Here is a 115,343-nt window from a genome sequence, read left to right on the forward strand (position 1 = left end):
GTAAGTTCCTGCAGGTATACCTGAAGCAACTACTACATCGGTACCAGAAAGTGTTATACCTAAATTAGTCGCAGACACAAAAGTCGTATTGACTTTAGAAGAAACTACAGCCACTCCGTTGAGCATATCATTCGACAAAACATTGGTAAATGTTCCGCCTGTGTATCCATTTATAGAAGCGGTATCATTAATAGCATCAATAACTGGAATAGGATCGGCGAAGCAAAGCGTATTATTATAAATTACGCCTGTACTAAAACCGATTGCACCCTGAGTAGAAAGCATTCGACCTTCAAGATTTCCATTAGCTCCCATGGTGTTGGCACCATTATGCGCAATAAGAGTACCTTTCATGAACGTAAATGTACCCATAGAAATAGCTCCTTCTGCTACCCAAAATACATTACAACGACGTACGCCATTAGTCAAAATAACCTTAGACTGTGCTGCTGTTGTAAAGGCTCCTTGAAATTTAAAGATAAATAAAGCATCCGGATTTCCTTGACCGTTTAAAGTAATGGTTCCTGCTAAAGATCCAGCTCCAGCAATGGAATAAACTCCTGCTGTTAAAGTTTCTCCGCTTCCAAAGGCAGGAGTATGAGAAGTATTTGTTGCAGGCGTGTTTGAAAGCTGAACATAAGCGGCTTGTAAATCTATTTTAGCTTGTGCAGTTGTAGCATCGACATGATGAAATGAACCAGCCACAGTAGAACTTGCGAAACCGCTAATATCTCCATCATTTGATCCTATATCACCTACTATTCCTGATGTCGCTGCGTTAGCTACTGCCCCAACACTAGTAAATAGAGCAAAATTGGCAGCAGTTCCTAAAATATTATTATTACAAGTATTATCACAAGCTATAGGAATAGTAATAGGACCGGCAGGTATGGTTGACTTACCAGGTCCAAAAGTAATGGCACCTTCAGTAGAAAGCATCCTTCCTTCTATATCTCCTGAGCCTCCAATTGTTATGGCACCAGGGTGAGCTATAAGTGTTCCTTTGGTAATTGATGATGAACCAATGGAAATAGCACCTTCAGCGATCCAAAATACATTACACGCACGGGCTCCATTAGCTAAAATGATTTTGGAACCTGCTGTTGAAGAAAATCCGCCTTCAAATTTAATAACAAACGCGGCATTCGTATTTCCTTGTCCATCTAAGGTAAGGGTTCCTGCCAACGATCCTGCGCCTGCTATTAAGTAAACTCCGGCAGTAATGGTTTCTCCGCTTCCAAATGCCGCAGCATGCGTGGTATTTGTTAGAGGAAGATCACTAAGATGAATATAAACCCGAAGTAAATCAATTTTAGCTTGTGTGGTTGTAGCATCGGCATTGTGAAATGTACCAAATGTGGATGCAGGTCCAAAACCACTGATAGCGCCTACATTCGTCCCTATATCACCATGATAAGTAGAATTACCTGTATTTGAAACTGCTCCAGTACCGGAATAAGCAGAAAAATTGGTAAGTGTTCCTAAGTTAAGTACTTGTCCAAAACCTATATTTGGAAATGATAACAAAGCGATAGTTATTATACTATAAAGTAATTTTTTTTTCATTTGATTTCATTTGGGTTTAAAAATTCATTTTTAAAGATTTGGATAAAATGCATAACCCATTCATTGGACGATTTTTTGTGATTTGTGTATAACATATGTTTTTTTAGTACCGCTATATAACCATCTATTTGTTTGAATATCATTTTTTTAAATTGCTAATATTGTGATTTCCCTATATAAATAAATTGTAGGCTAAATTGATTAAGTCTTAATTATTCCAGTTTCTCTTACCATATGTAAAATGCGACATCCTTGTTTCGGACACTTTATTTTCATCTTAATATTTTTCAATAGTCCTTTCAGTACTTTTACGAGACCTTAATTGTAATGATTCTCTAAATCCCTAAATGTTGTATAAACAGTTTTTTAAACATTAAACAACATGAAAGTTTATTTAAATAAGTTAATTGTGTACTATTAACACTTTTAAATCTTTTTTTAGAACAAGTTTGATATCGTGTAAAACTACTTACATAAAATTGCTATTTATAATTTTATCTGTGAATAACCTAAATACCTGTTGAAACGAGATTTCTTGTTAAAAAAAAATTAAAAAACACTGCTTTTTAGCTTTTTTTAACATGATTTTAATTTATTTTTATTCTATCCTTGTTTTTTTTAAAAAAAAATTAACATTTCAAATTTATATTTTTTATTATTTATTAACAAGTAAAAAAGACGATAAAATGCATATTTATCGGATTAAGTGCATTTTTGAATAATTTTTAGTAGGAAAAGTATTGTTTTTGTAAAGTAATTAACAATTTTTATCCTGATTTTTCTTAAGACTATATCTATAAAATATGTTTTTATTAAAAATTAGATTTAAAAAATATTTTGTAATTTGTAATCTTAAAGAAATTAATGCAATGCCATTGATAAATAAAATTTGAAAGTATGAAAAATTTAATATTAATACGGCATGCAAAATCAAGTTGGGAAGCGCCGCTACATGATAAAGATCGACCGTTGACCCATAAGGGAATGAAAGATGCTCATTTAGTATCTTCTCATGTAAGTGATTTTATTCCTAAATCATATGTGCTGTGGAGCAGCACAGCTGAAAGGGCTTTAGAAACAGCACTGATTTTTGCTCAAAATATAGCATATCCCATAGAATTTATTGATTTCAAAGACGAGCTTTATACTTTTGATGAAAATAAATTAGAGAAAGTTATTAAATCTTGTGATAATGGTATAGAAAGTGTTATTCTTTTCGGACATAACGAGGCTATTACAAATTTTGTTAATAAATTTGGAGATGCTTTTATTAATAATGTTCCTACAGCTGGATTTGTGTCTTTACAATTTGACACAGACAACTGGAATACCATTAAAAAAGGCAAAACAAAAAAAATAATATTTCCCAAAGAATTAAAATAAAAAAAGTGTTAGAACATAAATATATTGATAGAGAAAAAAGTTGGTTAGCATTCAATGCAAGAGTACTTCAAGAAGCTGCAGATGATTCGGTACCGTTATTAGACAGATTACGCTTTTTAGGTATTTTCTCTAACAATCTTGATGAATTTTTTAGGGTTCGATTTGCAGCCATCAGACGATTAAGCCTCTCAGGAATATCTGGAGAGAAATATCTTGGTGGTATTTCGGCACAACAATTAGTGAAAGATATTACCGAAATAGTAATTCAGCAACAATCTGAAAGTCTACGAATTTTAAACATTATTGAAACTAAGCTGGAAACGGAAAACATATTTATTATAAATGAAAGTCAAATTTCCCGCGAGCAGGAGAATTTTTTAAAAGACTTTTTTATTCAAAAATTAAGTCCCGAATTAGTAACCATTATATTAAATGATTTAGCCGAATTCCCGTTATTAAAAGATACTTTAGGATATTTGGCCGTGAAATTGGTTATGAATCATACCTCTGAAGTTCGATATGCCGTTATTGAAATTCCAAAAACAATTAATCGATTTGTTGTTTTGCCTTCTAATACTGAAAAACAGTATGTAATTCTTCTCGATGATGTGATAAGACATAATTTGAAAAGTATCTTTAATATTTTCGATTATCAAAGTGTTTCAGCGCATATGATTAAAATTACTAGAGATGCACAATTAGACATTGATAGTGATTTGAGTAAAAGTATGATAGAAAAAATTTCTACAAGTGTAAAAGATCGAAGAATAGGGGAGCCTGTTCGTTTTATTTATGACCAGTTGATTGAAAAAGACACACTCCAATTTTTCTTAGATAAGATGAAAATTGTTACTACTGACAGTATTATTCCAGGAGGTAGATATCACAACAGACGTGATTATATGAATTTTCCAAATCTTGGCAGATTTGATTTACTGTACCAAACTAATGAACCGCTGCCGATTCCTGGATTAAGTCTTGAAGGAAGTATATTAGAAAAAATTAGTACTAAAGATTATCTGTTAAATGCACCTTATCAATCTTTTTCTTATCTCACTAAATTTTTGAGGGAAGCGGCTCTTGATCCAAAAGTAACTTCAATTAAAATTACGTTATACCGATTGGCAAAAAATTCTCAAATTATAAGTTCTCTTATAAATGCGGCCAAAAATGGAAAAAAAGTAACTGTTCAAATCGAGTTACAAGCTCGTTTTGATGAAGCTTCTAATATTTCGTATGCAGAGCAAATGAAAACAGAAGGAATTGAACTTATTTTTGGAATAAAAGGACTGAAAGTTCACAGTAAAATATGCGTTATTGAAAGAACCGAAAATGATAAAATAAAACGATATGGTTTTATTTCAACGGGGAATTTTAATGAATCAACCGCAAAAGTGTATACTGATGTGACCCTTTTTACCAGCCACCAACAAATTCTAAAAGACATTACAAAAATTTTCGAATTTTTCGATATTAATTATAGAGTACATCGATACAAACATCTTATTGTTTCTCCGCATTACACCCGAACCCGATTCTACAAGTTGATAGATAGAGAAATTTTACATGCTTCTGCAGGTAGGAAGACGCATATAAAATTAAAAATGAATAGTTTATCCGATTTTAAAATGATTGATAAATTATATGAAGCCAGTAATGCTGGAGTAAAAATACAACTCGAAATTAGAGGTATTTGTTCATTGATACCTGGAATCCCTGGGATGAGCGAGAATATAGAAGCAATTAGTATTGTAGATAATTATCTGGAACATTCCAGAATTTATATTTTTGGTAATGCGGGACAAACGGAAGTTTACATTTCTTCAGCTGATTTTATGACTAGAAATTTGGATGGTCGAGTAGAAGTTACTTGTCCTATTTATGATCAGGAAATAAAAAATGAGCTCATAGACAATTTCGATTTAGGTTGGAAAGGAAATGTAAAAGCGAGATATCATTCTTATAAATTAGATAATAAATACAGAGTAAGAAATCATAATCCAGTTTTTAGAGCGCAATTAGAAACGTATAAATATTATCGAAATAAAATTGACGTTTTAGAAGAAATTGTTTAAAAAGTGGTTTCATATTTGCTGTTGTCTTCGAATAAAATAAGAAACTAAATTCAAATCATAAATTACGAATGATTAAATTAAAAAAATATGCTGCAATAGACATCGGTTCAAATGCGATGCGTTTATTGGTTGTAAATATTGTTGAGCAAGATGGGAAAGAACCCCAATTCAATAAAAGTTCCCTTGTACGTGTACCAATTCGTTTGGGACAAGATGCTTTTACTGTTGGTGAAATTTCTCAAGAGAATATGGAAAGGATGTGTGACGCCATGAAAGCATTCAATCTATTAATGAAAGTGCATAAAGTAGAACGTTATATGGCATTTGCAACTTCAGCGATGCGAGAAGCCTATAACGGTAAGGAAGTTGTAGCAATGATTAAGAAAAAAGCGGATATCAAAATAGAAATCATTGATGGAAAAAAGGAAGCTGCCATAATTGCTTCTACTGATTTGCATCATTTATTAAAAACAGATCAAACGTATCTTTTTGTTGATGTTGGTGGTGGAAGTACTGAATTCACCTTGTTTTCCAATGGTAAAATGATAAATTCCAGATCATTCAAAGCGGGAACAGTTCGGTTGTTAAATGAGATGGTTTGCGATGTGGTTTGGGATGAAATTGAAAAATGGATAAAGATAAATACTCAAGAATATGATGAAGTTACTTTGATAGGTTCTGGTGGAAATATCAATAAACTCTTCAAGATGTCAGGAAAAATGCAAGAAAAGCCTTTGTCTTACATTTATATGAATTCTCAATATGCTTTCTTGAATTCGCTTTCTTACGAACAAAGAATATCAGAATTAGGATTAAATCCAGATCGTGCCGATGTAATTCTCCCAGCGACAAGAATTTATCTAAATGCAATGAAATGGAGTGGAGCAAGAAATATTTATGTGCCTAAAATTGGACTTTCTGATGGTATTGTTAAAGCCATGTATTATGGTAAAATATAAGTTTTAAAATGAATAAAAACAGACTTGAAGCTTTTAGCGATGGTGTTTTGGCTATCATAATTACCATTATGATACTGGAAATAAAAGTTCCGGAAGGAGAAAATTTCAGCGATTTACTATCGCTTTTCCCTAAATTCATAAGCTACATATTGAGTTTTGTTTATGTGGGTATATACTGGAATAATCATCATCACATGTTACAAAGTGTTACTAAAGTAAATGGTAAAATTCTTTGGGCAAATCTTCATTTGTTATTTTGGTTGTCATTAATTCCAGTTTCTACAGGATGGATGGGGGAACATAATTTTGCCAAAGCTACTATTACATTGTATGGAGTAATTCTTTTTTTTGCAGCAATAGCTTTCTGGATACTTCAAAATGTGATAATATCTAGTGAAGGAGAAAATTCTATATTGGCAAAAGCGCTTGGGAAAAATCTTAAAGGAAGTATTTCTAACCTTTTATACCTAAGTGCAATAGTACTTTCCTTTTTTTATCAAATGTTAGCTGCTTCAATTTATATTATAGTAGCAATAATTTGGCTTGTGCCTGATAAAAGAATTGAAAAAGTTATCAATTCTGAAGAGTAATCTAATTCTAATTGCATAAAATTATACGTCTAAATCTAATCCAAATGTTGTTCGTAAGAGTTCAATATTTGGATTTATTTCAAGAAGCCTGTTGTATCGGTCTTGGTCATTAAAGTTTCTTTTACTTTCAACACTTTCATTTACAATAACGGTTATGGTAATATCATGATTGTGTAAATGACCTTTCAAATGCCCTAAAAGACCATTCAATTCTTTTTCAAAATCTAATTTTGAACCTTCATTTGGTAATTCAAGTGTGATGGCTGTTCCATTCAGTTTAGGATCGTTGATAAGTAATAACGATTCCATAATTTTATACCCTTTATCTCCTAAACGTTGTGCATATTTATTCCAATACAATAACATTTCGGTTTCGGTAAAAGATTCTGTTGGCAAATGAGCTACTTCTTTTACTATTCCTTTGTTACTTTCTTCTAATGCTTTTTTGGCACGAATACTAGACAATGAAAAAGCCGAAACTTTTGGTTCATTAGATTGTGGAATGTCAATTTTTACCGTAGGAGGTGGAACTGGAATTGTAGGAGCATTAGTTATAGCTTTCGGTTCTTTTTCTTGGACTGATGCTGCAATAGCAGTGTTTGCAAAACTTTCGACTTTAGCTTTTGAACTTTCTACAATTGAGTAATCGTTATTTCTAAAATAAGTAGGAGGAATTATAAATTGCTCAACTTTTTTTTTTCTCCATCAAAAGTGATAGAGGCAAGTTGCATCAGGCAAAGTTCAACAAGAAGTCGTTGATTTTGACTCAGTTTGTATTTTAAATCACAATCATTTGCAATTTCGATTCCTTTTAAAAGAAAATCTTGACTGCATTTTTGCGCTTGCACGCCATACATTTGTTGTGCTTGTTCCCCAACTTCTAATAAAGATAAAGTAGCAGGTGTTTTAGAAACTAATAAATCTCTAAAATGGGAAGCTAATCCAGATACAAAATGATGCGCATCAAATCCTTTGGCAAGGATTTCATTGAAAGCGATTAATAAATCTGGAATTTTATTTTCCAGAATCAAATCGGTTACATTGATGTATGTTTCGTAATCCAAAACATTCAAATTCTCCGTAACTGCCTGACGTGTTAAATCTTTTCCACAAAAAGAAACTACTCGGTCAAAAATAGATAAAGCATCACGCATCGCTCCATCAGCTTTTTGGGCTATGATATGCAAAGCATCATCTTCGAAATTAACTCCTTGACTGGTGGCCACTTCAGCAAGATGTTCTTTGGCATCTTTTACGGTAATCCTTTTGAAATCAAATATTTGACAACGAGAAAGTATCGTTGGAATAATTTTATGTTTTTCGGTTGTAGCCAATATAAAAATGGCATGTTTTGGCGGTTCTTCTAATGTTTTTAAGAAAGCATTGAAAGCTGCCGAAGACAACATGTGAACCTCATCAATAATATATACTTTGTATTGTCCCGTTTGTGGCGGAATACGGACTTGATCAATTAAATTCCTGATATCATCAACAGAATTATTGGAAGCAGCATCTAATTCGAAAACATTAAAAGCGAAATCCTCATTTGGATCATCGTATCCTGGCTGATTAATTTTTCGAGCTAGAATACGGGCGCAAGTTGTTTTACCAACTCCACGAGGTCCTGTAAATAAAAGGGCAGAAGCGAGATGATTGCTTTCTATGGCATTCAACAAAGTATTGGTAATGGCTTTTTGTCCTACAACATCTTTAAATGTTTGAGGACGATATTTACGTGCCGATACAACAAATTGTTCCATAGAATTTTTATTCGAAAGCAAATATAGGTTTTAATTTAATGATGGAAAAATTTGCAGCTTGAAAGATTTTATAATTTTTAAAATGGTCTTTAGTTCCAGAATTCCCTAGCCCAGATAGCAGTGGAAATCCTTATGAGCCGGGGTTCGGCGAATAAGATTGTAACGGACAGCTGGAAATAGCTCCTAATTAAATTGTAATTTCGAAAATATCAATATTTCAAAATCTGATTGAATCATTAGTTAAGAAGGGCTCTCGAAGAATTCGAAAGTTTTAAACCTGATAGTGGATATTCAGGTACTCCTTTTTGTTGGATCAATACTTTGAATTTCATTCCCATATCGATCAGTAATCTATAATTAATAAGTGATTCCTGCAGGACTGATGCCAAATCAGTTGGGTTATTATTCAAAGTTAAATTTTGATATTCTTTGATGCCCAGCGCCAATAAAAACTGTGCTTGGTCCACAATCCCACAACAATCCAAGCCGAATTGCGAACCCCAATGCGCTATTGCAGAAAAGTTGATGTGTGTTGTTATGTCTTGTTGCCCGATAAATTGATACGGATTGTCGTTTTTGTGGTGTTTGTAATAGCATAAGAGGGTACCGCAACTTCTACGATTGTTGTATAGCTCAGCCGATAAGGAACCATAATCGATGGTAATTACATACCCTTTTTGTAAAGATTGAGAAATTTCTTTGATCCATGATTGGGCTTCCAAATTAATTTCGGTACGAAATCCTTCTGGCAATTGTACATTTAATGCAGTTAAATAATCGGTGAGTTCTTTTTTGACAGGTTTTAAAATTTCAATAAAACCCTCTTTGTAATCCACAAACACTTCTTTAAGTTGCTCTTCCATAATTACCTGATGAACGGAGAAATTATCAATCAATTCATTGGATAAAATACAGCCATTAATTTCAGGAATATCTTGAATGGTGTTATACCAGTTTACTTTTTCATGCAAGTGTTTCTTTTGAATTTCCCGCATGCTGGCACTTTTTTCGATAATGCAGTAATTTAGATTCTCATATAATAAAGAGTTATTCTTTTTGAGATAATCTAAAATATCATGACACAATAAACCTGTACCTGCACCATATTCAACAATTTTAAAAGGCTTTTTTTCTAAGTTTTGCCACATTTCTTTTATTTGGCGCGCAATCATAGCTCCAAAAGCGGCAGTAAGATTGGCACTGGTGTAAAAGTCACCATCCGCCCCAATCTTGTTTTGAGTAGAATTATAATATCCCAATTCCGGATAATATAATGCCATCTCCATAAAATCCCGAAAAGATAATGGACCTTCTTTTTTAATTCGTTCTATTATTATTTCGGAAAGTAACATCGGATTTATAAATTAAATAGTGAAGTTTTTTCATAAATAAAGTACAGGTAGCCACTTATAAAACTAAAAAGCAGTCAAAATAAACCAAGTTTTTGTTTATTTGTTTCTTCCCTTAATGCTGATATCATTCAAAACTCTGGCAGCATCATTCTCGGAATTTGCTGCAAAACCAGCTACAAACACCCCTTTTTTACCTGAGCTGGATTTTATACCATAAACCGTTGCTTCATCATCAGGGTTGCTGTCTCCTTCGTATCGATAGATGTGTTCGATTTCATAGCGATGTGGATTTTTGATAATATCTTCCACATGAAGATTAAAATCAAACGTAAATCCCATTTCACTCAAATCGTCTAAGGCTTTAGAAACAGTGGCATAATGATATATATTTGACATAATACTAGATTTATGGTTAATGATTAAAGGTAACTATTTTATTATGAATTCATTGTCAAAGAGTTGTTAAAGTAAATAATCTAAAATCAAAAAACAGAAATTAAATGTTGTAAATTCGCACCGCAGACCGCCTTATCGTCGTTTTGAGCAATCAAAAGGGAGGAAAGTCCGGACACCATAGGGAAGCATAACGGGTAACGCCCGTCGGGTTGAGTAATCAATTCAGGACAAGTGCAACAGAAAGTATGTACAGGTAATGCTGTAGTGAAACCAGGTAAACTCTATGCGGTGAAATATCAAGTATATCAGCATTTAAGGGCTTCTCGTCCGTTGTTGAAGGGTAGATAGCTTGAGTCCCGTAGTAATTCGGGATCTAGATAAATGATAAGGCTCCGATTTTTTTCGGGGACAGAATCCGGCTTATAGGTCTGCATTTTTTTATTTTTTTGCTGTAAAGGCGCAAAGACATTATCTTTTTTTCTCATTTTTATACTTTATCACTTTAGGATTGTTTGTCAATCACTCATTTTCTTTGAGCCTTTGTTCATTTATGGCAAGTTGGACTAATTATCTTTGAAGTTCACTATTTAAATAGTGCTATATAATTGATTTATACTATGAAAATAAGAATAGGAATTTTAGGATTGGGTGGCGTAGGTGGGTATTTTGGAGGATTATTGGCTAAAGCTTACTTTGATTCGGATGCAATAGAAATCATATTTATTGCTCGTGGTGAAACCCAAAAAGCAATAGCCCAAAATGGACTGAAAATTATTTCTGATACTAATCAAGTAATTGTTTTTCCAAATTTAGTTTCTACTAATCCAGAAGAAATTGGTCAACTCGATTACCTTATTTGTGCGACTAAAACCTATGATATCGAATCCAGTTTTGCATCTATGAAAAGTTGTATTGTCCAAAACACAATAATTCTACCTTTATATAATGGTGTTGATGCAACGGAACGGATACAAACGCTGTTTCCAGAAAATATGGTTTTGCAGGGCTGTGCCTATATTGTTTCGATGATTGTATCACCAGGAGTTATTAGAAAATTAGGGCATTTTGAGAAGCTTTTTTTTGGTTCAAAAACAGCTTCAATTTCTAAATTGAATGCGTTACAAATCATATTAATAAATGCCGGAATAGAAAGTTATCTTTCAGAAAGTATCGAAGAAACGGTTTGGGAAAAGTTCATTTTCATTTCCCCATTGGCTTCGGCTACATCCTATTTGAATCAAAATATTGGTACTATTTTGAATAATCCAGTTAACAAAGCCATTTATATTTCACTGCTAAATGAGATTACTGCTGTCGCTTTCGCAAAAGGATTAGCGTTGCCAAAAGACATTATTGCCCAAACGATTGTCAAACTGGAAAAATCTCCTCAAGATGCCACTTCATCGATGCACAGGGATTTGTTAGCAAATCGGAAAACGGAAGTAGCTTCTTTGACGGAATATGTGGTAAACGAAGGTATAAAATATGGTGTGGCAACATCTACTTATCAAATGATTTTGGAAAAGTTATTAAAATAATACTAATTAGATTATTCTTCATCATCGTTTTGTTTAGATTCATTTTCAGCATCTTCCGTGTCGTTATCAGAGTTTATTTCGAAGAAACTAAAAATAGAACCGCCGTAACTTTTCTGGAACGAAAAATGAATCATGTGGTCCAGTTTGGTATATTTCGAATGTTCGATTACCATCATTCCTTCTTCATTAAGCAATTCTTTTTCGAAAACTAATAAGATGATTTTTTCGAAAGTTTTTTGGTCCAAAGCATAAGGTGGATCCGCAAAAATAATATCATAAGATGTTTTACATCTTTCCAAATAAGTGAAAACATCACTTTTTGTAGCTGCAATATTAAAATCATATTCGGCTGCGACTTGCTTGATGAATTTTACACAACCAAAATCACCATCAACAGATGTGATTGGAGTGCTTCCTCTTGAGGCAAATTCGTAACTGATATTTCCTGTTCCTGCAAATAAATCTAATATTTTAAGTCCTTCAAAACTGAAATGGTTGTTCAAAACATTGAACAATGCTTCTTTAGACATATCGGTAGTGGGACGAACGGGTAACCCTTTTGGTGGAAAAATCCGTCTTCCTTTGTATTTTCCTGAAATGATTCTCATGAGTTGAAAAGTATAAAATGATTTCTGTTTTCGGCCTCAGAAAAATAATTGTTCCATCGTAAATCTTCCACATCGATAAGGGAAACGTTGCGAATGTATTTGTAAGCGATTTTGAAATAATCACTTTCGGTATCAATATTTCCGATTAGTTCCAATGGGAAGTTTTCGGGATTTAAATTCAATTGTTCGGCAGTAAATAAGATGTAATACAAGAAATCTTCTGGCGTGTTGTAATCAAAAGAATTGAAAAGTAATAATTTTTGGTTCTGAACCACAATGATTTCAAAGTGACCAGAATTGATGTGAATGAACATCTTTTTCTCATCTTTATTTTTGGAAGCAACCAAAAGTTTCGAAACCAAAATACTATTGGCGTGTTTGTAATCGAAAGAACCAAACTGGTCAATAAAAAAATTATTGATATTCACATACGGAATATAAACTGAATTCATTTGATAGTTTGGAATTTCATCAAAAGCGAAAAAATCGGTTTTAAAAACCTTAGTGTTGTATTGCAAATAACTTCCTAAAAAGTTCTCATCAAAAAGAGCTATGGGAACAAAAGTGGAAAGGTTGTTATTGTGAATAACCAGAATTTCGTCATACGAATCCTTTAATTCCGGATAATCCCGAAAAGCATCACCAAATAAATCTTCAATTTTTGTGGCTTTATGAAACGTATCAAAATGTACTTCGTTAAATGAAGTTACGGTATTGTTTAGCGTGTCAAAACAACAAAAAGAAAGTCCAGTCAAGGAAACTTGAATGGACAGTTTTTTATATTTTTTTTCGGTGATGTTCGTATTTTGTATTGACATAATTTGATTTTCAATCCATTTATACCTTATATATAGTACAAGAATTAAATGCGGTCACAAACTTACAATTTTTTTTGATTCTAATGCCAATTTATGTAATTGCCTCGATTTTCATACTTATATTTGATGTTCATTTATAGCAATCAACTTCACATGAATTCCTCCTTGTTTTACAGCCTTTTACAGAGAAAATTTCCTTTTCAGCCCACTTATAAACAAGATATTTTTTTTCAAAAAATTGCTATTTTTTTAACCGAAGCTGATAATAAGACCATTTTTGTTTTAAAAGGATATGCAGGAACAGGAAAAACAACCGTGATTTCTACGATTGTAAACAGTTTATTGGATATCAATAAAAAATATGTTTTGCTGGCACCAACCGGTCGTGCCGCAAAAGTAATTGCCAATTATTCGAACAAACCTGCTTTTACGATTCATAAAAAAATCTACTTTCCCAAGAAATCTTCGGGTGGGGGCGTTTCGTTTACCTTGCAACAAAACAAACACAAAAACACGATTTTCATAGTCGATGAAGCTTCGATGATTTCGGATACTAATTCCGATTCTAAGTTATATGAAAACAGTTCGTTGCTTGATGATTTGATTTCCTATGTGTATTCAGGAACGAATTGCAAGATGATTTTATTGGGTGATACCGCTCAGTTGCCTCCTGTGAATTTGGATATCAGCCCCGCTTTGGACATTCGCACTTTAGGAATGAATTATGATAAGGAAGTAGAACATATCGAATTGGATGAAGTGATGCGTCAGGAAGAAAATTCCGGGATTTTGTATAATGCAACCGAACTTCGGGAATTATTGAAAGATTCATTTATAGATGAATTCAAATTTGATGTCAAGAAATTCAAAGATATTGTTCGTTTGACCGATGGCTACGATATTCAAGATGCCATCAATTCTGCCTACAGTAATTATAGTATAGAAGATACGGCTTTTATTGTTCGTTCGAATAAAAGGGCGAATCAATATAATGAGCAAATTAGAACCAAAATTCTCGACAAAGAAAGCGAACTATCAACCGGAGATTTCTTGATGGTGGTGAAAAATAATTATTTTTGGTTGAAAGATTCTGATGAAGCGGGTTTTATTGCCAATGGTGATATTATCGAAATATTAGAAATTTTCAATATCAAAGAATTATACGGTTTTAAGTTTGCCAAAGTAAAAATCCGAATGATTGATTACCCCAATCAGATTCCATTTGAAACGGTATTGTTAATGGACACCATAAAAAGCGAATCGCCATCTTTAACTTATGAAGAATCCAACCGATTGTATCAGGAAGTATTGAAAGATTATGAAGGCGAAACCAAATTTCAAAAATTCCAAAAAGTAAAAGCCAACGAATATTTCAATGGTTTGCAAGTGAAATTCTCGTATGCAATTACGTGTCATAAATCACAAGGTGGACAATGGAATACGGTTTTTATAGAACAACCGTATTTGCCCGATGGTATCAATAGAGATTATATTCGGTGGTTGTACACTGCAATGACCCGAGCAAAAAATAAATTATATTTGATAGGATTTAAAGATGAAAATTTTGTGGAGTAAATTATATCGTTTGGATTCCGGTAGATACGCGATGAATCGCGTCTAACACTATATAAGTATATTATGAGATACACCAATGAATCACATATATTATGGGAGACGCGATGAATCGCGTCTGTACATCGAAAATCCAAGTAATGATTAAGTTATGCCAGAAAAATTTCAAAATAAATATAGAATTCCATCGGCACGATTGCAAAATTGGGATTATGGTGCTAATGGAGCCTACTTCATTACGATTTGTACTAAAGAAATGAAACATTTTTTTGGAGAAGTTGGGAATGAAAAAATGAATTTGAATGCTGTTGGAGCATTAGCAGAAGAATATTGGTTGGAGATAATAAAACATTTTCCATATGTAGAATTAGGAAATTTTCATATTATGCCGAATCATATGCATGGGATATTGATTATTAATAAATCCGGTCAATTTGTTGAGAAGCGATTAATCGCATCTGTAAAGTTGCAGCAGGGAATAGGAGGATTTTCTGGAGAAAACAATCCAATGTTATCTGAAAATATATCTAAAATAATTCGATGGTATAAAGGAAGATGTACCTTTGAAATGCGAAAAATTAATAAAAATTTTGAATGGCATTCTCGTTTTCATGATCACATTATTAGAAATTCTGATTCATTTGAAAGAATACAAAATTATATAGAAGAAAATCCATCGAAATGGGAAGAGGATAATTTTTTTTAAAATTAAATAGCATTTAATAATTGCATTCCGTACAGACGCGATTTATCGCGTCTCTTTTAAATAGCGATTTGGAGAATCCCTTTTAAATAGCGATTTCTAAAATACCTTTGAACTGGATAAAATTATATTTTTATGAATACACTAAACGACTTACATAAAATTTCAGGTTCTTTTTCGAATACCGAAAAAATGCCAGTTTTGTTTCTAGGACACGGCAGCCCGATGAACGCGATTGAAGAAAATCAGTTTGTGACCGGTTTTAGAAACTTGGCTAAAACTTTACCGCAACCGAATGCCATTTTGTGTATTTCGGCGCATTGGTTTACCAAAGGAACAAAGGTAACTGCAATGGAAATGCCAAGAACGATTCATGACTTTGGAGGTTTTCCGCAAGCGTTGTTCGACGTGCAATATCCAGCAAAAGGAAGTCCGGAATTAGCGATAGAAACCAAACAATTGTTGACACCGGTAGAAGTAGAGCTGGACGAGCATTGGGGTTTGGATCACGGTGCTTGGAGTGTCATCAAACATTTATATCCCGAAGCGAATGTTCCCGTAATTCAGTTGAGTATTGATTATACAAAATCCGGGCAATACCATTTTGAGTTGGCTCAAAAACTAAGTGCGTTGCGTACCAAAGGAATCCTGATTGTAGGTAGTGGCAATATTGTTCATAATTTAAGGTTGGTTGATTATCACAATTTCGATAAAGACAATTACGGTTACGATTGGGCAATTGAAGCAAGGGAATCAGTAAACAATTATTTACTGGATGGAAATTTCCAACCATTGATAGATTTTGAAAAACAAAGCAAAGCGTTTCAATTAGCGATTCCTACACCGGAACATTATTTGCCTTTGATTTACACTTTGGGATTAAAAGGAAAATCCGAAGAACTGAGTTTGTTCAATGATAAGTTATTGGCGGGTTCTTTGAGTATGACTTCGGTGAAGATTATGTAGAAAATTGTATATAAATAATTCGGAGATTAATTTATTATTTCAGAATCATTAAGATTAGTATCATGTTTACTTAAAAAAATAGAAAATAATATTATGAAAAATGAATACAAAAAATTTCTTGATAATTTTTTTTCAACATTACTTGACTACAAACATACAACTAATAGATTAAACAAAATTCTGATTTTGGATTATCAAAAATACACAGAAGAAGGAGCATCATATAATTCTACTTCTTCTTTACTTTTGAGCGATTGGACAGGTGAAACGGATAATGGCTGGGCATTGCCTTTTCATTCTGGCATATCTAAAGAAACTTTAAAAGAAAACTATAAAAATGAAATTTTCAATATTTTATCAAGAGAATTTTGTCTGATTTATTCTCAATCTTATGAAGCTCTTGAAAAATATTTTAAAGACTGTGTTTTATATAAAGCAGAGTGTGACTTAGAATTTCAAGAAATAATTAAGAGAAAATTTAGTATTGAAGGAAAAATTAAAAGAGACGATATAAAAGGAGGAGAAAACCTTTATAAATTAGTAAAAAGAATAGGAAATACAACTCTTCATAATTTCTCGAAAAATAATAATATGAATATAAAATTTGGAGAATTAATAACCATTTTATCTGAAGTAAGACATTCAATAGTTCATTCAAAATCTGTAATTAATAAAACCAAAATAAAAAAAAACGAATTATCATTTTGAAATTTTCAAGTTTTTATTTAATCATTCTGAGATAAATAGTGAACAGATAAAAATTGAACTTGATATTAAAAAATTCGAATGTCTGAATGGTATATTAGTTGAGTTTGCTTTTCAAATTTATAAATCTATATCAATTGAAGAAAACTTAGTTTGGAGTCACGAAAATTAAGATAAATAATTTTAGAATTTTTAATTCATATTATTTTTTTGTTTAGTTAATGGATTCCTACTATCGCGATCGTTTCACTCTTGACCACAGAAAAAATCATGATTATTAATATTAAACACAAATCCTCAAAACCACTTATTGTGAAAACACAAGACGATAAAAAATTAGATAATCCCGTTTGGTTTTCGTTATCAGAAACGCATCAAAGTTTTGCGGTAGATTACGGCAGTATAAAATTTTATCATCCTGATTATTGTCCGTTTGGTGGTTTTGAAAAAGGCAATGCGACTGCAAAGTCTATCGATGAATATTCTCAGATAGTTGATAGTTTTTTTATTGTTGGAGAAAAACCAGAACTTTCAAATCTATTAAAGTTAAATAAAGAATTGGTTTGTCTTCAAATGATTGTTTATAATCCAATCGATGTTGCCATTAATGACCAAATCATAAAACTGACTGACGAACATATTGATGTTTTATATGAGTTGGTGAACATGGTGCAACCGGGATATTTTAAAAAGAAAACTGCTTTATTAGGAAATTATTACGGCATTTTCAAAAATAATGAACTTGTTGCCGTAACTGGTGAACGCATGCAAATGAATGATTTCATCGAAGTAAGCGCAGTAGTCACACATCCTAATCATACCGGAAAAGGATATGCGAAACAATTAGTTGCCCACGCTGTAAATGAAATTTTGAAGCAAAATAAAACTCCTTATTTACATGTGATTGAAAATAATATAGGAGCAATACAATTGTACGAGAAATTAGGTTTTGAAATTCGACGTAAGATTAGTTTTTGGAATATCATAAAGTAAATTTAGGTATAGAATTAAGAACAATTTTGTAAATCCTAAAAACATGTTAACTTAGCGCCCAGCTAACCTGATTGTTCCGTTTGCTTCAGTATATAAATTAGAAATAAAACTTTGCGACTTACTGTCTTCGTAGCAAAATGAAAAATATAAAAATGAAAATAATAGCAGTCATTCCCGCCCGTTACGCTTCCACACGCTTTCACGCTAAATTGATGCAGGATTTGGGAGGAAAAACGGTGATTTTAAGAACTTATAAAGCCGCAAAAAAATCAAATCTTTTTGACGATGTTTTTGTGGTTACGGATTCTGATTTAATTTATAACGAAATAGTTTCTAATGGAGGTAAAGCCATAATGAGCATCAAGGAACACGAATCAGGAAGCGACCGCATTGCCGAAGCTGTCGAAAATCTGGATGTGGATATTGTGGTCAATGTGCAAGGCGATGAACCCTTTATCGATACGGTTGCTTTGGAAAAACTGATTGAAGTTTACAAGAATGACTCCGAAAAGAAAGTAGATTTGGCTTCCCTGATGTGTGAAATAACAGAGGAACACGAAATAAACAATCCCAATAATGTGAAAGTGGTTGTGAATCAAAACGGTTTTGCGTTGTACTTTTCACGTTCGGTGATTCCGTATCCAAGAGAAATAAATGTGGGGGTTCGCTATATGAAACACATCGGGATTTACGCTTTTAGAAAGCAAGCTTTATTGGATTTTTACAGTTTACCTATGAAATCATTGGAAGCATCCGAAAAACTGGAGCAATTGCGTTATTTAGAATTTGGTAAAAGTATAAAAATGGTTGAAACTGCACATATTGGAATTGGAATTGATACCCCCGAAGATTTAGAAAAAGCTAAAAAAATGCTTGAATAAATTAAAAAAACCGCAGATTCACAGATTGTTGATTAAACCAATTAATCTGCGGTCGAGTTTCTATAAATAGAGTAGTTTTTATTCTAATTTTTCAATAACGATTAATTCATTATGGACTTCAATTCTAGGTATGGTTCTTATTTTGAATTGGTTTTCATAAAATTCAGAGACATATTTTTGATTTCTTATATTTTGGGTTTCATTCAAAATCATCGTATTGAAAAGAATGAAACCTCGACTTTTTAAAAGGAAGCAGATGCGGTTGATGAAAAATGTTTCAAATAAAAAATTGGGCATTGTGGTATCTTGGAAAATATCAATTATAATCAAATCGTATTTGCTTTTGGTTTTCAAAACAAATTCAAATGCATCTTCAATAACAATATCAAGTTGGGGTATTTTATCTAAGGCAAAATATTTATTTGCCACCTTAATTATATCGGAATCAATTTCAACTCCGGTTATTTTTCCTTTATATTTAATTTCATCAACCAACGTTTTTATAACACTTCCTCCGGCCACTCCCAAAACAAGAATATGTTCCATAGCCGCTATTTTTTTGTAGCCAATGTTTTTTAGGCCAATTCTTAAAATGCGTTGCAGACTTCCATACGAATAATTGGCATTTTCAGAATCTAAAACCAATTCCCCATTTTCCCAAGTCACTTCAATCGATTTACTCAATGAAGATTTTGATTGATAAATTTTTATTGGAATAAGGTAACTAAATATTTTTTTTATCATTTGGGACAATTTTACTCAAAAAATAGTTGAGTTGTAATACTATTTAACATAAGATATTTCCAGTTATAATTAAGCGAATTACTAATACTTCACAAAAGTAAAATAACCTAGTAAACTAATTCTTATAAATTACTTTTTCGACTTGGTACAAATGTATTGATTATTCCAGTATCGTTTTGCATTATGATAAAGTCAAATGTATATTAATGACCTAATGAAATAAATGAAAATCACATGGTTTTAAAGCAAAAAAAAATACCTAAAACAACACGTGCTTTAGGCATTTTCTAACTAAATTGAAAATATTTATTTGAACAGCTTAAACCACTGTATTTTTTAAAATTCCTATTCCTTCAATTTCCAGTTCCACAACATCTCCAGGTTCCAAAGGGCGGTGAACTGAAAAGTTATTTTCTATCAAACTTCCCCAACCAACGGTTCCCGAACCTAAAATATCTCCGGGCATCAGCGTTACATTATTTTCTGACGCTCGTTCCATCATTTGGGGAAAAGTCCAATGAACGGTTTTATAATTCCCTTCGCATATTGTTTCTCCATTGATTTTTGATGTCATTTTGATATCGAAACGATCGCTTGTGCTTTCCGGCATGGCCAAATGTTCCGGATGTGATTCTCTTGAAATACTGCAACGGTATTTTTCAAATTCATCTTTGGTAACGATACAAGGTCCAATGGCATTAGCAAAATCCTTTCCTTTGTGAGGGCCAAGCGGTACTGTCATTTCGTGTTTTTGAATGGCACGGGCAGTCCAATCATTAAAAACGGTATAGCCAAAAATATAATCATCGGCATTTCCGGCTTTAATGTCTTTTCCTTTCTTGCCAATTATGACAGCTATTTCCAGTTCGATATCTAATTTTTCTTCTCCTGCAGGACGTATAATATCGTCATTTGGCCCAAAGACACCTTGATGGTTTGTGAAATAAAAAATAGGTATTTCGTACCAGGCAGCTCCAACGGTATGACCAAATGATTTGGAAGCGTTCAACATGTGTTGTTCAAAACCAATATAATCCCTAAAACTGCGCGGATTAGGCAAAGGAGCTAAAAGTTTTACATCGTTTAAAGCATAATGTGGTTTTACAACACCAAGCTCATCGATAATCTTCAAATTAGCTTCGTGATTATCTATAAAAGTAAGCATGTCTAAAGGCAATCTTGAATCGGCTAGATTCATGTCTACAACAGCGTCTTCCTGCAACCAACCCGTACGGCTTTCACCTGCTTTATTTTCGAAAGTGATTAATTTCATATCTTATTTTATATTAAATAGGTTGGGCAAGTGCCATCAAGGTTTTTCCCATAACGGCACCAGCGTTGGCTTCTTCAGGTAAAGGTTTACCTTCATATTCTAATAATTCCCATTCTCCGAGTTTTTCAGAAGCTTCTACAACCATTTTACATCTTTCTAACCTTCGATTCATGAAGCGTGCAAAAATGGCTTGTGTACCGTCTTGTTTTGCAATTTCTTGAGCAAGTACGACAGCATCTTCAATAGCCAAAGCAGCTCCTGAACCTAAATGAGGAATGGTAGCATGAGCACCATCTCCAATGATTAAAACGTTTCCTTTATACCATGGATCTGGTAAATGCAGGGTTTCTAAAGGTCTGTAATTGATTAATTTTGGTTCCGTAATCTGATCTATTAAATCGTGTACCATTGGAACAGGATATTCTTCTAAATAGGATTTCAGTTTAGGAATCATTTGATCTTCCGCAATAAATGGATTGTCAGCTCCCTCTGCAGAAACAACAAACATATATATTTTGTCTTTGGTCATTGGAATGAGTCCAACTTTACTGTGTTTTCCAAAATACATATAGCCTGTTTCTAAATCTTTGGGTCTGTCAAAAGCATAACGCCAAACGGATAATCCTACATATTTTGGGAAGTAATCCCCGAAAATTAATTTTCGTACTTTTGAGTTGACTCCATCGGCACCAATCAGCAAATCATAACTTCCTGTGGTTCCATCAGAAAAAACAACATCGACGCCGTTTTCTTTATCTGTAATTTGATCCACAGTAAGTCCCATCCTAAATTGTACCCCTACCGTTTCACATCTTTCATGCAATACTTCATGAAGAATTCTTCTGGAAATACCATTATGCGAAGGAAAACGACCCATTGGAGGTGTGCCAATTTCGTTAAATTGGTGTCCTGTTGGGGTACACATTTTAACTTTATCATAAGGACAGCCTCTTTTGAGTGCTTCGTCAGCCACACCTAATGCATCCAAAGCTCTTAATGCGTTTGACATTTGGATTATACCAACACCATACACATCATACTGCGGCAGAATTTCAACAATTTCCACCGCTATTCCTATTTGTCTTAAAGCGATAGCTGTAGATTGTCCACCGATACCGCCACCAACAATAAGTACTTTCTCTATAGCTTTCATATTATAAGTTGTTTGAGATTAATGCTATGCTTTTAATTTTTTGGCTACCCAGTCATACATATTGAAAGTACGAGTAAAATCGTCTACACAGCAATGTTGAGAACCACTTTCTTCTTTAGGGATTACTTCTAAAACATGTTCACTAGTTAACGCTTTATCAACATTATAAGCGTGTTCAACAAAATTTTGACGGTCATCACCACCATGAAGAATATACGTTGGCATGGATATCTTTTCTGCGATTCCATTTTCAAGTGTATAGCCTTTTAATTTTTCAAGAACTTCTTCAAAACTTGCTGCGTCCATAATATGCATTACTATTTCTGCCAACGGATGTTTTGCAGTTCGACCAGCCCATACTTGGTAATACGACCACACAGCGCCAAATATCATGCATACTTTGAAACGAGGTTCAAATGCTGCACAGCGCGCTGCCATATATCCTCCCATTGATACTGCACCAATACCAATACTGGTGGTGTCTACATGATCTTTTAGGTTAGCAATAGACCAATCTAAAACAGCTGTTCCAGCTACTTCATAATCATAACGCGAATGAATATGATTTAATCTTAATGAAGCTCCTTGACCTGGTCCATCCATAGCCAGAAGAGCAATACCTCTTTCGTTAAGATGTTGTGATATACCAAAATATAATTCTTCTGCTAAACTATCCAAACCACCAAACATAATCATCATTGGAGGATTTTCAACCCCTTCTGGAGCAAACAAATAGCCTGGTAAAAAAGACCCTTCAAAAGGTACTTCTACTTGCAAAGGTTTGTTTTTAAAATATTTAATAGCTCTAATAAAAGCTTCTCTAGCTTTTAAATAAGTCGATAATTTTCTATCATCTCCAAGTTCCATAAAGAACTCAGCAGTACGTAAATAGTTGAATGCTCTTAGGTACGTACGACTTGCGGAAATGAACGATTTATTAATCTCGAAATTTTCTCCAAGATCATAAACGCTATTGCCCATTTTTAGCCAAGCAATATTGAATGACTCTCTGTTTAAGGGATCAATTTCGCTAGCAACTTCTAGTATTTCTGCAAATTCGCCTCCTCCATAATGCGCTTGGGTAAGCGCACGATTAACTTGATAAGAAGGCATGTATTGACCTGGAAAATAGTGCCACATAATTTGTGTTTTTAAATTTTAAAAATTGTTTTTTTTTGCTCTAATTAATTAGATATCCATTGGTTTTACGGTTCCGTCTTCAGACAGTCCTAATTTTTTTCCTTTGGCCATTTCAGCAAATGGATTAGCTGATCCCCAAGCATCATTTGGATTGTCTTTTAGATAATGAACATCTAAGTGATCTGGTGCAAATACCAATCTGGCGCAAGCATAATATTCGAATAAGACACCACTTCCCGGATCAATTATGTAGATGAAAAATCCTTCATCGGCTTTATGTCTTGTAGGGGCTCCCATAACACTTTTATAGCCTTTTTCAATAAAGTAATCTAAAGCCAGTAAAACTTCTTCTCTACTGTCAACATTCCAACAAATGTGATTTAGTACCGCTTGATTAGGTTCGATTGTTGGATCAGTAAAGATGGCAATATCGTGTGAAAGATTGGCTGTTGTCCATAAACCACCTATTGCAGGAATTTCGTCTGAAATTCTAATTTCATCAGGATTTTTTAGACCTAAGCCTTTCCAAAATGCTTTCTCTTCAGCATATTTTCCTTTAGATACCATGTAAGTTACGTGATCAAAACGACGTGGATTTGCTCCATTCATTCTATTACTTGAATATCTGTCAGCATAAACGCTTCCTCTTTCTCCTTCTTCTTTTAACCATACCACATCCCAGAAAATTTCGTGAATGTGTCCTTCAGGAGATTTAAAACGATACGCTTTACCATGACCTAAATCGCCATTGTCCCAACCAATACCAGCACCAATACTTTCTAAGTAAGCTACCGCTTCTTCTAAAGCTTCAGGACTGTCTGCTCTCCAACCAATATGTCCTAATCCTGAAGTTTCATTTTGTGTTAATTTCAATGTGTGGTGAAAATAATCACCCCAGGCTCTTAGGTATACTGAATTACCTTCTCTACCGGTAATATCCATGCCTACAATGTCTCCAAAAAAGTGTACTGATTTTTCTAAATCTGTAGTTAGCACTTCAACATGTGCCATTTGTGAAAAATAATGTGGATTTTTTGCCATTTGTATTTTTATTTATTGTTTTTTTTATATAAGGTATAATTTATATTGCAAATTTATATTGATTTATAAATAATAGTGAATCAAATTAATTCTATTACTATTCAAAATCAATTCTTTCTTTTTTGAGACACCTATATTTTGATGTTTTTGTATTCTTTTTATATGATTTTCTTGATTGGAGTGTAGTTTTAGTTTATAAAAAAATCATTTCTGGAATTTCACCTTCAACGATTAATTTCCCTTGGGTTGCATTTTTTATTTCTTCGATGCTTACACCCGGAGCTCTTTCCAATAATTTGAAACCTCCTGAAAGCATAACTTCTAAAACAGCCAACTCAGTTACAATTTTCTTTACGCAGCTGATTCCTGTAATGGGCAAAGAGCAATTTTTTAGCAGTTTTGATTTTCCATCTTTGCTTACATGTTGCATAGCGACAATGATGTTTTTGGCTGATGCGACTAAATCCATAGCGCCTCCCATACCTTTGACCATTTTTCCAGGGATTTTCCAGTTGGCAATATCTCCGTTTTCAGAGACTTCCATGGCACCTAGAATAGTCAGGTTCACATGTTCCCCACGAATCATGGCAAAACTTTCAGCCGAACTGAATAGGGAAGAACCAGCCTGCATAGTAACAGTTTGCTTGCCGGCATTAATCATATCGGCATCTACATTTTCAAGGGTTGGAAAAGGACCAATGCCTAATAAACCATTTTCAGATTGTAACATGACATTAATATCTGAAGGAATATAGTTCGCAACTAAAGTAGGAATTCCAATTCCTAAGTTTACATAATTGCCATCTTTTACTTCTTGAGCTATTCGTTGGGCAATCCTGTTTTTATCAAGTGGTCCTTGAGGTATTTTTTTATCTGGGAAGCTGTTTTTTGATTTCTCCGCAACTGTGGTTTCAGTAATGGTTCTTTGCTCTATTCTTTTTTCGTAATTTTTCCCCTTGAAAATACGTTGTACATAAATGCCTGGAACATGAATCGCATTTGGATCTAATTCGCCTGATTCTACCAATTCTTCTACTTCGGCAATACAAATCTTTCCGGCAGCAGCCATCATTGGACTGAAATTTCGGGTTGTTCCCTTGAAAATTAAATTACCCGAAGTATCGCCTTTCCAAGCTTTGATAATACTAAAATCGGCTTTCATCCAAGACTCCATCAAATATTTTTTGTCATCGAATGTTCTCACTTCTTTGCCTTCTGCCACCTCAGTACCAACGCCCGCCGGCGTAAAAAACGCAGGGATTCCAGCCCCTCCGGCACGAATGCGTTCCGCCAAAGTTCCCTGTGGAATCAATTCAACTTCTAATTCTCCGCTTAACAATTGTCTTTCAAATTCTTTATTCTCGCCAACATATGAGGAAATCATTTTTTTTACTTGACGATTTTGAAGCATTAAACCAATTCCAAAATCATCAACTCCGGCATTGTTTGAAATACAAGTCAGGTTGTTTATCTTTTTGTCTACAAGTTCGGTAATGCAGTTTTCGGGAATACCGCAAAGACCAAATCCTCCCAACATTATAGTTGCTCCGTTTGGAATATCGGCTACAGCCTGCTTGGCATTTTTTATTACTTTATTGATCATGATAGATTTTCGATTATGATTGCACTCGCTCCACCGCCACCGTTACAAATAGTAGCCAGGCCATAGCGTGCTTTTTTTATGGATAAGATATAGAGTAAGCTTACAACGATTCTACTTCCGGAGCTGCCCAGAGGATGCCCTAGTGCTACGGCACCTCCAAAGACATTTACTTTTTCATGGGGAATATGAAGTTCTTTCATCAAAGCCATCGGCACAACGGCAAAAGCTTCGTTGACTTCATAAAAATCGATGTCTTCGATTGTTAAATTGGCTTTTTGTAATACTTTTTGTGTTGCTATAACTGGGGTTGTAGTAAAAAAAGTAGGATCCTGTTCCGCTTCGGCATATGCTATAATTCTGGCTTTAGGAGTAATTTGGTGCAGGTTTACAAAATCTTCTCCAGCTAAAACTAACGCACTAGCACCATCATTCATTGGACTGGCGTTTGCAGCTGTTACGGTTCCATTGGGTGAGAAAGCAGGTTTCAACTGACGCATTTTTTCAAAATTGGCTTTTTTGTATGTTTCATCCTCAGTAATTACCAAAGCTTCTCCTTTTCTCTGTGGTACATTTACAGGAATAACTTCGCCGATAAAGCTGCCATTTGCCCATGCTTCAGTACTTCTGCGATAAGATTGTTCCGCAAAATCATCTTGCTCTTCGCGGCTTATCTTGTATTTCTCGGCAGTTAAATCTCCTGAAACTCCCATGGATGTTTTGTTATACACATCGGTTAATCCGTCTTTGGCCAATCCGTCAATACATGCTGAATTTCCATAACCAACCCCAAATCGGGCATTGGGTAAATAATGAGGAACTTGTGACATATTTTCCATTCCACCGGCAATTCCCACCGAAATATTTCCAACATAAATGTCATTGTAAATCATGCTGAGTGCCTTCATCCCAGAGGCACAGACTTTGTTGACTGTTGTGGCACAAACGGAATCCGGTAAGCCCGAGATTTTTGAAGCTTGTCGAGCCGGTGCCTGTCCGAGATTGGCTGATAATACATTTCCCATAACAATACTTTCTATGGCATCAACAGGGATGTTTGCTTTTTTTAAAGCATCCTGAATGGCGATGGCTCCTAATTCTGGTGCCGAAACAGTTGAAAATTGACCGCCATAGGCTCCCATAGGAGTACGTGATCCGGAAAGGATATAGATGTTTTTAGACATTATTTAAAAGAAGTTAAATTCTGTTTTTTTTATTATAAATTATTGAGTTTGTTTTTTATGCAAATGCGCCTCCGTCTACGGCCATGGCATGACCTGTAATAAAAGTAGATTGGTCTGAACACATCCACAAAGCCACATCGGCAACTTCCTGGGGTTGTCCCATTCTTTTCATGCGTTGCATATTGATTGCCGCTTGTAACGCTTCTGGATTTTGTGACAGTTTTCTTCGGCCTTCCATAATCATTGGAGTTTCGATGGCGGTGGGGCAAATGGCATTGATGCGAATATTTTTGGTAGCATATTCTATAGCCGCACTTTTTACGATACCAATCACACCATGTTTAGATGCCGAATAAGGAACATTTTCCGGTTGTCCCACTAATCCTGCCGCAGAGGAAACGCAAACAATATTTCCACCGCCTTGTTTCAGCATTTCAATCAACTGGTATTTTACACAATACCAAGTTCCGGTTAAGTTGATATTGATTTGTTGCAACCAGGCATCTTCAGGATATTCATGAGTGGGTAACGAAAGTGTTCCTGCTATTCCTGCCGAATTTACGGCGCAATCCAATCGTCCGAATGTGGCAACTGTTTGCTTTACCAAGGTTTCTACTTCTTCTCTTTTAGAAATGTCACACTTTACAAACAGTGCTTGTTCTCCTAAAGCTATAATTTCTTGAACTACAAGGGCTCCGGCTTGTTCGTTTACATCCGAAACGACCACTTTAGCGCCTTCTTTTGCAAAAGAAAGAGCAGTTGCTTTACCAATTCCGGAAGAAGCTCCGGTTACTAAACAAACTTTATTTTCAAATCTTTTCATAGTGTTTTTTGTTTTTAAAAATATTTCGTATTAAGTCATTGAATTATAGTTATTTAGATTTATTGATATCGTTGCTACTGCCTATGTTTGAGAGAACTTTTGTCAATATTTATTATTCGTGGATTACAGTTATTTTCAGAGGTATAAGAGTCCGTTAATCTGTTTTAAAAAAATTAAAAAAGTCTTTTTATTTTTATTCCAGAAATAGTAATTTTTTCAGTTTCATTTGCTGTTTCTATAATTAAATCTTTCTCGACTTTAATTGTTATTGTACAATCTGTTTTGTCAAATGGATTTAATTTTTCAATCTTTATTAGTTTGCCGTTAATCTTAATATTTTGATTTGATAGCACCGTATTAGCATCTTCTTTTTTATTATTCAATTCATAAACTAAACTTTTATCTTTCTTTAATAGAGAGAATAGTAAAGTAACCTCATAGTCGCCTCTGGGTAATTCAGCTGTTATTTTTTCAACATTACTGATTGAAGATTGATAAATTGGATCGTTTGTTGTGTTTTTTATATTTGAACTGCTATTTACATTTTGTACAGTATCTAAAACTTTTAGTAGTGACTGTTGGTTATAAGGTATCCAAATTTGATTTGTATCATCTATAAAATAATTTTCGGTTCCAAAGTTAATGGACAGAATATTAGATTTCGTTAAGTCAGGTTTTTGATATATAAGGTTTGTCGAGTCTTGTAATTTTCCGAACTCATCATACAATGATAAATTATTAGAACCTTCTTTTAAGTTGATCCAAGTTTCTATAAGCCCGGTGTTCTCTTGCAATTCGATTTTCTCTGAATCGTTCACTTTTAAAAACACTTTTTGATTAGAAATAATGATGATTTTCTTTTTTGGAGAATCACTGATATGTGTTGGTAAGTCTTTAAAGAATTGACTTAATTTTTCTTCCGGTTTTAGAATTGCTTTGTACCAATAATAGATGTTTTTAGGGGTACGGTCAAAGTTTACTAAACCTTTTTGATTTACATGCGGAATCGGATTACCTCTAAGCTCCGAACCAAAATCGGCAAAATTCCAAGCAGTCATACCAATAACATAGGATCTGTTTTTCAATTGTTGATAATATCCTGGATGGTACTTAAATTGATATTCCTCAGAAAAATCCATTTTTTTAGGATCAGAGTTGTGAAGTCTTTTATCTGCGTCAACTCCATATTCAGAAATAATCAAAGGTCTGTTTGGATATTTTTTATTTTCTTCATCTAAAAATATTCCTAAATCTTGAATTTGACCAGAATACCACCCTTGATAGAGATTCCACCCTAATACCATTGGTAGATTCGCAATTTTAGTTTCATTATAAATTTGATTTCCGTGAATTGCCATAACCGTTATATGATTTGGAGCTTCTTTACGAGTTAAATCTTCTAATGTTTGCGCTAAATCTATAGTGTTTTTTATAATTTTTTGTTTTATTTCATCTTCAGGATTATTAAAATACATACGTAGAAAAATTTCATTCATGTACCCTATGAAAATTAACGAAGGATGATTGTAATTTTGATCAATATGCTCTTTTTGCATTTGAATGCAGTTTTCTTTATATTCTGAATAATTAGCGTTAATAGGTACATTATTTACTACTGGTATTTCTGACCAAAGTATCAGTCCCAGACTATCAGCTGCTTTGTAAACTGCTTTATCTTGAGGGTAATGGGCTAAACGCAAAAAGTTGCTTCCCATATTCTTTATCATTACTAAATCTTGGATTTGTTTTTGAATGGGTACCGCATTTCCCAGACCTTCAAAATCTTGATGTCTGTTTACCCCAATCAGTTTTATCGGTTTTCCATTTAAATTAAAGCCAGAGGTAGTAGCTTCAAATTTTCTGAATCCAATTTTCTGATGGTAAATGTCTATAATTTTGCCATTAACGTCCAGTAGATTTAATTCCACATTGTACAAATTTGGAGTTTGTGGAGACCATAATAAAGGATTTTTTAGCTTTACGTTTAAGTTGAATTCAGCACCAATATTTTCCTCAATTGTTGCAATTAATTTATTCGTTGCATCTTTTATGTTTAATCTAACCTTGTGTTTCAACAATTGTTTATCCATGTTAGATATCGCTCCTTTTAGTTGAACTTCTCCCTGCCAATCATTGTCTAGCAAGGCATCGATTTTTATTGCATCTGCACCATTTGATTTTTTAAAATGTGTAGTTTCCTCTTCACATAAATATACACTTCTGTAAATACCTCCATAAAAAGTAAAATCGGCCTCTAGTGGAGGAATGGTTTCATTATTGGTGTTGTCAACTTCTACGGTAATTTTATTTGTTCCTTTCTTTACGTATAGACTGATGTCAATATCAAAAGCAGTATATCCGCCTTTATGTTGTCCTGCATAACTGTCATTAATCCATACCTTAGTTTGCTGATTTACTCCATTAAAATGAATGTAATGCACTTTTTTAATCTTAGTAATGTTTAGTTGTGTTGTATACGTCCCTTTTCCTCTCCAATAACCAGGTTCGTCATCAAAAGCATCAATGGTATTCCAGGTATGAGGGATTTTTACAGGTTGAAATTTTGGTTTTTTTTCAGAATAAAAATTCCATTTTTTTATTTCAACTTCCTGTGAAAACAGAAAAGTTATGCTAAATAAAGTTACTGTAAAACTTAAAAATTTATTCATCGTGTAATTTGTTTTATGGTTTTTTTGATTAAAAATTATGTTTACAAAAACAGTACTTATGCGTTAGTCAAGAACTTTTCATTCTCCTTTTTCATCTATCTGATAAGTAACACGCCATAGTGTCAATAAAGACTAATCCAATAATTAATTTATTATTGTTAATAGTTTTTATAAGTAAAAAAATAATGAGTTGTATAATCCCCCTTTCGGGGGATTTTGATTAACTAAAATTTATATGTTGCAGTCAAGAAATAAGCTCTAGGTTGAATGGCTAAAATACTGTGTACAGCATTAGGATTAGCAGCTACTTGCGCTTTAGTAATATTTTGAGGGCTAAGTGATGCGTCTATTCCTCCAGGAGAAGCAGAAGACATAATACCCAGTTTGTCTGTTAAATTATTAACATTTAAGGCGATGCTAAATTTAGCATTAAAATCATATCCCATACCTAAATCAAATTGACTGAATGCAGGAAGTTTATAAGCATTATTTTGATTAACTTCTCGATCTCCGAGGTATTTCCATTGAATAAAAGTATAAAATTTATCTATGGAATAAGTTGGAGTAATTGCGAACATTATGTTCGGATTATTTTCAGCTCTATTGCCTGTATTGTCTATAATTATATCATCTCCTTTTCCTTGATTACCGAGTACCCAAGTTTTCCAAGAAGTGTATTTTGCATCTTGTAATGTTAATGAGGATTTTACACTAAAATTTTTAGTTAAAACAAGATCAGATTCGAATTCTAATCCTAAGGTTCTAACTGAATTATATAAAACTGGAGTGTAGTATAATATTCCTGCATCATCATTTCCTAATGCTGTTGTTCCTATGTTGCTTAATTTACTATAAAAAGGGGTAACAGTAAGTTGAAAATTTTCATCTTTTAATTTGTAACCTAACTCAAATTGTGTTATTCTTTGGTTTATAGGAGAGTTATTTTTAGCTATAAAATCAGACGTGTAGTTGTTGTAGAAAGATAAATCCGGTGATTTTTCACCATCGGTGTATCTAACATATACGGCATTTTTATCATTGAATTTATAATTTAAACCAGCTGAGTATGCAAAAACATTCGTTTTCTTATTAAAATTAATAATATCAGTTCCTAATATGGAATAATGATTATCATAGATAGTTAATGGATTTCCATCAAATCCTCCGCTTTTTGTAGTCCTAGCGGCTCTATTATTACTTCCTTTAATACTAGCGGTTTCGTATCGAATTCCCCAATCAAAATTAAGTTTTTCAGTAAGATTTAAATTGTTTCCAAGGAATAATGAAAGTTGGTTAGAGTTATAATCATAAGTACCACCACCAAATGAACCACCTAATTTTAAGTATCCTGAATTTGGATCTGAAATTTGATAAGCAGTACCTGTACCGTCTTGTACAAAACTAACATCCAACGGAGCAGTTCTATTTCCTATTGCAGAGACTGAAAGTACCGGAGCGGTAATATTAGGATCCGAAATAATTCGGGAACTGGTATAAAAGAAGCCACCTGTAATTGATCCATTTTTAATTTTTTTAGTAACTGTAAATTGATCCATCAATTCATCTAGTGTGGTATAATTTTTTACAGAACCAGCATATCGTATTGCAGCTTTTTCGGGAACAGTTGTTGGTAAAGTAGAGTTAAGCACTGTGTATGAAGGTCCAGTTTGTCCAAAATTTTGTTTTACTTGAGCCAGTACTTGTCCTGTTGATCTGTCTTTGTAAGTAATAACACCAGGTCTGAAAATTTGTAATGTTCCCATTAAAAAATTTGTGGTAGGATCATCTAAATAACCGAAGTTAGTAGCAGTTTGACTATCTACATCTGCTAATTTTGAAGAGTATCTAATATTGTTATTTATTACCCAGCTATCTCCAATTTTTTGTTGCCAGTCAATACCTAAGTAAGCATCTTTTGAATGATTAAGATTAGTTGGGTCAAAAACGGTAGTTTTTGAATCAGATCTATTAGGGATAGTAACTTTAGTAGGAGTTAATGCATAAGAGTCTGTTTTTTTTACTCCATCAGCTAAAGTAATATCATTTCCAAATCCTTTTCCGATCAATGGGACATTTGAGCCATTGTGATCATCTAGATATTTAGCATAAAATTTAATAGACCCACCATTATAGGATTTCATTACATTAGCTTTAATTTGCCCACCTTTGTTTTGAGCATATCCTGCATAACGGGCTCCATCGGAATATCGGTAAAATCCACCGATGTTATAGGACCACTTCTTGTATTTTCCAAAAGTATTTCCTATGTTAATATCACTTCTGGTATATAGGTTTTTACCATCTCCCTCTAAACCAATTTTTTGTCTAAATTCATTGGCTTTAGCACCGCTTCCTGTCTTTGATAAAAAGTTGAAAACTCCTCCAGGTGCATTCGCGGATGTGATTGAAGAAGTTCCTCCTCTAACAGCCTCGACACGGTATATTGTAGCATCTGAACGAAAGAAATAGTCAGCAGATAGTGAAGCACTATTTACTGCCGCTACCGGTAATCCGTCTTCTTGTAGCGAAACGTAATAATATCCATTAGGATCGTTTGCTAATCCCCCTACAGAATTGGCAGATACCCCTCTTGAATAGATAACATTTTTTACTTCACCATAAGCAGAATTCACATATACTCCTGGTATTGTTTTTAACATGTCTGCGGCACTAACTGGCGCTAATCTATTCAATGTTTTTGCATTTATTGTTGAAATGGCGACTGATGCTCCCAGTTTAGTTCTTTTGTCAAATACACCTGTTACGACTACTTCATCCAAAGCGGACTGATCTTCTTTTAAAGTAATATTCAATTTAGTGCTTTGTGGCACTTTTACAGTTGTTTTTTGAGTGGTAAATCCTATATAAGAAATGTTGATTTTGTAGGTTCCATCATTGAGGCTTCCGATGGTAAAATCACCATTAATATCTGTAACAGTACTCTTATTATCTGCTTCTATAACGACAGTTGAACCAGGTAAACCTACTCCTTTGTCGTCGGTCACTTTTCCTTGAATTTTTCCCTGTTGAGCAAACGAAGTGACGCTACAAGTCATAATTGCGATAAAAAGGAAGTAATCCTTTATAAATTGCATTGTTTTCATAATTTTTAGCTTTTTTAAATTACATTAGTTTTTTTGGTTACATAAAATAATATATATCATAATATATTATATTACAAAGATGGGATACAAAAAAACAATTTAGTGAATCAAAAAAAGGGTACTGCTATTCTAAATCAGTGCAGTTGTTGGTATTCCAGAGGAGTTATTCCAGTTTGTTTTTTGAAAAAACGAGCAAAATTGCTCGGGTTTTGATCGCAGAGTTTTATTGCTATTTCAGATACATTAAGGTTTGAATATTTCAAAAGGGTTTTGGCTTCTAAAATCAGCATTTCTTTTAGTAAATCCTGTGCTGTTTTATCGGTACTATTTTTTACGCATTTATTAAGGTAATCGGGTGTTATGTTCATTATTTTAGCATAGTACAATATGTTTTGGTGTTCGTATATGTGCTTTTCCAAAGCGTTTTTGTAACGTTCTGTAATATCCAAAAATGAGTTTTTTTTTGTTTTTATTTCATGTATTGGAATCTCTTTTTTTATCTCTTCAAAAATGACCAACAAACTACAAGAAATAAGATGTTTGTAAGATGTTTTTTCTTCTTTGTATAGTTCTAATATTCTATTCAAAATAAGTTCTATGTAGTTCAATGTACTTTCAGACAACTCAATTACAGGATGGGATTGATATTGAAAGAAAGGATATTGTTTGCGAAGGTAGTTCTTTGGTAAATAGTCAAATATTTCTTCGTCAAAATGACAATAGAATCCTTCCGCATCATCACTCATCATTTCGTGTTGGGTAATTTGATATGCCGGTAAAAAAAAGATGGAAGAAGCACCAAATTCATATTTGTTCAGTCCTTTACTTCTTTTTGAAATTCCTTTTTTTAAGAATATAAAATCATGCACCGTTTTTCGATGGGGCAGTACTTGAAAACTAGATTTATTGCAAAGGTCTTCTATTCGATTAATATGACATTCTTGATGCGTCTGGCTCGACTTGAAAAGTTTCCAAATCGTATTGTCAGTATGTAATCGATCTATTTCGGATGCAATCAGCGTTGGGATGTATTCTTTAGTAGTCATGGTATTTTTTATTATTATAATAAAGTTACAAAAAAAAATAGTCAATTATCGCAACGGCTCCGGTCGTGCGAACCCAAAGCTTCGGCAATAGCCTTGCCCATGCCACTTGTCGCTCCAGTTACTAAAGCAATCTTTGCGGTTAAATCGAATAGATTTTTCATACTGTTTTTTGTTTTAAAAAGTACTGCATGCTAAAGCTAATGCCGCTTAATACTATCATCGTTACGACCATAGGAACTGCACTGCCATTTTGAAAATAGCTAAGAATTGCTGTGACCAATGCGCTCAATGCCATTTGTGTCACACCCATAATTGCATTGGCACTGCCTATGTTTTCAGTAAAAGGACGAATGGTTATTGCCATAGTATTGGGAGAGATCAACGATAAAAACAACATAAAAAAACACATTCCCACCAGAAGATGTTCTACCGTCAAGGAGTAAATGGCGGTATATAATAAATAACAACAAACTAACAATTGTATTCCTACTGCCCAGAATGCAATGTCATAACTGCTAAATCTTCGTAATAATATCCTGTTAAACTGACTACCTACAATCATGCAGGAAGCAGTACTGGCGAATATCCATCCAAATTGTTGCTTGCTAATTTCTAAAACACCAATAAATAATAAAGAAGAACTTGAAATCCAACTAAACAATACCGCTGATGCCAAGGCCGTAATGATAGCGTATCCCATATATCCTTTTGTCAGGATTACTTTTTTATAATTTCCTAGTATCGCTTTTGGTTTTAAAGAATAGTTAGCGTCTGCTTCTTTCACATGGGGGAGGAAAAAATGCAGTGCGGCTAATAAAATCAGCGCCATTACTGCCAAAAAGATAAAAATACCTCTCCAATCAGAAAAGAGCAGAATAAAACCGCCTAAAGTTGGCGCAATTATAGGTGCAATTCCCATAATTAGGGAAAGTGTTGAAAACATGGAGGCAATTTTTTCTACAGGAAATACATCTCGCACCATCGCTCTACTTCCTACTGAACATACACTGATACTGATGGCTTGAAAAAAACGAAAAGCACATAAAAGGATTATATTTCCAGCTACAGCACATCCTAAAGAAGTCAGGAAAAAAAATGCTAATGCAATTAACATCGGGTTTTTACGTCCAAAACGATCCAAAATCGGTCCATTAAAAAACTGCCCCACGCAAGCACCAGCAAAAAAAGTACTCATAGAAAGGGTAATCATTCCCACATTTGTGCCTAAATTTTCAGCCATTGCAGGAAATGCAGGCAAATATAAATCGGTTGAAAAAGGCATCAACCCATTCAAACAGCCTAATACAATAATCAGGGTTTTTATATTAATTTCTTTCGTTTTTGTCATTTGAATTTATTTCCGAAGCATCATTATTTGTTTCGTTTCACTACACAAAAAGTACTCGGATTTATGATTTAATAATTACACACAGCGGCATAGTAATGAATTTTAATGTTGCATATATTCAGGAAGCGGCATTCCGTTAATCTCGTATGGTTTTGCCTCAATGAGTACAAAAACAATTCTGCAAACTTCCGTTTCACTTGGATTTTTCCATTTGTGTAAAGTACCGCGTTGAATTATAATTTCTCCGGCACCAATTCTCTTCGAAACTTTATTTTCTAATTCAAGTTCAATTTCACCGCTAATTATAATTCCATAATCTATGCTGTCCGTTCGGTGAAGTGGGGAAGAAGCTCCCGGTAACATATCTACAATACGAATCACCGAACCTCCTTTTAGAGTTGTACCAGCATCTCTTTTGGCACCATCAGTTTCGTCATTGCAATCTGCAGGAACGGTAGCTGTTGTCCAGAAAGTAGCCATCGCAGCATCGCCAGTTGGGATAATAACGGTTTGAAATTCTTCGTCGGAAGTAAATACCGCAGTGCCTTCGTGAGTATGACCGGTTACAATTCTTCTGATTGGTAAACTTATTTTACTTTTCATTTTAATTTTTTTTGTCTTCGATTTGAGTTGGTGTTGACTTTAGCTTTTTCATAAACTCGCTAAAAGCAGGCCTAAACTCACTAAAAAGTTCATTTTCTCTATTTTTCAGCATCACTTCGCTAAACATTTTCAATCCAATGGCAAATTCAATGGCTTGGTTTTCAGTCTGAAAAAGATTTCTTTGTTTCATTCTTTCAACAATGGTGAAAATGTTGTCATGATTGTCGAATTCCAATTCTATTGGTAGATAGTTCGTATCGTCCACTTTTGATGTCGCCAACAGTTCCAGATTTAATTTGTATTTATTGGTTCTTTTTTCCATTTTTTTAGTTTTTTTTATTTTCTCCACGATATGAGGTATCGATTGTTAATTCTCCTTCAAACACTCGAGAAACGCAGGCGCATATTTGTTTGTTTTCTGACTTTTGTTCTTCACTAAAAAAAGTATCTCGATGGTCAATTTTACCTGTATATTTAATAATATCAACTACGCATAATCCACACTCTCCTTTTAGGCAATCCGACATAACTTCAATTCCATTGTCTTTCAAAGTATCTAACAGGGTAGTGTTTATGGAAACCGAAAGGGTTTTATTAAAACGAGGTAGATTTATTTTAAAAGACTGTGTAGGATAGCTACCCGTTGTTCCAAACGTTTCATACCTCAAATCAAAAGAAGAAAAGCCATTGTCGTGCCAAGCTTGTCGAATATCATCGAGCATTCTCATAGGTCCACAAAAATAGAGTTGTGTTCCTTTTGGAAGTTCTGCAATTGTTTTCTTAATATTTAAACGTTGGTTTTCATCTTTAATATAACAACTCAAATTATCTCCAAAGGATTCAGAGAGCATTTCCAGGAAAGGCATTTCTTTTCTAGAAGCACCAGCATATTCTAACCGAAAATTAGATTTTTTATGTTTTAGTTCCTGCGCCATGGCAATAATAGGAGTAATGCCAATTCCTCCAGCAATCAATATATAATTATCACGCCCAAATGTCATTTCGAAATGATTTTTTGGTTGTGATATTTGAATTTTTTGCCCTTCTTTTAATTTTCCGATATATTTTGAACCTCCACGACTTTCAGCTAGCAGTTTAACTGCAATAGTAAGTGGTTTCCCTTTTTCAGATCTTCCAATTAGGGAATAACTTCGTATGCTTGGACTATTATCAATAAAAATTTGAACGTCAATATGTGAACCCGGAGTATAGGCAGGAATTTCACTCAAGGAAAATTCAATGTGCTTTACATTTTCTGCAATCAAAGACACTTTTGTTATTATTGCTTCTTTCCAAATATTTGAATATCTCATTGTATTTTTATTACTGTTAATCTAAAGCCTCTTTTGCAACCATTTCATCTACAATTCGTCTAACCCACATTGCCCCGCCATCTATATTTAAATTATAAAATTCCCGACCTGGATTGTTTTGAATAGCAATTTGTTGTGCTTCTAAGATATCTTCGTCTTGGGAAAAAATATGAGAAACCCCTGCTCTTAATTCATGTGTTCTTCTTTGATTTAGGATGTCATAATTTCTACAAAACGACCAAAAATAATGACAAGTGGTATCGGTTTCTGGCGTAACAGTATTTAAAACAAAACATTTACACCTTGCGAGCGGTCTCCTTCAAAAGCACCTGTGTTTTTTAGGGCAACTCCCACGTCTATAGTAATGGTTGATGGTGCTTGGAAATTAATAATTTGCCATCTATCTACATTTCCTTCTTTGCCTAATTGTCCTTTCCAAAAAGGAGGAGGTTCAATGTCTAACATCCAACGGGTCACAGTTACTGAATTATCGGTGTGAGTTACTTCGAAGGGTGCTTCTGCTACTGCATCATTACCAATGCTTTCTCCATGTATAAAAGTTTCATGGGTCAAATCCATTAAATTATCTAAAATTAATCGATAATTGCATTTTCCATATATTACTTCTCCATCTCCTGCCCAATCAGCATCATTATTCCAGTGTAAATCAGGTACTTTTGATTCGTTAGCTTCAGCAGGATCTCCCATCCATACCCAGATGTAACGGTGTTTTTCTACAGCAGCATAACTTTTGACACAAGCAGAAGGATTAATTGTTTCTTGAGAAGGCATGTAGGTACATCTACCTTCCTTATTATAATTTAAACCATGATAACCACAAATTACTTGGTCGTTTATCAATTTTCCTTTAGAAAGAGGTAATAATCGATGCCAACAAGCATCTTGAAGAACTACTACTTTGTTGTCAGAAGTACGGTACATTACCAAGGGCTCATTCGCAATTTTTCTAGCAAATAATTCTTTTTTAACTTCTACATCCCTTGCGCAAGCATACCAAGCATTTTTAGGGAAGCTATAATTCATTGTAAATTTGGTCTCCTTCATGATTGTTTTTTTTAATTATTATACATCTCCTTACTATTTCCTGTTTTTTTTATATTTTTAAAGAGTTAAAACATCTAATTTCAATTTTACGGTTTTAGATAATCACAATTTTTATTTCGCTACTTGATAGCTGAAATTCTCAAAATCGGCAGCTGCTTTAGATTTTACATTATTTCCAGTGGCATACAAACCTATGTATGTTCCCGTAAAACCTCCTGCCGTCTCCGTACTCAAATATTTTGTATCAACTTTTCCAAGAGTGATTACGGCATTATTAGCTTGCGAAAAACCAAATTCATAAAACGCTTGTGTTCCAAAAACAGTCAGTTTTACAGGGCCTTTTTTTAAGTGCATTCGCTTTTCAATGGCTTTTATTTTACCAATATTATAAGCTAAAACTAACTCGCGTTCTTTTCCTATTTTTCTAATAAATAGTTTGTAATGGTGTAACCCATCTTTATACATCGTAATTCCGGCCTCCTCATTGTCAGTTGTTGGATTAAAATCAATTGTAGTAGTAGCATTAAAATTAAAGTGTTGTTGTCTCCTTCCTGCAAAGGTTACGCCCGGATTCTCACTCAATGATTTTTCACTACCATACAATCTTAAATAGCCTTTGTGTTTCGTAAGTGAGTAGTTTTGAGGTATTGGATTATTGATGTAATTCCATTCGAAACCTAACGTATCACTATTGAAATTTTCATTCTGATTGAAATTTTTAGCTGTCACTGCTCCGGGAAGTTTGTCGACTTTCATTTCCAATGCCATGCTGCCATTCCTATTTACTACAGGCCATTCGTTTGGATTCCAAACCACGGGAGCCAAAAAGGTTTCTCGTCCTAAAATTTGGTGGTCGTTTAATGGTCGGAATCCCAATGCTACCATAAACCAGGAGCCATCAGTGGTTTGGACTAAATCCGCATGGCCCATACCTTGGATCGGATTGTTTTCTTCATTCGAATTGGCGTGTGTCAGGATAGGATTTGCTGGATTGGACTCATATGATCCCCAAATATTTTTGCTTCTGGCAATGGTCACTTTATGTCCATATTCTGTTCCACCTTCGGCAATTATCAAATAATAGAAACCGTCTTTTTTGTACAAATGAGGCCCTTCCGGGAATTTTCCGCCGGTTCCTTTCCAAATCGTTACAGGCTCTGAAAGTAGTTTTCCAGTAGCTAAATCTATTTCGGACATCACAATCCGATTTTTTACGGGTCCCCAATTTTGCGCAGACGTAACATAGACTTTTCCATTATCGTCAAAAAATAAACTAGGGTCAATTCCCGGAGTTTCAATCCAAATAGGATTTGACCAAGGTCCGGCTGGATTTTTGGCCGTTACATAGAAATTTCCTTTATCAGTAATATTGGTGGTGATCATATAAAACAGACCATTATGATATCTAATAGTAGGAGCGAAAATACCCAAGGTTGTTTCAGCTTTCGCCAATGGCAATTGTTCTTCTCTGTCTAAGACATAGCCAATTTGTTCCCAGTTGACCAAATTGGTACTGTGAAAAATTGGTACTCCAGGAAAATATCCAAAGCTGCTGTTTACCATATAATAATCGTCTTGCACCTTACAGATGCTTGGGTCTGGATAAAATCCGGATAAAATAGGATTTTGATACGTTACTTGACCATAAACGACTACTTGAATTAACAATAAAAGTAGTGCTGGGATTAATTTTGTTTTAGTAGGACTCATTTTTTTAATGTATTGAATAGTGTAATTAGTAGCTCAGTCCAGCACCAAATAGGAATAGAGCATATCCTTTAGGTTTCAAATAACCAGGAACATCCGATTGGTTTTCTAAAACAGCTTTTGTTGAAATGGGTGTGGTAAAGGGCATTTTTCCGGAAGGATTAAACAATCCGCTTACTACGTCGAGTACCGCTTGTTGTGTCGTTCCAAATGTAGCCAGGACGGTTTTAAGTTTTCCATTGTCAATTTCATCAATCACCCACGGACTGGTATAATTGATAACGGTGATAGTGGGTTTACTTTGTGTAATTTCGTTTACATGGGCAATATCAATTTTATTTTTGGATAAACGCAATTCAATAGGACTGCCAGTGGCACCAAACAGACTCCCTGAATTTGGGATTAACCAAAGTAAAACCACATCAGCTGCTGCTGCTGAATCAACAAACTCCAAATTGGGATAGTGTGCGTTCGGTTTGTTTACAGCAATAGGGCTTTTGGATTTCCCATTGTCATAATAGGTTTCAAAATATATTTTTGTTTTTTTGGAAATAGGTAAAAGATGGGAATCATTTCGAAGCAAAACAATTGATTTTCTCTGGGCGATATCTGCTTTTTTCTGAAATTCGCCATTTCCAACTATTTTAATGGCTTCATCAGTATATACATAGGGGTTTTCAAACAAACCCAATTCAAATTTTTCTCTTAAAAGTCGGGTTATAGATTCGTTGATTCGGCTTTCAGAAACGAGTCCTTTTTTTACGGTTTCCAATAATAAAGTGGGGTCTGCACTGCCGGAAAATATATCAACACCACATTCAATGGCTTTTTGATAGCGTTCTAAAATGCTCAGGTTTTCAACGCCCCATGGCATCATGTCTATAGGCCCGGTATCTGAGTTGATAATACCTTTGAATCCCATTTTTTTACGTAACAAGTCATCAATAATTGCTTTGTTGTATGAAAAAGCTACTTCTTCATATTGTGTACCGATTGGTTTTGCATAATACGGCATTATCGAAGAAGTTCCTGCTTCGATTGCCGCTTTGAAAGGCTTGAGATGGTAATCAAACATTCCCCCCGGATAATGCTGGTCTTTTCCCCATTCAAAATGAGGATCTTGCCCGTCTACTTGTGGTCCTCCGCCAGGAAAATGCTTGGTAGTCATAGCAACTGAATTTTTGTTCAGTTGCTTTCCTTGAAATCCTAATACGATTTCACGAATCATATCAGCAGCTAAATCGGCATCTTCACCAAAAGTGCCTTCTATACGTTGCCAGCGGGGTTCAGTCGCTAAATCGGCCATGTACATGTATCCTTTTCGCAAACCTACAGCAGTCCATTCTTTGGCTGCGATTTGGGCAAATTCACGGGTCAGTTTCAAATCCCTCATTGCTGCAAGGCCTAACTCGCTCGGCCATTTGGAGAAAACAGTCGTGCCAACACTCAGGCCTATAGCAGCATCTACGGTGATATGATTGCGTGGATTTGAAGCTACAATACAAGGAATACCTAACCGTGAAGTTTCGGCTAACGCCTGTAAATTATTCGACCAATCCGCCATTATTTTTGCACTGGTATTCGCCCGTACAATAAAGTGCCGCAGCTGGTATGTCAAAACCCCTTTAGTCGTTCCTGCTGCCGTCATCGTTGGATTAGGTAATGGCTTACGACTAAACATGTTTATGTTTTGTACCAAATCTTCTTCATTGAAACCACTGGTAATTTCTGATTGAGGTGCATTTTGTTGAAAGGAATAATCACCCGCCAAACGAGTGGTACTGATGATCATAAAACCTATTTTTTCTTCAAGAGTCATTTTAGAAATAAGGTCTTTTATTCTAATCTCGTCAGGAAGTCTCCAATCTTCATATTTATCGAGTTGGCTGTTTTTGTTTAGATCTTTGAATTGAAAGCCGTCTATTTTTAATAAATGAACAGACCGATGTCCCAGTTCAGGCTGAACTGTATTTTTTACTATTTTAGTGGAATGGCAAGAAAATAATAGTATAAGAACAACGATAAACCAGCTATGATTTTTCATGTGTTATTTTTTACGGTTAACCATTAGGATGTCTTTTTCTAAAAGAAACTCCTTTGTCTTTTTGATATCCAATGAAGAGGCTCCTATTCGGATTGTATATTTTCCCGCTTCGGCTATCCAGGAAGAAAGGCTGGGGTCATAGGAAGCTAACTCGTCGGGACTAAGAGTGAAACTAATAGTTTGTGATTCGTTCGTCTGTAATAATTTAGTTTTTGCAAATCCTTTTAACTCTTCGGATGGTTTTTTTAGTTTTTGGGAAGGGGCACTCAAATACAATTGTACTACTTCTTTTCCTGCAGTTTTACCACTGTTTTTTATGGTAATAGTTGCCGTAATTTTACCTTTAAAATCAGTTGAACTGAGTTTAATAGCGCTATATTCAAATTGGGTGTAACTCAAACCAAAACCAAATTCATAAGCTGTTTTTACCTTTTTAGTGTTGAAATAACGGTAACCCACATAGATATCATCATCGTATGTTATCTCAGCGGGATACGTAGGCATTACAGGATCCAGTGTTTCATTTTCTTTAAGCGGAAGTTGTTTTCCAGGGAAACTTTGTGATGAAGGTACGTCAGTATAGGAAACAGGAAATGTAGCCGTTAATTTTCCTGATGGGTTTACTTTACCCGAAAGGATATCGGCTATGGCATTACCACCTTCCATACCCGGTTGCCAAGCCATCAAAATAGCATCAACCCAAGGACTCCAACTCGCCATTTCAATAACACCACCAGCGTTGATAACTACAATAACTTTCTTGTTTTTAGCATGGAAAGATTCAGAAAGTGTTTTAAGTGTTTGTTTTTCAGCATTAGTTAAATTGAAATCATTTTCTACTTTACGGTCTTTAGATTCACCGGATATTCTGCCAATTGTGATAATAGCAACATCAGAATTAGCGGCTGATGCTACAATTAGCTCGTTTTTAACTTCCATTTCTTTAATGGAAAAAGGATTAAAAACGTCCATAAATGAAGGAGCCGGCTTTTTTGCATTTTCTGATTTTACGTAATCTTCATAAGTAGATTTGTTGTTTTGTTGCAATTTGAATCCAGAATTCAGTAAGCCTTCGTCAAGAGAGATCGTATATTTTTTCACCACATCTCCACTACCTGTTCCGCCCGCAATAATGTCATAAGAAGCGTTGCCAAATAAGGCAATAGTACTGGATTTTGGTAATGGTAAAGCATTTTCATTTTTTAATAAAACCATTCCTTCGGATGCTACCATTCGAGAAATAGCTGCGTTTGCCGTTAAATCGGGTTTGTTTGAATAGTTGTATTTATTGAACGTAATGGTTTTTACAACAAGATTTAAAACGCGTTCTACACTCAAATCTAAATCAGCCATAGCAAGCGAGCCGTTTTTTACCGCATTGCTAATGGTTTGTGCCTGATCTGGTCTTCCCGGCATTTGTAAATCATTTCCAGCTCCTAAAGATATAGCCGCATTTTGCCCTGCAAACCAATCGCTCATCACCAGACCTTTAAAACCCCATTCTTTGCGTAAAATTTTGCTTATCAAATGGTTGCTTTCTGATGTGTAAGTACCATTGATAAGATTGTACGAAGTCATCAACGTCCAAGGATTTGATTTTTTGACTGCTATTTCAAAACCTTTTAGATAGATTTCTCTCAACGCCCGTTCGCTTACAATGGTATTTAATTTCATTCTATTGGTTTCGGTATTATTGGCTGCAAAATGTTTTACAGAAACTCCAACACCATATTTCTGAATACCATTGGTAACTGCTGCTGCAATTGTTCCCGAAAGAAAAGGATCTTCAGAATAGTATTCGAAATTTCGACCTCCCAAAGGATTTCTTTGTATGTTAAAAGCAGGAGTCAATACAATATCAATTCCATATTCTTTGGCTTCACGACCTAATATTTCACCCGCTTTTTGGGTCATATTGATATCCCAAGTGCTGGCTAATAAAGTACCTATCGGAATGGCTGTGGTGTATTTTGGTTTGTCATTAGATAAATCCAAAAAATGAATTCCAGCTGGCCCGTCTGATAAAGTAATACTTGGAATTCCCAACCTGTTTATGGCGTGTGTTCTTCCCGATGTACCCGGAACTTTAGGTGCTATTTTGTCGTCTTCGGGATCATTAGGAGGCAATAATCCTGCCGGAGCTCCCGGAATGTACATACCCATTCCTACCACTAATTTCACTTTTTCGTCAAGCGTCAAAGCTTTGATTACTTGTTTGATGTTGTTTTTATTTAGTTGCGGAAGTGTTTTTTCTTGTGCTGAAACCAATAAATTTAGTAAACAAACTGAAAGTAGTAGAATTGATTTTTTCATTTTAAACTATTTTATTTTAAGGCCTTATTAATTGCTTTTTCAGTTAAAGGCTCCATAATTTTATAACCCGCTAATGTTGGATGCACGCCGTCATTGGTAAACTCCTTTTTAAAACCTTTCTTTTCATCGACTAATGGCGAATAATAATCGAGGTAAGGAATATTGTTTTTTAAAGCATATTCTTTAAGATTATTATTCAGTTTTATTACTTTATCGATTGGCTGAATTTCAGGTTTCCAAGCAAAATTATAAACGGGTAAAACGGACGTTAATACTACTTTTATATTATTAGCTTTGGCTAAATCCACCATCGAAATGATGTTGTTTAAGGTGTTTTGTAAAATATAAGGACCAGTCATTTCTGCCACGTCATTAGTTCCACCATTGATGATTACTAGGTTTGGCTTTAGGTTAATTACATCTTTTTTAAAACGCACCAAGGTTTGACCCGTCGTTTGACCACTAATACCTCGGTCAATGTATTTTTTTTCTGCAAACCAAGTAGAATCTATTACTTTCCAATTTTCGAAAATAGAATTACCTAAAAAAATCACTCTTTTCTCGTTAGAATTTGGAGCAGGCAAATTTTTGTTTTCTAGTTCATATCGTTTTAGGAAAGCCCAATCGTAATGTAAATTGTCTTCCTTTTCTTTTAAAAACTGTTTGAAAGCTTTTTGCGTTTTGAAATGTGCCGAAATTGGAGTTGGTTGTTCTGGCCACAATAATCCTTGTAGTTCTAGCCAATCGCCAAAACGGTCTATCCAGCTCTCAACTGGTAAATCCAGTTTACGCATCCCAAAACCGTGACCACCTTTAGAATAAATATGCAATTCTGCCGATTTTCCTGCGGTTAACCAATCGCTATAGGTTTTCACGCTATTTGGGGCTAAACCCAATTGGTCATCCGAAGCGGCTGCGATAAACAGGGGAGGAGCATCAGCAGGGACAGTAGTGTTTTTTAAAGCGCCAGTATAAGCATAAATTGGGGCTGCAAAATCGGGACGATTGCTTCCTTTGGAATTGAAAACTGTACCGAGAGCAACTGTTCCTCCAGCAGAAAAACCTATAATTCCAATTCTATTTTTTTCGATATTAAATTCAACAGCATGATCTCTCACATATTGTATCGCAGTAAGTCCATCGGCTATTGCCAAAGGAACAACAGGTGCATTGACGGAATCTAATTTTTTTCTGTTTTCGAATAAGGGAAAAATCTCTTTTACGGGATCGTCAGTTTCACTTTTTACGAGCCTGTATTTTAAGACAAAGGCCGTAATTCCTTTAGAATTTAGCCATTTCGCCACGTCAATTCCTTCGCTGTTGATAGATAAAGTATGAAAACCACCTCCAGGACAAACGATTACTGCAGTTCCGTTTGCCAATGCTTTGTTTGGTTCATAAACCGTAAGTATGGGTTGTGACACATTGTAAACCATTTGGGTTTGAAAAGTCTCTGAAAACATTTCTTTTTCCTGCCAATTCCAGTTTTCTGAACCAGGAGCTTTTCCCTGATATAGCGAAATCGTTTTTTGGGCATTTGAAATAAATGCGATAAATAATACAATTAGAAAGGCTTTATTTTTCATTATGATCGGTGCTAGTTATTGGTTTTTATGCTCTTTAATTAATTTTTGATACTCAAAATAACTTTGCTTTGGAATGCGCTCCTGTGTTTCAAAATCAACGTAGATTAATCCGAAACGTTTGGTGTAACCAAATACCCATTCAAAGTTATCCCAACCGCTCCAGGCAAAATAACCAATCATTCTAACGCCGTCTTTTTTTGCCTTTGCAACTGCTTCAATGTGACGTTTGATGTAATCAGCTCTTAAAGGGTCTTTTACAATAGGACTTTCCTTGATGTCTTCTCCTTCAAAACCAGCTCCGTTTTCGGTAATCATTATTTCAGGATTGTTATACTCTTTTTTTATTTTAACAAGAAATTTATACAGTTCTTCAGGTCTTACAGGTCCATTGTGGGATTTAATTTTGTCGGTGTTTACATCCATCCACTTTGTTTCAAAAGGCTCTGCAGCATCGTATTTCACTAAGGCCGGGGCATAAAAATTAATCCCCAAGAAATCGGGCTTATTTGCTGCCAGTATTTTCATGTCGGCGGTCGTTGGTTGGAATGCAGGATCATGTTTTGTAAAAAGATTTACTACTTCTTTTGGATAAGTGCCTTTGAAATAACCATCAAGAAAAACGGTATTCAACAATTTCTCTTGTAAGGCAGAGGCTTGTCCGTCTTTTGGATTGTTAGGATCCAAAGGGGAACAAGGAGAAAAATTGAAAGTCATACCAATTTTTCCGCCCAAATTCATTTCGTGATACATTTTGATTACTTCTGCACTGGCCACCATTTCTCTGTGTGCTTTCATCATCCCTCGCGCAAAACGGGTAACAGCTGGTTCTTTGCTTTGTTCCATGTTTAGAAGATATTCTGCCACAAAGAATTCGATATAAGGCTCATTGAATGTAATGAAATATTTTACTTTTTTTCCATAACGCTCCAAAGCTATTTTAGCATAATTTTTATACCAATTAATCATTTCCGGATTTCCCCAACCTCCTTTTTGTACTAAAGCGAAGGGATAATCAAAATGATAAAGCGTAACTACCGGTTCTATTCCGGCTGCTTTTAAATCATCAATTAAAAGGTCATAGTGGGCTAACGCTTTTTCGTTCACGGCACCAATACCATTCGGAATAATGCGGCTCCAGTCTAATGAAAAACGGTAGGAGTTAACCCCTAATTCTTTCATCAATTGAATGTCTTTAAGATATTGTGTTCTATCGTACATATTGATCGATACATTGGCCGTTTCTTTTTTACCGGTAATAAATTGAGTTACACCTACTTTATTAGCAAGGAAATCCCATTTTGATTCCCCTTTGCCATCCGTTTGATATCCACCTTCCACTTGATATGCTGCAGATGCAACACCCCATAGAAAAGGAGTTGGATTTGTTTTTTTCTGCGCTTCTGTTTTTTCCTTGCATCCTAATAAGCATACAAATGCGATAATTAGAATTGAAATACGTTTTGTCATTTGTTTTAATTTTTGATTGCTTTTTTCTAAAGTTTAAAGTTGTTTTTTTTAGGAACCATATTGTAGAAACTATTTTTATTGCTATTGGAGCTTCAACTATTTGTTAAAAAATTTAATTTTAAAATGAGTTTAGTGATTGTTTTTAAGATTGCTAAAAGATTTAGTTTCTTGTAATTTAAAAACAAAAAACAAGCCCAACACAGCCATAACAGCAGATACCCATAGAAATGCAGATGGATCTATTTTATCCGAAAGTACTCCTGATACTGCAGGGATTATTACACCTCCTACAATTTCTCCTATGCCCATAACCAAGCCCATCGCTTTAGCGCGCAAGTGGATTGGCACTCCTTCTGAAGGGATTACTGCAGCAACCATAGCGATACATCCCATTGCTAAATAGCTGATAAACATGGCAGGAAGTTGGAGGGCAGATCCACTAAGGAAATGTACAGTAAAAGGGTATAATATCCCTAGACCCATAAAAATAAACATGATGGGTTTACGTCCAAATCGATCTGAAAGACCTGAAACAAGTATAGAACCTACCAACCCTGATAATCCTAATAGTCCCATAGTTTTACCCATTTCATCAGCTGACATTCCCTGTACTTCTATAAAATATTTTGAGATAAAAGGGAGTGTTGCAAACCACCAACCAAAAACACAACAAGTTAATGGGATTCCCCATTTTATATTGTTATACTGTACTAATTCAGAAAAATTAATTGTTGAAGTGGTTTTGCTTCCTGTACTTTCTGCAGTGGATTTTTTGATATAACGCCAAGCTAATAGCGCTAAAATTAAACCTGGGATTCCCGCAATATAAAATGCTTTTCTCCAACCCATACTTTCAGCAATAGCTACCAGTATAACAGGCGCTAGAATAGAACCAAAAAGTGCCGCTCCAACCCCTTGTAGAATACCTGCATTAAGTCCCAATCGATTTGGAGAAGATTCTCTTTCAACAAAATTTTGTGCAAGAGGAATTACTGCACCTTCAGAAAAGCCCATTACAAATCGAGCTATAAATAACGTTGCAAATGACAGGGCTACTCCTGATCCGAATGAGCAAAGTGAAAAAGTGATTACTGTGATTAGGAAAACTAATTTTTTTTGGTTTTTTGCTTCAGCCCATGCCACAGTAAAATAGCTTGAAAAGGCCCATGCTAATGAAAGAGACCCAGCTAGTAATCCTATTTGGGTGTCATTCAAAACTAAGTCTTTTGCTATATAAGGCATAAGAAAATTAAGTGCTAAACGGTCAAAAAATAGGCAACCGAAGACGAGTGCCATTAGGGCAACCATTCCATTTTCGTAGGTAAAAAATTTGTTTTTCATATAAGATAAAATAATCCCCCTTTCGGGGGATTTAGATTAATTAAAATTTAAAAGAAGCAGTCAGGAAAAAAGCTCTAGGCATACTTCCTTGAGTGGAATAAACCGCATTCGGATTAGCATCAATGTATGCTTTTGAAAATCCTTGGCGGTCTAAAGCTGCCGGGAAACCTCCTGGTCCGGACCAACCCATTACACCATAAGTATTCAAAAGATTATTAACATTGGCCTGAAGTCCGAATTTTTTGCTGAAATCATAACCGAAAGTTAAGTCTAATGTGGTGAATGCAGGCATTTTGAATGCGTTTTGCACATTGGCTTGTCTTGCTCCCATATAGCTTACATTTAAGGAACTATAGAATTTGTTTATATTGTAGCTTGGGCTGATGTTGAATATTAAACCAGCGTTATTATCGGTTTCATTTCCTGATAAATCCAGTAAAACATCATCACTCGGTCCATTAGCATTAGCAATCCATGTAGTGTATTTTGTTGCTTTAGAATCTTGTACGGTAGCTCCTGCTCTTACTCCAAACCGATCGGTTATGACAAAATTACTTTCTAATTCTACACCGAAAGTTTTAAAAGTATTGAATTGGTTAAGCGGGTTGTAATTGGTTCCATTGGTATTGGTAAATGTTTGCGCGGTAGCTACATTGCTCAATATACTGTAAAACGGTGTAACAAACACTTTTACTTTTGGAGTGCTTATTTTATATCCAGCTTCAATTTGTTCTACTTTTTGTGCATAAGCTTTGGTATTGTCAATAAGGAATTGAGAGGTTTGGCCTAAATAAAAATTAATATCCGGTGATTTTTTACCATTGGTATAACGTACATAAACCGCTTGATTATCACTCAATTTGTAGTTTAATCCACCTGAAAAGGAAACTGTTTTAACGGTATTGTCAATTTTTAAAGGTGCACCTTGCTTTCCTCCAAAATTATCATAGATGGTTAATGGATTATTATCAAGACCGGCTGATTCTGCATTAGCTACAGGTACTGAATTGAATCCGGCAACATTCAACGATTCATATCTGATTCCCCAGTCAAAATTCAGTTTGTCTGAAATTTTCCAATCATGACCAAAAAATACAGAAGCTTGTTTTTGTCTGAATGAAGCAACATAGGCACCACTGCTTCCTGGAATCTGTACTCCATTAGGATTGGTTACTTCATAGGTTTTGCCATCAAATCCAGCTAAACTAATGTCTACTAAATGTGGTTGGTCTTGCATAGTTCCTAATGCGATTCCAAAATCTTGTGGCCCTCCAATTCGGTCTACTTTTGAATTTCCGTAAAAACCACCTAAAATGAAATTCATGTTTTTTACTTTTTTGCTGATACTAAAATTATCCATAAACTCGTTACTTTTAGTTTCTGAATAAAAAAGTGGTAAAAAGAATAAAGAGTTTTTCTGAACATTAGATCCTGGGAAATTATTGTTAGCTCCTGGAGTAAAATTAAATCCGGCAAAATTTCCATTGATTATTCTTGGTGATTGGGTAACGGTACCTAAAACTTGTCCATTTACACGATCTGTAAATGTGTATGTTCCGAATTTCCCCAAAAGGTGTGGAATAGCATAAAACAGAAAACTATCAGTAGCAAAAGGGGTAACAACAGCAGGGGTGTTGTTCACTGTTTGATTTTTTTGCAAACGCGCATCATTTTTTAGTGTAAATCCATTTCCAAGATTATGACTCCAGTTCATACCAACAGATTTTTGTTGCGAGTGAATTTTATCAGTTGACTTGAATGTTCTGGTTGAATTATTATTAATTGGAATTTCCATGGTTAATTTTGGAAGATAATATGAGTCTGTAGATGAAAAACCAGCAGGAATTTTTGGGTCATTCCAACCTATTGTTGGAGTAAATTCTGCTACAGCGTTTCTGTCGTCCAATATTTTAGCATATACTTTAATGGTACCGTTTTTATATTTATTAACGATATTGGCTCTAATTTGTCCTCCATTATTCATTGGATAGCCTAGCGCTCTTGCTCCATCAGATTCTCTGTAAAAACCACTTACATTATAAGTCAAAGAGCCTGATTTACTTAATGCTCCACCTAAATTAAGGTCAGTTCTATAATAAGGATTTTTAAAATTACCTTCCAATCCAAATTTCGATCTTATTTCTCCGGCAAAAGTTTTTCCACCTTCTTTAGATACATAATTAAAGATTCCTCCAGGGGCATTTGCTCCTAAAATTGACGCTGTTCCACCTTTTACAGCTTCTACTTTTGCAGTTCCGGCATCAAGTCTCAGGTAATAATCTACTCCTAAATTAAGGTTGGTAACCGGTAAACCGTCTTCTTGCATGGATACATAATAATACCCATTGGCATTGTCAATAGAACCCGCTGAAATACCTCTGGAATATACAGTATTCTGTACTTCACCTCTTGCTTGGTTTACGTAAACACCAGGGATATTTTTCAATAAATCACCGGCACTTGTTGCTGCTGTTCTTTCAATTTGTTTTGCACTTATTGAAGAAATTGCAACAGATGATTGCATTCGGGTACGTTTGTCAAATACTCCTGTTACCACAACTTCATCCAAAGCGGCTTGATCATCTTGTAATGCAATGCTTAACTTACTTGTTTGTGGGATTTTTATCGAAAGTTTTTTGGTTATAAATCCTATGTATGAGATGACGACTTGATAGGTTCCATTTGCTACTTTTTCTATAGCAAAATCTCCATTAGCATCCGTTACCGTACTTTTATTATTTCCTTCGATAACGATTGAGGAACCTGCTAAACCTAAACCCTTGGAATCCGTAACAGTCCCTTGGATTTTTCCTTCTTGGGCAAACAAATTAGCGCTACAAGTAGTGATTACTATAATAAGGAAGATTCTCCTTATAATTTGCGTTGTTTTCATAATTTTCACCTTTTTAAAATTATATTAGTTTTTTTTAGTTATATAAAATATGTATATGATAATATTTTACATTACAAAGATGGGATACAAAAAACAGATCTGTTAATCAAAAAAAGGCTACTACTATTCAAAATCAACACATTTGTAAATATTCCATTGGAGTTTGACCAGTTTGTTTTTTGAAAAAACGAGCGAAGTTGCTCGGATTTTGATCGCAGAGTTTTATAGCGATTTCGGAGATGTGCAAATCGGAATATTTCAGGAGGGTTTTGGCTTCTAAAACCAACATTTCTTTCAGTAAATCTTGAGCAGTTTTATCGGTACATGTTTTGACACATTTATTCAGATAATTAGGTGTAATGTTCAGTATTTTAGCGTAATCTGAAATATTTTGGTATTTATAGATATGCTGTCCTAATGCATTTTTATAGCGTTCCGTGATTTCAAAAAAGGAGTTTTTAGTTTTTTTTATTTGAAGCGGAATTTCTTTTTTCAGAGTTTCGAAAATTACCAATAAATTATAAGAAACAAGGTTTTTATTAGCTGTGTTTTCTTCTTTATACAATTCAAGCAATCTATTCAAAATAAACTCTATGTTGTTTAATGTGTTTTCAGACATCTCAATCACTGGATTCGACTGAAATTGAAAAAAAGGAAATTGTTCGCTAAGGTAATTTTTAGGTAAATAATCGAATATTTTTTCATCGAAATGAAGATAAAAACCTTCGGCGTCATCGCTTATCATTTCGTGTTGGGTAATTTGATGGGCTGGTAAAAAAAAGATAGAAGAAGGACCAAACTCATATTTGTTTAATCCTTTACTTCTTTTTGAAATTCCTTTTTTTAGAAATATAAAATCATGTACTGTTTTACGATGTGGTAAAACCTGAAAACTGGATTTATTTGAGATATCTTCCAATCTGTTGATGTGGAATTCTTGATGCGCCTGAGTAGACATAAAGGGTCTCCAAGTTGTGGTATGAGAATGAAAATTATTCATTTCAGAAGCTATCAGCGTTGGGATATACTCTTTAGTAGTCATGGTATTTTTTTTATATTTAATAAAGTTACAAAAAAATATTATTCAATTATCGCAACTGCTCTTGTCCAACCGGCGCTGGCTCCTTTTATTTTTGCAGGAAAGCAGGCTACTTTGAAACCAAATGGAGGTAAAGCTTCTAAATTGGCTAATTTTTCTATTTGGCAATATTCTTTTTCAATTCCAACATAATGGGCTTGCCAGATAATCCCCGGACGTGGATTGTTTCTAAAATCTTCTGCCTGAATGTGTAATGGAATATCCCAACCCCAACCGTCAGTTCCCATTACTTTAATCCCTTGGTCAATCAACCAATGCGTCGCTTTTGCGGAAGCGCCCACATGAATGCGTACAAAATCAGCATCGTGAATGCGTTTGTCAGCATCACAGCGAATCAGTACAATATCAAAAGGTTTTAATGTATAGTTTATAGCGGCTAATTTTTCGATTAAATCTTCTGGCTCGAACATGTAACCGTCGGGTTTATCGGTAAAATCAAGAACAACTCCATCGTGGAAAAACCAATCCAAAGGCATTTCGTCAATCGTGCGAGAAGGCTTTCCTTCACAAGTTGGATAATAGTGGTAAGGAGCATCCACGTGAGTACCACAATGACTCGTTACCGAAAGAAATTCTCCTGCAGGACCATTGCCTTCGATGAAGACATCAGTTAATCCTTCAAAAAGTTTACCACCCATTTTTTTGGCTCCTTCTTTGTGGTCTTCATAGACAATTGTAGTTGGAAGCGGTTCTTTGATTTCTTCAGAAATCGTAACGGAAAGATCTATTATTTTCATGTTGTATTTTTTTTAAATTTATTTTTTAAATTGTATTCTTTCGAATAATTTTTCGACTTTAGACTGTTTTTTTTATTTTAAAAGTCTTCCACCATCAACAGTTATAATATTTCCTGTTGAGAACGTTAGTTGAGTTGCAACTGAAAATACAGCATTGCCCACATCTTCTCCCAAAGCAAATCTTCCTAAAGGCGTATGGTCTTTTTGAGTTTTTAAAAAACCGGGATTCATTGTAGCGGTATATTCTCCTTCGACAAATCCAGGCGATACGGAAACTACTCTTATTTTTGGTGCCAATGCTCTTGCTAAAGAACGCGTCATTGAATCCAAAGCAGCTTTTGAGGCACAATAAGCGACATTACTTCCTGTACCAAAAATTCCTGCGATAGAAGAAATATTTACGATTAGTCCAGTGGCTTCTGTTGATTTTTGTAACAAATCGTTGAACGCTCTTGCCATTGCAAAAGAACCTCTAAAGTTAGTTTGCATAATTCGGTCAATCCATTCGTCGGTTAATCCGTCAAGATCATGATGTGGAACCGGAATAGTAACACCTGCATTATTCACAAGAACATCTAGTTTACCATATTTTTCTTCAACAAATACTTTAAAGGCTTTTACTTTTTCTGAATCTGTTGTTGGAGCATGAAAAAAAGCATGATTTCCTTCCGGTAAGCTTGCAATGAATGCTTCGGCTCTTTGTGAATTAGAGTTGTAACTAATAACAACATCATATCCGTTTTCGGCAAATTTTCGGCAAATCGCCGAGCCTATTTCACCAGAACCACCTGTAACTAGAACCGTTTTACGCATATTATTTATTTAAAATGATTTGAAATTTATTTAGGATTTTATAAAATCCACCAAATCTGGGTGCGTATTTTTTGCGCAGTTTACTCTTGCGAAACTTCTTTAGCACCATATCTTCTGACGCGAATATCGGCTTGTTCTTTGTGTCCCCAGAAATTTTCTATTGCACATAAACGAGAACAATATTCACCAATCATAGCACTAGCTTCCGGAGTTCTTATTTCTTGATACGAACAAGTTTTCATGAATTTCCCAACCCATAATCCGCCAGTATATTTTGCTCCATGTTTTGTTGGTAACGTGTGATTGGTTCCAATTACTTTATCACCGTAAGCCACATTAGTATATTTTCCTAAAAACAAAGCGCCAAAATTAGTCATGTGTTTCAAGAAGTATCTTGGGTCTGCTGTCATTACCTGAACGTGTTCGCTGGCAATTCTGTCCGCTTCAGCTACCATTTCATCAATAGTGTCAACTAAGATAATTTGGCCATAATCTCTCCAAGAAATGCTGGCTACATCTGCAGTAGGTAACGTTTTTAGTTGTCTTTCTACTTCTGCCAAAGTTTCGTAAGCTAATTTCTCCGAATTGGTCAATAAAATGGATGGAGATGTTGGTCCATGTTCTGCTTGTCCCAATAAATCTACAGCGCAAATTTCGGCATCGCTGGTTTCATCAGCAATAACCAAAGTTTCCGTAGGACCTGCCAATAAATCGATTCCTATTTTTCCGAATAATTGTCTTTTGGCTTCCGCTACATAAGAGTTTCCGGGACCAACAATCATATCCACAGATTCGATTGTTTCTGTTCCTATTCCCATAGCGGCAATAGCCTGGATACCTCCCAATAAATAGATTTCATCGGCGCCAGCCATATACATGGCAGCAACAGTTGCGGCAGGAATCTGCCCATTTATAGGTGGTGTACAGGCAATAACGCGTTTTACTCCGGCTACTTTTGCAGTGAGCACACTCATGTGCGCCGAAGCTACCATTGGGTAACGACCGCCTGGAATGTAACAACCCACACTGTTTACAGGTACATTTCTATGTCCAAGAAAAACACCTGGAAGTGTTTCCACTTCAATATCATGCATAGAATTTTTTTGATGTTGCGCAAAATTTCTAACCTGTGTTTGTGCAAATCTGATGTCTTCTAAAACTTGTTCCGGAACACCGCTGATAATTTCTTCAATTGTTTCTTTTGAAAGCAGAAAACTTGCCGGCGACCATTTGTCAAATTTTTCAGATAAAGATCGAACAGCGGCGTCACCACCATTTTTAACTTCTTCTAATACGTTTTCAACTATTTCTCTAACTTTTTTGTCGTTAGATTCTACTTCAAATAATGCGATTCCTTCTTTAATTATTCGTTTCATGGGTGGATTATATTTTATTGATGGTTTGAAAATGTTCTGCAATAGGTGGATTTTGAAAATGGGGAGACAAAATAGCTCTCCATTGGGTAAATAAAGGAGATTCCCTAAAACCAATAGTGTGGTCTTCCAGTGTTTCCCATTGTATTAATACCACAAATTTGGTTGGGATTTCGATGCAATGTTGGAATTCTAATCCAAGGAAACCTTTGGATTTTGCCACCACTAATTTAGCTTCCTGAAAGGCATCAATAAAAGAAGTTTGTGATTGCTCTTTTATGTCAAATGTTGCTATTTCTAAAATCATATCTCTATTATGGGAGTTAAAAAAAATCTATTCGTTGATTTAAATACTTGATTTTTTATACAATCAATAATTAATCAAAGTAATTTATACAAAATTCTTAAAAAATACTGTAGGAAGAGAATCATTTAAACGCTAGAAATAATCAAAATCAATCATTTTTATTGATTTAACTTAATTTTAAAACGATAGAGTATTCAATTTTGACTAAAAGCAGTAAGAAATAGACTAATTACTATCTTTTTGGCTGTTATTGCTTCTAAAAATATTAGGGGAAAGACCGGTTTGTTTTTTAAACAATCGGGAAAAATAAGCAGGATCTTTAAAATTTAGTAAATAGGAGATTTCAGAGATGGAATAGGAGGAATATAACAGGTATTTTTTTGCTTCGGTAATGCAATATTCGTGCACGACCTGTAAGGCTGTTTTTTGTACCAAAGTCTGGCAAATACGATTCAAATGAACGGGGGTAATTCGCAATTCATTTGCATACTCTTTTATGAGTTTAGATTCGGGTAATGTTTTTTTAATCAGTTTTTGAAAAGCATGAAAATAACCTAATGTTCTATTATTGGATAGTTCTTTTTGGTCTTCAAAGGTGTTGTTTAAATGATGCAGTCCTATGAAGAATAATTGAAATAGTGATTGAAGACTGATTTGTTTATAGGAACTGTTTTCAGAAATCGTTTTGGTTATCTTATTTTTAAGATAAATAAAATCATTTAAATCTTGGTTGTCCAAATTAAAACTATACTGTTTTGCTTTGTTTAATTCCAATAAAATAAGCGGCGTATTTTTAAAAATAGTTTCAATGAACTGTTCCGAAATAGTAAACACTTCTCCAATTACATCTGACTGAAATTCAAAGCCATGGAAGGTATTTGTGGGAATTAAAAGAATGCATGGAGCCTTCAGATTTATTCTTTTGTTGTCTTGAATCAAAACGCCTTCACCGGAAGAAATAATAAAAATCTGGAACAGATCCGTGTGTAAGTGAACGTTAATTTCCCAATTATACAATTTGCTTCTGGTTGCTAATAATTCATGGTTCACAAAATCACCAAAATCACGTTGATTATTGTCACCATAGAGCCCTTTGTAATTGAGAAGATTTTTTTTCATGGTTATTTTGAGATTACAATAGTATTAATTTTTTTTGAATTAAAAATACAAAATGTTTCTTTTGTGCAAGATTATATAGAGATAGTCCAAAATTGTAATCATCACTTGGAATACATTTGTTTTATAGATTTTTATAACTAGTAATACTATTATATGAGTGATTTTATAGAAAGCTCTTTTGATATAGAAGTGCAACCATCGTTTTTGTATCCAGAATATAAATCCACAATTTTACGTGCGCCTAGTAAACCTTTGATTGTTTTGAAGAAATCGTTGGCAGAAAAGACAGGACCTCTTTTTGAGGATTTTAATTTGGGGATTTTAGACAATAATTTGACTAAAAACGCAATCAAAAACGGTGAACCAATAGGCGAACGTATTATAGTTCATGGAAAAGTAATGAATGAAAAAGGGCAACCGATACCTCATACGCTGATTGAAATTTGGCAAGCCAATGCTGCGGGTCGGTATGTGCATAAAGTAGATCAACATGATGCGCCCTTGGATCCCAATTTTTTAGGAACTGGACGTTGCATGACGGACTCCGAAGGAAATTATAGATTTTACACTATAAAACCTGGAGCGTACCCGTGGGGAAATCATCACAATGCTTGGCGTCCCAATCACATTCATTTTTCGTTATTTGGCAACGAAATTTCCAGCCGATTAATCACGCAAATGTATTTTCCTGGCGATCCGTTGTTGCAATATGATCCTATTTATCAGGCAGTAAAAGCGAAAGGTCGCGAACTGCTGATTTCTAAATTCGATTTAGAGATAACCGAACCCAACTTTGCGCTTGGGTATCGTTTTGATATCGTTTTAAGAGGAAATCAAGCAACACCATTTGAAAACAGATAAGAAATTCCATAGAAATAATGAATAGTAAAATGTTACAAACACCTTCACAAACCGTTGGACCTTATTTTGCTTATGGGCTTACTCCTAAGCAATACTGCTATGATTTCGAAAGTTTAGTAGGAAATCGCATCTCTGACAAAACCTTGGATTTGATAACGATAAAAGGGAAAATTTTCGATGGGGAAAATAAGCCTGTTCCTGATGCCATGATAGAACTTTGGCAGAATGACGGAGCAAATCAATTTTTTGGTAGATTTGGTACAGGAACGGATGCTGAAAATCATTTTATTTTTGAAACGATAAAACCGAAATCGGTTGATGGTCAAGCTCCTTATGCCACCCTTATCATCTTTATGCGCGGACAATTAATCCATTCGTATACAAGGGTTTACTTTTCGGATGAAGAAGTATTAAATGTACAAGATTTTGTTTTAAATACGATTGATTCAGAAAGAAGAAATACCATTATTGCCCAGAAAAAAGAAGGATTTTACGAGTTAGATATTCATATGCAAGGACAAAAGGAGACCGTTTTCTTTGCTATTTAACCATTAATTTTAAAATAGTATTTATGAGCTTATACACTCAATTATTTTATTCGAAAGAAGTAGATGCGATGTTTTCGGATTTGGAAGCTATCGGAAAAATGCTGCGTGTGGAAGTGGCTTTGGCGAAAGCCCAAGCGAATAAAGGGTTGTTTTCTAAAGCTATCGCCGAAACAATAGAAGCAAATTCTAGTGCCTCTGAAATTGATATTGAAAAACTTAAAATTGATATAGCGCTTGGGGGAAATGCTGCGATTCCTTTGGTCAAACAATTGACTCAAATTGTAAAAAATAAAGATATTGAAGCGGCCAAATTTATTCATTTGGGAGCAACGAGCCAAGATATTGTGGACACCGCAATGGTTTTGCAAATACAACAATTTATCGTTTGGTTGGATAATAAAATTAATCTTTTAGAAGAACAATTAATTGCATTAACCCTCAAGTATCGCCAAACCATTATGATAGGCCGCACGCTTTTGCAACAGGCAAAACCTACGACTTTTGGATTCAAAACTGCGGGTTGGTTAACAGCTATTACAAGAAGCAAACTACGGCTGCAAGAAATTCAAAAACGCATTTTAGTAGTACAATTGGGTGGTGCAGTAGGGAATGGAAACACAAATATTTCAACAGAAATTCAAGAAGAATTTGCCCGTTTATTGGGATTAGCGCCTTCTTTTACTTGGCATTCGCACCGAGACAATTTGGCTGAAATAGCAAGTATTTTGGGAATCTTAAGTGGAAGTTTAGGAAAAATAGCCAAGGATATTTCATTGTTAATGCAAACCGAAGTTGGAGAAGTTTTTGAAGGTGCAGCTGATGGAAAAGGAGGTTCAAGCACAATGCCCCACAAACGTAATCCAGTGACTTGTGCAGCGATATTGGCGAATACGAATCGGTTGCCACATTTGGTTGCCACGATACTTTCGGCAATGCCCCAAGAACACGAGCGTTCGGCTGGCTTATGGCATTCCGAATGGGAAGTATTGACTGAAATCATGCAATTAACGGCTGGTTCTGTTGAAAAAAGCATTGCCTTAATCGAAGGATTGGAAGTCGATGAAATTCGAATGTTAGCCAATCTTGAATTGACCAAAGGCTTAATTTATGCTGAAAATTTAGCTTTGGCATTAGCCCAAAAAACAGGCAAGTCCGCTGCGCATGAATGGATCGAAAATGCGTGTAAAAAAGCGATTCAGGAAAAGAAACATTTAAAAGAAATGGTTCTCGAAATGAATATCGAAATAGCCGATTTAGACTCGTTATTCGACCCAAAAAATTCGATTGGGTTAAGTCTGGAATTAATCGACCAAGTTGTAAAGAAATACCAATAAACAGAGATGAAAACAAATTATAAAATAACGGGAACGCCAAACAGCCCGGTTTTAGTTTTTTCTAATTCCTTGGGTACCGATATGGGAATGTGGGAGGAATTGGTTCCTTTCTTATTGCCTTATTTTCGAGTGTTGCAATACGATACTCGCGGACACGGTGGAAGTGAAGTTACTGAAAATCCTTATACGATTGATATATTGGGAAATGACGTTGTTGACTTATTAAATGAGTTGAAGATAGAAAAGGCATATTTCTGCGGCCTTTCGATGGGTGGATTAATTGGACAATGGCTCGGAATTCATCATCCTAATAGAATTATAAAATTGATTATAAGTAATACTGATTCTAAAATTGGAACAACGGAAACTTGGAACGAGAGAATCAATACCATCACCAAGGATGGAATGCAAGCTATAGTAGATGGGACTATGGAGCGCTGGTTTACCGATGATTTCAGAAAATATAATCCAAATAGAATTGCTGAAATTAAAGCTGTTTTTCTTAAAAATAATGCTCTTGGGTATGCCAATAGTTGCGCTGCGGTAAGAGATGGTGATTTCAGAAAACATTTGCATAAAATAACCACTGAAACGTTAATAATTACTGGAAATGAAGATGAAGTTACCAATGTTGCACAAGCCGAAGAATTGGTGAAAAACATCCCAAATGCAAGTCTGAAAGTACTTCCTGCACGTCATTTATCAAGCACGGAACTTCCAGAAGAATATGCTGAAATACTCATCGATTTTATTGTGGGGGAAAGCACTTTCGAAAAAGGAATGCACGTAAGACGAACTGTTTTGGGAGATGCACATGTTAATAAAGCGAATGAAAACTTAAATGAATTTAATGGGGAATTTCAAAAATTTATCTCCAATTATGCTTGGGGCGAAATTTGGACCCGACCGGGATTATCAAAACACAATCGAAGTCTGATAACTATTGCCATGCTAATTGCCTTAAACCGAAAAGCAGAATTGCAAATGCACATCAAAGCGGCTTTCAATAATGGGGTTTCTAAAAACGAAATCAAAGAAGTGATTATGCAATCCGCTTTGTATTGTGGCTTACCGGCTGCCAATGAAGCTATCCATACTGCAGAAGACGTATTTAGAGAAAATAAAAAATAGACCAAAAGACATTTAAAAAAATGAAAAATATCAAAACTCAGGTTGGCATCATCGGTGCTGGCCCGGCCGGACTTACGCTTGCAATTTGGCTTAAAAAAAATGGAATTGAAGCCGTAATCATTGAACGTCAAAGCCGTACCTATATAGAATCTCGTGTGAGAGCAGGATTGTTGGAACAAAATACAGTAGACATTTTTAAAGATTTAGGTGTAGCTGATCGTCTTGTGGAAGAAGGATTAGAGCATCATGGTGTTTATTTAAGTTTTAATGGAAAACGAGTAAGAGTCCCTTTTGACGAACTTACCGGTGGTCGAAAAATTACTATTTATGGTCAGCAAGAAGTAGTAAAAGATCTTACTGAGGCTTGGCTTTCTTCAGGCGGGAAAATATATTTTGAAGCACAAGCGGAAAAAATTGAAGATTTCGAAACCAATAACCCGAAAATTTACTTTGAACATGAAGGAGAACAAGGCAGAATTGATTGTGATTTTGCGATGGCTTGTGACGGATTTCATGGTTTGGGCAGAAAGACATTGCCTAAAGAAAGCTATAAAGAATTTACGCACACCTATCCTTTTAGTTGGTTGGGAATTCTTGCCCATGTTGCTCCATCATCCGAAGAACTGATTTATGCCTATCATGAAAATGGTTTTGCACTTTCTAGTCTTCGTTCGGAAGAAGTGAGCCGTTTGTACCTTCAAGTTGATAATGATGATACGCTGGAAAACTGGACTGACGAACGCATTTGGGAAGAATTGGCAATTCGTTTGGGAACTGAAGGATGGGAATTGAAATCAGGACCTATTTTTGAAAAAAGCATAACACCAATGCGCGGTTACATGATTGATAATTTGCAATATGGAAGATTGTTTTTGGCAGGTGATTCGGCTCATATAGTCCCGCCAACAGGAGGAAAAGGGCTTAATTTAGCTGTTGCTGATGTGAAGCATTTAGTGGATGGATTGGTTGATTTTTACAAAAATAATACAATGGAAGCGTTGGATGGTTATACTAAAACAGCTCTAAAACGAATTTGGCGTGCGCAGGATTTTTCGAATTTTATGACTGCTCTTTTCCATAAACAAGAAGAGCACGGTTCTTTTCAATACAGCATGCAACAAGCTAAATTTGATTATATAGCTATTTCTGAAGCATATGCTACGACCATTGCCGAGAATTATGTAGGATTGCCTTTTGAAGCTTTCGAATAAAAATTTTGACTTCAAAATCACATTCCATTTATAAAATTATTTTACAAAAAAAGAAATGAAACAAGTCCCTATTATAGATTTACACACGGCCGCCAAAATGGTGAAAGACGGTGATACACTGCTTCAAGGTGGTTTTGGAATGACAGGAAACCCTGTTCATTTGATGCATGCACTTGCCGAAATTGGTACAAAAAACTTAACTTTTATCGGTAATAATACTGGTGAAGCAGGTCTTGGAGGAGGGCGTTTGTTGCGAAATGGACAGCTTAAAAAGATGATTGGTTCTTTTTTTACGTCTAATCCAGATGCTGTAAAAGCAGCGCAAACGGGACAGGTCGAATACGAACTGTTGCCTCAAGGAACGCTTGCTGAAGCGATTCGGGCGGGTGGTGCAGGAATAGGAGGTTTTTATACGCCAACATCCGCAGGGACATTAATTGCCGAGGGTAGAGAAACCAAAATAATTGATGATGTAGAACAGGTTTTTATCAAAGGAATTCGGGGGAATGTAGCCTTTATTCGGGCTTGGAGAGCAGATACCGCCGGGAATTTGCAATACCGAATGACCGAAAACAACTTCAATAAAGCCATGGCAACTGCTGCTGATTTGGTCATTGCCGAAGTCGAAGAAATTGTTCCCGTAGGTGAAATTTTACCGGAATTTGTTCATACACAGGGGTGTTTTGTAGATTATTTGGTCGAAGCCAAAATCACTTTGGAAGACTTAGGAAGTTCAGCTTCTGTTTCGACTTCTAAAAAAGTAGATGAAAGCCGAATGAATATGGCGAAACGGGCTTTGACAGAATTAAAAAAAGGAGATGTGGTAAATTTAGGAATCGGAATTCCAACATTAGTTGCTGATTTGATAACTGATGAACACGGGATTATTCTGCATACCGAAAACGGAATGCTAGGCGTAGGCCCAGTTCCCACTGACGGTGGTGGTGCCATGGATTATCCTGTAAATGCGGGTAAAATACCCGTTACGGCACTTAAAGGAAGCAGCTATTTTGATAGTGCTGATTCCTTTGCGATGATTCGGGGTGGGCATGTGGATACTGCGATTATGGGTGGTTTAGAAGTGGACGAATTTGCAAATCTTGCCAATTGGGCTGTTCCTGGGAAACCTTTATTGGGTGTTGGCGGCGCAATGGATTTGGCCAAAGGAGCCAAACGATTAATCATCACCATGACACATTCGAATCCTGATGGTTCTTCTAAGATTGTCCCCAAATGTATATTGCCGTTAACTGCATCGGATGTTGTGGATTTAGTGATAACTGATTTGGCAGTTTTTTCTTTTGACGAAGGGAAACTAACCTTAATCGAAATTATGCCGGGAAGCTCTCTTGAAGAAGTACGCGCTAAAACGAGTGCAAAATTTATAGAAAAATTAAAGTAGAAAATCATGAATCAATCCTATATCATAGATGCAATCCGAACGCCGATAGGGAGTTTTGGAGGAAGTTTATCCACCGTAAGAGCGGATGATTTGGCGGCATTAACCATCCAAGAATTAGTAAAAAGAAACCCGAATATTCCTGTTGAAATGATTGACGAGGTGATTTTGGGAAACCATAATCAGGCTGGGGAAGACAATAGAAATGTGGCTCGAATGGCTACTTTATTGGCAGGTTTGCCTTTTACGGTTCCGGCTCAAACGGTCAATCGCCTTTGTGCTTCGGGGATGTCAGCGGTTATTGATGCCTCCCGCAGTATTCAGGTTGGTGATGCTGATATTATGATTGCAGGCGGAATGGAGCATATGACCCGTAGTCCTTGGGTTATTTCCAAGACTTCGAAGCCTTTTGGGAATGATGCCAAGATGTTTGATTCCAGTTTTGGATGGCGTTTTGTAAATCCTAAGATGGACGCCATGTACGGCACGGATGCGATGGGAATCACGGCGGAAAATTTAGTCGACATGTACAGCATAAGTAGAGAGGACCAGGATTTATTTGCCTATAATTCACAACAAAAAGCATTTGCTGCACAACAAAACGGACGATTTGATGAAGAAATAATTGCAGTAGAACTGACAGATAAAAAAGGAATTGTTACTGTGTTTTCTAAAGATGAGTTCATAAAAGGAAATACTTCTCTGGAAAAATTAGCGACTTTAAGAGCGGCTTTCAAGAAAGATTCAGGAAGTGTAACAGCGGGTAATGCAGCGGGTCTTAATGATGGTTCGGCGGCATTATTTTTAGCTTCTGAAAAAGCGATAAAACAATACAATCTGAAACCATTAGCCAGAATTGTTTCTTCGGCAATAGTAGGTGTAGAACCTAGAATAATGGGAATTGGACCTGTAAGCGCTACTCAAAAAGCACTTCAAAAAGCAGGATTAACATTGGATGATATTGATATTATAGAATTGAATGAGGCTTTTGCAGCCCAAGCCTTGGCCTGTACCAGAGCATTAGGATTAACGGATAATGACGCAAGAGTCAATCCAAATGGAGGAGCCATTGCACTTGGTCATCCGTTAGGAATGTCAGGAACTCGTTTGATTCAAACTGCCGCAATCGAACTTCAAAAACAAAATAAAAGATATGCATTGTGTACGATGTGCATTGGTGTGGGAATGGGGTATGCCGTGATTATCGAAAATGTGAATGTAAAATAGTTATTAAAAGAAATTTGCCTATTTAATTTTAAAGAATGCACTACTAAATAATACCAATTATGAGTAACGAAAAATTAAGAAGTGAAGCTTTGGCTTACCATGCCAAACCACAACCCGGAAAGATAAAAATTGTACCAACAAAACCATATGCTACCCAACGAGATTTGGGATTAGCGTATTCGCCAGGAGTGGCAGAACCTTGCTTAGAGATACATAAAAATAAGGATGATGTTTATAAATATACTGCAAAAGGAAATCTTGTTGCGGTAATTACCAATGGTACAGCCGTTTTGGGATTAGGGGATATTGGACCTGAAGCTTCAAAGCCGGTAATGGAAGGTAAGTGCTTGTTGTTTAAGATTTTTGCTGATATTGATAGTATTGATATCGAATTGGATACTAAAGATATCGACAAGTTTATCGAAACTGTAAAAATTATGGCTCCTACTTTTGGAGGAATCAATTTGGAAGACATCAAAGCACCGGAAGCTTTCGAAATCGAAAGACGATTAAAAGAAGAATTGGATATTCCGGTTATGCACGATGATCAACACGGAACGGCTATAATATCGGCAGCAGCCTTGTTGAATGCATTAGAAATAACCAAGAAAAAAATAGAAGAAGTCCGCATCGTAATCAGTGGTGCCGGCGCTGCCGCAGTTTCTTGTACCAAATTATACAAAGCTTTTGGCGCCAGTGCCAAGAATATCGTAATGCTTGATAGCAAAGGAGTCATTCGAAGTGACAGAGAAAATTTATCAGCCGAAAAGCTAGAATTTGCTACGGACAGAAAGATAGATACGCTGGAAGAAGCGATGGTGGATGCCGATGTTTTTATAGGACTTTCGATTGCTGATGTGGTAAATCCAGCGATGTTACTTGCTATGGCAAAAGATCCTATTGTTTTTGCAATGGCGAATCCAGATCCTGAAATTGCGTATGATTTGGCGGTAAGCACCCGAAAAGATATTATTATGGCAACCGGTCGTTCGGATCATCCGAATCAGGTGAATAATGTGTTGGGATTTCCATTTATTTTTAGAGGCGCACTGGATGTTAGGGCGACTAAAATCAATGAGTAAATGAAAATGGCGGCTGTGAAAGCTTTGGCCGATTTGACTAGAGAAGCAGTTCCGGAGCAAGTGAATATCGCTTATGGCGAAACCCGTCTTACTTTTGGAAGGGATTATATTATTCCAAAACCATTTGACCCCAGATTAATTTCGTCAATTCCTCCGGCTGTCGCCAAAGCGGCTATGGAAAGTGGTGTTGCCAAAATGCCTATTGAAGACTGGGACAAGTATAGAGAAGAATTGTTGCAGCGTTCCGGGAATGATAATAAAGTGGTGCGTATGCTGCACAGCCGAGCCAGAATGAATACCAAGAAAATAGTTTTTGCTGAAGCAGACCATTTGGATGTGTTGAAAGCAGCCCAAATTGTTTCTGACGAAGGAATTGCAGAGCCGATATTATTGGGGAATAGAGAAACGATACTAGAATTAAAAAAGGAAATCGAATTTGATGCCGATGTGTTAATAATTGATACAAATGCTGAAGAATCGTATGAAATGAGAAATCAATATGCCACTAAATTCTGGAATAACAGAAAGAGAAGTGGTGTGACGCTTTACGGTGCCCAAATAAAAATGAGGTCGCGCAATTATTTTGGTGCGATGATGGTACTTGAAGGAGACGCAGGCGGAATGATATCAGGCTATTCCAGAGCCTATCCTACGGTGGTTAAACCAATATTTGAAGTTATAGGAAAAGCTTCGAATGTGAAAAAAGTAGCTACCGTAAATATTTTGACGACCGAAAGAGGTCCTATGTTTTTAGCAGATACTGCAATAAATATTGATCCTACTGCCGAAGAATTGGCTGATATTGCCCAAATGACAGCTAATGTAGCCACCACTTTTGGTTTTGATCCAGTTATGGCGATGTTGTCGTATTCTAATTTTGGTTCTTCCATACATCCTCATGCCACTAAAGTAAGAGCAGCAGTTGAAATTTTACACGCTAAAAAACCGGATTTAGTTGTGGATGGAGATATACAATCTGATTTTGCTTTGAATACAGACTTGCTGCAAAGTAAATTTCCGTTTTCTAAATTGGCAGGTAAAAAAGTAAATACCTTAATTTTTCCAAATTTAGAATCGGCAAATATTACGTATAAATTAATGAAAGAACTGAATAAGTCGGATTCTATTGGTCCCATAATTATGGGACTTAGTAAATCAGTTCATATTCTTCAATTAGGAGCAAGCGTAAATGAAATCGTTAATATGACTGCTGTAGCGGTGATTGATGTACAGGAAAGAGAGAAAAGAAAGAAAGCAAAATTGAATGTTTAACAAGAAGATTTTTTTGAAGACAATTTAGTTTTGATTCTAAATATTAAATTAAACCTCAAGAATTTTCTTGAGGTTCCTTGTAAGTTTTTAATTAAAATTTTATATTTTTTTATTCATTGTGTTAAAAAAACACAATGAATAAATTGAATTTAATAATAAATGTATTAAATTCGATTTTTAAAATAATTTTACCTAGAATTTAAATAAAGTGCTTAAGAATTAACAGTAAAATTTATTTTCTCATTGAAATTACCTTTTCAATTTGAGTCTTATAAATTCTACGAAATCGAGATGATTCAAAAAACACGAAAATAAACTCGCATGAAAAAAATATCAAAAATTGATAGCCTCAGAATTGATGAGTTTTCTGCTACACCAAAGTACCAGCAGTTAGTCAATGCTGTGTTGAACGCTATAAAGCAAGGGATTCTTAAAAAAGGGGATTCGATGCCATCTATCAATGAGTTGAGTTTTCAATACGAAATATCTAGGGTTACGATAGAAAAAGGATATAATAAGTTACGTAAAATGGGTATTTTAGAAGCTTTTCATGGAAAAGGCTACTTTATTGCCAATACAGATGTTTCGCAAGATTTAAAAATATTCTTGATGTTCAATAAATTAAGTGCGCATAAGAAAATTATTTACGATGCTTTTGTGGATACTTTAGGAGAGAAAGCAGCTATTGATTTTTATATTTATAATAATGATTATGGGTTATTCAAGAAACTGTTAAACCAACAAAAAAATGAGTATACCCATTATGTTATTATTCCCCATTTTATTGAAAAATCAGAAGGATATCAAGTATTGATTGAGGAAATACCAAAAGAAAAATTAATCATAGTAGGTAAAAAAATTGAAGGAATTACGGGAAACTATGGCGCCGTTTATGAGAATTTTGAAGAAGATATTTACAACGCACTCAGTAAAGCCTTACTACCCTTGAGTAAATACCATACCTTAAAATTGATTTTTCCGGAAAATAGTTATTTTCCTAAAGAGATCGTAAAAGGCTTTGAAAACTTTTGTTACAGTTATGCTTTTAATTATAAAATTGTTCACGATTTAGATCTTGAAGAAGTAAACGAAGGAGAAGTGTACATCAATTTGATGGAAGAAGATTTAGTTAAAATTCTTGATAAAATTATAACGCTGAACTTAACTGTAGGGGAACAGGTGGGAGTAATTTCGTATAATGAAACGCCTTTGAAAAAATTCATCATGAATGGGCTCACAACAATCTCTACTGATTTTTCAATAATGGGAAAATCGGCGGCGCAATTAGTGTTAAATTCCTCCAAAGAACACATCGAAAATCCATTTGAACTGGTGCTTAGAGGCTCTTTATAATAGAATAATAATGGAATTACGTAAATTAAAATCGTTTCTGGTAGTTGCTAAAGAACTGCATTTTGGTAAAGCTGCTGAAAAATTGAATATTACTCAACCTGCCTTAACCCATCAAATTAAGCAATTGGAAAGTGAGTTGGGTTTTGAACTTTTTGACAAAGCAAAACGGGTTAATAATAGAAAAGTAGAACTTACTGAAGCAGGTACTTATTTAGTGAAAGAAGTAAGTCGCGTAATTGAACTTCTTGACCGAACAATAAAAAACGCCAAAATCAATAGTGAAAAAAGGAAACAATTAAAACTGGGGATCCCTAAAATTTGCCTCGTAAATGAGGTGATGGAGGTTTTAAAAAATCTTCAATTGAAATTTCCGGATACCACTTTTAAAATAATAGAATATTCTTCCGTGACATCCGTCCAAGAAGCATTGTTCAAGGAAAATATTGATATAGGGATTACTACTTTTCCTCTTGTTTTTAAAGGTTTGGATTATCAAATTTTTAAAAATGAATTCCTGAATGTTATTATGCCTAAAAAACACCCTTTGGCAAAATACCAAAAAATAAAAATAGAACAGCTTCGAAATGACAAATGGATAGAGTTAGCTAAAGATTTATGTCCTCCAAGTTTAGATGATGTAGAGGTGTATTGTCGAAATGCAGGTTTCTCCAGAGATGCAAATATTGTTCAGGAAGTTTCCAATATAGAATTGTTGGTGGGGTTAGTGCAAACAGGAATTGGAATAGCCGTTTTTCCTTCGCATTATCCAATACATTCAGGAGAAATTGTTTCTAAAGAGTTATTATTTTCAGAAAACAGCCGATTAAAAGTAACAAAAATACTTGCCTTCAAAGAAACACTTAGTCAAGAATACCAGCAAACAATAAAAAATGCTTGGTAAATAAATCAACTTTAGAATCAATTTTCAAGTAGTTTTTATCTGTAAAATAATAGCGTAATGTATTTAGTTTTTTTTAACTAATTCTTCGACTTTAGAAGATTTTTTTTATTTATAAATTTTTAAACTTTACACATTACGATAAGTAAATTTTATTAAATAAATTAATAAAATGTATTAAAAAAAGACTTGTGATAACGATTGAGTAGGACAGTTAAGTTTTTGATAATTCCTTAATTTACAATCAACAACATTATTAGTAGTCTCTTTAAAATGAAAGTACTTTTCAATATTAAAAAGTAAAATCTTAAAAGAAATCTGCAATTGATTGGTATCTCTAAAAAATAAAATAATTTCAATATATAAATTAAACATATGAAAAAACATTCTGGACTAATAGCAGTATTTTCTTTAGTATTGGCTTGTTGCACTAGTTATGCACAAGATAATAAAGAGGCCTTATTGAAGGGGTTTGCTGTACCTCCAAATTCTGCTAAGCCTCGTGTATGGTGGCATTGGATGCATGGTAATATCTCTAAAGAAGGTATTGCCAAAGATTTGTTGTGGATGAACCGAATAGGTATTGGAGGTTTCATGAATTTTGATGCTGCCATGGCCACGCCACAAATTGTGAATAAGCGGTTAACATATATGACGCCAGAGTGGAAGGATGCTTTTCAGTTTACGACTAAATTAGCGGATTCTTTAAAACTGGAAATGGCAATTGCCGGTTCACCAGGATGGAGTGAAAGCGGAGGACCTTGGGTTTCTGCAAAAGATGGAATGAAAAAACTGGTTTGGAGTGAAATCCGTGTTAAAGGAGGGAAACCATTTAAAGGTGTTTTACCAAAAGCGCCAACTGCTACAGGAATTTTTCAGAATTCACCGATGAATAAATCACTGGAAGAAGGTCTAACTGGTGGAGATGCAGTTGCTCCACCCGAATTTTTTCAGGATATTACTGTGTTGGCTTATAAATTACTAGAAACAGACGTTAACTTTATTGATTTAAAACCAAAGGTTACTTCAAGTGGTGGTAATTTTACAATCAATCAACTTGCAGATGGAGATTTGGCCACGACGGTTTTGTTACCTTCTACAAAAAACGACGAAAGTGCTTGGATTCAGTTTGCTTTTGAAAAACCAGAAACCTTTAAAGGAATAACCATTGTTGGTGGTGGAGATAAAGGTCCTTTTGGATTGTTAGGTGATAAATTGGATACTCGTAGTTTAGAAGTGAGTGATGATGGAATTCATTTTAAACAAATAACATTTATTCCTGCTGGTGGATTGATACAACAAACTATTTCAATTCCTGAAACTTCAGCTAAGTTTTTCAGGGTTACGTTTAAAAATCCGCCTCCTATTTTTAGTTTTGCAGCGATGATGGGGTCAAATGAAGCTCCAAAACCTTCGCCAGGAACGGATGTTGCCGAAATTGTTTTGCATAGCGCCACAAAAATTGATCGATTTGAAGAGAAAGCAGCTTTTGCAGCTGTTACAAATATCGACGTAAAGAGTACTCCAAATACTTTGGATGTTATTGCACCAGAAAATATTATTGATTTATCAGGCAAATTGAATGCGGATGGTACCTTAAACTGGACTCCACCTGCAGGGAATTGGAAAATTGTGCGTTTTGGATATTCATTATTGGGAATAACCAATCATCCGGCTTCACCGGAAGCAACTGGTTTAGAAGTAGACAAATTAGATCCTGTTGCCATAAAAGCGTATTTTCAAAATTATCTCGATCAATACAAAAGCGCTACTGGAGGCTTAATGGGAGATAAAGGCGGTTTACAATACATTGTTACCGATAGTTGGGAAGCTGGAGCGCAAAACTGGACGAAAAATTTACCGGCTGAGTTTGCCAAAAGAAGAGGATATAGTTTATTGCCATGGTTACCAGTGTTAACGGGGCAAATTATTAAAAGTTCTGAAGCAAGTGAAAAATTCCTATGGGATTATCGCAAAACATTAAGTGAAATGGTATCTGAATATCATTATGATCAGTTGACTACCTTATTACATGAGCGTGGTATGAAGCGTTATTCTGAATCTCACGAAAATGGTCGTGCCTTAATTGCAGACGGTATGGAAGTAAAACGAAATGCCGATATTCCTATGGGAGCAATGTGGACTCCCGGTAGCATAGGAGGAGATGGTAAGACCTTTAATGTAGATATTAGAGAATCAGCTTCGGTAGCCCATATTTATGGACAAAATTTAGTAGCAGCCGAATCGCTAACAGCAATTGGAAATGCATTTGCTTTTTCACCGGAACGATTGAAACCAACTGCCGATATGGAATTAGCCAGCGGATTGAACCGATTTGTAATTCATACTTCGGTACATCAACCTACGGATGACCATTTCCCAGGATTAGGACTTGGCCCATTCGGACAATGGTTTACCCGTCATGAAACTTGGGCAGAGCAAGCAACAGCCTGGACAAAATATTTGGCAAGAAGTTCCTATCTGCTTCAACAAGGGAAATTTGTAGCCGATATTATCTATTATTACGGAGAAGATAATAATATTACGTCGCTTTTTGGTAAAAAACAGCCTAATATTCCTGTAGGTTATAATTATGATTTTGTTAATGCCGATGCATTACTGAATGTACTTGCTGTAAAAGAGGGGCAAATTGTTACTCCTAGCGGAATGCACTATAAAGTATTGGCATTGGATGCCAATAGCAAACAAATGACATTGAAAGTTGCCAATAAAATTAGCGAATTGGTTAATGCAGGAGCTATTGTTGTGGGGCCAAAACCAACAGGGTCACCAAGCTTAAACGATGATAAAACTGCTTTTAATACGATTGTAGATGAGTTATGGGGTGTTGACAACACAGTAAAAACTATTGGAAATGGAAAAGTATATACAGGCGAAAGTATCGAAAAAGTTTTAACCGCATTACAAGTTAAACCTGATTTTGAATATACTAAACCACATACCGATACGCAATTATTATATGTTCACCGTGAATTACCGGAGCAGGAATTGTATTGGGTGAATAACCGCAATGATAGAACTGAAAATGTAGAAGCTACTTTTAGAGTTTCTGGAAAAACGGTTGAAATTTGGCATCCTGAAACAGGAAAAACGGAACCAGGTTCGTATTCATTTGCAGATGGACGTACTAAAGTAGCTTTGCATTTAGCACCTAATGACGCTGTATTTGTTGTCTTTAAAGACAATACCACTACAACAGCTCAAATTTTACCAGCTGTAATGGAAACAAAATTAGCCGCTATCGAAGGGAACTGGAATTTGAGTTTCCAAAAAGAACGAGGAGCACCTTCGGATATTACTATTGATAAACTGGCTTCATGGACAGAAAGTTCAGATACTGGAGTGAAGTATTATTCAGGAACAGGAACCTATTCGAAAATAATTGATGCGCCAAAAAACTGGTTTAAAAATCAAGGACAATTATGGATAGACCTAGGGGATGTAAAAAACCTTGCCGAAGTTATCGTTAATGGGAAATCATTAGGAATTGTTTGGAAACAACCTTTTAGAGTAGATGCAACAGGGGTTTTGAAACCAGGAAAAAACACATTGGAAATTAAAGTGACTAACCTTTGGGTAAACCGATTAATAGGTGACATGCAACCAGATGTAAAAAATAAGATAACGTATACTACGATGCCATTTTACAAAGCTGACGCTCCATTGTTGCCGTCAGGGTTACTAAGTACTGTGACTATCTTATCAGTGAAATAAAAACATCCTGTACGGCTGATTTAAATTATTTAGAGTTCAATTTTAAAAGAGGTGAAACCAAAACGCAATCGTTTGGTTTTGTCTCTTTTTTATTGTTTAAAACATTGTTGAACAAGTGTTTTTTATAGTAAGGCTTTAATTAATCCTGTTTCACCTCTCTTTTATTTTAATGGGTAGTAATTAACCTCAATTTATTTGTTTGTTACACATTTTTTATCGTAAAAAGAGACCAATATTTTTGATTTAGAATGATTTACTTTTAAAATAGGAGCACTGTAAGCCCTTATTTTTAATAGGTGTCGAACTTACATAGTTTTTTTGATAATTAAAATTGATTAATGTGATAATTAAAATGAATATAGGTAATCGGTTACACTGATAATACCATAGTACTGTATTCAGAATTCATTTTGATAGTTTTGAAATATATAAAACATAAAATTTTGTTATGTATAAAAAAATCAAAGAATAAATAAATACTAACTAAAAAAACCAGAAAATGAAGAAGTTTTTACAACAACATCGAGTTGCCCTGTTCCTGATTAAGGCATTGGTGTTGTATTTAGGATGCTGTACGCAAGCGATGGCGCAACAAATTATTCAGGGAAAAGTGACTGATGATAAAAATGAACCACTTATAGGCGTAAGTGTGACAGTAAAAGGAATAAACAATGGAATCAATACGGATGCTGATGGAAAGTACAGTATCAATGCTAAAATTAATTCCACATTAGTTTTTAACTATGTAGGTTTTAAGACAAAACAAGTTGTAATTATCAATCAAACAACTGTTAATGTTGTACTACAAGAAGATACACAAGCATTAGATGAAGTTGTGGTTACAGGAGTATTGGACAAGCGCACAAGAATGCAATCTTCAGTTTCTATCTCGACAATCAGTGCCAAACAATTTGATAAAATTGCGATTACGAGTTCTGCTGATTTATTGAAAAATATCCCAGGAGTTTTTGTAAATTCTTCTTTGGGAGAAATTCGTAATACCGTATATTCTCGTGGAGTTTCGGTAGGATCTAATGATGGAGCTTCGGGTTACTATTATGTTTCTATGCAGGAGGACGGTTTGCCAGTTACTAATGCAACTTTTGGAAATTACGGTCCAGATTATTTCTTACGTACAGATGCTACTTTGAGTAAATTGGAAGCCGTAAGAGGAGGAACAGCTTCTATCTTAGGTAATAATGCACCTGGAGGAATCTTCAATTATGTTTCAAAAACAGGAGGTAAGACTTTTGAAGGAGAAATTCGTGCTAAATATGGTTTAGAAGGAAATGGAAAAAATCCCTATTACCGTGCCGATTTTGATTTTGGCGGACCTTTAAGCAAGGATAAATCACTTACGTTTAATGTAGGTGGGTTTTTACGTCAATCTGACGGCGCCAGATATTCTGGATATCCAATGAATAATGGTGGGCAAATAAAAGCGAATTTAGTAAAAACCTACAAAACAGGTACAGTTAAAGTTTTTGCAAAATATCTTAATGATCACAATGGATGGAATGAATTTACACCAACTATTGGTTTTACAGATCCACATTATCCAGCAGGAGTAACAAATACTACTTCCGTATTAATTCCGGCAGTTACAGCTGATTTTACAGTAAACCAAGCGGGTGAAAAGATGCATTATGATTCAACAGATAAAATACATTCTAAAGATAAATCTATTGGTATTAACTGGGAGCAAGACTTAGGAAATGGATGGAAGCTAGACAATAAAATACGTTATTCAGATAAAAGTACTGTTTGGAATACTACAGCTGTGGTATATCCGTTTGCAACTGACACTCCTGTTTTTTATGCTGTTTCTGGGAATTTATTCAATTTTGGTACCTATTCTTTTAACGATCATGCAAGTGGAACGCAAATAGGTTCAGTTACTCACTCTCCAAATATAATTGGTGGTAATTTTGCTGGATTTAATGAAACAGTAAATTATAGTAACTTTCCTGGCGCTTCTATTCAGGCTAACTCGTTGTATTTTAATCCTATATTCTTCACTCAAAACAAAATGAAAGAAATTATAGATCAATTTACAATTACCAAAAAAATTGATAAAATGACTTTTACTGGAGGAATGTTTTTTGCTAAATCTAATTTAGACAGAATGGTATCTACAGGTATTGGAGAATCGTATTCTCAAATGACTTCACCACGACCTTCTTTAACTGATATTTCTTATGTTGGTTTATTTGATGGTCAAACCTATAATGTTACAAATCCTGATGGAATTACTGGGGGTTCAGGTAAAAGTGCGCCAGTAGATATTATCACTGTAGCTCAAAAACAAATGGCTTTTTTCTTAGGTCATACTTGGGAGATGAGTTCAAAAGTAAATTTTGACTGGGGTATCCGTTCTGAATCAGTATCTTTTAATGGAAACAATCAAATTTCTGAAAGTGTAGCTACAACAACTCCGGGCGGAACGGATGGAAATCCATTGACTTTGTATGATAATAAAATGGGACAAATTAAGGCTACTTATGTCTATTCTAATAAGAAAGTAAATACATTCTCTTTTTCAAGTGGTTTAAATTATAAATTTGTAGATAATCAAGCTGTTTACGGTCGGTATTCTCTTGGGAATAAAGCACCGGATATGGATATGTTTGTAACTACAAATACAGCATTTGGAGCAGATAACTTAATTCCTACGGCTCAAAAAATACAACAATTTGAAGCGGGATATAAATTGAAAACCGGAGGGACTAATTTATTTGTAACTCCTTTCTATAGTATCGTGAGCAATGTACCGCAACGAACAACTGGTCAAGAAACAGCTGATATTACTACTGCTTACAACACACCTGCTTTGTATAATAAATTTAGAACTATGGGGGTTGAATTTGAAGTAAATCAGGAATTTACAGAAAAATTTAGTGTAAGAGGTGTTGCAACTTTTCAAGATTCTAAAGCTGTTATATATAGAACTTGGGATTTAGGTGCTAATGGAGTAGCTGATGATAAAATAGTTGATTTCTCAGGAAACGAAACTGACAATAATGCGAAAGTAATTCTTAGAGTTTCACCGAGCTATACTTCTGGTAAGTTCTATTCTTCTCTTGATTTTTCTTATATGGGAAAACGTGCAGCTAACGTTCCAAATGCATTCGAATTACCATCGTACAATCAAACAAACTTGAATTTAGGATACAACTTAACTTCAAAATTACAGTTGCAAGCTAATATCAACAACCTTTTTAACCAAATAGGTGTTATGGGTTGGTCAGCTCCAGGAGGATTCCCTGCAGCATTAGACAGACAAGGATTTACAGCAGAGAAATTAGCAGCAAATCCAAATGCAGTATATTCTACTTTGAGTCTGCCGGCTAGAGCCTATTTCATTACTGTTACTTATAAATTTTAAGTTTCATAATTGTTTTTATAAATGACCAGATAAGGCTTATTGTCTTATCTGGTTTTTTAGGTAACTTTCAATCTTCAATTATTTTAAAACATTCTGAAATCTTTCAAAAATGATAAAACAAGTTCCAATTCTCGTCCTGTTATTAAGTTTTACAATTTGTAATGCTCAAAAAGTAATCCCCCTTTACGATGGAAAAATTCCTAATTCGAAAATCATAAGTGGATTAACAGATACCACCGCTGTTTTTCCATCGGGAAATAAAATGATTCATTTTGTTTTAAGAGTTGCAAGTCCGGATTTAACTATTTTTTTACCGGAGAAAAGTAAAGCCACTGGTATAGCAGTTATTATTTGTCCGGGAGGAGGTTATTCGGGATTGGCAATTGATCATGAAGGGTATGATATTGCAAAAAAATTAAATGAAAAAGGGATTGCGGGTTTTGTTTTAAAGTACCGTCTGCCTAATGCATTATATGTTGATAATAAGCAAATAGTTCCTTTGCAGGATGCGCAACGTGCCATTCAATTAATTAGAGAAAATGCTAAAAAATGGGGAATCAATCCTAACAAAATTGGTATAGAAGGGAATTCGGCAGGCGGGCATTTAGCTTCTACAGCCGGAACACATTATCAAAAAGCACTAATTGACAATCCGCTAAAAACGAGTTTGCGTCCGGACTTTATGGTTTTAAATTATCCTGTTATCAGTATGGCGGATAGTTTGACCCACTTGGGTTCAAGATATAATTTGATTGGAGAGGGATTATCTCCCGAAGCATTAAATAAAATTATGAGTGACTGGAAAACATCAGAACAAAAATTAGCCAATCTGCCGGTAAATGGAGAGAAGATTAAGGAATATTCTAATGAACTGCAGGTGACATCTGATACACCTCCTACATTTATTACACATGCCGTAGATGATAATGTAGTTAAAGTTCAAAATTCAGTATTGTTTATTGCTGCTTTACAAAAAAATAAAGTACCGGTTGAATCTTTCTTTTATGCCAAAGGCGGACACGGTTATAGTATGGATAATCCAACTAGTGATGTAGAATGGATAGACAGTTGCACAGCTTGGATTTTAAAAATTAATAAAGGATTAAAAAAATAATAATTAACCTAATAGATTAAAAAATGAAGAAAAATATTCTGATTTTAGTACTCATTTGCTTCAACACAATGGCTTTTGCTCAAGTCGATCTTCGCAACCTTACCGTTGAAAATGCATCCAATCCAATTGGTATTGGCGTAAAAACACCTCGTTTTAGCTGGCAATTGGTTTCTAATAAAAGAAACGTAAAACAAACGGCTTACGAATTTGAGGTTAAAGAAGGAAACAAAACCGTTTGGGCATCCGGAAAAGTAGCTTCGGAAGCATCGATTTTTAATAAATATGCGGGTTCACCATTAGTTTCTAATGCGAAATACATTTGGCAAGTACGTGTTTGGGATAACCAGGGCCAGACTTCTAAATGGGCAACAGCTTCTTTTGGAACCGCATTGCTTAATTCGAATGAATGGAAAGCAACCTGGATTTCATCTGGGTTAAAAAGCGATACCGTAAATGGTATTGTACCTATGTTCAGAAAAACATTTTTGTCCAATAAAAAAGTAGCTTCCGCCAAAGTCTACGTAACTTCAAGAGGTTTGTATGACGTGCAAATCAACGGAAAAAGAATGGGAGATTCCTATTTATCTCCAGGTTGGACCAGTTATGATAAGCACTTGCAATACCAGACGTATGATGTTTCTGATTTGCTTTCAGAAGGAAAAAATGCCATAGGAGTATTGTTAGGAAGTGGTTGGTACCGCACCCGTTTAGGTTGGGAAAATAAACAAAATATTTATGGAAAAGAAACGGGATTGCTGTTTCAAATGGTAATTAAATATACTGACGGAACAACTGAAACAGTAGTTTCTGATACTTCTTGGAAAGTGAGCAATAGCCATGTTACCTATTCTGAAATTTACAATGGTGAAGTTCAAGATGCAAGATTAGAACAAAAAAACTATAGCGCTGCTAATTTTGATGATAGTAAATGGAACAATGTTGTCAGTAAAGATTTTCCAACAAATTATATCACGGCTGCCATCAATGAACCGATTCGCAAACACGAAAATCTAAAACCAATTGCTGTTTTGACTTCTCCAAAAGGGGAAACTGTCCTAGACTTTGGTCAAAATTTAGCCGGTTGGGTAAAAGTAAGTGTTCTAGGAAAAGCAGGTGACCAAATCAAGCTTTCGCATGTAGAAATGTTAGATAAGAAAGGAACGCCGTATTTTGAAAACTTACGTTCGGCCAAAGCACAAGCTATTTACACACTTAGTGGAAATGGAATTGAAACTTTCGAACCTCATTTTACCACTTTTGGTTTTCGCTATGTAAAAGTGGAAGGAATAATGGGAAAAATAAATCCAAATGATTTTACGGCTATTGCGTTGTATTCGGATATTAAAAAAACAGGCTCTTTTGAAACTTCAAATGCATACATAAACAAATTACAATCTAATATTCAGTGGAGCCAAAGAGGGAATTTCTTGGATGTGCCTACAGATTGTCCGCAACGGGACGAACGTTTAGGTTGGACTGGTGATGCCGAAGTATTTTCAAGAACAGCTTCATTCAATTTTAACGTAGACCAGTTTTTTGCCAAATGGCTAATTGATGTTGCGGCGGATCAAAAAGAAAATGGAGCAGTGCCATTTGTTATTCCAAATGCTTTGAAAGGATCTTTTTTTGATATGCCTGTTGGAGCTGCCGGATGGTCTGATGCCAGTATCATTATTCCATACAATATGTATGTGAGTTTTGGTGACAAGGAAATCGTTGAAAGACAATATCCAAGTATGAAAGCCTATTTGGGCTATGTGCAAAGTACAGCCAAAAATGATTTGTGGAATACTGGTTTTCAGTTTGCGGATTGGTTGAGCTATAGAGTGGATGATTCTAAAGGAATGATTGGAATGAAGTCAGCTATTACCGATAACTATTTGGTAGCCCAATGTTTTTACGCTTACAATTTAGAAATCATGATAAAAGCTGCAACTTTATTGGGTAAAACGGAAGAAGCGGCAGCATATCAATCCCTTTTGGAACGCGTTAGAAAAGCCTTTCAAACCGAATATATGACGGCATCAGGAAAGTTAATTTCGGAAACACAAACCGCTTATATTTTGGCTTTGCAATTTGATATGTTACCAGAAAACTTAAGAGCGCAAGCAGTTGATCGTTTGGTAAAAAACATCGAAAGTTATGAGTATCATTTGACTACGGGATTTTTAGGGACACCTTTTTTAAACCCAGTTTTAACCCGTTTTGGAAGAAATGATGTGGCTTATAAATTATTGCTTCAAGATACCTATCCTTCTTGGTTGTATCCAATAAAAGCACACGGAGCCACTACTATCTGGGAACGTTGGGATTCTATGAAACCAGACGGAACTTTTCAAGATCCAAGCATGACTTCTTTTAATCACTATGCGTATGGAGCAGTGGGAGATTGGATGTACAGAACAATTGCAGGTATTGATACAAAAGAAGCCAAAGGAGCAGGATATAAAAACATACTTATTAAGCCTGAAATAGGTGGAAATCTTACTTATGCCAAAGGAAGTTTGGAAACGAATTATGGGGTAGTTTCTTCCTCTTGGAAAATAGAAAATAGCAAGTTTATTTTGGATGTAGCGATTCCAGCAAATACTAATGCCACTATTATATTTCCTACCAATAAAATCGAAACTATAAAAGAAAACAAAGCGGTTCTAAATGCCAAAAGCAAAACAGTTGGCTCAGGAAAATATCACTTTGAAATGGAACTTTAATTATTTTTTTACGAGTACCGAAGCAATCCCATAACGAAAGCAACAAATGGGATTGCTTCGGTACTCATTTGTAAAACGTTATTTTTTTAAAATGTATGTAACCAAAATAAGATATTAATTGTTTATTTTGTACGAAAGAATGGAACAATGAAGAAGCGATTTTATAAATGGATATTTTTCAAACTAATGGGTTGGAAAATAGTTGGGAATATTGATGCAGATATTAAAAAATGTGTCATGATGGCCCTGCCACATACTAGCGCCCATGATTTTTATTTGGGAATTTTTACCAGAGGAATAACAGGGCTGGAAATGAACTGGGTTGGAAAAAAAGAATTGTTTCGTTTTCCTTTTGGATTTTATTTCAAATATATGGGTGGTGAACCCTTGGATCGAACAGGAGGATTGAATAAAGTAGATTCAATTGCAGCTATTTTTAAAAGAAAGGAAATTTTTCGACTTGCCGTTGCACCTGAAGGAACCCGTGAAAAAGTAGGTGAACTAAAAACAGGCTTTTATTACATTGCCTTAAAAGCAAATGTTCCCATAATTCCTGTCGCTTTTAATTTTGGTAAAAAAGAAGTAAATCTGGGAAATCCATTAATGCCTTCAGGAAATTTAGAAGCTGATATGCTAATTTTAAAAAAACATTATATAGGAGTAAAGGGTAAAATTCCTGAAAAAGGATATTTTTTTCAATAAAAGTTAAAATAATACCAAAAAGATAAAACCAAAAGGTTTTGTTTTTCGTAAATATAATTAAATCTCTAAAATTATACTTATGAAAAATTTATTTATTACTTCCGCATTTCTAATCGTACTATTCGCATCATGCGATAATAATGATTCTAATTCTACTCCGGCAGAATTGAACTTGGTTACCTCAAGTAACACCTCGGGAAAAGTTACATATACTAATTTATTGGCAACAATGCCAACAGTAAAATCATATACAGTGGGTTCAGTAGATGCTGAGGGAATCTCATATAACGGTGAAACAGATGAGATTATAATTGCTTCCAGAACAAATAATCGCTTAGAAACCTATTCAGGATTGAAAACTGCATTTACAGCAGGAACAGATAATTTAATGTTGACATTGAATAGTATTACCGGAGAATTTTCTAATGCGAGAGAAACTGCTATCTCCGGAGATAAAATTGTGGTTGCTCAAGATCAATCGACTAGTAATGGAATGATCAATAAATTATTTGTATATCAAAAAACAACAACAGGTTTTACTTTGATGAAAACATATATAACCGATTTTAAACTATGGGGAATACACATGGATGGGGCAGATTTGTATGCTGTTGCTGATTTGACAGGTGATATTGTACAATTCAAAAATTTCATGACTAATGCTCCAGGCAATATTTTAGCTACTAAGCGTGTAACTATTGCAGGTTTAACCCGTACTCATGGAATTACATATTCAGCTTCAGATGATGTTATGATTCTTACTGATGTTGCCAGTGCAACTTCGGCAACTGATGGAGGTCTTGTCATAATAAAAAATTTCTCCAGTGTTTTTGCGTCTATAGCTACATCAGGAACAATTGCTTTGACAAACCAAGTTAGAGTTTATGGTCCTAATTCACTTTTAGGAAATCCTGTAGATGTTGCTTATGATAGTGTAACAAAGAATATTTATGTTGCCGAAAGACTTAACGCTGGTGGACAAGTATTGACTTATAGTTATCCAACAACTTCAGGTGATTTTGCTCCAATCAATGTAAGAGCCGAAGCAGGCGTAACTTCGATTTTTGTTTTAAGAAAATAAATTTACTTTTTTAAGTTTACCTTTTTTAAATAACCCCCAATTCGGAAATCTGAATTGGGGGTATTTTTTAATCCGGAATATAACTTTTAAAAGTTCCATTTTTATAAAAAATTACAATTTTATCAATTTCACTCGAATTAGATTCTTTATCTGTATTTTGAGTTTCCGTCTTTTTTGTTTCCAAAACAGTTATCGGATTTGTATTTTTTATTTCTGAGAATAAATTTTCTGGAATACTTTCATTGTTTAATGGAATAGGAATATTTTGTTTGACAACCTCTTCAAATACAGTTTCTTTTTTTTCAATATGCTCTGTATTTTTTGGGAATGTTCCTTTTCCATTCAAAATCCAATACAAATCAACATCAGGAAAAACCTCTAAAATTTTAAGGATGAAATCTAGACTTGGCTTATTTCTTCCTGAAAGTAGGTGAGATAAACTCGAACGCTGTACACCAATTTTATCTGCAAAAGAGGAAGCATTCAGACCGTAATAATCCAGTATAATTTCTAGTCTTTTTATAAAATCGTCTGTGTTTACCATTGTAAATTTTAATTAAAAAAAATCGATTTACAAATGTAACTAAATCAGATGGAAATACCAAAATTACAAGTGTAAATAGTATTTATTTCAACATTTTAGTTAAAGTAAAGCTAGTTATAATGATTATTAATTTATTGATAATTAATATTTTAATAAATAGTAATATTATAGATAACATTTGTCAATTGTAGAGGGACTGTTCGGAATAATAGAATGCGAAAAAGTGTTTACATCATTGAAATAACTTAAATTCAACTTGTTTACAAATGTAAATATAAAGATGTTTACTTTTGTAAATCAAATAATATAGTATGAATTTAGAACAATTATTCAGTCAATATAAAGAAGAATCTATCCACGGACGTTATATTACTTTAGATTCGATTGAGCCTTTATTGCAAAAATTAAATACCAATAAGCAACTAAAAGTTATTGGAAAATCAGTCTTAGGAAGGTCTATTTATTCTTATCAAATTGGAGAAGGCGAAACCAAAATTTTTCTTTGGTCTCAAATGCATGGAAATGAAAGTACGACTACAAAAGCGCTTTTTGATTTCTTGAATGTGCTTACTAGTGGTTCAGATTTAGCGAAGCAATTGCTAATGGACTTTACTTTTTGCAGTATTCCAATGTTGAATCCTGACGGAGCAACTTTATATACACGTGAAAACGCGAATAAAATAGATCTCAATCGAGACTCTCAGGATCTTTCTCAGCCAGAAAGCAGGATATTGAGGGAAACTTTCGAATCTTTTAAACCTGATTATTGTTTTAATCTTCATGATCAGCGCACTATATTTGGAGTTAGTGACACAGGTAGACCGGCAACATTGTCTTTTTTAGCACCTTCTTATGATGAAGAGAGAGAAATAAATGAATCTAGATTAAAAGCTATTAATTTGATTGCGGGGATAAATGAGGTATTGCAGGTTTATTTGCCAAATCAAATAGGACGTTTTGATGATTCTTTTAATATAAACTGTATAGGAGATACTTTTCAGTATTTAGGTGTGCCAACTTTATTGTTTGAAGCCGGACATTTTGCAAATGATTATGATAGGGAAGAAACAAGAAAATTTGTTTTTATGGCGTTAATTTCCAGTTTTACGATACTTAGCGAAAACGTTATAGTTGATAACGGAATTAATAAATATTTGAATATTCCTCAAAATAAAGTCGTTTTTTATGATTTAATGTATAAAAACATCAGAATAAATTATGATGGTATTGAAAAAATCACCAATTTTGCAGCACAATACAAAGAAGAGTTATTTGAAAATCAGATTTACTTTAACGCCTATATTTCAGAAATTGGCGAATTAGAAAATCATTTTGGTCATTATGTGTATGATGCTGAAGGAGCACTCTATAAAGATGACTCCGGCGATTTTCCGAAATTAAATCAAAAAGCTGATTTTTATTTAGATAATAACATAAAATTTGTTAACGGAATGATAAAAGTATAATATTTATATCGTTTTATTAATTTTTATGTATATTTTTATACTTTGTAATAGCAATTATTAATATTAATTAAAGAAATATGAGTAAGTTTCGTTTAGATGAAGTAGATCACCAAATATTAGATATGTTGATTGATAATACAAGAGTTCCGTTTACAGATATAGCAAAAAAACTGTTGATTTCTGCAGGAACTGTGCATGTTAGGGTAAAAAAAATGGAAGATGCAGGAATTATAATGGGATCTTCATTAGTTCTTGATTATGACAAATTGGGATATTCTTTTATTGCATATGTAGGTGTTTTTCTTAACAATACATCTCAAACAAAATTTGTTTTAGAGCGTATTAATGAAATTCCTTATGTAACAGTTGCGTCTGTAACAACAGGTAAATTTAATATTTTCTGTAAAATTAGAGCTAAAGATACTAAACATGCTAAGGATGTTATCTTCATGATCGATGATATAGAAGGTGTTTACAGAACTGAAACTATGATTTCGCTTGAAGAAAGTATAAATGATAAGAAGCGCTTAATGCATACTATTTTTAAAAATATGTAATTAATTCTTGAACGCTATATTCTAAAAATATAACCTCAAGTTTATTCTTGGGGTTTTTTTATGAAAAATTAACTAACTAAATCAACTATAACTGAATTATGTACACGCTACCTAAAATAGAACGTTTCAATCAAGATGTTCTTTCAAAATATCACATTTATAATAGTGTTTTTATTACATTACCTTTTGATTCTATAGATAATACAGGTGTTTTACTTCCTTTGTTTACAGATGTTTGTGATACAGGTTTTAAAAAACAGGAAACACCTAAAGAAATAGTCGATTTTTTTGCTAAAAGATATTTGCATAGCGCTTCAGAAACAGAAAAAATTGATTTAATGTTTCGTTTTATTCAATATATCGAACGCCAAATTGTATTATTTGACGCTATTGAAGATGCTGCTTTTCCTGTAGTAAATAACATGGAAGGAAGAGGGTCTTTAAGAGATATCAAAGAAAAATCAGAAGCAAAAGAGAAGGAAGAGGAATTGATTAATTTCTTGGAGGATTTCAATGTAAGAACGGTTTTAACTGCGCATCCTACGCAGTTTTATCCCGGTGCTGTACTTGGCATTATCAATGATTTAACGGATGCTATCCGTAAAAATAATTTACTTGATATCAAGCAATTGTTGGCACAATTGGGTAAAACTCCTTTTATTCAAAATGAAAAACCGAATCCTTTTGATGAGGCGGTAAGTTTGATTTGGTACCTTGAAAATGTATTTTACAAAACTTCGGGAGATATGGTTCATTATCTTCAGAAGAATATTTTTAATGGAAATTCAATTAAAAATCCATTAATTAAACTTGGATTTTGGCCTGGTGGAGACCGTGATGGAAATCCATTTGTAACTACAGAGATTACTTTGAAAGTTGCAGAACGTTTAAGAACTTCTATATTGAAATGTTATTACATTGAAATGAGAAATTTAAAACGTAAGTTAACATTTTCAGGTGTAGATACTTTAGTTTCAGAACTTGAATCTAAACTTTACCGTTCTGTTTTTTATTCACGAGGAGAAATTTTCATCACTTTGGATGAATTTAAATCACAGTTAAAAAAAATAAAACAGATAATTATTGATCAGCATCAATCATTATATCTTGATGAGTTGGACGCACTTTTAATTAAAGTTAATTTATTTGGTTTTCATTTTGCCTCTTTAGATATTCGTCAAAACAGTAAAATTCACGATGCTGTATTTAATGACGTTGTGGAATTCTATTTGAATTCAAATCCTGATGTTTTTCCTGAAAATTATTTTGCATTATCCGAAGAAGAAAAATTTGTAGTTCTTTCTAATGTTAATGGAGACTTAAATCCAAATGTCTTCAATGATGAAATGACCAGGTCGACTATTGAATCGATTCAGGCTATAAAAACAATACAGGGAAACAATGGAGAATTTGGTGCCAACCGTTATATTATAAGTAATAATGAAAGTGCGCTTAATGTGATGGAAACCTTCGCTTTATTCCGTTTAAGTAATTGGGAAAATCCAACTGTTGATATTATTCCGCTTTTTGAATCCGTTGATGATTTACAAAATGCGCATGCTATCATGGAAAAATTGTATACAAATCCTGCTTATGCGAAACATTTGGTAAACAGAAACAATAAGCAAACTATAATGCTTGGTTTCTCTGATGGTACGAAAGATGGGGGCTATTTAATGGCAAACTGGAGTATTTACAAGGCTAAAGAAGAGCTTACGGAAATCTCCAGAAAATACGGCATAAAAGCTATTTTCTTTGATGGTCGTGGTGGTCCTCCAGCTCGTGGTGGCGGAAAAACACATAAATTTTACGCTTCATTAGGTCCAAACATTGAAAATAATGAGATTCAAGTTACCGTACAAGGGCAAACGATAAGTTCTAATTTTGGGACTTTAGATTCTTGTCGTTATAATTTAGAAAATTTACTAAGTGCCGGTGTAACCAATCAAGTTTTTAGTAAAGGTCAAAACGAATTGTCAAGTAACGAAAAAGATATTTTGAATCAATTGGCGGAGTTAGGATATGAAAAATACTTGAGTTTTAAGAATCATCCTAAATTCATCCCGTACTTGGAGCAAATGAGTACTTTGAAATATTATGCTAAAACTAATATTGGAAGCCGACCATCAAAAAGAAGCAAATCGGAAAGTTTAGATTTTGCAGATTTGAGAGCAATTCCATTCGTGGGTTCTTGGAGTCAGTTGAAACAAAACGTACCGGGATTTTTTGGTGTAGGATCAGCTTTAAAACATTTTGAAGATACGGATCAATGGAATAAAGTTCAAGATTTATATGACAACTCTTTATTCTTTAAGACTTTGTTAGAAAACAGTATGATGTCATTGGCAAAATCATTTTTTCCACTAACAGCTTACATGAAAAAAGACCCTGAATTTGGTGTTTTTTGGCAAATAATCTATGATGAATTTTTAGAAACAAAACGTTTGCTTTTGAAAATTGCTGGTCATAAAGAATTGATGGAAAATTACCCTGATGGTAAAGCATCCATACAAATAAGAGAGCGTATTGTATTGCCATTGTTGACAATACAACAATATGCTTTATTGAGAATTAATGAAATAAATAAAGAGAAAAACCCAGATATAGACTTGATTAAAGTGTATGAGAAAATTGTAACACGTTCTCTTTTTGGAAATACAAACGCAAGTAGAAATTCAGCTTAATTGTAAAAATGAAGACAGATCAATTGCCTGTAAGTGAATATTCTGAATTTAACGCAACTTATATCAAAGCTGCGGGGAATGTTGAAATGATTGAAGAATTGGAAATTTGTCTTCACGATTTTATTCGTTTTGTACAAAATATTCCTATGGACAAATTTGATTATAGGTACGCCGAAGGGAAGTGGACAATCAAAGATATTATTCAACACATCATTGATGCGGAAAGAATTTTTGGGTATCGTGCGTTGCGAATTTCTAGAAATGACAAAACACAATTACCTGGTTTTGAAGAAAATGATTATGTTGATAATACGAGTGCAAACGATAGAAATATTCAAGACTTATTAGCGGAACTCTCAGCGGTTAGACATTCTAATTTGTTTCTTTTTAAAAGTTTTTCAGAGGAACAATTAAAAAGAATTGGAACTGCTTCTAATAATGAAATTTCAGTTCGTGCAATAGGTTTTATTCTTATTGGTCATCAAAAACACCATCAAGGGGTTTTTCAGGAAAGATATTTATAACTTATAAGAAACAGGTTGACCAGATTTTCAACTTGTTTTCAAAAGACATTGTATTAGCAGGACTAGTAGAAGGCATCACATAATACGTGATGCCTTTTATTTGTCCAAATTTTTTCAAAAAGTATTTATGACTTTCTTTTCCGTTAAAGATGATTGTAGTGATTGCCGGGAATTCTTTGAACAAGGTTTCAAAATCATTTTCTTTATGATTTTTGATGTGGATGTCCAAACTCCCTTTTCTTTCGCAATTTTCCAATACATCCCACAATCCAATTTTGTTGGTTTGCAGTACTTGTATTTTTTCTTCGAAAATTTCGGATATTGGTAAATTACCCAATAGTGTGTACATTATTTTCCAAAAATGATTTCTTTTATGTGCATAATATTCCTGTTTTTCCAGAGAAGCGATACCAGGCATAGTTCCCAAAATCAAAATTTCAGTCTGAGAATTTATAAAAGGGGAAAATGATTGTATCATAGTTTTTTAAAGTATAGCGTTTTCTTTTTCTAGTATGGACAATGCCAAGCGGATTTTTCCGTAATCTATTTTCTCCTCAAAATAATCAAAATATGGTTTTAATGCATTGGGAGATTCAAGTTTTATTTGTGCTTCAGCAATTTGAGACACTTCCTCTTTAGAAATAAACGGGTTCAAATCAATAGCAGCTCCGTCAAGATATAATTTGGCTAAATGTGACATAATCGTACTTAAACCTAATTTTCGCTTTTGAGAAATTTCTTCAACAGATAATCCGTTTTGGTACAATTCTAATGTTTCTTTATAGGTGGTGGCTTCTTTCTTTTTTTTGACAACTTTTGATTTTTGAAAATCAATGATTGCTTTTATAAAAGCATCACCATATTTTTCCAGTTTTGCTTTTCCAACACCATCAATTGCCAGTAACTCAGGATCACTGGTAGGTCTTTCCGTTTCCATTTGGCGCAAAGCCGCATCACTAAAAATAACATATGCAGGAACCGATTCTTCTTTTGAAATTTCGTAACGTAATTTTCGTAAGGTATCAAATAATGAATTTACAGTAGATTTGCTTTTCACTTCTTTGACTTCTTGTTTGTCAATATTGATTTTTTGGACTGTAGTCAATTGTACTTTTTCTCCTTCAAATAAGACTTTTTTGGCAAATGCAGTCAGTCTGATTTTGTTTTGCTGATGAAAAGCAATTTCGCAATAGCCCAAATTGATAAGTTGGATTAAATATTGATTCCAATCAAACCAAGAAAGGTCAATACCAACACCATAAGTTTTAAGATTTTGATATTCTTTTTCAAAAATATAAGCATTTTTTGAACCCCGCAAGAAGTCAATGATAACGGGTAACGGTTCTGTTTCTTGCAAACGAATAATCGCCGACAATGCTTTTTGGGCAATTACGGTTCCATCAAAAAAGGAAGGCGGGTTTTTACAAATATCGCAATTACCGCAGTTTTCCGTAACGAGTTCTCCAAAATATGAAAGCAATATTTTTCTGCGACAACTTAAGGCATCTGCATATTGTTTCATTCTTTCTAGTTTCGCCAATTGTACTTCGGCATTCAAACCTTGGGATGCAAATTTTTGTAATTGAATAACATCACCGTAACTTTCGAACAATACCGTTTCTGATGGTAATCCGTCGCGACCGGCACGACCAATCTCTTGGTAATAGCCTTCGATATTTTTTGGTAAATTATAATGAATTACCCAGCGAACATTCGATTTATCAATTCCCATTCCAAAAGCTATGGTGGCGCAAACCACTCGGCAATCATCATTGATGAACTCATCTTGGGTTTTAGACCGAATTTTGTTGTCTAAACCAGCGTGATAAGCCTTTGCATTAATGCCTATTTTTTGTAATTTTTCAGCAAGCTCTTCGGTTGTTTTTCTACTTAAACAATAGACTATTCCTGATTCGTTTGGCTTTTCTTGGATGAAATCTATAATTTGTTTTACGCGGTCTAAAGCAGGACGAACTTCTAGACTTAGATTTTTTCTATCAAAAGAAGCGACGAGTGTTTTAGGGTTTACTAGATTTAATTGGTTGCTAATGTCTTTACGTGTAGCTTTATCAGCTGTAGCAGTTAAAGCTAATATTGGAGTAGAAGGGAAGCGTTTTTTGAGATATCCTAAATTAGTATATGCTGGACGAAAATCGTGTCCCCAAGCCGAAATGCAATGTGCCTCGTCAATAGCAATAAGACTTATGGTTAAACTATTGAAAATGTTATCAAGATAAGAAAGACTTTCCGGTGCAATGTAAACTAATTTTATACTATTCGATTGTAAGCTTTCAATATAAAATTGACGTTCGGCTTCAGTTTGGCTGCTATTTATAAAACACGCTTGAATCCCATTTGTTTTAAGACTATCTACTTGATCTTTCATCAAAGCAATTAGTGGTGAAATAACGATGGTGATTCCTGGAAAAATTAATGCCGGTAATTGAAAACAAATTGATTTTCCACCACCCGTTGGCATAATAGCCAAAGTATCTTGGCCAGAAAGGACACCATTTATTATATCTTCCTGATTGGGTCTGAATTTTTCAAAACCAAAGTTTTCCTTGAGTTTGGCATGTAAAATTTGTTGCGTCATTTTGGCGTATATTTGTATTCTAAATTAACAAAAAAAGGAACTCGTTTGGGAGTTCCTTTTTTATTTTTATCGAAGAGTTGTATTAATCTTCATCATCATCGTCTTCGTCCGATATATCTTTATCATCACCATCATCGTCGTCACCATCATCTCCACTATCTTTATCGGGCTTATCAAGGTTTTCATCCTCATCATCGTCATCTTCTATTGCATCGTCATCATCAAGCTCAAGACCGCTTATTGGTTCAACAACTGCATCGATATCATCATCTTCATCATAATTTTCAATTCTGTCTGCTAATTTTGTACTGACTTTTACTAAATATATGGTGTCTTCCGTACGTACTTCGACAGCTTCTATTAATTCATTTTTAGCATTTCTAAAACGGATAATGTTTGAGTCATCATATCCTTCAGGAAATTTTTCTACCAAAAGGTTCAAAATTTCATTTGTAAGTTTTGCGTAATCAACTATTACTCTTTTCATAAAGTTATTCTATAAATCTAATAAATAAGCGAAAATTAAAGGTGCTACAATGGTAGCATCGGACTCAATAATAAACTTGGGAGTTTTTATATCTAATTTACCCCAAGTAATTTTTTCATTCGGGACCGCTCCAGAATAAGAACCATAACTGGTTGTAGAATCTGAAATCTGACAAAAATAACTCCAAAATGGAATGTCATGCATTTCCATATCTTGGTATAACATTGGTACAACACATATTGGAAAATCTCCTGCAATTCCTCCACCAATTTGGAAAAAACCTACACCATTAGTACTGTTTTTTGGGTACCAATCAGACAAGTAAACCATGTATTCGATACCGGATTTCATTGTTGAGGCTTTTAATTCGCCTTTAATCACATATGATGCGAATATATTTCCCATCGTGCTATCTTCCCAACCTGGTACAATAATAGGTAGATTTTTCTCGGCAGCAGCATACATCCAACTGTCTTTTAAGTCAATTTCATAATATTCTTCAAGAACACCTGAAAGTAACATTTTGTACATAAACTCATGTGGAAAATATCTTTCCCCTTTGTCATCCGCGTCTTTCCAAATTTTGTAAATATGTTTTTGCAAACGACGAAATGCTTCGTGCTCAGGAATACAAGTATCTGTAACTCGATTTAAACCTCTTTCTAATAAATCCCATTCATCTTGAGGAGTTAAATCTCTATAATTGGGAACTCTTTCATAATGAGAATGTGCTACCAAATTCATAATGTCTTCTTCAAGATTTGCTCCTGTGCAAGAAATAATATGAACTTTATCTTGACGTATTATTTCTGAAAAAATCTTTCCAATCTCCGCTGTACTCATAGCACCAGCCATGCTCACCATCATTTTTGCACCGTTGGCTAATTGTTGCTCGTACGCCTTAGCTGCGTCAACTAAAGATGCAGAATTGAAATGCAGATAATGCTTCTCAATAAACTGACTGATCGGTCCTTTGCTCATTTTTTAAAATTTAAAGATTTAAAAACCGAAACATTGAATTTGTATTTCAAATTTAACGAATTTTTAAATTGACTAATTGTATAATTAAGTATTTATTTTTTGTCGTAACCTAATATTTTTAAAACATCATCGGAGGTTTGTTGCTCTGAGAAAACCTCAGTTGCTAAAATTCCATTTTCGTCTCGATCTATCAGGATGTGTTTGGGTTGAGGAATCAAGCAGTGATGTAAACCACCATAACCACCTATAGTTTCCTGATACGCTCCGGTATTAAAAAAACCAATATATAGCGGTTTTTCTTTGTTGTATTTAGGTAAATATATGGCATTCATATTTTGCTCTGAATTGTAATAGTCATCACTATCACAAGTCATCCCACCTAATAAAACCCTTTCATAAGTTTCATTCCAGCGATTGACCGCTAACATGATAAAACGTTTGTTGATAGCCCATGTATCTGGCAAAGTTGTGATAAAAGAGGAATCAATCATATTCCATTTTTCTCTGTCATTTTGCTGTTTTTGATACAAAATCTGATAAATTGCGCCGCCACTTTCTCCAACCGTAAACGAACCAAATTCTGTAAAAATATTTGGAACATCGACTTCTGCTTCATCACAGGCAATTTTTATCTGATTGATAATCTCGTCAATCATATATTGATAATCGTATTCAAATGCCAATGAGTTTTTGATAGGAAAACCACCACCAATATTTAATCCATCTAATGTAGGGCATTCTTTTTTTAATGCAACATAAACTTTGATACATTTTACTAATTCATTCCAATAATATGCATTATCATTTATGCCGGTATTGATAAAAAAGTGCAACATTTTAAGTTCCAATTTCTTATTTTCTTTGATTTCTTTTTTATAAAAAGGAACGATATTTTTGTATCCAATTCCCAATCTTGAAGTATAAAACTCAAATTTTGGTTCTTCCTCGGCAGCAATACGAATTCCAATTTTGAATTTTCCCTTTATTTGACCTTGAAGTAAATCCAGTTCTTCATAGTTATCAATAATTGGAATAGCATTTTTATGTCCGTTATTAACTAATCGTGCTATGTTTTCAATGTATTGATCTCTTTTAAAACCATTACAAATGATATAAGTGCTTTTATTGATTTTTCCATTTGCCAATAAATTTTCAACAATATTAATGTCAAAAGCAGAAGAAGTTTCAATATGAATATTATTCTTGAAAGCTTCATTCATTACAAATTCAAAATGAGAACTTTTTGTGCAATAGCAATAATAGTATTTTGCCTCATATTTATTTTTTTCCATCGATTTACGAAACCAGCTTTTGGCTTTGTTAATGTTATTGGAAATTTGAGGTAAATAAGTAAATTTTAATGGTGTGCCATATTTCTCTACCAGTTTCATCAAATCGATATTGTGAAACTGAAGGTTATCTTTGTTTAAAGTAAACTCTTCTTGGGGAAAGTAATAAGTTTGATTTATTAAATCAGAATATTTTGTATTCATTTAGTTTTCAGTATTTTAGATTAAGTATGCGTAAAAATAATTAATCTAAAATTCAAACTCTGATATTTGCATAAATTATTTGAAGCTTTTCATTATCTGCTTTCAAATATTGAAAAACATCAAAACTAAAGTTTCCTTTGATGGAATAAAAACGTTTCAATATTCTTAAAAAAGACATATTGTTTCGGTTTTTCTTAGAACTATAATTTCTCTTGTTTTGACTTTTTTTCATTGCAGCAAATGTAAAAAATATTATATACGTAATGCAATCCTTTTTATAAAAAAAATAATTAAGATTTATAATCCAGAAACGCTTTAAGAATTAATTCATTGTCAACCGATTGATTGATTTTTATGTTTCCAATGCCTTCGATTAATGCAAACTGGATGTTGCCATATTCATTTTTTTTGTCGTGAATAAGCAATTCCAAAATAGGTTTAATATCATTTTCTTCAAAAATAATGTCGTCGTATATTGTTTTAATAGTTGATTTTATTTGAAAATATTCTTCCTGATTGATTAAATTTTTATGTAATGAAATATAACTTTCCAATATCATTCCAACTGCAATCGCTTCGCCGTGTAATAAAGTAGTTTTGTTTTCATTCTCCAGAAAATAGCTTTCAATAGCATGACCAAGAGTATGACCAAAATTCAATGCTTTTCGGATGTTTTTTTCAGTTGGATCTTGTTTAACAATTTCATTCTTTATTTCTACAGAACGGTATATTAATTCATCAAAATCAGCAAAATCAATGGCTTTCAAATCTAGAAATTGCTCCCAGTATTCTTTGTCATAGATTAAACCGTGTTTTAGCATTTCGGCAAGACCGGAACGCATTTCATTTTGCGGCAATGTTTCAAGATATTGGGTATCAATAAGAACCATTTTAGGCACATTGATCACCCCGATTTGGTTTTTTAAATTACCTAAATCAACACCGTTTTTTCCACCCACAGAAGCATCAACCATAGACAATAGAGTAGTAGGAATGTGAATAAAATCAACTCCTCTCTTAAATGTTGAAGCAACAAATCCGCCTAAATCAGTAACAACACCACCCCCTAAATTAATAACAAGGCTTTTTCTGTCAGCACCAAGTTCAGTTAATACATTCCAAATTTGAACACAGGTTTCAATATTTTTGTTTTGTTCCCCTGCTTCAAATTCAATGATTTCAATAGTAAGATCAGTTTCTAAAAAAGGTAGGAATTTTGGCAAACAAAACTCATTTGTATTGCTGTCTACAATAATAAATAGGTTAGAATACTTATTCTCTTTTAAATGAAGGTTTAATGCTTCATATCCTTTTTCGTTGAAATAAATCGGATAACTGTTGGCTTGAATCGTTTGCATCGTTGTTGATTAATTGAAAGCGCAAAATAAGGTAATTTTTGCTAAATAATATTTAAAAATCGCTCAATAATTAGACATAAATATCACAAATAATAAAAAATATATTCAATAAAACACAAGTTGTCTTTTTATAAAAAATTTTTCTGAGCTTTATTTAGTTTTTATTCTAATTTATTAAAAATAGTCTAGATGATGGTTTTAATAAAATAATCATTGACATTCTTGTCTCAGTATTTCTTGGGCATTACCATAATTTTTGTCTTTTGCTAAATTTAAATATTTACAGCAATTTTCTTTGTTTTTAATAAAAAAGTAACTCATACCCAATAAATATTCGGATTTTCCATCTTTTAAATTCGGAGAAATTAATGTTTTTTTTAAGTACGAAATTGCATTCAAGTATTGTTTTAAGTTATAAAAACATATTCCTATATTTTGGATTAAAAAAACATTATTCGGATCTTTGTTCAATGCTTTTTTATAGGATTGCAAAGCTTTGTCATAATTTGAATTATTAAAAAATAGAATAGCTTGATTTTCAAAAATATCTTTTTCAAATATTTTTTTTCTTTCAATTAAAAGGCTGTCGTTAGGGAATTTTTTTAATCCATCACTTATAAAAGAGATCAGTTTTTTATGATTATATCCTGATTGATTTAATGCACTTGAAGTATTTATCCAAACTTCTGGATAATCGTTATATTGAGTATAGATATTGTGAATTCTAATTATCCCTGTAGTATCTTTTAAAATAATTGCTGTATTAATCGCCTCAATATAATAATCTTTATTTCGAGGTCGAATATCTAAGGCCTTTTTGGCATAAAAATAAGCACTGTCATTTTTCCCAGTTTCTTTTGCTATTAGATGTTTATAAAACTCTGTTCTTCCAATATATGGATTTATTTTATAACCAATATTTAAAAATTTTAATGCCTGTTTGTAATTTTTCTCTTGAATATAATATTTTCCAACATAGGTAGCAAAAGGTTCTCCGGTACTAAATATATTAGGATATTTGGGCAAATTGTAAACAATTTCATCTGCTTTTAAGTCAAAATCATTTTTTAAAAAATTAGCTTTAATATCATTTTCTAATTGATCTGCTTTAAAAGTTTTAAAAGAAAAGTAAACCGTAAAAAGTGAAAAGATTTAGTATAAAAATAGAGGCTTTATTCCTAAAATTACTTATTTCAAATTCTTTGGATGTTGAAGTATTAATAATTGACAAAGCAAGAAAAAAAGAAAACCAAACCTGCATTGTTGGTCTGTATAATGGAAAATTGAAGGTAGCATCGATACCATAAGATAATAAAAGTAAAATTGAAAGTAACGCAATTATTCTAACTTCACTGTTTTCTGACTTAAAAAATCTTTTTAAATTTAGACAAAGGGCAAAAATAAAGATAGATAAATAAATTAGACCATTTATGATACCCGTTTCTGCAGTAATTTCAAGAAAATCATTATGTGTATGTCCCGAAATAGTATGATCATTTTCTATTTTTTTTTCATAAGGAATTGATTCTATTTGCCAATTCCCTATTCCTATACCCATTACAGGATTGTTTTTAATCATTTTAAAAGCATTATTCCAATAAAGTAATCTTGTGTTTATAGAAGCATCTTTTATATTAGCAACTTGTTTTACTCTGCTTGAAACAGACTCATATCGACCTGTACCTTTTCCTTTTTCAAAAATTAGATTTGCGATGAAAAATGAAATGATAATAGGTATGATGATATAAGAAATAGTTAAAATATTTTTTGGCTTTAAAGGATTTAACTTTAAGCATAATAGAATATAAATAATTGTTTCAAAGAATAGACTTAAAAAAGCAGCTCTTGATCCTGTTAAAAAAATAAGAATTGTAGCCAATAATAATGCTAAAACTAAAAACCATTTTTTCCATTTTGTAAAATGTAATATTCCTATCAGCAGGAAAGGGATTTTAATACTTAAACTAGCTGAAAATATATTGATGTTTCCAGTGTTTCCTTTTAAATTACTTAAACCATTTAAAATCGAATCTACTTTTGAAAATTGAACAAAATTAGAAAGTTCTAGAAATGATTGAGTAAAAACACTAATGCCAATAAGAAAGATGATTTTGTAAATTAAATTTAGTCTATTATATAATAAAATGGAGAAGTTAACCAGTGTAAAAAAAACTATAATAAGTCTTGTAATACTTACAATACCCAAAGAGAGATTTACAGCTGAAAATAAGGAAAGACCACAAAATAGAAGAAATAATATATAGGCTTTAATTAAATAACTTTTTTTATAGATTGAAATTAAATTTTGAGGAATTATAGACGGATTATAATATATAAAAATTCCGATTATAATATTAAGTATTGATAAGTATAAATATTGGGGCCCAATAATTTCAATACTTCTAAATTGCGGCAAAAAATCAGTAATTAAAAAACCAATTATAAAAAATAAAGTGATTACCTCAAAATAATTATTTTCTAATTTAGAATCTTGAGAATTAAACTTATTATTATCTATTTTAGCTTTCATATCTGTTTACATTAAAAATTAGGTTTAAAAAAAATATTTTGAAATTTAATTAAATCAATTGATTATTCTATTCGTAATTAGAATAAGTTTTAAAAATAATTTAAAGTGTTTTTTCATTATTTAAATATGATTTTCTATAATATTTTTTCAACTCTATCTATATTTGTACAAAAATATCACAAAAAATGAAAAAAATATTCAATAATACACAAGTTGCATTTGCATTAAAAAGTGATACCGAACTCGATAGAGCTTATTTTCTTTTCAAAATGATTGATAATCAGCCTTTAGTTCGGATAGGAACTGCGGTTACTAATTTTGCATTGAAAGCAAATCTTCCTGTTGAAGGTTTAATTCGCGCCACCGTTTTTGATCATTTTTGTGGTGGAGTAAATGAGGTTGACTGTCTTTCTGTAGTTGATAAAATGTTTACCAAAGGTGTTTCATCTGTATTGGATTATTCTGTAGAAGGAAAAGAAGAGGAAGATCAGTTTGATGCCGCACTTGATATGACTTTAAAAACAATTGAGTTTGCCAAAGAGCGCTTAGCAATTCCTTTTGCAGTTTTTAAACCAACGGGGTTTGGGCGTTTTGAATTGTATGAAAAATTAGGAGAAAAACAAACGTTAACTCCCGAAGAACAAGCGGAATGGAGTAGAGTAGTGGCGCGTTTTGATTTGGTTTGTAAAGATGCCCATTCAAAAAATGTTGCCCTTCTTATTGATGGTGAAGAAAGCTGGATGCAAGATGCGGCCGATGATTTAGTTACCGAAATGATGCGCAAATACAATAAAGAAAAACCAATAGTTTTCAATACGTTGCAAATGTATCGTTGGGATCGTTTGGACTATTTGAAAAAATTGCAGGAGCAAGCCAAAAAAGAAGGATTTCTAATCGGAATGAAATTAGTTCGTGGTGCCTACATGGAAAAAGAAATTGCACGTGCAGAAGAGAAAGGTTATCCGTCACCAATATGCGCTTCAAAAGAGGCTACAGATGAAAATTATGATGCTGCTGTTCGCTACATGGTTGACCATTTAGATGCGATGTCAGTTTTTGCAGGAACCCATAATGAGGAAAGTACCTATACGCTAATGGAATTGATGGAAGATAAAGGTATTAAAACCAACGATGACAGAATCTGGTTTGGTCAATTGTACGGAATGAGTGATAATATCAGCTATAATTTAGCCGAAAATGGTTATAATGTTGCTAAATACCTGCCCTTTGGTCCCGTGAAAGACGTGATGCCATACTTGATTCGTCGTGCCGAAGAAAACACTTCAGTTGCTGGACAAACCAGTCGGGAGTTATCAATGATAAAAGCGGAACGCAATAGAAGAAAAGGAAAATAGAATACGGTTTTTAGTGCTTATTTCTCGTTTAATGCCTATAAAATTTTCATAAAAAAACCATTTGAGTACAAATGGTTTTTTTATGTTATTAAATTAAAATTAAGAATTGCTAAACTGCAAATTGCTTAAGTTTTTATACATTCCGTTTTCTAAAGTAATTAATTCCTGATGTGTTCCTTGTTCCGTAATTTTCCCATTATCAAGAACCAAAATTTGATCTGCGCTTCGTATAGTAGAAAGACGATGCGCAATAATGATACTTGTTCTTCCTTGCATCAAAATTTCTAACGCCTCCTGAACTAGTTTTTCACTTTCACTGTCTAATGAAGAGGTGGCTTCATCCAAAATTAAAATACTTGGATTTTTCAGCAATGCTCTCGCAATGGCAATACGTTGTCTTTGTCCACCAGAAAGTTTAATTCCTCTCTCTCCCACAACAGTCTCAAATTTTTCAGGAAATCCTTCAATAAAATTTAAAGCATTGGCTTGTTTTGCAGCCAAAAGAATTTCTTCCTCAGTAGCATCTGGTTTTCCGTAGGCAATATTTTCTTTTATGGTTCCACCAAATAAAATTACGTCTTGAGGAACAATACTCATATTTCCACGAAGATTTTCTAAATCATAATCGTAAATATTTTTCCCATCAACCAATATTTCCCCGCTATCAATATTATAGAAACGCAACAATAAAGAAGCGATAGTCGATTTTCCTGTTCCACTGGGACCTACAATAGCTATTTTTTGCCCATAATTAGCTGTGAAACTCACATCTTTCAACACTTTTATTTCTTTTCTCGAATGATAACTGAACGCTACATTCTTGAAAGTAACATTACCTTTTATTTTATTGGTGTAGGATGCATTTTGAATTGAATTAATTTTTTCAGGAGTTTCATCTAATAATTCAAAAACTCTTTCGGTTGCACCGATCGCTTTTTGGATTTGGGCATAAAGTTCAGCGATTCCTCCAAAAGAAGCGCCAACAAATGTGGAGTATAATACAAAAGAAATCAATTGTCCTACGCTCATTTCTCCGCTAATGCTCAAGCGAACGCCAAACCAAACTACGGCAACAATAGCTCCAAAAAGACAAAAAATAATGAATGAAGCAAAGTATCCTCTGTATTTTCCTCCTTTGATGGCTATTTTAACGACTTCTTTTATTTTCCCGTTATAACGGGCAATTTCATACCATTCATTGGCGAACGCCTTGACAATACTAATTCCTTGCATGGTTTCTTCAACAATAACCTGACTTTCGGCAACTTTATCTTGAACGTTTTTTGAATATTTTCTGATAAATCGTCCAAAAATAACTGCAGCAACAGCCACAAGTGGCACTACGGATAACATTAACAATGTTAATTTGATGCTTTCATTTGCTAATAAAAGCACACCGCCAATAATTAAAATGAATTGCCTTAAAAATTCGGCTATAGTGGAAGTTAAGGTGTCTTGTATTTGGGTTATATCAGAACTGATTCTACTATTTAATTCTCCTACACGCTTTTGTGAAAAGAATGACATCGGCAACTTTACCAGATTACTATACAGCGCTAATCTAAGATTTGCTAACGTATGTTCCGTAAAATTGACAAATAAAGACAATCTAAAAAAGGAAAAAATAGATTGAAAAAATAAAATAACAACTAATCCCAAGGCGATATAGTTAGCCTGTGCATTATCTTTATTTTTCACACAATCGATAAGCATCCCCATTAATTTAGGAAAAGCCAGTGCGGTTGCACCCGTTAGCAATAAAAAAACCAAACCTACATAAAATTTCCAACGATGATTTCCTGCATATTGAAATATTAAAGTTGCTTTATTGAGAGAACTTGCGGTAATTTTTGATTTTGGTAAATCATTTTCTTTAAACCTTGCCATTATTTATAATTTATGCCACAAATGTAAGACTATAACAACTTAATACAAAAAAATAGTATGGTTTCATCCTGCATTTAAAGTGCTATTAGAGAGAGTGAAAGAGAATTATTGCTATTTTTTATTTTATTTTTTTAATATTTCACTTGTAAATACGATTTCTAGCTGTATATTTGCACTCGCAATAAGGAAATGAAAAAATCTAAATTGTACTAGGGCGATTAGCTCAGCTGGTTCAGAGCACCTCGTTTACACCGAGGGGGTCGGGGGTTCGAACCCCTCATCGCCCACCACCTATTTCAGGAATAATATTATAAAATTCCACAATCTTAAAGAATACCTGCAAATTTCGGATTTGCAGGTATTTTTATTTATACCAGTTTCTCCAAAATTTTCAAAAACGCTCGAAATTACATGGCATTTTTATGGCACTTATAAATTTAGAAAAAATGTGCCACGGAATAGAGGTTAAATGATTGATAATCAACATGTAAACTACGTTAACGACTTGATTTTAAGACGCTATAATTCGACATTTACTCATTTAAATTGTTGAATTATGTTAGAAAGCAGTTTTGGGTTAACCTTCTTTTTGAAGGTTCCACGAAAAAAAAGCAATCTCAGGTATATTTACCTAAGAATAACCGTTGATGGGATCCCTAAGGAAACTTCTACCAAACGTAAATGGGATATCACCAGATGGGATCAAAAAGCAGAAAGAGCTATAGGCACAAAAGAAGATGCCAGGACCACTAATTTTTTTCTTACTACAATTGAGACTAAAGTCAACCAGTACAGAAATGATTTAGTTTATTCAGAGCATTTTATTACTTCCCAAAAGATAATAGATTTTATTCTAGGACGAGTAGCCTCAAAGGTAAAAGTGCTTGAAGAATTCCTTAAACATAATAACGAATTATTAGCGCTTGTAGACAAGGGCGAATATGCCATTGGAACACATGAACGTTTTGAAATATCAAAAAAACATGTAAAGGAATTTCTATTGTTCAAATTTAACTTGGAAGACATGGAATTCCGGGACTTGAATTATGAATTTATAAAAGATTATGAATTTTATCTTAAGACGGTAAAGAGTTGTAATAATAATACTGCATTAAAGTACATTACAAATTTTAGAAAAATCGTAAGACGAGCAATTGATAAAGAGATTATTAAGGAAGACCCTTTCAAGAAATTTAAAGGAAAAAAGACAAAAACTAAGAAAAAACCACTAACAGCAGTGGAATTGCATAAGATTGAGAACCATACTTTTTCTACTCCAAGATTGACTGTTATACGCGATGTATTTATCTTTCAATGTTACACTGGCCTCGCGTACATTGATGCGTTCCAACTTAAGAAAGAAGACATCAAGATAGGCATTGATGGCGAATACTGGATTATGTCTGACCGCCAAAAAACAGAATCAGAAACAAATATTCCATTGCTGCCCAAGGCTCTTGAAATTATAGAAAAATACAAAGACCATCCGCTTTGTCTTAGCAGAAGAAGTGTTCTTCCAGTAAAATCAAATCAAAAAATGAATGCCTACCTAAAAGAAATTGCTGATCTGTGCGGGATTACTTGTATATTAAATACTCATAAGGCAAGACGGACTTTTGGCAGTACAGTTACACTGGCAAATGATGTACCAATTCATATTGTGAAAGAAATGCTCGGGCATCGATCGGTACAACAGACTGAAGAATATGCAATAACCGAGCAGCAGACAGTTGGCCGGCAGATGATTGAATTAAGAGATAAACTAAATAAGAAAGCATCCTTCGACTCTGACAATAGTTTATTAATTCTAGAAAAACTTGAAAAGGAAATCCTATATTTAAAAGAACAGTTTGCTAATAGAGAGAACTAAATATATGCATATCCAGTATTTTAATGACACTGTCCCAAATTTTAATTATGTAATGTTATTAACATTGCCAGGCATAAGTTGCTGTTTAAATACGATTAGACACAGTACGATCATGTTGATAAAGTTTTAAAATCTTAATATATCCCAGTATAACATTTAATAAATTTGACACTAAGTGTCAAATATAAATATGTCAACAGAAACTTTAGGAGAAAAGCTCAGAGAACTGAGAGAAGCAAAACATCTTCCCTTACGGAAAATTGCGGCAATGTTAGATATCGATGTGGCCATTTTAAGTAAAATGGAACGTGGTGAACGGAGATTAACAAAAGGGGCTATTTTAAAACTAGCAGAAATTTACCAATATAATTCTGACGAGCTTTTAATATTATTTCTATGTGAAAAAATCATGTCTGACATTCAAGGCGAGGACTTAGGCGAACAAGCACTAATAGTTGCAAAAAAGAGATTTAAATATTTGAAAGATAGGAAAGCTAATGACAATTAATCAGCTAATAGAAAAACATCAGTCTGATAGAAAATATTATTTGTCAGATAAACATAACGAAACATTATTACGTAGTGATTTCTTAGATCCACTGTTTGAATTACTCAACTGGGATATAAAGAATCATGCGGGTAAATCGACCAATGAAAGAGAAGTCATTCTTGAAGAAACATTAAAATCAAATACTTCGGAACATTCTAAAAAACCGGATTATACTTTCGGCTTTTTTCAGAAAGAAAATTCTTTGTGGAGGCTAAAAAACCCCATGTAAGAATTGAATCCAATGATGAGACCGCTAAACAAATTAGACGGTACGGTTTTACCGCAAAGCTTAAAATTTCTATTTTATCAAATTTCGAGTATTTAATGATTTATGATGTTTACAGCTTTATATTGATAAAATCCACAAATTCAATTTTCCTTCAAAATTGAATTACTAACTTGCGATATGAAAATTTTAATCATTGAAGACGAAATCGATATAGCAACGAGTATAAAAGAGTATCTAAAAACGAATGATATTCATTGTGAAACAGCAAACAACTATCAAACGGCATTAGATAAAATTGCTATGTATGATTATGATTGTGTTTTAGTAGACTTAATGCTTCCTGATGGTGATGGTTTTGATATATTGAAACAGTTAAAATTATTAAGCAAATCAGATGGAGTGATTATAATTTCAGCTAGAGAAGCACTAGAAACCAAAATCGAAGGATTTAATCTTGGAGCTGATGATTATCTCACCAAACCTTTCCATCTTTCTGAACTTTTGGTAAGAATTCAGGCATTGGTAAGAAGAAAAAAATTCAACGGAAATAATAAAATTGAATTCAATGAAATTGAGATTGATACCTTAGCAAAATCCGTGAAAATTAGCAACAAGAAGATTGAATTTACCAAGAAAGAAATAGATTTGCTATTATTTTTAATTGGCAACAAAAATAAAGTATTGTCAAAAAGTGCTATCGCTGAACATCTTTCTGGCGATATGGCTGATATGTTGGACAACCACGATTTTATTTATGCACATATTAAAAATTTGAAGAAAAAACTTAACGATGCCGGAAGCAATGATTACATAAAATCAGTTTACGGAATGGGTTACAAATGGGATAATGACTAGAAAACTATTACATAAAACTTTAAAATACTATTTATCCTTTTCATTGGTAGTTATGTTATTTGTAGCTCCTCTATTTTATTTTGTAACCCAATATTTATATGTACACGAAACCGAGGACGGCTTATTACTTCAAAAAAAAGAATTTGTTAGAAATTCAATTCCACGATTAGAAGAAAGTGATATTAAAGTTTGGAATAAATTGAATAGAAATGTAAAAATTAATAACGTTCAGGAAAATTTAAAGGACGACACTTTTTATAATAAAAACTATTACGATACTTTAGATGTTGAAATAGAGCCTTACAGAGTTCTTGTTTCACCGGTCACAATCAAAGGGAAAAAATATACTTTTTTTGCCCGAACAAATTTGGTGGAAAACAAAGATTTAATTATTAGTGTCGTTATACTATTTATAATTATTGTTATAATGCTTCTAATTGGTCTTTTTATTATTACAAAAAGATTGTCACTTACACTGTGGAAACCATTCTATGAAACTTTAGATCAAATTGAAAAATTTGAAATCGATAAAAATTCTAATCCACATTTAACATCTAACGACATAGAGGAGTTTAATAGATTGAATCAAGCTATAAATAAATTGATTGAAAGGAATACGCTTATCTATAAGAGCCAAAAGGAATTCATAGAAAATGCCGCTCATGAACTCCAAACACCAATAGCCATTTTCAAAGGGAAGTTGGAAACATTATTGCAACACTCAGATTTTACTGAAGAACAATTTGGAATACTTGATGATTTAAATAATACAACCACTAGACTAAACCGGTTAAATAAAAATTTATTGCTTTTATCCAAGATTGAAAGTAAGTATTTTGACATTCCGGATGATGTTGTTCTAAATGAAACCATAAACAATCAATTAGCCTTTTTTAAAGAACAGGCACTTGCCAAAAACATCACAATAGATATAGCATTAGAACCCAATATTTCAGTAAGGATCAACCAATTTTTATCAGAAGTATTGATAAGTAATTTATTCCTAAACGCTATAAATCATAATATTGAAAATGGTTATATTAATGTAGTATTGGATAAAAATTCATTAATTTTTTCTAATACAGGTATATCAAAATCATTAGTTACGGAAAAGTTATTTGAACGTTTTTCTAAAGTCAATCCTTCCTCAAAAGGAAATGGTTTGGGATTATCAATAATTAAAACAATTGCCGATAACAACCAATGGAAGCTTATTTATAATTTCAAAAATAATCTTCACGTTTTTGAGATACGTTTCTAAAAATTCAATATTTCTTCAAAATTGGTTTACAACTTTGGCTATTATAAATTTTCAATTAAATAGCGATGAAAAAATTAGCAATGGTTGTAACTTTAAGTATATTGTCATTTATTTCTTTTGGGCAAAAAGTCAAAGAAAAAAATGTCCCACAAGTAATCAAGACTGCTTTACATCAAAAATATTCTAATGCCAAGGAAATAAAATGGGATAAAGAAGAAAATAATTATGAAGCGAGTTTTGATATAAATGGAGTGGATAATTCTGTACTATTTAGTCAAGATGGAAAAATTGTTGAAACTGAAGTGGAAATCCAAATCAATCAATTGCCTAAAAATGCATTAGACTATTTGAATGTGAATTTTAAAAATGCAAGAATTAAAGAAGCAGCAAAAATAATTAACCTAAAAGGTAAAATTATTTTCGAAGCTGAAATAAAAACTTATGACATATTATTTGATGAGAAAGGTGGTTTTATCTCTAAAAATAAAGTTTAGTCTAATCCAAATAAAATTTTATTGATTGTTTTATAGAAAGGTTTTGAATTTTTAAAAAAAATATGTGCAAAATAATATAATCGAAATAAGATATAATACTTGTATTGTTCTTCCATGTTATAATGAAGAAAATGGTATTTCAATTGATGAGTACTCTGGTTTTTTAGATAAAACCCAGAATATTTTAATCTGTTTTGTAAATGACGGATCTTCGGATAATACAATTGGTATAATTCAAGTCCTAAAACAAAAATACCCTGACCAAATTCACATACTAAATCTTGAAAAAAATTTAGGAAAAGCAGAAGCAGTAAGATCTGGAATAAATTATTGCAATCAAAATTACACACACAAACACATTGGATATTTAGATGCAGATTTAGCAACTACTTTAGAAGAATTTGTGGAATTACAAAAATACTTAGTGGAAAACATTTCTTTTTGTTTTGGCTCTAGAATTTTAAAATTAGGGTCTGTTATTACAAGAAAAAACAGTCGTTTTTTAATAGGAAGAATAATTGCTACATTTATTTCAAATGTACTTCAGTTAAAAATCTATGATACACAATGTGGCTGCAAAATTTTCACGAAAGAACTTTCTTTATTATTATTCAAAGAAAAATTCATTTCTAAATGGTTATTTGATGTTGAACTATTCTATAGAATGAAAATTATTTACGGAAAGGAAAATGCTATACAAAAAATGGCTGAAATTCCTTTAAAATCGTGGACAGAAAAAGGAAATTCAAAAGTCAAAGTAACCTACTTTTTTAGACTTTGGTATGATTTGTATCAAATTAGTAATAGTTATAGAAACAATAGCACTGACTTTATTTAATTTAAATTAGCAAAATGATACCTGAAAAATTCAAAAAAACCTCTTTTTTATTATGTCTATCAGTATTAGTCCTTTTGATTTTTAGACTATTGCTAACTGCAACAATTCCTTTATTGGACAAAACAGAAGCACGGTATGCTGAAATTGCAAGAATTATGTGGGAAACCAACCAATGGATTGTCCCTCATATTGATTATGACATTCCTTTTTGGGCTAAGCCTCCTTTGTCAACTTGGTTGTCTGCGATTAGTTTTAGCATATTTGGCGTTACTGAGTTTGCGGCAAGATTCCCCTCTTTTTTATTAAATGTTATTATAGTAATAATAGTCGGTAAAATGATAAAAAATGAAGGAATCTCCTTTTGGCTTCCAGGCTTTATTTTGTTAACAATGCCCGAATTTTTAATTCATACCGGAGTAGTTTCTACAGATACTGCTTTGGTATTTTGTACAACTATGATGATGCTTTCCTTTTGGAAAACAATGGTAAATGAGGGAAAAACGTTGTGGAGATACATCTTTTTTATTGCACTAGGACTTGGATTTCTCGCTAAGGGTCCATTGATTGTAGTATTAACATTCCCGCCGTTGTTTTTTTGGTGCTTATTGGATAAAAATAGATTCAAAAGTTTGTTTAGTAAATTTCCTATAGCAATAGGTATTATCATTACTACAATAATTGCTGTTCCATGGTATTATTTTGCCGAACAGCAATCGCCAGGATTTTTAGATTACTTTTTTGTTGGAGAACATTATAAACGTTTTGTAGATTCTGGCTGGAAAGGTGATTTATATGGCAGGCCAAAATCTCAACCTATTGGAATGATATGGGTTTTTATTTTTTTGTTTGCTTTTCCCTGGATACAAATTGTAGTATTTAAACTTTGGCAAAATAGGAAAATAATTTTCCAAAACAGTTGGGTATCCTTTTTGGTCTTTTGGCTTTTTTGGACACCAATTTTCTTTACATTTTCAAAAAATATTTTGCATACTTATATGTTGCCTGTAACGGTTCCAATTATGTTTCTGATTATTCATTGGTGGAATGATTATAAAAGTAAAAAGAAAGCAGTTGCTTTTAGTCTTATTTTTCCAGTTGTTGCTTTTGTAGGGTATTTTGGAATATTTGCAACAGGAATACTGGATTACTACATCAATTCTGATAAATATCTCATTAGAAATCAAAAGATAGTAACAACTAATAATCAAATCCCATTATATTATTGGAATGAAAAAAACTATTCTGGTCAGTTTTATTCTAATGGTAAGGCTAAAACACTAAAAAACGAAAAAGAACTCGATTCTGTTTTAAGCATTCATAAAAAAATATTTTTTGTAACAGAAAATAAAAATGAAATTCTCAAAAAATATAATGACAAATTTACTTTAGTTGATAGTAATTACAAGACTTCCGTTTTTATCTCAAAACCTAAATAAACTTTAATTATAATAAAGTCATCCAATGAAATTAAAGATTTGCCTCATTTTTGTTTTGTTAAGTGCCAAATCCTTTTCGCAAGAAAAGGACTTACACTATTTTATTGAAAAGGCACAAACCAATTCTCCTTTAATTACCGATTTCAATAACCAAATAAAATCCGCTACTCTTGATAGTCTATTGAACAAATCAATCTATAAACCTCAAATTACCGGAAATCTAAATGCAAATTATGCTCCAGTCATAAATGGATTTGGTTATGATACAGCATTGAGTAATGGCCAATCGGTTTCGGGTCTGATTAGTATTAATCAGAAAATAATTGGCAGAAACCAAATCAATTCACAATCGGAAACTTTCAAATTACTAAAAGATGGTTTGGTTTTGAATAAAAAAATGGCGCAGAAAGATTTGAACAAGTTAATTGTTTCTCAATATATAACTGCTTCGGGAAGTTCTGAACAAATAGTTTACAACCAAAAAATGGCTACGCTTTTAAAAAATGAGGTCACAATGTTAAAAAAGCTAACTCAAAATTCTATTTACAAACAAACCGATTATTTGATTTTTAGTGCAACAGTGAAACAACAGGAATTAGTCCTTTTACAATTAAAACAGCAATACCTAAATGATTTGGCTTTACTGAATTATTTATCTGGAGAAACAGATACGACCTTCGTTAATTTGAAGAAACCTGATATTGCATTGAAAAGTATTAAAAATGAGGATAAAATTATATTTCTAAAACAATTTGAAATAGACAGTTTGAAACTTCAAAATCAAAATAAATTAATTGATAATGGGTATAAACCTTCATTATCATTGCTTGGTGATGCAGGATATAATTCGAGTTTTGCCTATCAATCTTACAAAAACTTTGGCTTTAGTGTTGGTTTGGGATTATCAATTCCAATTTATGATGGAAACCAAAAAACATTGCAACATCAAAAAAATGATATTGCTATTGTAACTAGTTTGGCTTACAAAAACAATTTTAAAAAGCGATACAATCAACAAAATTTAATGTTAAATCAGAAATTGAAGCAAGTTGATGCTATTGAAGAACAATTACAATCGCAACTCATTATTTCTGAAGCATTAATAGAAGCCAATAAAAAATTATTGCTTACGGGCGATGCACAAATTACCGATTATGTTATTGTAATTGGCAATTTGATAACCATTAAAAATAATATTTCACAAAATAACAGCAACAAACTTCAAATTATAAATGAAATTAATTATTGGAGTTTTAATGAATAATTCAATGAAGAAACTAATTCTATTTTTTGCCGTAATCTCGCTTCTTTTTATTTCTTGCAAAGATAAAATCGAACCAGAAAAAACCATAGACGCAAGTGTTCCTGTAACCTTAACTTCAATTGACACTTCAGCTATTGAGAGTTTTATCGATTTGAATGCAACAGCGACTTATCTGCTGAAAAATGTTATAAAAGCAAATGCAACCGGTTATTTGAATTCGGTAAATGCGGCTACTAACGATTATGTTTCTAATGGCAAAGTGTTGTTTTCAATACAAACCCGCGAAGCAAAAGTTTTAGGGAATACTATAAATAAAATTGACCCAAGTTTGAATTTTGGAAATGCCATAAAAGTACGATCAAACACAAATGGCTATATCACTTCTATCAATGTACAACAGGGTGATTACGTTCAAGATGGTGATCAACTTGTTACAATCAATGATGCCAACAGCTTTGCCATAGTTTTAAGTTTGCCTTATGAGTTGAAAAAGCAAGTTACGATTGGTAAAATATTTTCGGTATTTATGCCTGACGGAACATCGATAAAAGCAAAAGTTCAAAAGTTTATGCCAACAGTCGATGCAACTTCACAAACACAAAGCGTCATTTTAAAGATCATGGGCAAGCAAGATATTCCGGAGAACTTAATTGTAAAAGTCAGAATAGAAAAATCTTCAAGTTCAAAAAACATTTCATTGCCAAAAGCGACTGTTTTGAGTGATGAAACAGAAACTAATTTCTGGATAATGAAGATGATTAACAGCAATACAGCTATAAAAATCCCTATAAAAAAAGGAATTGAAACCGAAGACAAAGTAGAAATTCTTTCGCCAAGTTTAACTCGTAAAGATAAAATAGTACTTACTGGAAATTACGGAGTTGGAGATAGTATAAAAGTCAAAATAGTAAAAAACTAATCAAGATGAATACCTTTTTTGTTAAACATAAAAATGGTTTAAGCTCCATTATTTTCATAATAATTTTGGGAGGCTTTTTTGCTTATTCAAAAATGCAAACCAGCTTATTTCCTGAAATTACTTTTCCAAAAGTAAAAATCATTGCCGATGCTGGACAACAGCCTGTCAATAAAATGATGATTACCGTTACAAAGCCGCTCGAAAATGCTATAAAAAAAGTTCAGGATTTAAAAACCATTAGAAGTACAACCAGTAGGGGAAGTTGTGAGATATCGGCTTTTATGGATTGGAAATCTGATATAGATTTAAGTAAAACAAGGATTGAGGCACAAATCAATCAGATAAAAAACAATCTTCCTCCTGATACGCAAATTACGGTCGAAAAAATGAATCCTTCTATTCTGGCTGTTATTGGTTATGCCATTGAAGGAAAAGGTAAATCGGCAATCGAACTCAAAAAAATCGCTAACTTAACAATAAAACCTTTTTTGTCTCAAATAGAGGACGTTTCCGAAATTAGAATTATTGGTGGCAAAGAAAAAGAATATTGGTTATCGTTAGATTTTGATAAAATGACTGCGCTTGGTATTACGCCAAATGCAATTACACAGGTAATGAATGAAACCAATTTTATTAAATCAAACGGATATTTATCTGATTATCGCTATTTGTATTTAACGATTACTGATGCACAAGTCAATAAAAAAGACGAACTGGAAAACCTGGTCATTCGCAACAACGGAAAAGGAATTATCACTCTAAGAGATATTGCATCGGTAGAAATTCGCGAAGCCAAAGAATATATAAAAGTAAATGCCAACGGCAAAGAAAGTATTCTTGTGGCAGTAATAAAACAACCCAGTTCTAATTTGATTTCACTTTCGAGTGCGATGAATGAAAAGTTACAAGCGTTAAAAAAAATCCTTCCAAAAGGAATTAGCATAAAGCCATTTTATGAACAGGCTAATTTTGTAAATGATGCTGTAAAAAGTGTTACAGATAGTTTGCTCATCGGATTATTATTAGCCATAATTGTTGCCGTTTTGTTTTTGAAATCAGTGAAAGCCAGTGCCACAATTTTGATAATTATTCCGGTTACTTTGGGGCTCACCTTGATTGTTCTGTATCTCACAGGGCAAACATTCAATATTATGACACTTGGTGCGATAGCTGCGGCATTGGGTTTAATTATTGATGATGCCATTGTGGTTGTGGAACAAATTCATAGAACACACGAGGAACATCCCGATGAACCTACAGTTTCGCTTTTGCAAAAAGCGATTCATTATTTATTTCCGGCAATGGTGGGTTCATCCATAAGTACCATAGTAATTTTTTTCCCATTTGTATTAATGAGTGGTGTAGCGGGTTCTTATTTTAAAGTATTAACGGACACAATGATTATTACATTGGTTTGTTCCTTTTTTGTAACATGGTTATTACTGCCAGTTGTTTATTTATTGCTTTCCAGAAATGAAAAAGGAGATACAGTAATCGAGAAGCAAAACGAAATCAACGAAGTAAAAACTCAAAATTGGGTAGCTTATTTTATTGAAAGGCCAATAATAAGTATAGCTTTTTGTGTTGTTTTAATACTTTCAATTATACTAATAGTGCCGAATCTAGAAACTGGCTTTTTACCCGAAATGGATGAAGGCAGTATTGTTCTTGATTATGAAAGTCCGCCAGGAACATCATTGGAAGAAACCGACAGAATGCTTAATGAAGTAGAGAAAATTATAATACAAATCCCCGAAGTTGAAGCCTACAGTAGAAGAACGGGTACACAAATGGGATTCTTTATTACCGAACCCAATTTTGGTGATTATTTAATTCAATTAAAAAAAGACAGAAACAAAACCAGCAATGATATTATTGATGAAATTAGGGCAAAAATCGAAGCTACACAACCCGCTTTACGTATCGATTTTGGGCAGGTCATTGGTGATATGCTGGGAGATTTGATGAGTTCGGTAAAGCCAATAGAAGTTAAAATATATGGAAACAATCAAGCTGAATTGCACAAAATTGCAAAACAAATTACTTCTATTGTTGAGAAAGTAAAAGGAACTGCCGATGTTTTTGACGGAATTATTTTGGCTGGACCATCCATAAATATTCAGCCTAACTATTCTCAATTGGCACAATTTGGAATAACGCCAACAGATTTACAATTTCAAATGCAAACTGCGCTTGAAGGAAATGTAATTGGAAATTTGCTGGAAAATGAGCAAACAATTCCCATACGATTAATTTATCCCTACTCTGAAAAAAGGAGTTTAGAAGATATTAAGAAATTGCAACTGTTTTTACCTAACGGACAATCGATACCAATTACAAGTCTTGTAAATATAAATGTGCAAAAAGGAACTGCAGAAATACAACGGGAAAATCTTCAAACGATGAGTGTGGTAACCGGAAGATTAGATAATCGTGATTTGGGAAGTGTGATGAAGGAAATAAAAACTGAAGTAGCAAATAGTATTCATCTTCCGAGTGGTTATTATATCGAATATGCTGGAGCTTACAAAGATCAACAACAATCTTTCAAAGAATTATTAATGATTTTAATAGCTTCATCGTTATTGGTTTTTGGTGTTATTTTATTTTTATTTAGAGATTTTAGGGTAGCAATAATTATACTTTTAATTTCTGTTTTAGGAATTTCAGGAAGTTATATTTTGCTTTTCATTACAAAAACACCTTTAAACGTGGGAAGCTACACCGGAATTATTATGATTGTTGGTATAATTAGTGAAAATGCCATTTTTACTTTTTTACAATTCAGAGAAACTTTCAAGATTACCGGAAACGTAAATCAATCTTTGATTTACTCTATTTCAACCAGATTACGACCAAAATTAATGACTGCACTTGGAGCAATAATAGCTTTATTACCATTGGCTATAGGAATTGGCACAGGTTCAGAATTACATCAACCACTTGCCATTGCGGTAATTGGCGGTTTTATAATCGCTATGCCTTTGCTGTTAGTGGTATTGCCTAGTTTATTGTGTTTTGTTTTTAAAAATGAAAAACACTTTAAACATTTGACATAGTTTAGTGTTAAAAAAATCAGAGTTAGTGTATAATTTAAAAAAAAACGGATGTTAAAAATCATTCTATTTTCGTTGTTTAGTATCGCAACTATAAACGCGCAAGAGATAAAAATAGATACTATTTCGAAAGCAACTATTGCTAAAAACATCAAATTCAATTTCAAACAACTTATTATTCCGGCTGTATTAATAGGATATGGATTTATAGGTCTTGAAAGCGATCAGATTAAAAATTTTAATTCTGAAATCAAAGAAGAAGTAAATGAGCATATAGATGAGAAAATTTCTATTGATGATTTCTCACAATATGTTCCTGCGGTTTCGGTTTATGCGCTGAATGCAGCAGGGATAAAAGGGAAAAATAATCTAAAGGATCGTTCTATAATATTGGCTACTTCTTATATTATCATGTCAACCACCGTTTTAGGGCTTAAATCAATTACGAAAGTTCCAAGACCAGACGGCTCTGGAAATAATTCTTTTCCATCAGGACATACTGCAACAGCTTTTGCCGGAGCTGAATTTTTATGGCAGGAATACAAAGACAAATCAATTTGGTACGGAATTTCAGGATATATTATTGCCACAGGAACAGGGCTTTTCAGAATATACAATGACAGACACTGGCTAACAGATGTTGCTGCGGGTGCCGGAATAGGTATTTTAAGCACGAAAATTGCTTATTGGATTCATCCTTACATAAACAAGAAAATATTCGGGTCTGAAACTAATACAACATCTGTTATTGCACCTTTTTACAACGGTAAACAATCAGGATTATCCTTTGTAAGGAATTTTTAAAAGAGTTTTTAACCACTTTTTATTTAAACAATTTATACATTGAAATTTATAATCTATTATGAAAAAAAATAAAATGTATAAAATTTCATTTTTAACCGTATTGTTTTTTTTATTCATTGGTGCAAATGCCCAAAATGTAGATATTGATCTTTTGAGGCACATTAATCTCAATAGGGATAAATTATTGGACCCAATTTTTATATTTATTACCAATAGCGCAACACCTATTAGTATTGTAATTCCTATTATTTTATTTGCGTTGGGTTTGTTCCGAAAAGGGAAAATTCTTCAAAAAAAATCCATGTACATTGCGCTTTCTGTAATCACTTCATCGCTTATCTCAAGTTGCCTAAAAATAGTCGTTAACAGAGTAAGACCTTTTATAACCTATTCTTTCATAGAAAAAATGGCATATGTTACAAGCCCATCCTTTCCTTCAGGTCATACCGCTGTAGCATTTGTGATAGCAACTTCTTTGAGTATTGCTTTTC

General features: G+C 33.7%; 91 protein-coding genes, 1 tRNA gene, 1 other RNA gene and 3 pseudogenes (1 of these 96 running past the window's edge). 48 read left to right on the top strand and 48 right to left on the bottom strand.

Features of this window, described 5'->3' with window-relative positions; genetic code table 11:
• The coding region (locus ACM55M_RS16190) for an ice-binding family protein (protein WP_416858724.1) at positions 1–1,566 on the bottom strand (1,566 nt) is incomplete at its 3' end.
• Between the two features lie 897 nt (positions 1,567–2,463).
• On the opposite strand from ACM55M_RS16190, the gene ACM55M_RS16195 reads away from it, so the two are divergent.
• The 4 genes from ACM55M_RS16195 to ACM55M_RS16210 all read left to right on the top strand — a co-directional run bounded on the left by ACM55M_RS16195 (position 2,464) and on the right by ACM55M_RS16210 (position 6,573).
• Positions 2,464–2,949, top strand: a complete 486-nt coding sequence (locus tag ACM55M_RS16195; protein ID WP_416858725.1) for a SixA phosphatase family protein — start codon at positions 2,464–2,466, stop codon at positions 2,947–2,949.
• A gap of 5 nt (positions 2,950–2,954) precedes the next feature.
• On the top strand, positions 2,955–5,024 hold the full coding sequence (ppk1, locus tag ACM55M_RS16200; RefSeq protein WP_416858726.1) for a polyphosphate kinase 1: 2,070 nt from the start codon (positions 2,955–2,957) through the stop codon (positions 5,022–5,024).
• Between the two features lie 68 nt (positions 5,025–5,092).
• The gene (locus tag ACM55M_RS16205) at positions 5,093–5,983 is read left to right on the top strand and encodes a Ppx/GppA phosphatase family protein (RefSeq protein WP_416858727.1); all 891 of its coding nucleotides are present in this window, start codon (positions 5,093–5,095) and stop codon (positions 5,981–5,983) included.
• Between the two features lie 8 nt (positions 5,984–5,991).
• Positions 5,992–6,573, top strand: coding sequence for a TMEM175 family protein (locus ACM55M_RS16210; protein WP_416858728.1), 582 nt, complete (start codon positions 5,992–5,994; stop codon positions 6,571–6,573).
• 21 nt (positions 6,574–6,594) lie between these two features.
• On the opposite strand, the gene ACM55M_RS16215 is transcribed toward ACM55M_RS16210, so the two are convergent.
• Complete coding sequence (locus tag ACM55M_RS16215) at positions 6,595–7,038, bottom strand: DNA polymerase III subunit gamma/tau (RefSeq protein ID WP_416858729.1); 444 nt, start codon at positions 7,036–7,038, stop codon at positions 6,595–6,597.
• On the opposite strand from ACM55M_RS16215, the gene ACM55M_RS16220 reads away from it, so the two are divergent.
• The gene (locus ACM55M_RS16220; protein WP_416858730.1) at positions 7,019–7,219 is read left to right on the top strand and encodes a hypothetical protein; all 201 of its coding nucleotides are present in this window, start codon (positions 7,019–7,021) and stop codon (positions 7,217–7,219) included. The two genes, ACM55M_RS16215 and ACM55M_RS16220, sit on opposite strands and share 20 nt — an antisense overlap.
• Positions 7,220–7,247: 28 nt before the next feature.
• On the opposite strand, the gene dnaX is transcribed toward ACM55M_RS16220, so the two are convergent.
• From dnaX to ACM55M_RS16235, 3 genes are all read right to left on the bottom strand, one after another.
• Positions 7,248–8,333: a DNA polymerase III subunit gamma/tau gene (dnaX, locus tag ACM55M_RS16225; protein WP_416836735.1), complete on the bottom strand. Its 1,086-nt coding sequence runs from the start codon at positions 8,331–8,333 to the stop codon at positions 7,248–7,250.
• Between the two features lie 236 nt (positions 8,334–8,569).
• Entirely contained in the window at positions 8,570–9,685 is a 1,116-nt protein-coding gene (locus tag ACM55M_RS16230; protein ID WP_416858731.1) for a class I SAM-dependent methyltransferase, read from the bottom strand.
• 96 nt (positions 9,686–9,781) lie between these two features.
• Positions 9,782–10,081: a hypothetical protein gene (locus ACM55M_RS16235; RefSeq protein ID WP_416858732.1), complete on the bottom strand. Its 300-nt coding sequence runs from the start codon at positions 10,079–10,081 to the stop codon at positions 9,782–9,784.
• Between the two features lie 119 nt (positions 10,082–10,200).
• On the opposite strand from ACM55M_RS16235, the gene rnpB reads away from it, so the two are divergent.
• Positions 10,201–10,520: RNase P RNA component class A (rnpB, locus tag ACM55M_RS16240), an RNA gene on the top strand.
• A gap of 178 nt (positions 10,521–10,698) precedes the next feature.
• A complete protein-coding gene (locus ACM55M_RS16245; RefSeq protein ID WP_416858733.1) occupies positions 10,699–11,619 on the top strand; it encodes a ketopantoate reductase family protein in 921 nt (306 codons plus the stop codon).
• A gap of 11 nt (positions 11,620–11,630) precedes the next feature.
• On the opposite strand, the gene ACM55M_RS16250 is transcribed toward ACM55M_RS16245, so the two are convergent.
• Together ACM55M_RS16250 and ACM55M_RS16255 are read right to left on the bottom strand one after the other, a co-directional pair.
• Positions 11,631–12,227 carry an RsmD family RNA methyltransferase gene (locus ACM55M_RS16250; protein WP_416858734.1) on the bottom strand — a complete coding sequence of 199 codons (597 nt, stop codon included), beginning with the start codon at positions 12,225–12,227 and terminating at the stop codon, positions 11,631–11,633.
• On the bottom strand, positions 12,224–13,045 hold the full coding sequence (locus tag ACM55M_RS16255) for a DUF3822 family protein (RefSeq protein WP_416858735.1): 822 nt from the start codon (positions 13,043–13,045) through the stop codon (positions 12,224–12,226). Before ACM55M_RS16255 ends, ACM55M_RS16250 begins: the two co-directional genes overlap by 4 nt.
• A gap of 153 nt (positions 13,046–13,198) precedes the next feature.
• Between ACM55M_RS16255 and ACM55M_RS16260 the strand changes: the two genes are divergently transcribed.
• The 6 genes from ACM55M_RS16260 (at position 13,199) to kdsB (ending at position 18,865) form a co-directional block, all read left to right on the top strand.
• Positions 13,199–14,620 (top strand): ATP-dependent DNA helicase, encoded by a 1,422-nt coding sequence (locus ACM55M_RS16260; protein ID WP_416858810.1) that lies wholly within the window; start codon positions 13,199–13,201, stop codon positions 14,618–14,620.
• A 148-nt stretch (positions 14,621–14,768) separates the two neighbouring features.
• Positions 14,769–15,323, top strand: a complete 555-nt coding sequence (locus ACM55M_RS16265) for a transposase (protein WP_416858736.1) — start codon at positions 14,769–14,771, stop codon at positions 15,321–15,323.
• A 132-nt stretch (positions 15,324–15,455) separates the two neighbouring features.
• Positions 15,456–16,286, top strand: a complete 831-nt coding sequence (ygiD, locus tag ACM55M_RS16270) for a 4,5-DOPA-extradiol-dioxygenase (protein ID WP_416858737.1) — start codon at positions 15,456–15,458, stop codon at positions 16,284–16,286.
• Positions 16,287–16,379: 93 nt separating this feature from the next.
• Positions 16,380–16,994, top strand: a complete 615-nt coding sequence (locus ACM55M_RS16275; protein ID WP_416858738.1) for a hypothetical protein — start codon at positions 16,380–16,382, stop codon at positions 16,992–16,994.
• A gap of 309 nt (positions 16,995–17,303) precedes the next feature.
• Positions 17,304–17,984, top strand: coding sequence for a GNAT family N-acetyltransferase (locus ACM55M_RS16280; RefSeq protein WP_416858739.1), 681 nt, complete (start codon positions 17,304–17,306; stop codon positions 17,982–17,984).
• Positions 17,985–18,136: 152 nt separating this feature from the next.
• The gene (kdsB, locus tag ACM55M_RS16285; protein WP_416858740.1) at positions 18,137–18,865 is read left to right on the top strand and encodes a 3-deoxy-manno-octulosonate cytidylyltransferase; all 729 of its coding nucleotides are present in this window, start codon (positions 18,137–18,139) and stop codon (positions 18,863–18,865) included.
• Between the two features lie 78 nt (positions 18,866–18,943).
• On the opposite strand, the gene ACM55M_RS16290 is transcribed toward kdsB, so the two are convergent.
• From ACM55M_RS16290 to ACM55M_RS16440, 31 genes and pseudogenes are all read right to left on the bottom strand, one after another.
• Entirely contained in the window at positions 18,944–19,609 is a 666-nt protein-coding gene (locus tag ACM55M_RS16290; RefSeq protein ID WP_416858741.1) for a spermidine synthase, read from the bottom strand.
• A 319-nt stretch (positions 19,610–19,928) separates the two neighbouring features.
• Positions 19,929–20,882, bottom strand: a complete 954-nt coding sequence (locus ACM55M_RS16295) for a fumarylacetoacetate hydrolase family protein (RefSeq protein WP_416858742.1) — start codon at positions 20,880–20,882, stop codon at positions 19,929–19,931.
• A gap of 13 nt (positions 20,883–20,895) precedes the next feature.
• Entirely contained in the window at positions 20,896–22,035 is a 1,140-nt protein-coding gene (locus tag ACM55M_RS16300) for an FAD-dependent monooxygenase (RefSeq protein ID WP_416858743.1), read from the bottom strand.
• Between the two features lie 24 nt (positions 22,036–22,059).
• On the bottom strand, positions 22,060–23,175 hold the full coding sequence (locus ACM55M_RS16305) for an alpha/beta hydrolase family protein (RefSeq protein ID WP_416858744.1): 1,116 nt from the start codon (positions 23,173–23,175) through the stop codon (positions 22,060–22,062).
• A gap of 48 nt (positions 23,176–23,223) precedes the next feature.
• On the bottom strand, positions 23,224–24,216 hold the full coding sequence (locus tag ACM55M_RS16310; RefSeq protein WP_416858745.1) for a VOC family protein: 993 nt from the start codon (positions 24,214–24,216) through the stop codon (positions 23,224–23,226).
• Between the two features lie 193 nt (positions 24,217–24,409).
• Positions 24,410–25,150 carry a 3-oxoacid CoA-transferase subunit B gene (locus ACM55M_RS16315; protein WP_416858811.1) on the bottom strand — a complete coding sequence of 247 codons (741 nt, stop codon included), beginning with the start codon at positions 25,148–25,150 and terminating at the stop codon, positions 24,410–24,412.
• Positions 25,133–25,819 (bottom strand): annotated as a pseudogene (locus ACM55M_RS16320) (CoA transferase subunit A); the annotation flags it as partial. The pseudogene ACM55M_RS16320 and the gene ACM55M_RS16315, both read right to left, overlap by 18 nt.
• Positions 25,816–27,000 (bottom strand): thiolase family protein, encoded by a 1,185-nt coding sequence (locus ACM55M_RS16325; protein WP_416858746.1) that lies wholly within the window; start codon positions 26,998–27,000, stop codon positions 25,816–25,818. The pseudogene ACM55M_RS16320 and the gene ACM55M_RS16325, both read right to left, overlap by 4 nt.
• A gap of 55 nt (positions 27,001–27,055) precedes the next feature.
• Positions 27,056–27,823 (bottom strand): SDR family oxidoreductase, encoded by a 768-nt coding sequence (locus tag ACM55M_RS16330; RefSeq protein WP_416858747.1) that lies wholly within the window; start codon positions 27,821–27,823, stop codon positions 27,056–27,058.
• A 173-nt stretch (positions 27,824–27,996) separates the two neighbouring features.
• Positions 27,997–30,492, bottom strand: a complete 2,496-nt coding sequence (locus tag ACM55M_RS16335; RefSeq protein ID WP_416858748.1) for a glycoside hydrolase family 2 protein — start codon at positions 30,490–30,492, stop codon at positions 27,997–27,999.
• 224 nt (positions 30,493–30,716) lie between these two features.
• Positions 30,717–33,596, bottom strand: a complete 2,880-nt coding sequence (locus ACM55M_RS16340; protein ID WP_416858749.1) for a TonB-dependent receptor — start codon at positions 33,594–33,596, stop codon at positions 30,717–30,719.
• Positions 33,597–33,730: 134 nt separating this feature from the next.
• Positions 33,731–34,642: a helix-turn-helix domain-containing protein gene (locus ACM55M_RS16345; RefSeq protein WP_416858750.1), complete on the bottom strand. Its 912-nt coding sequence runs from the start codon at positions 34,640–34,642 to the stop codon at positions 33,731–33,733.
• A gap of 157 nt (positions 34,643–34,799) precedes the next feature.
• The gene (locus tag ACM55M_RS16350; protein WP_416858751.1) at positions 34,800–35,990 is read right to left on the bottom strand and encodes a multidrug effflux MFS transporter; all 1,191 of its coding nucleotides are present in this window, start codon (positions 35,988–35,990) and stop codon (positions 34,800–34,802) included.
• A gap of 102 nt (positions 35,991–36,092) precedes the next feature.
• Positions 36,093–36,593, bottom strand: coding sequence for a cupin domain-containing protein (locus tag ACM55M_RS16355; protein ID WP_416858752.1), 501 nt, complete (start codon positions 36,591–36,593; stop codon positions 36,093–36,095).
• 1 nt (position 36,594) lies between these two features.
• A complete protein-coding gene (locus tag ACM55M_RS16360; RefSeq protein WP_416858753.1) occupies positions 36,595–36,915 on the bottom strand; it encodes a DUF3861 domain-containing protein in 321 nt (106 codons plus the stop codon).
• A gap of 4 nt (positions 36,916–36,919) precedes the next feature.
• Positions 36,920–37,906 (bottom strand): PDR/VanB family oxidoreductase, encoded by a 987-nt coding sequence (locus tag ACM55M_RS16365; RefSeq protein ID WP_416858754.1) that lies wholly within the window; start codon positions 37,904–37,906, stop codon positions 36,920–36,922.
• Positions 37,907–37,922: 16 nt separating this feature from the next.
• A pseudogene (locus tag ACM55M_RS16370) lies at positions 37,923–38,135 on the bottom strand (hypothetical protein); the annotation flags it as partial.
• A 53-nt stretch (positions 38,136–38,188) separates the two neighbouring features.
• The gene (locus tag ACM55M_RS16375; protein ID WP_416858755.1) at positions 38,189–38,971 is read right to left on the bottom strand and encodes a Rieske 2Fe-2S domain-containing protein; all 783 of its coding nucleotides are present in this window, start codon (positions 38,969–38,971) and stop codon (positions 38,189–38,191) included.
• Positions 38,972–39,082: 111 nt separating this feature from the next.
• On the bottom strand, positions 39,083–40,681 hold the full coding sequence (locus ACM55M_RS16380) for a glycoside hydrolase family 43 protein (protein ID WP_416858756.1): 1,599 nt from the start codon (positions 40,679–40,681) through the stop codon (positions 39,083–39,085).
• Between the two features lie 25 nt (positions 40,682–40,706).
• Positions 40,707–42,722: a glycoside hydrolase family 3 protein gene (locus ACM55M_RS16385; protein ID WP_416858757.1), complete on the bottom strand. Its 2,016-nt coding sequence runs from the start codon at positions 42,720–42,722 to the stop codon at positions 40,707–40,709.
• 3 nt (positions 42,723–42,725) lie between these two features.
• On the bottom strand, positions 42,726–45,035 hold the full coding sequence (locus ACM55M_RS16390) for a glycoside hydrolase family 3 C-terminal domain-containing protein (RefSeq protein WP_416858758.1): 2,310 nt from the start codon (positions 45,033–45,035) through the stop codon (positions 42,726–42,728).
• An 11-nt stretch (positions 45,036–45,046) separates the two neighbouring features.
• A complete protein-coding gene (locus tag ACM55M_RS16395; RefSeq protein ID WP_416858759.1) occupies positions 45,047–46,621 on the bottom strand; it encodes a GDSL-type esterase/lipase family protein in 1,575 nt (524 codons plus the stop codon).
• 15 nt (positions 46,622–46,636) lie between these two features.
• Entirely contained in the window at positions 46,637–48,088 is a 1,452-nt protein-coding gene (locus ACM55M_RS16400) for a glycoside hydrolase family 1 protein (protein ID WP_416858760.1), read from the bottom strand.
• Positions 48,089–48,217: 129 nt separating this feature from the next.
• On the bottom strand, positions 48,218–49,429 hold the full coding sequence (locus ACM55M_RS16405) for an MFS transporter (RefSeq protein ID WP_416858761.1): 1,212 nt from the start codon (positions 49,427–49,429) through the stop codon (positions 48,218–48,220).
• A gap of 40 nt (positions 49,430–49,469) precedes the next feature.
• Entirely contained in the window at positions 49,470–52,322 is a 2,853-nt protein-coding gene (locus ACM55M_RS16410) for a TonB-dependent receptor (RefSeq protein WP_416858762.1), read from the bottom strand.
• Between the two features lie 133 nt (positions 52,323–52,455).
• Positions 52,456–53,364 carry a helix-turn-helix domain-containing protein gene (locus ACM55M_RS16415; RefSeq protein ID WP_416858763.1) on the bottom strand — a complete coding sequence of 303 codons (909 nt, stop codon included), beginning with the start codon at positions 53,362–53,364 and terminating at the stop codon, positions 52,456–52,458.
• Between the two features lie 38 nt (positions 53,365–53,402).
• Complete coding sequence (locus tag ACM55M_RS16420; RefSeq protein ID WP_416858764.1) at positions 53,403–54,158, bottom strand: cyclase family protein; 756 nt, start codon at positions 54,156–54,158, stop codon at positions 53,403–53,405.
• A gap of 72 nt (positions 54,159–54,230) precedes the next feature.
• Complete coding sequence (locus ACM55M_RS16425) at positions 54,231–54,971, bottom strand: SDR family NAD(P)-dependent oxidoreductase (RefSeq protein ID WP_416858765.1); 741 nt, start codon at positions 54,969–54,971, stop codon at positions 54,231–54,233.
• Positions 54,972–55,051: 80 nt separating this feature from the next.
• On the bottom strand, positions 55,052–56,347 hold the full coding sequence (gene hisD / locus ACM55M_RS16430) for a histidinol dehydrogenase (protein ID WP_416858766.1): 1,296 nt from the start codon (positions 56,345–56,347) through the stop codon (positions 55,052–55,054).
• Between the two features lie 7 nt (positions 56,348–56,354).
• The gene (locus tag ACM55M_RS16435) at positions 56,355–56,651 is read right to left on the bottom strand and encodes an antibiotic biosynthesis monooxygenase family protein (protein WP_416858767.1); all 297 of its coding nucleotides are present in this window, start codon (positions 56,649–56,651) and stop codon (positions 56,355–56,357) included.
• A 225-nt stretch (positions 56,652–56,876) separates the two neighbouring features.
• Positions 56,877–57,770 (bottom strand): helix-turn-helix domain-containing protein, encoded by an 894-nt coding sequence (locus ACM55M_RS16440; RefSeq protein WP_416858768.1) that lies wholly within the window; start codon positions 57,768–57,770, stop codon positions 56,877–56,879.
• A 153-nt stretch (positions 57,771–57,923) separates the two neighbouring features.
• Here ACM55M_RS16440 and pcaH point away from each other — a divergent pair, with 153 nt between their 5' ends.
• From pcaH to ACM55M_RS16525, 16 genes and pseudogenes are all read left to right on the top strand, one after another.
• Positions 57,924–58,631 carry a protocatechuate 3,4-dioxygenase subunit beta gene (gene pcaH, locus ACM55M_RS16445; RefSeq protein WP_416858769.1) on the top strand — a complete coding sequence of 236 codons (708 nt, stop codon included), beginning with the start codon at positions 57,924–57,926 and terminating at the stop codon, positions 58,629–58,631.
• A gap of 29 nt (positions 58,632–58,660) precedes the next feature.
• Positions 58,661–59,179 (top strand): protocatechuate 3,4-dioxygenase subunit alpha, encoded by a 519-nt coding sequence (pcaG, locus tag ACM55M_RS16450; protein WP_416858770.1) that lies wholly within the window; start codon positions 58,661–58,663, stop codon positions 59,177–59,179.
• Positions 59,180–59,202: 23 nt separating this feature from the next.
• Positions 59,203–60,513: a 3-carboxy-cis,cis-muconate cycloisomerase gene (gene pcaB, locus ACM55M_RS16455; protein ID WP_416858771.1), complete on the top strand. Its 1,311-nt coding sequence runs from the start codon at positions 59,203–59,205 to the stop codon at positions 60,511–60,513.
• Positions 60,514–60,519: 6 nt separating this feature from the next.
• On the top strand, positions 60,520–61,644 hold the full coding sequence (pcaDC, locus tag ACM55M_RS16460; RefSeq protein ID WP_465245436.1) for a bifunctional 3-oxoadipate enol-lactonase/4-carboxymuconolactone decarboxylase PcaDC: 1,125 nt from the start codon (positions 60,520–60,522) through the stop codon (positions 61,642–61,644).
• A gap of 20 nt (positions 61,645–61,664) precedes the next feature.
• Complete coding sequence (locus tag ACM55M_RS16470; protein ID WP_416858772.1) at positions 61,665–62,855, top strand: 4-hydroxybenzoate 3-monooxygenase; 1,191 nt, start codon at positions 61,665–61,667, stop codon at positions 62,853–62,855.
• A 55-nt stretch (positions 62,856–62,910) separates the two neighbouring features.
• On the top strand, positions 62,911–64,257 hold the full coding sequence (locus ACM55M_RS16475; RefSeq protein ID WP_416858773.1) for a 3-oxoacid CoA-transferase: 1,347 nt from the start codon (positions 62,911–62,913) through the stop codon (positions 64,255–64,257).
• A 6-nt stretch (positions 64,258–64,263) separates the two neighbouring features.
• Positions 64,264–65,481, top strand: a complete 1,218-nt coding sequence (gene pcaF / locus ACM55M_RS16480) for a 3-oxoadipyl-CoA thiolase (RefSeq protein WP_416858774.1) — start codon at positions 64,264–64,266, stop codon at positions 65,479–65,481.
• A 59-nt stretch (positions 65,482–65,540) separates the two neighbouring features.
• Positions 65,541–67,835, top strand: a pseudogene (locus ACM55M_RS16485) (NADP-dependent malic enzyme).
• Between the two features lie 321 nt (positions 67,836–68,156).
• Complete coding sequence (locus ACM55M_RS16490; RefSeq protein ID WP_416858775.1) at positions 68,157–69,188, top strand: GntR family transcriptional regulator; 1,032 nt, start codon at positions 68,157–68,159, stop codon at positions 69,186–69,188.
• Positions 69,189–69,198: 10 nt separating this feature from the next.
• Positions 69,199–70,089, top strand: a complete 891-nt coding sequence (locus tag ACM55M_RS16495; protein ID WP_416858776.1) for a LysR family transcriptional regulator — start codon at positions 69,199–69,201, stop codon at positions 70,087–70,089.
• Between the two features lie 372 nt (positions 70,090–70,461).
• A complete protein-coding gene (locus ACM55M_RS16500; protein ID WP_416858777.1) occupies positions 70,462–73,821 on the top strand; it encodes a glycosyl hydrolase in 3,360 nt (1,119 codons plus the stop codon).
• Positions 73,822–74,320: 499 nt separating this feature from the next.
• Positions 74,321–77,206 carry a TonB-dependent receptor gene (locus ACM55M_RS16505; RefSeq protein ID WP_416858778.1) on the top strand — a complete coding sequence of 962 codons (2,886 nt, stop codon included), beginning with the start codon at positions 74,321–74,323 and terminating at the stop codon, positions 77,204–77,206.
• A 109-nt stretch (positions 77,207–77,315) separates the two neighbouring features.
• The gene (locus ACM55M_RS16510) at positions 77,316–78,320 is read left to right on the top strand and encodes an alpha/beta hydrolase (protein WP_416858779.1); all 1,005 of its coding nucleotides are present in this window, start codon (positions 77,316–77,318) and stop codon (positions 78,318–78,320) included.
• A 23-nt stretch (positions 78,321–78,343) separates the two neighbouring features.
• Positions 78,344–81,031, top strand: coding sequence for a family 78 glycoside hydrolase catalytic domain (locus ACM55M_RS16515; RefSeq protein WP_416858780.1), 2,688 nt, complete (start codon positions 78,344–78,346; stop codon positions 81,029–81,031).
• A gap of 147 nt (positions 81,032–81,178) precedes the next feature.
• Positions 81,179–81,733, top strand: a complete 555-nt coding sequence (locus ACM55M_RS16520; RefSeq protein WP_416858781.1) for a 1-acyl-sn-glycerol-3-phosphate acyltransferase — start codon at positions 81,179–81,181, stop codon at positions 81,731–81,733.
• A 79-nt stretch (positions 81,734–81,812) separates the two neighbouring features.
• Positions 81,813–82,814 (top strand): hypothetical protein, encoded by a 1,002-nt coding sequence (locus ACM55M_RS16525; RefSeq protein WP_416858782.1) that lies wholly within the window; start codon positions 81,813–81,815, stop codon positions 82,812–82,814.
• A gap of 67 nt (positions 82,815–82,881) precedes the next feature.
• On the opposite strand, the gene ACM55M_RS16530 is transcribed toward ACM55M_RS16525, so the two are convergent.
• The gene (locus ACM55M_RS16530; RefSeq protein WP_416858783.1) at positions 82,882–83,358 is read right to left on the bottom strand and encodes a helix-turn-helix domain-containing protein; all 477 of its coding nucleotides are present in this window, start codon (positions 83,356–83,358) and stop codon (positions 82,882–82,884) included.
• Positions 83,359–83,669: 311 nt separating this feature from the next.
• Here ACM55M_RS16530 and ACM55M_RS16535 point away from each other — a divergent pair, with 311 nt between their 5' ends.
• From ACM55M_RS16535 to ACM55M_RS16550, 4 genes are all read left to right on the top strand, one after another.
• Complete coding sequence (locus ACM55M_RS16535) at positions 83,670–84,824, top strand: M14 family metallopeptidase (protein ID WP_416858784.1); 1,155 nt, start codon at positions 83,670–83,672, stop codon at positions 84,822–84,824.
• Between the two features lie 77 nt (positions 84,825–84,901).
• Positions 84,902–85,381, top strand: a complete 480-nt coding sequence (locus tag ACM55M_RS16540; protein ID WP_035672404.1) for an Lrp/AsnC family transcriptional regulator — start codon at positions 84,902–84,904, stop codon at positions 85,379–85,381.
• 98 nt (positions 85,382–85,479) lie between these two features.
• Entirely contained in the window at positions 85,480–88,065 is a 2,586-nt protein-coding gene (locus ACM55M_RS16545; RefSeq protein ID WP_416858785.1) for a phosphoenolpyruvate carboxylase, read from the top strand.
• A gap of 8 nt (positions 88,066–88,073) precedes the next feature.
• Positions 88,074–88,589, top strand: coding sequence for a DinB family protein (locus ACM55M_RS16550; protein ID WP_416858786.1), 516 nt, complete (start codon positions 88,074–88,076; stop codon positions 88,587–88,589).
• A 1-nt stretch (position 88,590) separates the two neighbouring features.
• Here ACM55M_RS16550 and ACM55M_RS16555 read toward each other — a convergent pair whose 3' ends face one another.
• The 8 genes from ACM55M_RS16555 to ACM55M_RS16590 all read right to left on the bottom strand — a co-directional run bounded on the left by ACM55M_RS16555 (position 88,591) and on the right by ACM55M_RS16590 (position 98,034).
• A complete protein-coding gene (locus ACM55M_RS16555) occupies positions 88,591–89,067 on the bottom strand; it encodes a DNA-deoxyinosine glycosylase (protein ID WP_416858787.1) in 477 nt (158 codons plus the stop codon).
• Between the two features lie 6 nt (positions 89,068–89,073).
• Positions 89,074–91,185: a DNA helicase RecQ gene (recQ, locus tag ACM55M_RS16560; protein ID WP_416858788.1), complete on the bottom strand. Its 2,112-nt coding sequence runs from the start codon at positions 91,183–91,185 to the stop codon at positions 89,074–89,076.
• Between the two features lie 82 nt (positions 91,186–91,267).
• Entirely contained in the window at positions 91,268–91,672 is a 405-nt protein-coding gene (locus tag ACM55M_RS16565; RefSeq protein WP_416858789.1) for a DNA primase, read from the bottom strand.
• A 9-nt stretch (positions 91,673–91,681) separates the two neighbouring features.
• Positions 91,682–92,653, bottom strand: a complete 972-nt coding sequence (locus ACM55M_RS16570; RefSeq protein ID WP_416844416.1) for a deoxyhypusine synthase family protein — start codon at positions 92,651–92,653, stop codon at positions 91,682–91,684.
• A 92-nt stretch (positions 92,654–92,745) separates the two neighbouring features.
• Positions 92,746–94,146, bottom strand: a complete 1,401-nt coding sequence (locus ACM55M_RS16575) for a type III PLP-dependent enzyme domain-containing protein (RefSeq protein ID WP_143388376.1) — start codon at positions 94,144–94,146, stop codon at positions 92,746–92,748.
• Positions 94,147–94,436: 290 nt separating this feature from the next.
• Positions 94,437–95,504 (bottom strand): 3-dehydroquinate synthase, encoded by a 1,068-nt coding sequence (gene aroB / locus ACM55M_RS16580; RefSeq protein ID WP_416858790.1) that lies wholly within the window; start codon positions 95,502–95,504, stop codon positions 94,437–94,439.
• 210 nt (positions 95,505–95,714) lie between these two features.
• Positions 95,715–96,530 (bottom strand): tetratricopeptide repeat protein, encoded by an 816-nt coding sequence (locus tag ACM55M_RS16585; RefSeq protein WP_416858791.1) that lies wholly within the window; start codon positions 96,528–96,530, stop codon positions 95,715–95,717.
• 91 nt (positions 96,531–96,621) lie between these two features.
• A complete protein-coding gene (locus tag ACM55M_RS16590) occupies positions 96,622–98,034 on the bottom strand; it encodes an O-antigen ligase family protein (RefSeq protein ID WP_416858792.1) in 1,413 nt (470 codons plus the stop codon).
• Positions 98,035–98,219: 185 nt separating this feature from the next.
• Between ACM55M_RS16590 and ACM55M_RS16595 the strand changes: the two genes are divergently transcribed.
• The gene (locus tag ACM55M_RS16595; protein ID WP_416858793.1) at positions 98,220–99,389 is read left to right on the top strand and encodes a proline dehydrogenase family protein; all 1,170 of its coding nucleotides are present in this window, start codon (positions 98,220–98,222) and stop codon (positions 99,387–99,389) included.
• Positions 99,390–99,488: 99 nt separating this feature from the next.
• Here ACM55M_RS16595 and ACM55M_RS16600 read toward each other — a convergent pair whose 3' ends face one another.
• Positions 99,489–101,276, bottom strand: a complete 1,788-nt coding sequence (locus ACM55M_RS16600) for an ABC transporter ATP-binding protein (protein WP_416858794.1) — start codon at positions 101,274–101,276, stop codon at positions 99,489–99,491.
• Positions 101,277–101,488: 212 nt separating this feature from the next.
• On the opposite strand from ACM55M_RS16600, the gene ACM55M_RS16605 reads away from it, so the two are divergent.
• The 14 genes from ACM55M_RS16605 to ACM55M_RS16670 form a co-directional block, all read left to right on the top strand.
• Positions 101,489–101,566 (top strand) — tRNA-Val (locus tag ACM55M_RS16605).
• Between the two features lie 266 nt (positions 101,567–101,832).
• Complete coding sequence (locus ACM55M_RS16610; RefSeq protein ID WP_416858795.1) at positions 101,833–103,146, top strand: site-specific integrase; 1,314 nt, start codon at positions 101,833–101,835, stop codon at positions 103,144–103,146.
• Positions 103,147–103,336: 190 nt separating this feature from the next.
• The gene (locus tag ACM55M_RS16615; RefSeq protein WP_416858796.1) at positions 103,337–103,654 is read left to right on the top strand and encodes a helix-turn-helix domain-containing protein; all 318 of its coding nucleotides are present in this window, start codon (positions 103,337–103,339) and stop codon (positions 103,652–103,654) included.
• A 40-nt stretch (positions 103,655–103,694) separates the two neighbouring features.
• Positions 103,695–103,925, top strand: a complete 231-nt coding sequence (locus ACM55M_RS16620) for a hypothetical protein (protein WP_416858797.1) — start codon at positions 103,695–103,697, stop codon at positions 103,923–103,925.
• A gap of 177 nt (positions 103,926–104,102) precedes the next feature.
• A complete protein-coding gene (locus ACM55M_RS16625; RefSeq protein WP_416858798.1) occupies positions 104,103–104,780 on the top strand; it encodes a response regulator transcription factor in 678 nt (225 codons plus the stop codon).
• Entirely contained in the window at positions 104,773–106,041 is a 1,269-nt protein-coding gene (locus ACM55M_RS16630; protein ID WP_416858799.1) for a sensor histidine kinase, read from the top strand. Before ACM55M_RS16625 ends, ACM55M_RS16630 begins: the two co-directional genes overlap by 8 nt.
• A 65-nt stretch (positions 106,042–106,106) precedes the next feature.
• A complete protein-coding gene (locus ACM55M_RS16635; RefSeq protein ID WP_416858800.1) occupies positions 106,107–106,535 on the top strand; it encodes a PepSY-like domain-containing protein in 429 nt (142 codons plus the stop codon).
• 64 nt (positions 106,536–106,599) lie between these two features.
• A complete protein-coding gene (locus ACM55M_RS16640; protein ID WP_416858801.1) occupies positions 106,600–107,373 on the top strand; it encodes a glycosyltransferase in 774 nt (257 codons plus the stop codon).
• A gap of 14 nt (positions 107,374–107,387) precedes the next feature.
• Positions 107,388–108,809 carry an ArnT family glycosyltransferase gene (locus tag ACM55M_RS16645; RefSeq protein WP_416858802.1) on the top strand — a complete coding sequence of 474 codons (1,422 nt, stop codon included), beginning with the start codon at positions 107,388–107,390 and terminating at the stop codon, positions 108,807–108,809.
• A gap of 25 nt (positions 108,810–108,834) precedes the next feature.
• Positions 108,835–110,073: a TolC family protein gene (locus tag ACM55M_RS16650; protein ID WP_416858803.1), complete on the top strand. Its 1,239-nt coding sequence runs from the start codon at positions 108,835–108,837 to the stop codon at positions 110,071–110,073.
• A 4-nt stretch (positions 110,074–110,077) separates the two neighbouring features.
• The gene (locus ACM55M_RS16655; RefSeq protein ID WP_416858804.1) at positions 110,078–110,992 is read left to right on the top strand and encodes an efflux RND transporter periplasmic adaptor subunit; all 915 of its coding nucleotides are present in this window, start codon (positions 110,078–110,080) and stop codon (positions 110,990–110,992) included.
• 5 nt (positions 110,993–110,997) lie between these two features.
• Positions 110,998–114,051 carry an efflux RND transporter permease subunit gene (locus tag ACM55M_RS16660; RefSeq protein ID WP_416858805.1) on the top strand — a complete coding sequence of 1,018 codons (3,054 nt, stop codon included), beginning with the start codon at positions 110,998–111,000 and terminating at the stop codon, positions 114,049–114,051.
• Positions 114,052–114,099: 48 nt separating this feature from the next.
• Positions 114,100–114,852 (top strand): phosphatase PAP2 family protein, encoded by a 753-nt coding sequence (locus ACM55M_RS16665; protein WP_416858806.1) that lies wholly within the window; start codon positions 114,100–114,102, stop codon positions 114,850–114,852.
• A 58-nt stretch (positions 114,853–114,910) separates the two neighbouring features.
• A protein-coding gene (locus tag ACM55M_RS16670; protein ID WP_416858807.1) for a phosphatase PAP2 family protein crosses the window boundary here: on the top strand, positions 114,911–115,343 show its 5' portion. It continues 185 nt past the right edge of the window; 433 of the gene's 618 nt are visible here — the first part of the coding sequence; the start codon lies at positions 114,911–114,913; the stop codon falls past the right edge of the window.

The organism is Flavobacterium galactosi (assembly GCF_048158585.1).
In the GTDB taxonomy this organism is placed as follows: domain Bacteria; phylum Bacteroidota; class Bacteroidia; order Flavobacteriales; family Flavobacteriaceae; genus Flavobacterium; species Flavobacterium galactosi.

Excerpts from the sequence above, each read along its gene's own strand:
- ACM55M_RS16330 (WP_416858747.1), bottom strand. The coding sequence starts at position 27,823 with ATGAAAAGATTTGAAAATAAAGTTTGTTTAGTAACCGGAGCTTCTTCC.
- ACM55M_RS16525 (WP_416858782.1), top strand. The coding sequence starts at position 81,813 with ATGAAAAATTTATTTATTACTTCCGCATTTCTAATCGTACTATTCGCA.
- ACM55M_RS16380 (WP_416858756.1), bottom strand. The coding sequence starts at position 40,681 with ATGAGTCCTACTAAAACAAAATTAATCCCAGCACTACTTTTATTGTTA.
- ACM55M_RS16655 (WP_416858804.1), top strand. The coding sequence starts at position 110,078 with ATGAAGAAACTAATTCTATTTTTTGCCGTAATCTCGCTTCTTTTTATT.
- hisD (WP_416858766.1), bottom strand. The coding sequence starts at position 56,347 with ATGAAACGAATAATTAAAGAAGGAATCGCATTATTTGAAGTAGAATCT.
- ACM55M_RS16635 (WP_416858800.1), top strand. The coding sequence starts at position 106,107 with ATGAAAAAATTAGCAATGGTTGTAACTTTAAGTATATTGTCATTTATT.
- ACM55M_RS16475 (WP_416858773.1), top strand. The coding sequence starts at position 62,911 with ATGAAACAAGTCCCTATTATAGATTTACACACGGCCGCCAAAATGGTG.
- ACM55M_RS16565 (WP_416858789.1), bottom strand. The coding sequence starts at position 91,672 with ATGAAAAGAGTAATAGTTGATTACGCAAAACTTACAAATGAAATTTTG.
- pcaB (WP_416858771.1), top strand. The coding sequence starts at position 59,203 with ATGAGCTTATACACTCAATTATTTTATTCGAAAGAAGTAGATGCGATG.
- ACM55M_RS16195 (WP_416858725.1), top strand. The coding sequence starts at position 2,464 with ATGAAAAATTTAATATTAATACGGCATGCAAAATCAAGTTGGGAAGCG.
- ACM55M_RS16510 (WP_416858779.1), top strand. The coding sequence starts at position 77,316 with ATGATAAAACAAGTTCCAATTCTCGTCCTGTTATTAAGTTTTACAATT.
- ACM55M_RS16490 (WP_416858775.1), top strand. The coding sequence starts at position 68,157 with ATGAAAAAAATATCAAAAATTGATAGCCTCAGAATTGATGAGTTTTCT.
- ACM55M_RS16305 (WP_416858744.1), bottom strand. The coding sequence starts at position 23,175 with ATGTGGCACTATTTTCCAGGTCAATACATGCCTTCTTATCAAGTTAAT.
- ACM55M_RS16530 (WP_416858783.1), bottom strand. The coding sequence starts at position 83,358 with ATGGTAAACACAGACGATTTTATAAAAAGACTAGAAATTATACTGGAT.
- ACM55M_RS16500 (WP_416858777.1), top strand. The coding sequence starts at position 70,462 with ATGAAAAAACATTCTGGACTAATAGCAGTATTTTCTTTAGTATTGGCT.
- aroB (WP_416858790.1), bottom strand. The coding sequence starts at position 95,504 with ATGCAAACGATTCAAGCCAACAGTTATCCGATTTATTTCAACGAAAAA.
- ACM55M_RS16290 (WP_416858741.1), bottom strand. The coding sequence starts at position 19,609 with ATGATAAAAAAAATATTTAGTTACCTTATTCCAATAAAAATTTATCAA.
- ACM55M_RS16645 (WP_416858802.1), top strand. The coding sequence starts at position 107,388 with ATGATACCTGAAAAATTCAAAAAAACCTCTTTTTTATTATGTCTATCA.
- ACM55M_RS16590 (WP_416858792.1), bottom strand. The coding sequence starts at position 98,034 with ATGAAAGCTAAAATAGATAATAATAAGTTTAATTCTCAAGATTCTAAA.
- ACM55M_RS16575 (WP_143388376.1), bottom strand. The coding sequence starts at position 94,146 with ATGAATACAAAATATTCTGATTTAATAAATCAAACTTATTACTTTCCC.
- ACM55M_RS16255 (WP_416858735.1), bottom strand. The coding sequence starts at position 13,045 with ATGTCAATACAAAATACGAACATCACCGAAAAAAAATATAAAAAACTG.
- ACM55M_RS16245 (WP_416858733.1), top strand. The coding sequence starts at position 10,699 with ATGAAAATAAGAATAGGAATTTTAGGATTGGGTGGCGTAGGTGGGTAT.
- ACM55M_RS16595 (WP_416858793.1), top strand. The coding sequence starts at position 98,220 with ATGAAAAAAATATTCAATAATACACAAGTTGCATTTGCATTAAAAAGT.
- ACM55M_RS16265 (WP_416858736.1), top strand. The coding sequence starts at position 14,769 with ATGCCAGAAAAATTTCAAAATAAATATAGAATTCCATCGGCACGATTG.
- ACM55M_RS16440 (WP_416858768.1), bottom strand. The coding sequence starts at position 57,770 with ATGAAAAAAAATCTTCTCAATTACAAAGGGCTCTATGGTGACAATAAT.
- ACM55M_RS16630 (WP_416858799.1), top strand. The coding sequence starts at position 104,773 with ATGACTAGAAAACTATTACATAAAACTTTAAAATACTATTTATCCTTT.
- ACM55M_RS16405 (WP_416858761.1), bottom strand. The coding sequence starts at position 49,429 with ATGAAAAACAAATTTTTTACCTACGAAAATGGAATGGTTGCCCTAATG.
- kdsB (WP_416858740.1), top strand. The coding sequence starts at position 18,137 with ATGAAAATAATAGCAGTCATTCCCGCCCGTTACGCTTCCACACGCTTT.
- ACM55M_RS16340 (WP_416858749.1), bottom strand. The coding sequence starts at position 33,596 with ATGAAAACAATGCAATTTATAAAGGATTACTTCCTTTTTATCGCAATT.
- ACM55M_RS16515 (WP_416858780.1), top strand. The coding sequence starts at position 78,344 with ATGAAGAAAAATATTCTGATTTTAGTACTCATTTGCTTCAACACAATG.
- pcaH (WP_416858769.1), top strand. The coding sequence starts at position 57,924 with ATGAGTGATTTTATAGAAAGCTCTTTTGATATAGAAGTGCAACCATCG.
- pcaDC (WP_465245436.1), top strand. The coding sequence starts at position 60,520 with ATGAAAACAAATTATAAAATAACGGGAACGCCAAACAGCCCGGTTTTA.
- ACM55M_RS16295 (WP_416858742.1), bottom strand. The coding sequence starts at position 20,882 with ATGAAATTAATCACTTTCGAAAATAAAGCAGGTGAAAGCCGTACGGGT.
- ACM55M_RS16470 (WP_416858772.1), top strand. The coding sequence starts at position 61,665 with ATGAAAAATATCAAAACTCAGGTTGGCATCATCGGTGCTGGCCCGGCC.
- ACM55M_RS16260 (WP_416858810.1), top strand. The coding sequence starts at position 13,199 with ATGAATTCCTCCTTGTTTTACAGCCTTTTACAGAGAAAATTTCCTTTT.
- ACM55M_RS16360 (WP_416858753.1), bottom strand. The coding sequence starts at position 36,915 with ATGGAAAAAAGAACCAATAAATACAAATTAAATCTGGAACTGTTGGCG.
- ACM55M_RS16495 (WP_416858776.1), top strand. The coding sequence starts at position 69,199 with ATGGAATTACGTAAATTAAAATCGTTTCTGGTAGTTGCTAAAGAACTG.
- ACM55M_RS16555 (WP_416858787.1), bottom strand. The coding sequence starts at position 89,067 with ATGATACAATCATTTTCCCCTTTTATAAATTCTCAGACTGAAATTTTG.
- ACM55M_RS16570 (WP_416844416.1), bottom strand. The coding sequence starts at position 92,653 with ATGAGCAAAGGACCGATCAGTCAGTTTATTGAGAAGCATTATCTGCAT.
- ACM55M_RS16545 (WP_416858785.1), top strand. The coding sequence starts at position 85,480 with ATGTACACGCTACCTAAAATAGAACGTTTCAATCAAGATGTTCTTTCA.
- ACM55M_RS16610 (WP_416858795.1), top strand. The coding sequence starts at position 101,833 with ATGTTAGAAAGCAGTTTTGGGTTAACCTTCTTTTTGAAGGTTCCACGA.
- ACM55M_RS16410 (WP_416858762.1), bottom strand. The coding sequence starts at position 52,322 with ATGAAAACAACGCAAATTATAAGGAGAATCTTCCTTATTATAGTAATC.
- pcaG (WP_416858770.1), top strand. The coding sequence starts at position 58,661 with ATGTTACAAACACCTTCACAAACCGTTGGACCTTATTTTGCTTATGGG.
- ACM55M_RS16375 (WP_416858755.1), bottom strand. The coding sequence starts at position 38,971 with ATGAAGGAGACCAAATTTACAATGAATTATAGCTTCCCTAAAAATGCT.
- ACM55M_RS16550 (WP_416858786.1), top strand. The coding sequence starts at position 88,074 with ATGAAGACAGATCAATTGCCTGTAAGTGAATATTCTGAATTTAACGCA.
- ACM55M_RS16650 (WP_416858803.1), top strand. The coding sequence starts at position 108,835 with ATGAAATTAAAGATTTGCCTCATTTTTGTTTTGTTAAGTGCCAAATCC.
- dnaX (WP_416836735.1), bottom strand. The coding sequence starts at position 8,333 with ATGGAACAATTTGTTGTATCGGCACGTAAATATCGTCCTCAAACATTT.
- ACM55M_RS16385 (WP_416858757.1), bottom strand. The coding sequence starts at position 42,722 with ATGAAAAATCATAGCTGGTTTATCGTTGTTCTTATACTATTATTTTCT.
- ACM55M_RS16300 (WP_416858743.1), bottom strand. The coding sequence starts at position 22,035 with ATGAAAGCTATAGAGAAAGTACTTATTGTTGGTGGCGGTATCGGTGGA.
- ACM55M_RS16400 (WP_416858760.1), bottom strand. The coding sequence starts at position 48,088 with ATGACAAAACGTATTTCAATTCTAATTATCGCATTTGTATGCTTATTA.
- ACM55M_RS16250 (WP_416858734.1), bottom strand. The coding sequence starts at position 12,227 with ATGAGAATCATTTCAGGAAAATACAAAGGAAGACGGATTTTTCCACCA.
- ACM55M_RS16435 (WP_416858767.1), bottom strand. The coding sequence starts at position 56,651 with ATGATTTTAGAAATAGCAACATTTGACATAAAAGAGCAATCACAAACT.
- ACM55M_RS16350 (WP_416858751.1), bottom strand. The coding sequence starts at position 35,990 with ATGACAAAAACGAAAGAAATTAATATAAAAACCCTGATTATTGTATTA.
- ACM55M_RS16540 (WP_035672404.1), top strand. The coding sequence starts at position 84,902 with ATGAGTAAGTTTCGTTTAGATGAAGTAGATCACCAAATATTAGATATG.
- ACM55M_RS16395 (WP_416858759.1), bottom strand. The coding sequence starts at position 46,621 with ATGAAAAATAAAGCCTTTCTAATTGTATTATTTATCGCATTTATTTCA.
- ACM55M_RS16345 (WP_416858750.1), bottom strand. The coding sequence starts at position 34,642 with ATGACTACTAAAGAATACATCCCAACGCTGATTGCATCCGAAATAGAT.
- ACM55M_RS16355 (WP_416858752.1), bottom strand. The coding sequence starts at position 36,593 with ATGAAAAGTAAAATAAGTTTACCAATCAGAAGAATTGTAACCGGTCAT.
- ygiD (WP_416858737.1), top strand. The coding sequence starts at position 15,456 with ATGAATACACTAAACGACTTACATAAAATTTCAGGTTCTTTTTCGAAT.
- ACM55M_RS16210 (WP_416858728.1), top strand. The coding sequence starts at position 5,992 with ATGAATAAAAACAGACTTGAAGCTTTTAGCGATGGTGTTTTGGCTATC.
- ACM55M_RS16365 (WP_416858754.1), bottom strand. The coding sequence starts at position 37,906 with ATGAGATATTCAAATATTTGGAAAGAAGCAATAATAACAAAAGTGTCT.
- ACM55M_RS16600 (WP_416858794.1), bottom strand. The coding sequence starts at position 101,276 with ATGGCAAGGTTTAAAGAAAATGATTTACCAAAATCAAAAATTACCGCA.
- ACM55M_RS16425 (WP_416858765.1), bottom strand. The coding sequence starts at position 54,971 with ATGCGTAAAACGGTTCTAGTTACAGGTGGTTCTGGTGAAATAGGCTCG.
- ACM55M_RS16660 (WP_416858805.1), top strand. The coding sequence starts at position 110,998 with ATGAATACCTTTTTTGTTAAACATAAAAATGGTTTAAGCTCCATTATT.
- ACM55M_RS16235 (WP_416858732.1), bottom strand. The coding sequence starts at position 10,081 with ATGTCAAATATATATCATTATGCCACTGTTTCTAAAGCCTTAGACGAT.
- ACM55M_RS16275 (WP_416858738.1), top strand. The coding sequence starts at position 16,380 with ATGAAAAATGAATACAAAAAATTTCTTGATAATTTTTTTTCAACATTA.
- ACM55M_RS16230 (WP_416858731.1), bottom strand. The coding sequence starts at position 9,685 with ATGTTACTTTCCGAAATAATAATAGAACGAATTAAAAAAGAAGGTCCA.
- ACM55M_RS16310 (WP_416858745.1), bottom strand. The coding sequence starts at position 24,216 with ATGGCAAAAAATCCACATTATTTTTCACAAATGGCACATGTTGAAGTG.
- recQ (WP_416858788.1), bottom strand. The coding sequence starts at position 91,185 with ATGACGCAACAAATTTTACATGCCAAACTCAAGGAAAACTTTGGTTTT.
- ACM55M_RS16205 (WP_416858727.1), top strand. The coding sequence starts at position 5,093 with ATGATTAAATTAAAAAAATATGCTGCAATAGACATCGGTTCAAATGCG.
- ACM55M_RS16505 (WP_416858778.1), top strand. The coding sequence starts at position 74,321 with ATGAAGAAGTTTTTACAACAACATCGAGTTGCCCTGTTCCTGATTAAG.
- ACM55M_RS16520 (WP_416858781.1), top strand. The coding sequence starts at position 81,179 with ATGAAGAAGCGATTTTATAAATGGATATTTTTCAAACTAATGGGTTGG.
- ACM55M_RS16335 (WP_416858748.1), bottom strand. The coding sequence starts at position 30,492 with ATGAATAAATTTTTAAGTTTTACAGTAACTTTATTTAGCATAACTTTT.
- pcaF (WP_416858774.1), top strand. The coding sequence starts at position 64,264 with ATGAATCAATCCTATATCATAGATGCAATCCGAACGCCGATAGGGAGT.
- ACM55M_RS16390 (WP_416858758.1), bottom strand. The coding sequence starts at position 45,035 with ATGAAAAAATCAATTCTACTACTTTCAGTTTGTTTACTAAATTTATTG.
- ACM55M_RS16420 (WP_416858764.1), bottom strand. The coding sequence starts at position 54,158 with ATGAAAATAATAGATCTTTCCGTTACGATTTCTGAAGAAATCAAAGAA.
- ACM55M_RS16615 (WP_416858796.1), top strand. The coding sequence starts at position 103,337 with ATGTCAACAGAAACTTTAGGAGAAAAGCTCAGAGAACTGAGAGAAGCA.
- ACM55M_RS16535 (WP_416858784.1), top strand. The coding sequence starts at position 83,670 with ATGAATTTAGAACAATTATTCAGTCAATATAAAGAAGAATCTATCCAC.
- ACM55M_RS16325 (WP_416858746.1), bottom strand. The coding sequence starts at position 27,000 with ATGTCTAAAAACATCTATATCCTTTCCGGATCACGTACTCCTATGGGA.
- ACM55M_RS16625 (WP_416858798.1), top strand. The coding sequence starts at position 104,103 with ATGAAAATTTTAATCATTGAAGACGAAATCGATATAGCAACGAGTATA.
- ACM55M_RS16415 (WP_416858763.1), bottom strand. The coding sequence starts at position 53,364 with ATGACTACTAAAGAGTATATCCCAACGCTGATAGCTTCTGAAATGAAT.
- ACM55M_RS16665 (WP_416858806.1), top strand. The coding sequence starts at position 114,100 with ATGTTAAAAATCATTCTATTTTCGTTGTTTAGTATCGCAACTATAAAC.